This window comes from Nocardioides sp. CPCC 205120 (assembly GCF_048654585.1).
Taxonomy (GTDB): Bacteria; Actinomycetota; Actinomycetes; order Propionibacteriales; family Nocardioidaceae; genus Nocardioides.
Genome location: NZ_JBMCYY010000001.1, coordinates 1,190,097 through 1,303,063, shown reverse-complemented (window position 1 = coordinate 1,303,063; position 112,967 = coordinate 1,190,097). Strand labels below are relative to the sequence as shown.

Below are 112,967 nucleotides of genomic sequence, written 5' to 3'. Positions count from 1 at the left end.
CCTGCTCGACGTCGTGCTCGGCCACGGAGCCCACGCCGACCCGGCGGCGGAGCTGGCGCCCGCGGTGGCCGCGGCCCGCCGTACCGCCGGCGAGGGCGGGCGCGAGCTCGCCGTCGTGGTGTCCCTGTGCGGCACCGACGCCGACCCGCAGGGCCTGGCCGCCCAGGCGGAGGCGCTCGCGTCCGCCGGTGCCGCCGTCTTCTCGTCCAACGCCGACGCGACCCGCTACGCGGTCGCCCTCGTGAGCGGAGCCACGCGATGACCACCCTCCCCCTGCTCGACGGCACGCCCTCGGTGGTCACCACCGGCGTCGCCCTCTTCTCCGACGCGCTGCGCACGCAGGGCGTCGACGTCACCGAGGTCTCCTGGGCCCCGCCGCCGGCGGGCACCTCGACCGCCCTGGCCCGCGTGCTCGCCGACGCGCGGCGCGAGGAGGCCAACCGCCTCGCCGCCGAGCGCATGCTCGCCGCGAGCGCGCACCTCGTCGACGTCCGTCCCGCGGGCGAGGCCCTCGGCCTGGCCCCCGGCCAGTTCCTCCACGCCGGCCCGCCCATCACCTGGGAGCGGGCGTCCGGCCCGATGCGCGGTGCCCTCATCGGCGCCGTGCTCTTCGAGGGCCTCGCGTCCACGCCCGACGAGGCCGAGCAGCTGCTCGCCTCGGGCTCGCTGTCGTGGGAGCCGTGCCACCACCGCGGCGCCGTCGGACCGATGGCCGGCGTCGTCAGCCCGTCCATGTGGGTCTTCGAGCTGACCGACCCCGCCGACGGCCGCACGTCGTGGTGCTCGCTCAACGAGGGCCTCGGCAAGGTGCTGCGCTACGGCGCGTACGGCGAGGACGTCATCACCCGCCTGCGCTGGATGAGCGAGGTGCTCGGCCCGGCGCTGCAGGCCGGCGTGCGCCGCGCCCGCGACCGCGGCGTCGAGCTCGACATGCTCGCGATCATCGCCCAGATGGTGCAGATGGGCGACGAGGGCCACAACCGCAACCGCGCCGGCACGCTGATGCTCATGCGCGACCTCCTGCCCGACGTCATCGAGAGCGGCGTCGAGCCGGCCCGCCTCGCCGAGGTCGTGCGGTTCGTGGGCGGCAACGACCACTTCTTCCTCAACCTCGTCATGCCCGCGTGCAAGCTCGTCACGAGCGCCGCCGCCGGCATCCCGGGCTCGAGCGTCGTGACCGTCATGGCCCGCAACGGCACGGACTTCGGCATCCAGACCGCCGGCACCGGCGACACCTGGTTCACCGGCCCGGCGCAGACGCCCGAGGGCATGTACCTCGGCGACTACGGCCCCGAGGACGCCAACCCCGACATCGGCGACTCGGCCATCACCGAGACCGCCGGCATCGGCGGCTTCGCCATGGCGGCGGCCCCGGCGATCGTGCGGTTCATCGGCGGCGAGGTCGGCGACGCGCTGACCGCGACGCGCCTGATGTACCAGGTCACGACCACCGAGAACCAGCGCTTCGGCGTGCCGATCCTCGACTTCCGCGGGACCCCCACCGGCATCGACGTCACCAAGGTCGTCGAGTCCGGCGTGCTCCCGCAGATCAACACGGGCATGGCGGGTCGCGTCGCCGGGACCGGCCAGGTCGGCGCCGGGCTCGTCACCCCGCCGATGGAGTGCTTCGAGGGCGCCATCGCCGCCCTCGCCGACGCCGCACCGCCGCTCGGGTGAGCCGGACCGGTCGGCTCGCGGTCGTCGCCGCCCTCCTGGCGGTGGCCGCGAGCACCCGGTCGCCCCTCACCTCCGTGCCGCCCCTCGTGGGCGACCTCGACCGCGCGCTCGGCCTGAGCAGCGTGGCCGTCGGGCTCCTGACGGCGCTCCCCGTGCTCTGCATGGGGGCCCTCGCCCCGGTGGCCACGCTGCTCGCGGTGCGTCTGGGGCTCGACCGGGCCATGACCGTCGGGGCCGTCGCGATCGCCGTCGGCACGGCGGTGCGGCCCTGGGGCGGTGTCCCGCTGCTGTACGGCGGCACGTTCGTCGCCGGCGCCGGCATCGCCGTCGTCGGCGCGCTCCTGCCCGGGGCGGTCAAGCGCCACTTCCCGCGGCGCCCGGGCGCGATGACCGGCGCCTACATGGCGGCGATGATGACCACCGCCACCCTGGCCGCGGCGCTCGCCGTACCGGTCTCCGGCGCCGCCGGGTGGCGCGTCTCCCTCGGCGTGTGGGCGCTGCCCGCGGCCGTCGGCGCCGTGTGGTGGGTGCTGCGCGTGCGGGGCACCGCGCGCCCGGCCGCCGCCGCGGTCGCCGAGGCCGGTCCGGTCGGGGCCGGTGCGGGCGGTCCGGTGGGTGCTCCGGTGGGCGGCAGCGCCCGGCTGCCGTGGCGCAGCCCGACCGCCTGGCTGGTGACGGCGTACCTGACGACCAGCTCGGTGATGTTCTACTCGCTGCTCGCGTGGGTGGCGCCCTCCTACGTCGACCGCGGCTGGAGCGACGGCGCCGCCGGCCTCCTCCTCGCCGGGTTCAGCGCGGCGCAGCTCGGGGCAGCGCTGCTGGTGCCGCTCGCCGTCGACCGGGTGCGCGACCGGCGGGGGCTCTACGCGGCCGCCGGCGTCGTCAACGTGCTCGGCCTCGTCGCGCTCGTCGTGGCGCCCGAGTGGTCGCCGTGGGCCGTCGTGCTGCTGCTCGGGTTCGGCAACGGCGCCGCCTTCACGCTCGGCCTCACCCAGCTCGTCGAGCACGCCGCGACGTCGCACGACTCGGCCCGGCTCGCGGGCATGGCGTTCCTCGTGTCGTACCTCGTCGCCGCCCTCGGCCCCACCGGCGTCGGCGCGTTGCACGACGCCGCCGGGTCGTGGACCCCGCCGTTCGTGCTGCTCGCCGTCGTCGCCGTGGCCCAGGCCGCGACCGCCGCCGGCCTCGGCCCCGCCCGCCGCGTCGGCGCCGAGGGCGTGGAGCGGGGCTGAGCCGCGGGCCCGGATCGCGGCGATCGTGCGCTGATCCGCCCCGTGGGCCGGTTCCCGAGCCCGTTCGCCGCGATCCGTGCACCCGCCCGGCGGGGACCGGGCGTGGTTTCAAGGGGTGCTGGCGCACCCACCTCAACCACCGAACGCGGTGCTAGCGCACCCACCTCAACCACCGAACGCGGCGCGGGCGCACCCACCTCAACCACCGAACGCGGCGCGGGCGCACCCACCTCAATTACCGACTGCACCGAGGACCCGCCTCGGCCACCGGCCCTCGAAACCACGGGGACGTAGGCGCTCCGGGGCGGGGTCAGCCGCCGGAGCCGGCGGGGCTGTCGGGGGGCGGGTCGGCGCGGAGCAGGCCGGAGTGGATGGGGCCGTCGAGGTCCGTCAGGGGGCGGCCGCCGCCGCCGCGGTGCAGGCTCACGATCTCGGCGGCGATGGACACCGCGGTCTCCTCGGGCGTGCGGGCGCCGAGGTCGAGGCCGATGGGCGAGCGCAGGCGCGCCAGCTCGTCGTCGCCGAGCCCCGCCTCGCGCAGCCGGCGAACCCGGTCGGCGTGGGTGCGCCGCGAGCCCATCGCGCCGACGTACGCCGCGGGGCCGCGCAGCGCGACCTCGAGCAGGGGCACGTCGAACTTCGGGTCGTGGGTGAGCACGCAGAGGACGGTGCGCTCGTCGACCTCGGTGCGCCCGAGGTAGCGGTGCGGCCAGTCGACGACGACCTCGTCGGCCTCGGGGAAGCGCTGCGGGGTCGCGAACAGGGGCCGGGCGTCGCACACGGTCACGTGGTAGCCGAGGACCTTGCCGACCCGCACGGTCGCGCGGGCGAAGTCGATGGCGCCGAACACGATCATCCGCGGCGTCGGCGCGAACACCTCGACGAGCACGGTCACGTCGTCCTCGAGCAGCTGGCCCTGCGGGCCGAGCGCCAGCGTGCGGGTCTCCCCCACCGCCAGCAGCGCCCGCGCCTCGGCGGCGACGACGGCGTCGAGACCGGGGTCGCCGAGCCCGCCGGCGGTCTCGTCGGCCCACACCGCGAGCCGCGCCCCGATGGGCGCCGGACCCGCGAGGACCGTCACGAGCGCGACCGCACGGTCGGCGTCGATGCTGTCCGCGACGGCCTCGAACACGGGGAACGACGCGGCGTCGACGGGGGTGACGAGCACGTCGAGGATGCCGCCGCAGACCAGCCCGACCGCGATGGCGTCGTCGTCGGAGACGCCGAAGCGCTCGAAGTGCGCCTCACCGGTGGCGATGGCCTCCTGGCCCAGCTCGTACACCGCGCCCTCGACGCAGCCGCCGGAGACGGAGCCGACGACGGTGCCGTCCGGGCCGACGGCCATCGTGGCGCCGGCCGGCCGGGGTGCGCTGCGCCAGGTGGCGGCGACGGTGCCGAGCGCGAACCGCTCCCCCGCCTCCCACCACCGCCGGGCGTCGGCGAGCACCTCACGCACGATGACCTCCTGGGGTCGGGACCAGGACGGGGGCGGGCGCACGCCCGCGCCCGCCGGACGCGATCTCGTCGACGAGCGCCTCGAGCGCCTCGACGCTGTGGCCGTCGACGAACGCGTCGACGTGGGGCAGGGCGGCGCGCAGGCCCGCCGTACGCGGCTCGTAACCCGGCCGGGCCCGGTTCGGGTTCACCCACACGACGCGGTGCGCCAGGCGGTGCAGGCGCTCCATCTGCTCCCCGAGCAGGCGCGCGTCGCCGCGCTCCCAGCCGTCGGAGAAGACGACGACGACGGCGCCGCGGGCGGTGCCGCGCTGCCCCCACCGGTCGAGGAACCACTGCAGCCCCTCGCCCAGCCGGGTCCCGCCGCTCCAGTCGACGACCCGGCGGGCGACCTCCTCGGTCGAGCTCTGCGGGTCGGGCGAGCGGAAGGCGCGGGTCAGGCAGGTCAGGCGCGTGCCGACCGAGAACACCTCGGCGCTCGGCTGCGACCGCACGAGCGCGTGGGCGAAGAGCAGGTAGGTCTCGGCGTACCGGCTCATCGAGCCCGACACGTCGAGCAGCAGCACGGTGCGGCGCGGACGCACCCGCGGGCGGCGGTGCGACCACCGCACGGGGTCGCCGCCCGTGCGCACCGCGTCGCGCACGACGCGCCGCAGGTCGACGCGGCCGTGGGCCGCGGACCGGGTACGACGCGAGCGGCGCAGCGCGGGCCGGTGCGCCAGCCGCGTGACGAGGTGGGCCACGAGCTCCTTCTCGTCGGGGTCCAGCGCGGCGACGTCGCGGCAGCGCAGCACCTCGACCTCGCTGGAGGTCGGCGGCGCCGTCGCGGCGGCGGGGTCACCGGCGTCGGCCTCGCCGGGCACCGGCACGTCGCGGTACGTCGGGACGGTCACCGTGCGCCGTACGTCGCCCGCCCACTCGGCGCGGGAGAACCAGAGGTCGAACACCTCGTCGTACACGCGGAGGTCGTCGGGGCGCTGGCACAGCGTGACGCGCCCGGCCCAGTAGGTGGCGTGGCGCTCGGGCGCGCCGAGGGCGGCGAGCGCGGTGACGGTGGCGGCCACCCCGCCTGCGGGCACGTCGACGCCCGCGCGGCGCAGCGCGGTCGCGAGGCCCGTGAGCTCGGCGACGAGGTCGGGCGGGGCCGGGGAGCCCTCGCTCACGCCGACTCCCCCAGCAGCTGGGCGAGGTGGGTCGCGACGCGCTGCTGGTCCTCGCGGTACTTCAGCACGGCGCCGAGCGTGCGGGCCGCCGTGGCGACGTCGACGCGGGTGGCGCCCAGGGCCTGCAGCGCGACCGCCCAGTCGATCGACTCCGAGACCCCGGGCGGCTTGAGCAGCTCGGTCTCCCGCAGGCGGGCCACGACGCGTGCGACGCCCTCGGCGAGCTCGGCGCTCGCGGCCGGCACCGAGCGCTTCACGATCTCGACCTCGCGGGCCAGGTCGGGGTGCTCCACCCAGTGGTAGTAGCAGCGGCGCTTGAGCGCGTCGTGCACCTCGCGGGTGCGGTTGCTGGTGACGACGACGACGGGCGGCACCTCGGCGCGGACCGTGCCGTACTCGGGGATGGTCACGGAGAAGTCGCTCAGCAGCTCGAGCAGGAACGCCTCGAACTCGTCGTCGGCGCGGTCGAGCTCGTCGACGAGCAGCACCGAGGGCCGCTCCAGCGAGCGCAGCAGCGGGCGGGCCAGCAGGAAACGGCGGCTCCACAGGTCGTGCTCGAGCGCGTCGTGGTCGGCTTCCCCGGCCGCCTCCAGCGCGCGGACGTGCAGCAGCTGGCGGGGGTGGTCCCAGTCGTAGAGCGCCGCGGCGGCGTCGATGCCCTCGTAGCACTGCAGGCGCACGAGGTCGCGGCCCAGCACCTGCGCGAGCGCGGTGGCCAGCGAGGTCTTGCCCACGCCCGGCTCGCCCTCGAGGAACAGCGGCCGCGACGTGCGCCACGCCAGCCAGGCGGCCGTCGCCGTGCCCGGGTCCGCGAGGTAGCCGACGTCGTCGAGCCGGTGCGTCAGCTGCTCCACGTCGTGCGGCCCGTCCGGCTGGTCCAGCACGTCCACGTGCCACCTCTCCCTCGAACTCGTGGCCCCCGCCCCGCCCGCACCGGGCGGCGCGTCCGTCCACCCTAGGTCGGGCTGTGACCGCGTTCACCGCCGACCGTTGCCAACGGGTCCCGCGCGGCCTTGGCGCCTTCTGCCAACGTCCCCGCCGCCCCTCCCGGACGCCGCCCCACGGCGCGCGCCCGGCGACCCCTTGCGACTATCTGCCCAAGATCGCGCTGAGATCCGGCGATGTTTGACGAAGCCCTGGTCACTCCGTTCGCGGTTCAATGCCGTGAACGCACCAACGAACCTGGAGGCTGCATGAGCGCCACGCGTCGCATCCGTATCGGCATCGACACCGGTGGGACCTTCACCGACGTCGTCGCCGTGGACGAGGAGACCGGCGAGCTCGTCACGACCAAGACCCCCTCGACGCCGTCGAACCCCGCTGACGGGTTCCTCAACGGCATCGACAAGGTGCTGGGCCTGCTCGGCCTGGACGGCGACGCGGTCACGGCCGTCAGCCACGGCACCACGGTCGCGACGAACAAGCTGCTCGAGGAGAAGGTCGAGAACCTCGGTTTCATCACCACCGAGGGCTACGGCCACCTGCTCGAGATCGCCCGCCAGTCCGTCCCGGACGGCTACGGCAACTCGTACTTCTGGGTGAAGCCCGACCGCATCGTCCCCGTGGACCTGGTCCGCACCATCGGCGGCCGCCTCGCGGTCGACGGCGCCGAGGTGCGCCCGCTGGTCGAGGAGGACGTCGTCGCGGCGGCGCGGTACTTCCGCGCCCGCGGCGTCACCACGATCGGCCTGTCGTTCCTCAACTCGTACGCGAACCCCGTGCACGAGGAGCAGGCGCTCGCGATCCTGCAGCGCGAGTACCCCGAGGCCGACTACTCGCTGTCCTCGCAGGTGCTGCGCGAGTACCGCGAGTACGAGCGGAGCGTCACCACGCTCGTCGACGCGGCCGTGAAGCCCAACATCCGGGCCTACGTCAACAACATCACCGAGCGGCTGAACTCCTTCACCGCGCAGGCCGGCTCAGGCGAGGCCGCCGGCGAGCACCGCGAGGTGCCGTTCTACGTGATGAAGTCCAACGGCGGCGTGCTGTCGGCCGAGGAGGTCGTGCGCCAGCCGATCACCACGGTGCTCTCCGGCCCGGCCGCGGGCGCCCTCGGCGCGGCGGTCATCGCGCAGCGCGCGGGCTTCGACAGCGTGCTCACCTGCGACGGCGGGGGTACGTCGACCGACGTCACCGTGGTCGTGGACGGCCACCCGGCCCTCACCACCGAGGGCACGGTCGGCCCGTACCCCAGCAAGATCCCGATGATCGACGTCGTCACCGTCGGCGCCGGCGGTGGCTCCATCGCGTGGATCAGCCCCGAGGGCACCCTCAAGGTCGGCCCGCAGTCGGCGGGCGCCGACCCGGGCCCCCTGTGCTACCGCAAGGGCGGCACGGAGCCGACCATCACCGACGCGCACGTGCTGCTCGGCCGGATCCCCCCGCACCTGCTGGGCGGCGAGATCCCGCTCGACGTGGACGCGGCCCGCGCCGGCATCACCGACGTGGCCGGCAAGCTCGGCCTCGGCGTCGAGGAGGCCGCGGACGGCATCCTCGAGATCTCGGCCTGGAACCAGGCCAACGCGCTGCGCCAGGTCACGGTGAAGCGCGGGCTCGACGCCCGCGACTTCCACATGGTCACGTTCGGCGGCTCCGGCTCGCTGCTCGCCTGCCGCCTCGTCGACATCCTGGGCCTCAAGGGCGTCATCGTGCCGCTCAACCCGGGCAACACCTCGGCGTACGGGCTGCTCACCGTCGACGTGCGCAACGACTACGTGCAGACGGCGATCAGCAAGCACGACGACCTCGACCGCCCGCGCGTCGACAAGCTGCTCGCGTCGCTGGCCGCCGAGGCCGACGAGGCCCTGGCCCGCGAGGGCTTCGAGCCCGCCGAGCGCCAGTTCGTGCGCAGCGCGGACCTGCGCTACGTCGGCCAGGCCTTCGAGGTCCGCGTGCCGGTGCCCGAGGGCCCCGTGGACGACGCGCTCGTCGAGGCCGTCGCGGACGCGTTCCACGCCGAGCACAACAAGCTCTACGGCTACGACTTCCGCGGCGACTCCTCGCAGCCGGTGGAGTGGGTCAACCTCCGCGTCTCCGGCATCGGTCCGATCCGCAAGCCCGAGCTGCGCGAGATCGCCGCCGGCAGCGGCGTCGAGGGCGCCGTCACCGGCACGCGCAAGGTCTACTTCGACGACTGGTACGACGCGCCCGTCGTCGCCCGCGCGAAGCTCGGCGCCGGCGACGTCGTCACCGGCCCGGCGATCGTCGAGGAGTTCAGCTCGACCGTCCCGCTGCACCCCGGCTTCAGCGCCGAGGTCGACCGCTTCGGCAACCTGCTCATCACCCGCAAGGAGTCCCTCTCGTGACCAGCGACGTCCTCCCCACCCCCGCGGCCGGCGGCTCCGAGACCGGCGCCCGCGTTCCCGGCGCCGAGACCGAGGCCCCGACCGTGGTGGGCGTGCGCGCCCCCGGCGGGGACGCGCCGTACCGCCTGACCGAGGGCGTCGACGTCGACCCGGTCGTCGTCGAGATCGTCGAGGGCTACCTGGCGTCGGTCGAGCAGGAGGTCGAGACCTCCATCGGCCGCACCAGCCGCTCGCCGATGATCCGCGACGCCCACGACTACCGCGCGGGCATCCACGACAAGCACGCCCGCAAGCTCACGGGCCGCTCGTACTCGGCGCTCGTGCAGCCGGTCATCCGCGACTACCCGGTCGAGACGATGAAGCCCGGCGACGTCTTCTTCCACAACGACGTCTACCTGTCCGAGGGCGGCATCGGGCACCTGCCCGACCTGTGCATCACCGCGCCGGTCTTCCACGACTCGGGCGACGGCCCCGAGGTGGTCGCGTTCGTGCAGGCCTTCGGCCACCACGACGACATCGGCGGCTCGGTGCCCGGCTCGATGCCGAGCACCGCGACCAGCGTGTTCGAGGAGGGCCTCATGGTCCCCCCGATCAAGCTGTGGGACGGCGGCGTGCCCAACGAGTCGGCGCTGAAGATCATGACGCGCAACTCGCGCATGCCCGACTCGCTGGCGGCCGACCTCGACGCCGAGTGCTCCGCCTGCCTGCTGGGCGCGCGCCGGCTCACCGAACTGTTCGCCCGCTACGGCCGCGACCAGGTCTTCGCCGCGTTCGACGCGATCCTCGACAAGACCACCGAGACGTTCCGCCGCGAGATCCTCTCCAAGATCCCCACCGGCACGTTCATCTGGGAGGACTACGCGGAGCAGGACGGCGTCGACGACCCCCAGCTGCACACGCAGCGCATCACGCTGACGAAGGAGGAGACGGGCGGCCCGGACGGCGGCCCCCGCCTCGTCATCGACTTCACCGGCACGGCGCCGCAGGCCAAGGGGCCGATCAACCACTGCGGCGACTACGCCGACGGCGCCTTCCTCAAGAAGTGGATCGCCCCGATCCTGCGCAACCTGGCCGACACCCCCGAGCGGATGGCGGAGCTCGACGTCAACGAGGGCATCGCCCCGCTGATCGAGATGCGCTTCCCGCCCAAGGGCACGCTGCTCACGCCCGAGTTCCCGGCGCCGACGAACGCCCGCACGTTCGTCATCCTGCGTCTGCTCGGCGTGCTGTCGGGCGTCGTGGCGAAGGCCGTGGACGGCCGCATGCCGGCCGACCAGGAGACCATCCGCTACACGGGTGTCTACGGCAACGACCTCGAGGGCAACCCCTACCTCATGCGCGAGGTGCTGGGCGGCGGCTCGGGCGGGCGCTACTACGCCGACGGCGAGGACACGATCCACGTCGTTCCCGACTCGCGGAACCTGCCGACCGAGTTCACCGAGTCGCGCTTCCCGTTCCGCGTGGAGAGCCTCGGCCTCGCGCTCGACTCGGGCGGCGCGGGCCAGTTCCGCGGCGGCCTGGGCTACGAGAAGCAGATCCGCATGCTCGCCGACGCCCACTTCATGTCGATCGCCGACCGCTCGATCCTCGCCTGCTGGGGTGTGAAAGGCGGCAAGGCCGGCAAGTCGTTCCAGGTCACCATCGACCCGGGCGGGCCGGACGAGCGCGAGGTGGACGCCCTGGTCGACGCCGTCGAGGTCAAGGCCGGCGAGGTCATCCGCATCCGCACGACGGGTGGCGGCGGCTGGGGCGACCCGCTCGACCGCGAGCCGGCGTCGGTGGCCCGTGACGTGTGGTGGCGCAAGGTGTCCGTCGAGGCGGCGCGCGCCGACTACGGCGTCGTGCTGACCGGCGAGCTCGACCCGGAGGCCGTCGAGGCCCCCGCGGTCGACGTGGAGGCGACGGCCGCGCTGCGGGAGCAGATGCGCTCCGAGCGCGACGCCGACGCGCCGTTCTTCGACCGGGGTCCGGGCTACGCCCTGCTCTCCGGTGGAGCCACCGCCTCGCCGTACGACTACCTCTGAGCCCCATGTCTGCCCCGCACCCTGCCCCGCACCGCTCCCTGCGCGTGGCGGTCACGGGCGCGTCCGGCAAGACCGGGACCGCCGTGGTGGCCGGCCTCCTCGAGGCCGGCCACCAGCCGGTGGCGCTCGTACGACGCACCGAGGCCGCCGACGCGTTCGCCGGCCAGGGCGTCGGGAGCCGGCTCGTCGACGTCGAGGGCGGGGCGGCCGACCTGGCCGCCGCCCTCGACGGCGTGGACGCCGTCTACCACGTGCCGCCGAACATGCACCCGGCCGAGGACGCCGTCACCGGCACCGTCGTCGACGCCGCCGTCCGGGCCGGCGTCGGTCGCTTCGTCTACCACTCGGTGCTGCAGCCGCACGTGCCCGAGATGCCCCACCACCTGCGCAAGGCGGCCTCCGAGCTGCTCGTGCGCCGCAGCCCGCTGGAGTGGACCGTCCTCCAGCCGGCCAGCTACGTCCAGAACGTGCTGCCGTTCGTCGCCACCGCGCGGGCCGAGGGCCGCTACCGCGTGCCGTACGACGTGACGCAGCCCTTCACCCCCGTCGACCTCGTCGACGTGGCCGCCGCGGCGCTCGCCGTCCTCGGCGACCCCTTGACCACCTACGGCACCTTCGAGCTCGCGGGCCCCGAGGTGCTGAGCAGCGCCGCGACGGCCGACGTCCTCACCGACGTCCTCGGCCGGCCCGTGGTCGCCGAGCACCTGCCGCTCGCGGAGTGGCGCGCCGGGGTCGACCCGACCGGCACGCGTCGCGACCTCGACGACCTGGCTGCGATGTTCGCCTGGTACGACGACCACGGCCTCGTCGGCAGCGCGCTCGCGCTGCGCACCCTGCTGGGCCGCGCGCCCACCACCCTGGCGGCGGCCCTGCGCCGCGACCTCGCCGCCCCGGCCGCCGACCCCGCCTGACGCCGTACCCCCACCGCCGCCCGCCGGGCGGCGACCCCGGACGGCCCGACCGGGTCGTCCACCACCGCTCCCGGAGGTGCTCGATGACCCTGCCCCTGGACGACGTGCTCGTCGTCGACCTGTCCCGCGCCCTGGCCGGGCCGCACGCCGCGATGATGCTGGGCGACCTCGGGGCCCGCGTCATCAAGGTGGAGTCCGAGACCGGAGACGACACCCGCGGCTGGGGGCCGCCGTTCGTCGGCCCGGAGGACGACACGGTCTCGACGTACTACCTCTCCTGCAACCGCAACAAGGAGTCGATCGTCCTCGACCTCAAGAGCGACGACGGCCGCGAGGTGCTCGCCCGCCTGCTCGAGCGCGCGGACGTGCTGGTGGAGAACTTCCGCCCCGGCGTGCTCGACCGTCTCGGCTTCGGCGAGGACCGCGTGCGGGAGCTCAACCCCCGCCTCGTGCAGCTCTCCATCAGCGGCTTCGGCCACGACGGACCCGAGGGCGGGCGCGCCGGCTACGACCAGATCGCGCAGGGCGAGGCCGGCCTCATGTCGCTGACCGGTCCCGACCGCGACAACCCGACGCGCGTCGGCGTGCCCATCGGCGACCTGCTCGCGGGCATGTACGGCGCGTACGGCGTCGTCGCCGCCCTCCACGAGCGCGACCGGACGGGCCGCGGCACCGTCGTGCGCACCTCCCTGCTCGCCGCGATCGTCGGCGTCCACGCGTTCCAGGGCACCCGCTACACCGTCGCCGGCGAGGTGCCCCGCGCCTCCGGCAACCACCACCCCTCGATCAGCCCCTACGGCCTGTTCCGCTGCGCCGAGGGCGACGTGCAGATCGCGGTCGGCAGCGAGGGCCTGTGGCGCAAGCTGGCCGCCGAGTTCGACCTGCCCGTCGACGACCCGCGCTTCGCGACCAACGCCGACCGGGTGGCCCACCGCGAGGAGGTCATCGCGATGGTCGACGCCGCCTTCGCCGACCTCGGGTACGACGTGCTCATGCCGCGCCTGGCCGCCGCCGGCATCCCGGCCGGCGAGGTCCGCACGCTCGACCGCGTCTACGAGTGGGACCAGACGCGTTCGCAGGGCCTCGTCGTCGAGGTCGACCACCCCGTGCTCGGCCCCGTCGAGCTGCCCGGCCCGCCGCTGCGGTGGTTCGACGCCGCCGGCGAGCGCCGCCGCGACACCCACCTCGCCCCGCCCGCGCTCGGCGAGCACTCCGACGCGATCCGCGCGTGGCTCGACGAGTCCTGACGTGCGGGCCTGACCTGCAGGTCTGACCTGCGGCTCCGACCGGCCCGACTGTCACGTCCTGCCGAAGGTGTGTGCCCAGCTCGGGCACCACTCGCCCTACACCCCCACCTCGTCCGCCGCCTAGGTTTGCCGCGACGGTCGAGATGCAGATCACACGGATGGGAGATCGACGTGCGTGCGCTCATCGCACTCGGCGGCAACGCCATGACCGGACCGGACGGCTCCGCCACGGTGGAGGCCCAGCGGGCCGCCATCGACGTGGCGGCCGACCGGATCGCCGAGCTGGTCGCCACCGGGACGGACGTCGTGGTCACCCACGGCAACGGCCCCCAGGTCGGCAACCTGCTCGTCAAGAACGAGCTGACGGCCCACGTGGTGCCGATGGTGCCGCTCGACTGGTGCGGCGCCCAGACCCAGGGGACGCTCGGCTACACGCTGACCTCGAGCCTCGACGCCGCCCTGGCGCGCCGCGGCATCGACCGGCGCTCCGCCGGCCTCGTCACCCGCACCGTCGTCGACGCCGCGGACCCCGACTTCCTCGCGCCGAGCAAGCCCGTCGGCCGCTTCCTGCCGGAGGAGGAGGCCCAGCGGTTCATCGCCCAGGGCCAGCTGTGGCAGGACCGCGGCGAGAAGGGCTGGCGCCGCGTCGTCCCCTCGCCCCAGCCCCGCGAGATCGTCGACGCGCCCGCGGTCGTCACCCTCGTCGAGGCCGGGTACGTCGTGGTCGCGGCCGGTGGCGGCGGCATCCCGGTCCTGCGGGCCGAGGACGGCTCGCTGTCCGGCGTCGAGGCCGTCATCGACAAGGACCTCGGGGCCGCGCTGCTCGGCGCGGTCGTGCACGCCGACGTGCTCGTCATCGCCACCGACGTCGACAACGCGATCATCGGCTACGGCACGCCCGAGGCCCGTCCACTCGGCCGCGTGAGCGTCAGCGAGATGCGCGCCATCGCCGCGGCCGGCCACTTCGCCGCCGGCAGCATGGGCCCGAAGGTCGAGGCCGCGCTGCGCTTCGCCGAGTCCGGCGGCAGCTCCGTCATCACCTCGCTCGACCGCATCCGCGACGCCGTCACCGCCATCGAGGCAGGCTCGCAGGACGCGCCGGTGGGCACCGTCGTGGTGCCCGACCCCGTGAGCGGCACCGACCCCGCGTCCGACCCGGCGCCCAGCGCCGTCGCCTGAACCACCGCAACCCCCCGGACCGCCCACGCGGCCCGTGGCCCACCGAAGGAGAGGTAAAGCCGTGCCCGACGCAATCGAGGTCCGCAAGGTCCCCATCAAGAACGTCTCGGACGCATCCGGACTCGCCGAGCTGATCGACGCCGGCATCATCGAGGCCGACCGCGTCATCGCCGTCATCGGCAAGACCGAGGGCAACGGCGGCGTCAACGACTACACCCGCATCATCGCCGACCGCGCGTTCCGCGAGGTGCTGATGGAGAAGGGCACCCGCCCGGTCGAGGAGGTGAAGCAGGTCCCGATCGTGTGGTCCGGCGGCACCGACGGCGTCATCTCCCCCCACGCCACGATCTTCGCGACCGTCCCCGACGAGTCGGTCGAGAAGACCGACGACCTGCGCCTGACGGTCGGCTTCGCGATGAGCGAGGAGCTCCTCCCCGAGGAGATCGGTCGCGTCGCGATGGTCGACAAGGTCGCCGCGGGCGTCCGCACCGCCATGGAGCGCGCCGGCATCACCGACCCGGCGGACGTGCACTACGTGCAGACCAAGACGCCGCTGCTCACCATCCACACCATCCGCGACGCCAAGAGCCGCGGGAAGTCGGTGTGGACCGAGCACACCCACGAGTCGATGGACCTCTCCAACGGCTGCACCGCGCTCGGCATCGCGGTGGCGCTCGGCGAGATCGAGCAGCCCACCGACGAGGACGTCATGCACAACCGCGACCTCTACTCCTCGGTCGCCTCGTGCTCCTCGGGCGTCGAGCTCGACCAGGCGCAGATCGTCGTCGTGGGCAACGCCCGCGGCGTCGGGGGTCGCTACCGCATCGGCCACTCGGTGATGAACGACGCCCTCGACACCGACGGCATCTGGGCCGCCATCAAGGACGCCGGTCTCGACCTGCCGGAGCGCCCGCACACGAGCGACCTCGGCGGCCGCCTCGTCAACGTGTTCCTCAAGTGCGAGGTGTCGCAGGACGGCCAGGTCCGCGGCCGCCGCAACGCGATGCTCGACGACTCCGACGTGCACTGGCACCGCCAGATCAAGAGCGCCGTCGGCGGCGTGACCGCGGCGGTCACCGGTGACCCGGCGGTCTTCGTCTCCGTCTCCGCGGCCCACCAGGGCCCCGACGGCGGCGGCCCGGTCGCGGCCATCGTCGACCTCGGCGAGGACCCGACGGGCTACCCGTCGGCCTGAGGCCACCCGGCGGCCCGCACGGGCCGCCCCGCACCACCGCCGGGCACCCCGGCGTCCCGGGCCTCCAGGCGCGGGGCGGAGCCACCGGCTCCGTCCCGCCCTGGGGGCCCTCGCCTTTCCCCGACCGCCCGAGGAGCCCCGATGACCCCCACCCCCGACCCCGCCGGCACGAGCGCCGCGCCCGCCACCCCCCGCCGCGTCGGGGCCCGCGAGCTCGTCGAGCTCGTGCTGGACCCCGGGTCCTTCGCGTCGTGGGACACCCCGGTCGCCGCCGACGGGTGGGACGCGTCGTACCGCGAGCAGCTGGCGGCCGCCGCCGAGCGCTCCGGTCTCGACGAGTCGGTCGTCACGGGCGCGGGCACCGTCGGCGGGCGCCGGGTGGCGGTCGTCGTCAACGACTTCCGGTTCCTCGCCGGGTCGATCGGGGCGGCCACCGCGGCGCGGATCGTGGCCGCCGCACGACGCGCGACCGCCGAGGGCCTGCCCCTGCTGGCGAGCACCGCGTCGGGCGGCACGCGCATGCAGGAGGGCACGCCCGCGTTCGTCGGGATGGTCGACATCACCCGCGCGGTGATGGACCACCGGGCGGCGGGGCTGCCGTACCTGGCGTACCTGCGCCACCCCACGACCGGCGGCGTGCTGGCCTCGTGGGGCTCGCTGGCCCACGTGACGCTCGGCGAGCCGGGCGCGCTCGTCGGGTTCCTCGGGCCGCGGGTCTACGAGGCGCTGCACGGCGAGCCGTTCCCGCCCGGCGTGCAGACCGCGGAGAACCTCGCGGCCCACGGCATCATCGACGCCGTCGCGACCCCCGAGCAGCTGCGCGAGCTCGTCGAGCTGGCGCTCTCGGTGCTGCGCGACGCCCCCGAGCCGCCGCGCCTGCCGCGGCGCGCGGCGCTGGACGGGCCGGACGCGCTCGCCGGGGTCGAGCCGCCGTACGACGTGTGGACGGCCGTGACGCGCACCCGCGAGCCCGGCCGCGCCGGCGTCCGCGACCTGCTGCGGCACGGCGCCCGGAGCACCGTGCGGCTGCGGGGCACCTCGGAGGGCGAGCAGGACGCGTCGGTGATCATCGCCCTCACCCGCCTCGACGGTCAGCCGTGCGTGCTGGTCGGGCAGGACCGCGCCCGGCAGACGGCCGCCACCCCGATGGGCCCCGCCGCGCTGCGCGAGGCCCGGCGGGCGATGCGGCTCGCCGAGGAGCTGCGGCTGCCGCTCGTGACGGTCATCGACACCCCCGGGGCCGAGCTGTCGGTGGCGGCCGAGCAGGGCTCGATCGCCGGCGAGATCGCGCGCTGCATCGCGACCATGACGACGATGACCGTGCCGACCGTGGCGCTGCTCATGGGGCAGGGCTGCGGCGGCGGCGCGCTGGCGCTGCTGCCGGCCGACGTCGTGGTCGCGGCCGGCGACGCGTGGCTGTCCCCGCTGCCGCCCGAGGGCGCGAGCGTCATCGTCCACGGCGTCGCCGACCACGCCGCGCAGATGGCGGAGCGCCAGCGCGTGCGGGCGCACGACCTGCTCGCCGACGGCACGGTGCAGCACCTCGTGCCCGAGGTCGTCGGCGAGTCGCCCGAGGAGCTGGCCGTGGCCCTCGCGGCCGAGTGCGCGCGGCAGCTGGAGCGGCTGCGAGCGGCCCGGGCCTGACGCAGGCCCAGCGCCCGGGCCGCACCGGCCGCTCGGGGCAGCTCAGACCTGGCGCCACTCCGGGCTGGCGTGGTCGTGGCCGTGGGCGGCCATGAGGCTCAGGCCGCCGTCGACGGTGAAGGTGCTGCCGGTGACGTAGGCCGAGCGCGGCGAGGCCAGGAACCCGATCAGCGAGGCGACCTCGTTGACGTGGCCGGGGCGCCCGAGCGGGTTCCCGGGCCGCTCCTGGTGATAGGCCTCCTCGGTGTCCTGGCCGGTCATCTCGGTGCTGATCTCGCCGGGCGCCACGGTGTTCACGGTGATGCCGTGCTCCCCCAGCTCGAGCGCCAGCACCTTGCTGAGGGCGCCGAGGCCGGCCTTCGCGGCGCAGTACGCCGCCGCCCCGAGCCGCGGGACGTACTCGTGCACGCTCGTGACGTTGATGATCCGCCCGCCCTGGCCGGCGTCGACGAGGTGGCGCGCGGCGCGCTGCGAGGTGAGGAACGGGCCGTCGAGGTCGGTCGCGATGACCTCGTGCCACTTCTCGGGCGTCAGGTCGAGCACCCGGCTGCTGTGCCCGGTGCCGGCGACGTTGACGAGCACGCCGAGGCCGCCGAGCTGCTCGACCAGCTGGTCGACGACCGCGCCGGCGTCGCTCGCGGCGGCGTCGAAGTCCGCGACGAACGCGCGCTGGCCCCGACGCTCGACCTCCGCCACCGTCTCCGCCACGCCCTCCGCGTCGTGGTGGCGCGTGATGCCGATGTCGAAGCCCTCGGTGGCGAGCAGCTGGGCGGTGGCCCGGCCGATGCCCGAGTCCGCTCCGGTCACGACGGCGAGACGGGGGTAGTGGTTCATGCGCGGTTCCTCCTGGGGCTCGGGTGTTCAGGTGCGAGGTGCTGCCCCTCCCGGGTACCCAGCGCGCGGGGGTCGTCTGCGGGTCGCCGGCGTACTCCCTGACCTTTCCGACGCCCCCGTCGGCGTGTCGCGTCGGGAACGTCAGGGAGTACGGCGGGAGGGTGCGGGTCGGCCCTACGAGCGCCAGCCGGCGCAGGGGCCGGAGGCGTCGAGGGAGTCCGAGATCGTGTCGGGGCCGACGACGGACCCGACGCCGACACTCGTCGAGGCGAGCGTGTCGAGCAGCGTCGCGCGCTCGCCGTCGTCCCACGACGACAGCTCGTCCCACGTCGGCAGCTCCGTCGGCGTCTCCGCCGGCACGGGCTCACCGAGGGCGGCCGTCAGACGGTCGGGGTCGGCCGCGAGACCCGCCTCGGCGGCGTCGGCCATGGCCTCGTACGTCGCCTGCCGGACCAGGTCGGCGCACGCGTCCGGGGACGGACCGTCCGCCTCGTCCGACGCCCCGCACGCCGTCGTCAGGAGCGCGCCGGCGAGCACGACGGCGGCCGCGACCGGACGAGGGAGGGACCTGCCCGCGAGCGTCATGGCCGCACCCTAGGAGACCCGGGCGCCGAGGTCGCCGGCGCTGGCGTGCCAGCGGCCGGCGGTGCGGTGCACCTCGATGGGGTGGGCGAACGCCTCGCTCACGGCCTCGCTCGTCAGCGCCTCGTCGATGGGGCCGGCGACGGTCAGGCGGCCGTCGCGCACGAGCGCGGCGTGGCTGGTGGAGCGCGGCAGCTCCTCGAGGTGGTGGGTGACGAGCACGGTGGCGGTCTCGGGGCGCTGGGTCACCACGTCGTCGATCGCGGTCAGCAACTGCTCGCGCGCGGCCAGGTCGAGGCCGGTCGTGGGCTCGTCGAGCAACAGGAGGCGGGGGCGCCCGACGAGGGCGCGCGCGATGAGCACGCGGCCCCGCTCCCCCTGCGACAGCGTCGGCCACCGCTCCTGGGTCTTCGCGCCCATGCCCACCTGGACGAGCAGCTCGTGGGTCAGGGCCAGCTCGTCGGCCGCGGGCTCCCAGCGGCGGGGGAGGTCCGCCGTACCCGTCAACCCGGTCAGCACCACCTGCTCCACCGTCAGCGGCGAGTGCAGCGTGTGCCGCGGGTTCACGTGGCCGATGAGGCGGCGCAGCGACTGCACGTCGATGCGGCCCAGCTGATGGCCCAGCACGCGCACGGTGCCCGACGTCGGGTGCTGGTTCGCGCCGCAGAGGCTGAGCACGGTGCTCTTGCCCGCCCCGTTCGGCCCCAGCACCGCCCAGTGCTCGCCGGCCAGCACCTCCAGGTCGATGCCGCGCAGGATCTCCTTGGCTCCCCGCCGCAGCGTCACGCCCTCCAGCTGCAGGACGGTCGGGCGGTCGGCGTCGGGCGCGGCGATGACGGGCTCCTCGGGTGGGTCGGTGCGGGTGTGCTCCCAGGATCCCGCGTACGTCGACGCACCCGGTCGGCGGGTCACCCATCGGACGCCGCGCCTCACCCCCCCGGCGCCGGCGGGGGCGCCGGGCCCGTCTTGAGGTGACCCCCGGCGCGTTGAGGTGAACCACGCCCAGACTTGCGTGAAACCCGTGTTGCAGCGCGCCTCCCGGCGCCTACCTTCGCGCGATGGAGTGCCGGGTGTTCTGGGGGTCGCACCGCTGCGTGCGGGGCCGCGGTCACGGCGGGCTGCACGAGTGCGACTGCTGCGAGCACGACTCGCTGCGGGCGCACGTCGCGTCCGAGGGGATCGTCCGCGACGCCGAGGGCGAGTTCCCCTGCGCCGCCTCGTGGCCCTACCTCGGGCCCGACACCGTCTTCACCGGCGCCGACGCGCCGGCCGAGCACGCCTGAGCACTCCCGGGCACGAGCAGGCGGCGCTCAGGCCACCGGCAGCCCGAGCAGGCGCATGGTCGGGGCGTAGCGCCGCACCAGCACCTCCACCACGTCCGGCCGCGCCGCGTAGAAGGCGCGGTGCGCCGCGGCCACCTCGGCGGCAGGGACCGCCCGGCCCCCGATGCGCCAGTCCGGCGCCGGCTCCCCCGGCAGGTCGAGCGCGGCGAGCACCGGCGCCTCGACCGGGGCGTGCACCCCGTCGAGCAGCGGGCGCGTGATGCCCGGCGGCCGCGGCTCCAGGCCGGCGGCCTCCCGCACGCGGGCGGCCACGGGTGCGAGCACGACGTTGCCCGGGTGGTTGACGGTCCGCATCGCGTCGCGCACGGGCCGGGCGAACAGGTCGGCGACCGCCACCGTGCCGTGCAGCCGCTGCCGGCGCTCGAGCTCGGTCACCGACGCGGCGGCCAGCTCCCGCAGCGCCGCGGGGTCGGGCACCACGTCGTACGACGGGGCCCCACCGGGCCCGGCCTCGAGGGCGGCGGCGAGGGTGCGGAGGTCGTGGTACGCCGCGCGCGGCGGGTCCGGGTCCGCCAGGCCCGGCGGGTGCGCGACGACGTGCCACGGGTGCAGGCCGTGGTAACGGATCGGGGGCACGAGCACGGTGCGCGCGCCCGGCGGCAGGTGCGCGGCGAGCTCCTCCGTGCCGAGCGGCAGGCCGCGGTAGCCGGCGCCCACCGGCTGGGTGACGAGGAGGTCGGTGCGCGCCAGCAGGGTCCGCAGGCGCGGCACGTCGTCGGCGCCCAGCTCGTGGATCGCGGGCAGCCGCACGGTGCGCACGTCGTCCGAGGCCAGCAGCAGCCGCAGCGACTCGGCCTGGCAGTTGCCGACGACGACCACGAGCGGGGCGTCGGGGGCGGGCGGCGCCGTGGGCGGCGCCGAGGGGTCGGCCGGGTCGGCGTCGCGCAGGCCGTGGAACGCGCCGAAGTGCTGCCGCTCGGCCTCGCTGCGGGTCACGCCGACACCCGTCCGGGGCCGTGGAGGTGTCCCCTACGCTCCACCGGGTGACGCGACCCGACGAGCCCCAGCAGGCCGACCAGCGCGGACGGTCGGGCGACGCGGCCCGGGTGGTCGTCGGCTCCGTGCCCGCCGACCACGCCTACGTGCACCACGTCGCGCCGCTCGACCGCGAGGGCCCCCTGCGCCTGCCGGACCCGCCGGGCCTCGACGCCGACGGCGTGCCGACCGGTCACTGGTGGCCGCCGCGCCTGCTCGAGGCGGACTTCGTCACCGCCACCGACCTCGACCTCCTCCACGTCCACTTCGGGTTCGAGGGTCGCAGCCCAGCGCAGCTCCAGGAGCTGGTCGCCGCGCTGCGCGCGCGGCGCCGCGCCCTCGTGCTCACCGTCCACGACCTGCGCAACCCCCACCTGTCCGATGCCGGCGCCCACGAGCAGCAGCTCGACGTGCTCGTCCCCGCCGCCGACACGCTCGTCACCCTCACCGACGGCGCTGCCGACGAGGTCGCCCGCCGCTGGGGCCGCCGGCCGACCGTCGTGCCGCACCCCCACGTCGTACCGCTCGACGCCATGGAGCGTTGGCAGGCCCGCCGCGCCCCGCGGGCGCCCGGGGCACCGCTGCGGGTCGGTGTCGACCTCAAGAGCCTGCGGGCCAACGTGGCGGCGCGCGACGTGCTGCCCGCCCTCGTCGAGGCCGTCGCCGCGCTGCCCGGGTCGACCCTGCAGGTCGCGGTGCACGCGGCGGCCCTGCGGCCCGACGCACCGCGCCACGACCCCGAGGTCGTGCGCCTGCTCGACGAGGCGGGGCGGCGCGACCACGTGGAGGTGCTGGTGCACGACTACCTCCCCGACGACGAGCTCTGGGCGCACCTCGCGGCGCTCGACGTCTCGGTGCTCCCCTACCGCTTCGGCACGCACTCCGGCTGGCTCGAGGCCTGCCGCGACCTCGGCACCGACGTCGTGGCGCCGCGCGGCGGCTTCTACCGCGACCAGGGACCCGTCGACCTCTTCGACCTCGACGACGACGGCATCGACGCCACCTCGCTCGCCACGGCCCTGCGCGCGGCCCACGAGCGCGGCAGCCGCCCGCCCGTCACCGTCGCGGAGCGGCGGGCGCAGCGCGCGGCCGTCGCCGACGCCCACGACGCGGTCTACGCGCGGGCGCTGGCCGCGGCGGCTCACCACCACTGACCCAGGTACGCGCGGAGCTCGCCGTCGGCGGGCACGGCGTCGAGCCCCGGCACGTCGAGGGCGGCGGTCGGCGCCAGCCCGGGGCGTCCCCACCGGGCGGCGCGCCGGTGCAGGCGCAGGTCGTGGACGGACGCGAGGCCGTCGCCCAGCACGCGGGTGCCGGCGTCGCCCGGGCCGGCGACCGCGGCGACCAGCTCCCGGTACGCCGCCGCGTCGCCCCGCAGCCCGCGGTGCAGCTCGAGGTGGACGCGGGCGCGGCCCAGCAGCGCGGCGCCGCCGGGGTCCCGGGACACGAGGCGCGGGTCGTCCCCGAGCGCCCGGTGCTGCGCGGGGTCGACGAGCACGCGGACCGTGGGGAGGGCGGCCAGGAGGCCGTCCACGGTGGCGAGCAGCGCCGTACCCGCGAGGTCACCGGGCACGCTCGCGACCACGTCGACGGGCCCGCGCAGCAGGCCGCGCCACGCGACCCCCGGCACGGCGACCCGGTCGGCCACCGCGACGGCCTCGGCCAGGCCGTCGTCGACGGCGCGGGGGGCCACGCCGGCGTCGGGGCCGTCGTGCCAGGCCACGGCGTGCGGCACGTGCGCGACGAGGCCGCCCGCGAGCCACGAGCGGTGGGCGAGCTCCCAGTCCTCGCCGCCGTAGCCGCCGAAGGTCTCGTCGAAGCCGCCGAGCAGCTCGAACCACCAGCGCGAGCAGGCGAGGACGGCGGAGATGACGAAGCGGAAGCTCGTCGCGTCGGCGGCCAGCAGGTCCTCGCTGCGGCGGTAGGCGTCGCGCAGCCAGGCCGGCTCGGCCAGCTCGCGGGCCTCGGCCGCTGCGGGCAGCGGCGCGTCGGTCGGCACCCCGGCCAGGTCCGCGTGGCGGCGGCGGCCCACGGCGAGCAGCTCGGGCAGCGCGGACGGCAGGCGGGTGAGCCGGGCGAGGAGCCCGGGCTCGGGGCTGGTGTCGGCGTCGAGGAAGACGAGCACGTCGCCGGTCGCCCGGGCCGCCCCGAGGTTGCGGGCGGCGGCGGCGCGGAAGCCGCGGTCCTCCTGCCGCACCAGCTCGACGCCGGGCGGCACGACGGGCGGGGTGGGCGAGCCGTCGTCGGCGACGACCACCTGGTGCGGGGCCAGCGTCTGCCGTCCGAGGGCCGCGAGCGTGCGGGCGAGCTCGGCCGGCTGCTCGTAGTGGGTGACGACGACCGTGACGGACCGGGGCTCGGCGGCGGGCGCGGTGTCCCAGGCGTTGCCGGGCACGGTGGTCCCCCAGGAGGGAGGACCCAGGGAGGCGGGGGCAGCCGGGGGCACGGCGCTCACGCTGCACCCTCCGCCAGCCGCGCCCACCAGGCGCGGTAGGCCGCCGCCACATCGTCGGGGCCGGGGCGCAGGTCGGTGCCGGGGGCGAGCCAGGTCGAGCCCGGGTCGTCGAGCGCCGCCCCGAGGGCCACGACGAGCCCCGAGTCGGTGTAGGTCACGACCGTCCCGCGGCGCAGGTCGGCCATCTCCCGGGCGTAGGCGCCGTCGCGCACCAACGGGCGGCGCCCGGCGGCCAGCCACGAGGAGAGGGAGGCGGAGGCGGAGACGTTGCGGTGGCCCACGACCGCGACGGCGACGCCGCGCAGCGCCGCGGCGAGCCCGGTGTCGGGCACCGAGCCGGTGACCCGCAGGGGAACGTCGAGGTCCGCGGCCCGCCGGACCAGCGCGTCGAGGTCGTCCTGGTGACGCGGGGCGGGCGCGCCGAGGAACGCGGCACGGACGTCGCGTCCCCCGCGACGCAGGGCGGCGACGGCCTCGAGCACCTCCGCGTGGCCCTTGCCGGGGTAGACGAAGCCGAAGACGCCGACCTCGCCCCCCTCCGCGGCCCGCGCGACGTCCGCCGCGGTCGGCGGTCCCGACGCGTCGACCAGCGGGGCGACGGGCAGCGGCACCACGACCCCGTCGGTGGGCGGCGCGCACCGCTGCTCGACCCCGGCGCGCTCGTGCTCGGAGTTGGTGGCCCAGCCCGCGACGGCCGCCACGACGCGGCGGTAGCAGTCGACCCGGCGCTCGAAGGCCCGTCCGTCGGTCGGCTGGGGCACGTCGTGGAGCGTCACGGTCAGCCGCACGCGCGCCGCCAGCGCCTCGACCTCCCGTGCCGCGCTCTCCGGGTCGGGGGCGACGACGCGGTCGGTGAGGTGCAGGTGCACGCGCGCACCAGGCGGGAGCTCCGCGGCGTCGGTCACGACGGGGGCACCGACCCAGTGCGCGACGTCGCGGGCGCACCGGACCACCCCGTGGCCGGGGTCGCCGAGGACGAGGTGGACGGGCACGGCGGACGACGTCACCGCTGCACCCCCGCCAGCGCCCAGCCGTCGCCGTCGCGGCGCACGACCCCGAGCTCGGCCATCTCCTCGAGCCAGCCGCTCATCGGCCACCACCCCCAGCGCTCGTGGAAGACGCGGCCGTTGCGCACGATGGCCGCGGCGTGCTCGACCGGCGGCCGGGAGACCGGGTGGTGCTGGTGGTAGGCGCGGGCGCTGCCGTCCCACCACAGCTCCAGCCCGGCCCGGGCGGCCCGCTGGCCGAAGTCGGTGTCCTCGGCGCCGTAGCCGGCGTACGCCTCGTCGAAGCCGCCGGTGGCCCGCCACGCGTCGGCGTGCAGCGCGAACGACAGCGACCAGAACAGCTCCCAGCGCGGCTCGGGCACGCGCGCGCCGGGGGCGGGCGCGGGGCGGGCCGGGTGCGGGGCGTCCAGGTCGGCGAGGGCGTCGAGGCGGTACGGGCGCGCCTCGGCGGGCAGGTAGGTCACCGGCCCCGACCACAGTGCGTCGGGGCGGGCGGTGACCGCCCGCTCGTACGCGGCGACGGTGCCCGGGGCGACGAGGCAGTCGACGTCGAGGAAGACGAGCACCTCGGCGCCGGCGGCGATCGCGGCCTCGGCCGCGCGGTTGCGGCCGGCGGCGACCGGCAGGGCGGCGGGGTCGGCGTCGACGTGGAGCACGTGCGGGCCCTCGATGCCGGGGTCGGCGAGGGCGACGACGACGCGCACGTCCGCGGGGCGGGTGCTCGTCGCGAGCGACGCCTCCTGACCGGCCAGGTGCTCGTGGCGCCCGTGGGCCACCGTCAGCACCGCGGTGCGGCTCACGCGACGAGCCCGTCGTCGGGGTGCCGCGCGCCGGCGGCCACGTCGAGCACGACGTCGGCGAACCGCGCGGCGGCTCCCCCGTCGCACCAGCTCTCCCAGCGCGCGCCGTCGAGGCCGGCGACCTCGGCGAGGAGGCGGGGCCAGTCGTCGTGCTCGAGCCGGTCGAGCACCCGCACGGGCCAGTCCCCACGGGCCAGCCGCCGCGCCGTCGTGCGCTGCTCGTCGTGGGGCCGGTCGGCCGGTACGACGACCGCGGGCACCCGGGCCGCCGCGACCTCCGCCAGCGCGTTCTGGCCCGCCTGCACGACGACGAGCGCCGCGGCGCGCAGCCGGTCGAACGGGCGCTCCTCCCACGACCCGGTGCCGAGCACCCGGACGGGGCGGCCGGCGCGGGCCTCGAGGGCGTCGAGCTGGGCGGGCGTCCACGCCGCGCCCCCGGAGCCGCCGAACACCACGACCTCGTCGGTGCGCTCCGCCGCCGGCAGCGCCGGGGCCACGGGGAACCGGGAGAGGCCGCCGACGGGGACCACGCGGCGTACGTCGGTCGCGGGCAGGCCGGTCACGAGGTCGCCGGCCCCGGCCGGCCAGCAGCCGACGAGCGCGGCGGCGAGCCCGAGCCCGAGGCGGTGCGGGCCGTCGCCCCGGTCGCCCGGCTGCACCACGGAGACGACCGGCACGCCGTGGAGGCGGCACAGCAGCGCCACCTCCTGGGAGACGTCGCAGACGACCACGTCGGGCCGGTGCTCGGCGATCCACGCGGAGACGAGGTGGGTGCGCTCGCGGAGGCCGTCGTGGTGGACGGGCGCCCAGTGCAGCCGCCCGCGGGCGGTGGGGTCGCTCAGCGCGGCGGGGTCGCCGCCGTCGTCGCGGGGCAGCCGCACCCACGGGCCGGCGTGCGCGGCGTCGGGCGCGAGGCTGCTGAGGACCGTGACCTCGGACCCGCGGCGGCCCAGCTCGGCGCCGACGGCGAGGGCCCGGTGGAGGTGCCCGTGGCCGTGGTGGTGGATGTACCAGCCGACGCGCGGCCGGTCAGCGGTCACGCCGCCCTCGACGCGGAGGCCACGACGTCGCGGTAGACGCTCTCGTAGGCGTCGACCATGGCCCGCAGGGAGAACGCCTGCTCCACGCGCCGGCGCACCGCGTGGCGGTCGAGGAGCGCCGCCTGGCGCATGGCGGTGGCGAGGCCGTCGACGTCGTCCGGCGCGGCCAGGCGGCCCGAGGAGTCGTCGACGATCTCCGGCAGGGCGCCGCGCGCGAACGCCGCGACCGGGGTGCCCGACGCCATGGCCTCGACGGCGACGAGGCCGAACGGCTCGTCCCAGGCCGGGGTCACCACGGCGACGGCGGCGCGACCGAGCACCTCGTTCAGCTGCTGCTGGCCGAGGTGGCCGAGGTGGCGGACCTGGTCGTCGAGCTGCGGGAGCACGTGCTCGGCGACGTAGGCGTGGTCGCCCAGCGGGCCGACGAGGTCGATGCCCATCCCGGCGCGCCGGGCGGCGGCGATCGCGAGGTGCGGCGCCTTCTCCGGCACCAGCCGGCCGGCCCACACGGCGCGGTCACCGCCGGGGCCGGGCGCCCAGCGGGCGGGGTCGATGCCGTTGGGCACCACCGTGGAGGCCACGCTCGGGGACCAGCTCGCGGCCATGGCCGCGCTCACGGAGATGAAGCGGCAGCGCTCGGAGGCGAGGCGCACGGCCGACTCCAGCCACGGCAGCGGCGGCGTGTGCAGCGTCGTCACCACGGGGGCGTCGACGATGCGGGAGAGCGCGACGGGCAGGTGGTGCAGGCTGTTGTTGTGGATGACGTCCACGCCCCGGTCGCGCAGCTCGAGCATGAGGCTGAGGTAGGCGTGGTGCTCCTGCATCCACCACTCCGGGGGCGCCGCCACGTCCGCGCGCGCGGTCGGGGTCGACGCGAACGGGCGCACGTCGAGGTGCTGGGCGCCGAGCGACTCGTCCGAGCCCGGGGCAGCGAACACCGTCACCTCGTGGCCGCGACGGCGCAGCTCGGTGACGAGGTGGTGGCTGTGGGCCTCCAGGCCCCCCGCGAACGGCTCGGCGAGCGGGAAACGGCTGGACGCGACGACGCAGACCCTCACCGGCGTTCAAGGCACGTGGACGACATGTGGCCGACAGTAGTCAACGGTGCGAAGGGGGCGCTCGCGGGCGCCCGTGGGGGGCTCGCCGGGGGGCCTGCGCTCCCTTCACGCACGCGGCCACCCGACCGGGGCTTACCCGGCGGGTGGCCGCGTGGTCGTGCTCGCCGGCCCGTCAGCCGCCTCTCGGCGAAAGGCCGCTCGTAGCGGCAAGGGGTGAGGCCCGGGGGCATGAACTCGGACCGACGCGACCTGCACAACGAGGTCGCCCCCGCCGGTGTTCCGGCCGATCCGGGTGGCGCCCGTCACGCGGGGCACGGCGTGCTTGTGCGGCACCGGGAGACTCGGCCGGGTCCGGGCCCGCCGAGGGCAGACCGAGGGCCCACCGGGGTCCACCGAGGGAAGGCGTCACCGATGGACTGGCAGCGGCACGTGGTGTGGTGGCACGTCTATCCCCTCGGGTTCACCGGAGCGCCGATCCGTGAGCCCGACCCGTCCCCCGGCCCGCGGCTGCGCGCGCTCGTCCCGTGGCTCGACCACCTCATCGAGCTGGGCGCGTCGGGACTGCTCCTCGGCCCGGTCTTCGCCTCGGAGACGCACGGCTACGACACGGTCGACTTCTCTCGCATCGACCCCCGTCTCGGCGACGACGCCGACCTCGACCTGCTGCTCGAGGAGTGCCGGCGCCGCGGCATCCGCGTGCTGCTCGACGGGGTGTTCAGCCACGTCGGGCGGGCCCACCCCCTCCACGCGCAGGCGCTGGCGGACCCGGACGGGGACGCGGCCCGCGTCCTCGACCTCGACCGCGATGCGCCCGGCGGCCCCCGCGCCCGGGTGTTCGAGGGCCACGACGCCCTCGTGCGCCTCGACCACTCCGACCCGGCGACGGCGGACCTCGTCGTCGACGTGATGGGCCACTGGCTGCGCCGGGGCGTCGACGGCTGGCGGCTCGACGCGGCGTACTCGGTCGACCCCGCCTTCTGGGCCGCGGTGCTGCCGCGGGTGCGCGCCGAGCACCCGGGGGCGTGGTTCCTCGGCGAGGTGATCCACGGTGACTACGCCGCGTTCGTGGCCGCCTCCGGGGTGGACTCGGTGACGCAGTACGAGCTGTGGAAGGCGATCTGGTCGAGCATCCTCGACCGCAACCTGCACGAGCTCGACCACGCGCTGGGGCGCCACACCGACTTCCTGCGCTCCTTCGTGCCGCAGACCTTCGTCGGCAACCACGACGTCACCCGCATCGCGACCACCCTGGGCGCCGAGGGGGCGGTGGTGGCGCTCGCGGTGCTGATGACCGTCGGCGGCATCCCGTCGGTGTACGCCGGGGACGAGCACGGCTTCACCGGCACGAAGGAGGAGCGCCTGGGCGGCGACGACGCCGTGCGGCCGGCGTTCCCCGCCTCGCCGGCCGACCTCAGCCCGCTCGGGGAGCCGGTGTTCCGGGCCCACCAGGCGCTGGTCTCCCTGCGCCGGCGCCACCCGTGGCTCGTCGACGCGACGACCCGGTCGCTGCGGCTGGAGAACACCCGGTACGCCTACCGCGTCACCTCGCGCACGTCCCCCGACGACCACCTCGACGTCGAGATCGACCTCGAGGGCTCGCCGGCCGCTGCCGTGCGGGACCCGGGCGGCACCGTGCTGTGGCGCTCGGAGCGGTCGGGGCGCTAGGGGCGGTCGGGGCACCAGGGGCGCTGAGGCGGGGTTTCCCGGGCAGGGCCGGGGGGCAGGCAGCCCGCCGTGCTCCCGGCCAGGCGGAGCCCTGCGGAACGGAGCCCCCCGATGTCCCTGCCTCCCGGTCCGGCGCCGCGCCCCGGCTGGGGTCCCGTCCCGTTGTCCCGCGGGCGCGGCGCCTGGATCGGCCTCGGGGTGCTGCTGGCGGTCACGGCGCTGACGGCGGACGACCTGCGCCGGAAGCGCGCCGCCGGCGGGGACGTCGGCGAGCACTGGGTCGCGCTCGCCGCCCTGGTGGTCATCACCCTCCTGGCCGGGGCCGGCCTGCTGCTGCTGGGGCGCCGGTTGCCGCGGTACGACGTGGGGCCCCGCGGCATCGCGCTGTGGTCGATGCGGGGCGAGGCCGAGATCCCCTGGGAGCAGGTGGCGTCCGTGCGGCTCCTCCACAGTCGGACGCGGACCTGGCCCCACACCCGCACCCTGCGCGAGGTGGAGGTCGTCCTCGCGCCGGACGTGCTGCGCCGGCACCACCCACGGGCCGGTGGCCTGTGGCGGCAGGACGTCGACGCCGCCCGGCTCCGCCTCGACCACCCCGGTCGGGCACCGGGGCTCGGCCGGTCCGTCGAGGCCGTGGCGCCCGGGCGCTGGCAGGGGGAGCACGAGCGCCCCCGCCTGGGGATCTCCGAGCTCGCCGAGCGCGGTCGACGCCGCACCGGCGCGTGAGGGCCCGGCTGTCGGGCGTGGTGGCTGCCGGGCGGTGCGGCGGCTTGAGCCGACTCGGGGAAAACCGGGACACGTCGCCGGCCGTGCGCCATGATGGGTCGTGAACCGCGGTGGCGACCCGAGACGCTACCGCGGTTCGCCCTTTCCGGGCCCTGCCGCCCCGGTCGCGTCGTCCGCCCGGCCCGTCGGAGCTAGGGCCGCTGGCCCGGGGCTCCGCGGGTCGCGACGATCTCCCCGGCGATGTCGCGCAGCTTCGTGTTGCCGGCCGACGACAGCCGCACCATCACCTCGAAGGCCCGACGGCTGTCGATGTCGAAGCGCTCCATGAGGATGCCGGTGGCCTGCCCGGTGAGCGTGCGGGTGTCGAGCGCGATCCCGAGGCCCTCGATCTCCCGGGCGGCGGCGATCGCGACCGCGGCGTGCGCGGCGAGCGCGGAGGCCTCCTCGACGTCGGAGGGGCCGAACGCGTCCTTCGAGCGGGAGTAGAGGGTGAGCGCCCCCACCGTGTCGTCGAGGGTGAAGAGCCGGCAGGCCAGCACGCTGCGCGCCCCCGTCTCCGCGACGACGCGCGGCCCCCAGACGGGCCACCGCTCGTCGTGCGCGAGGCTCGGGGAGCACACGGTCTCGGCGCGCCGGATCGCATCGAGGCAGGGCCCCTCGCCGGTCTCGTGCTGCAGGACGTCCGCCCGCAGGGCGAGCTCGTCGGTCGACGCGGGGGTGTCGATCCTCCTGCTCCGGTGGACGATGGAGACCCCGGCGGCGTCGCACCCCTCCACGTTGGTCACCGCCAGCCGCACCGCGGCCTCGAGCGTGGTCTGGGCGTCCTCCTCGTGCTGCAGCTCGCGTGCCGCACTGGCCATGCGTTCGGGCAACGGGTCCGTCGCGTTCATGGCGCGACACTCCCACCTCCGGTGCCGCTCGTGAAGACACCACCGCCCGACGGGGTGTGAGGATGCGCGGGTGGAGGACAAGTCCCGCCGGGTCGACGCCCCGCACGTGGCCGGCCTGAACGCGCTCGTCCGCGCCTGGCGGGCCGCCGGCGGGCGGTTCGTCCCCTGGTTCGACCCCGACGGGGCCGGCACCGCCGCGCGCGTCCTCGTGCTGATGGAGACGCCGGGGCCGCGCACCGTCGCGGCCGGCGCCCTCGGGTTCAGCTCCGAGGACAACGCCGACCCGACCAGCGCCGTGCTGCGGGCCGCCCGCGCGGAGGCGGGCCTGGAGCGGTCGGACTACCTGCGCTGGAACGTCGTGCCCTGGCCGCTGCACGACGCGGACGGCCACCGCCGTGCACCGACCACGGCGGACCTCGACGCCGCCCGCCCGGCCCTGCGCGCCGTGCTCGACGCGTGCCCGGACCTCGCCGTCGTCGTCACGGTCGGTACGCCGGCGCTCACCGGCGTCATGCGCCACCTCACGCTCGGCCCCGAGGCAGGCACCGGCGCGGAGCCCCTGCCCCGGCTCCTGCCGGTGCTGGCCGTCCCGCACCCCTCGCCCCGCAACGGCCACCACCGCGCCGAGGCGCGGACCCGCCTGACGAACGCCCTCCGCCAGGCACGCCGCCACCTGGAGGCGACCGCCCCCGTCACCCCTGCGGGCCCCACGGCGCCCGGGGACGGGGACCCGGCATGAGCGGGGTGACCCGCCGCGGCACGCTGCTCGGGGCGGGGGCGGGCGCCCTGGCGGCGCTGGCCGGCGGGATCGGGGTGGCGGAGGGGGTCCTGCCGGGCCGCGCGACGCTCTACCGCCACCTCGGCCTCGACGGGGCCGACGGCGTCGTCCCCGAGGCCACCGGGGGCCGGGTCGAGCGCGGGGTGCTCGTCTCCCGGGCGCGGCAGGGCCGGGAGTGCGGGTGGAGCGTCGCGCTCCCGCCCGGCGACCCCGAGGGGCTGCCCGTCGCCGTCGTGCTGCACGGGCGCGGCAACGACCACGCGTCCGCGTTCGCCCCCGGCTACCTGGCGCTCGACCGGTTCCTCGCCGCCGCCGTCGCCGGAGGCACGCCGCCGTTCGCCCTCGCGAGCGTGGACGGCGACGAGACCTACTGGCACGCGCGCGCCGACGGCGACGACCCGGCCGCGATGGTCGTCGACGAGCTCCTCCCCCTCCTGCGCGACCGCGGCCTCGACACCGACCGGCTCGGACTGGCCGGGTGGTCGATGGGCGGCTTCGGGGCGCTGCACCTCGCCGGGCTCCTGGGCGCCGGGCGGGTGCGGGCCGTCGCCGTGATGAGCCCCGCGCTGTGGCACGACCACCGCGACACCGCCCCCGGGGCGTTCGACGGTCGGGCCGACTTCGAGGCGGTCACCGTCATGGGCCGCCAGTCGCGGCTCGCCGGGGTGGCGACGCGCGTCGACTGCGGGCTGGGCGACCCGTTCTGCGCGGCGACCGAGGACTACGTCGACGGGTTCGCGGAGCGCCCGGCCGGCGGGTTCGAGCGGGGCGACCACGACCTCGGCTACTGGCGCCGCACCGCCCCCGCCCAGCTGGAGTTCCTCGGCGCGCACCTGTGACCCGTGGCCGGCCGTCGGACGACCGGCGGCTGACCGACGGCCGGGGGTCAGCCCCGGGTGCCGGTACGGCGGGGCACCGGCAGCGCCCGCGCGAGCGTGCCCGGTCCGCCGACGAGGGCGGCCACGCCGAGCGCGGAGCGCGGCTCGAACGGCTGGCGCCACAGCCCGCCGTGCACCGCGGTGCTGCTGAAGAGCGCCTCGGGGTGGGCGGCCGGACGGGGCCCGTCGTGGACGTCGGCGACCAGCTTCGCCGCCATCAGCGCCGCGGCCGTCTCGGGCTGGAAGATCTCGACCCCGAAGCGGTGGGCGCCGGCGTACACGGACGCGAGCACCCGGTTCTTCGTCACCGAGCGGGTCCAGGAGGCGGGCGCCACGGTGGTCGAGGTGGGCCGGCCGTCGGCCGCGTTCACCACGCCGCGCCAGCGCTGCATCCGCTTCGCGAGCGCGTAGTTGGGGCCCTGCACGTCGACGAGGGTGTCGACGAGCCCCCACCGCTCGCCCTGCTCGTCCGCGTACGTCGTCGCGTAGCCCGGACGGAACAGGCGGTCGCCGCTGGCCCGGCGCGCGGCGCGGTGCACGGTGCCGTTCCAGGTCCGGTCGTCGGCCCGCTCCCGGGCGTGCGCCATCACGGCCTCCGGCACGAGGAAGCTGTCGGTCGGGGTGTTGAGGTAGGCCAGCACGCCGTCGGCGGCGCCCGCCACGTCCTGGGCGAGGACGTCGGCGGCCAGCGTCAGCTCCACGTGGGCGGTGCCGTCGGCGTACAGGTGGGTGCCGAGCACGCGCGCCGGCCCGGCGTGGCCGTCGTGGTGGCCGTCGTGGCGCTCGGCGAGCCAGCGGCGCAGCGCGGCGAGGTCCTGCGCCACGTGGACGCCCGGCACGCCCGGGCCTGCGGCGTCCTCACGGACCGGGGCCGTCACGCGCCCTGCACCCGCGCGGGCCAGCCCCGCGATGCGTTCCCACACCCGCGGCACGGGCACGTCGACGGCGACGACGTCGGCGCCCCACCGCACCAGCGACGGCAGCGGTCCCATGGCGGCCCCCGCGCCGAGCAGCACGACCTGGTGGCCGGGCAGCCGCAGCCACTCGGGGTGGGCCTCGACCCGGGCGATCGCCGCGGCGAACCCGGGCTCGACGACGCCGTCGGCCACCCACGTGTCGAGCTGGCGCAGCAGCACGGCGCCGCTCAGCACCGCGCCGCGGTAGGGCACCTCGACGCGCTCGAGCCGCTCGCCCGTGCCCTCGACGGTCGTGCTCCCGAGCGCGGGGGCGGCGGCGACGTCGGCCGTGCGGCGCCACTCGTCCAGGGGGGTCTCGTTCCCCTCGTCGTCGACGAAGGCGGCCTGGGCGTGGGCCGCGGCGAGCCCGTCGCGCGCGATGCGGACCGCGGACGTGGCGCTGGCCGCGAGCGTCGTGGAGCGGGCGAGGTGGCCGGCGTACTCGCGTCGCCAGTCGCGGCCCGCCTCGACCTCGTCGGCGAGCGCGGGGTCCGTCGACCGCAGGGACCCGGCGACGACCGCCGACCCGTAGCGCGTCGAGCTCCGTCGCCCGTCCCGCTCACCCAGGCGCACCCCGCGCGTGCGGTCCGGTTCGTCACGGTCGGCCGAGCGTCGCTTCACCATCTCGCCATTGTTCGGGATCGCCGGTAGGGACCCTCACCCGCGCGGGGTGGGACGGCCGCCGGCCCGTTGTGCGCCGGGGGTGAACGCCGCGCGCGTCCGGCGAGGACGGGGCCCCGACCGCGGCCGACCGCAACGACGTGAGCCGCACCACAGGACGCGGCGCCGTTCCCGCGTAAGGAGCACCGGTCTCGTGCGTCCTTCCCCCGAGGGAGTCGACGAGCAGGGGGAACCGTGGTGGTCCGAGAGGCCCGGCGCAGCCGGCGGGAGGCCGGCGCGCCGCAGTCCGGCGAGGGGGAGACCGGGCCGACGGCGGTCGAGCCGTCCGTCGAGGAGCCCTCCGGGGAGGAGCTGGCGGAGCTGTCGGCGCTCTACGCGGCCGAGCTCCGGCGCGGGTGGATCCCCACCGCGCACGACCTGGCGGCGGGCGTGGCCGCGCTCCGCCGCCGGGCGGCCGACCCCGGCTCCCCCTGCTCACCCGGCTCCCCCTGCTCACCTGGCTGAGTCCGGCCGGCCCGGGAGGGCCCGGCGGCGCGGCGCACCGCCCGACCTGGACCACAATGACCGGGAACGCCCGCCGGCTGCTGCTGCCGGGGACCACCACCGCACCGAGGAGCACCGCACCGTCATGTCCGCCACCCCGTCGACCGTCGGACCGACGCGCCGTCGCGCCGCCTGCGGGGGCCGGCGGTGAGCGGCACGGCCGGGGTGGCGCTGCACGCCGCCGCGACCGTCGTGGCCGTGGCCGTGACGGTCGTGGCCCTCCTCGGGCGCCGACGGCTGGTGGGCGGCGGCCTCGTCGTCGCGGCCTGCGCGTCGACCGTCGTGTGGGCCGCCCACGTGACCTGGTTCGAGGTCGTGGGCGCGATCCCGGCCCAGGTGCTGTGGCTGCCCAGCGTCGGCGCGACCTGCGGGGCGATGTACGTCGTGGCGCGGGCGAGCGCCGAGCGGGGCTGGCGCCCGGCCCGCCCCCTCGCGCTGCTGCTCGTCGCCGAGCCCGTCCTCGTGACGGTCCTGCGGCTGGCCCTCGGGACCGACGTGATCGTCACCGTGCGCCCCGCCGTCGCGTTCGGCCCCGTCTTCGCCCTGCACACGGCGTACTGCTTCTCCCTGCTGCTGCTCACCGTGCTGGCCCTGGCGCGGCGCGGCGACGACCGCGTCGGGGCGGTGCGCCTGCAGGTCGCGGCCATCCGGTGGGGTGCGGTCGGGGCGCTCGTCGCGGAGGCCCTGCGGCTGCAGCTCACCGACGTCGTGGCGGTCGCCGCCGTCGCCGTCTTCGTGGTCGCCGGCCTGGCCGGGCCGCGCCAGCCGCACGTGCCACCCGCCCCCGAGCGTCTCCTCGACGACCTCGGCGCCGTCGTGCTGGCCTTCGACGGCGCGCAGCGGCTGGTCGAGTGGAACCGGCCGGCGGAGCTGCTCCTCACCCTCGGCGGCCACGAGCCGGCGCCCGGGGCGCCCGCGGCCGAGCTGCTGGGCGTCGGGCTGCCGTTCGCGGACGGCACGGTGGTCCGCCTGCCGGTGGCGGGCGGGACCGCACGGCTCTCCGGGTTCTCCCACGCCCGGCTCGACGAGGGCGACGGGGGCGGGTGGACGGTCGTGCTGCGGCGCTCGCGCCCGGAGCCGCAGCCGACGGGGACCGCCCGCGACGAGCGGGCCGCGGCCCTGCGGGGCCTGCCCGCCCACGACTCCGAGACGGGTCTGCTGACCCCCCACGCCCTGGTGGAGCGCCTGGCCGCGGACGAGGGCTCGGACCGGTCGCGGCGCGCCGTCGTCGCCGTCGTCGACGTCGATCCCGACGACCTGGCGGAGGAGGCCACCGCCCTCGTGCGGTGGGCCGACGGGCACCGGCAGCCCATCGGCGTCGCCCGGTGGACGCCCCGGCGCCTGGCGGTGGTGGCGCTGGCCGACGACGGCACCGACACCGACGACCTGCTGCGGGACGTGCACGCCGCCGCGAGCTCGACGGGGCGCATCGCCGTCGTGCGGGGCGACGGCGGACCGGCGGCCGTGCTCTCCCTCGTCACCGAGGCCGAGCAGCAGCTCTCCGGGCCCACGCCGGAGCCGGGGTCGACCGAGGCCTGAGCCGGCGGCCGGGAGGACCGGCGCTCAGGCGTCGCGGAGCTGCGCGAGCAGGTCGTCGAGCTCGAGGACCGGAGGGCCGCCCGCCGCGCCCAGGCGGTGCACCGCGCCGTGGACCAGCGGGGACGGCTCCCCCAGCGCCCGCACCGCCCCCAGCACCCGCGCGGCACGCACGTCGACCTCCTCGGCACCGGGCGCGGGCAGCAGCAGCACGTGGCGCGGCGACGGGGCCGCGACCAGGTCCGCCTCGCCGCCGAACACCTCACGCACCACCCCCACCACGACGTCGGTGCCCCCACCGCCGTCACCGGCGGCGGCGACCGCGGCACGCCGTACCCTCGCGGGCTCGACCTCGAGCACCAGCAGCGGGACCGCGCCGGCGGCGGGCGGTCGGGCGGCGAGCGCCCACACGAGCTCCTCGACGTCGACGACGCGGGGCCGGCGGCGGGCGCCGTCCCGGGCCAGGGTGCTCTGGCGGTCCGACCACGCCAGCGTCGCGACCCGCACCAGGTCGACGGGCAGCACCTCCCCGTCCTGCAGGTCGCACAGGAGGCGCAGGTCCTCGAGGAGCCGGGGCATGGGCAGGCCGTCGTCGGCGGCCGCGTGGGCCATGTGCTCGACGTCGGCCAGCAGGCCGGCGGCATCCTCGTCCAGGTCGCGGGGGCCGGCCCCGTGCCGCGCGAACGGCTCCTCCTGCCCGCCGGTCCCGCGCTCCGTCACCCGGCGGCCCGGCCGAGCACGCGGGCGACGCGCTCCGGGCCGTCCTCGACGACCTCGGTGGTGATGCGGGGAGCGCCGCGCAGCCGCTCGGCGCAGGAGGAGGTGAAGCCCCGCAGGGCAGGACCCAGGTCGCCGACGGAGCGCACGAGCACCACGCCGAGACCCTGGGCCGGGTCGAGCACGACCTGCGCGCCGGGCAGGTGCTCGGCCGCGACGACCGAGAGCGTGCGCAGGTCGTCGGGGACGGTGCCCGCGGTGCGGTCGAGCCGGACGACGACGACCTCCACCCGCGCGCCGACCGGGGTCGGGAGGGACCCCGGGGCCGACGGCAGGGCCGGGGCGGACCCGCCCTGCGTCCCGAGGAACGCGTCGGACCACGCGAGCGCGGACTGCTCGATGAGGGCGCTGACGTCGGAACCCGTCCACGTGCCGCCGACGACGTCGACCACCTGCTCGAGGTCGTGCAGGAGCCGGCGCAGGTCGTCGCCGCGGCGGGCGTAGTCGGCGGCGACGCGGCGCAGGGCATCGGCGTCGACAGGGCGGTCCGGGCCCGCGGGCCACAGCTCGGCGACCAGCACGGCCAGCCCGGCGGCGGGCGCGCGACCGCCTCCTCCGGCCCGCGGGCGGGGGCGGAGGAGCTGGCGAGCCTGCTTGCGAGCGTCCATGGGGATCGGGGTCCATCTTAGGTCGGAGGGGCACGGCGCCGGGCGGGGTCGCGCATCGCGGGACGGGAGGGCCCCGTCCCGTCTAGAGTGACGTCCCGTGTCGGGTGCGGCGAAGGACCTCAACGCGATCGCGTCCCGTGACGCGGCGCTGCTGGGGCGGGCCCGTCGCGGCGAGCGCGACGCGATCGACCAGCTGTACCGGGCCCACCGCGCCGTCGCGCTGCGTCTGGCCTCCCGGTTGTGCGACGAGCGGGACGTCGAGGACGTCGTCTCCGAGGCGTTCGCCCGCGTGGTGGCCCAGCTCGTCGCCGGGGCCGGGCCGCGCAGCTCGTTCCGCGCCTACCTCCTGACCGCCGTGCGGCACGCGCACGTCGACCACGTCCGCCGCGACGCGCCCCACGTGTGGACCGACGAGCCCGCGGGGTACGACGACGCGCCGCACGCGCCCCAGGACGTGAGCGTCCGCGAGGAGTCCCGGCTGCTCGCCCGCGCGGTGTCGTCGCTGCCCCGGCGCTGGCAGCTGGTGCTGTGGTGGACCCTCGTGGACCGCCGCTCGCTGCGCGACGTCGGGACGGCCCTCGACCTCACCCCGAACGCCGCGGCGGCCCTGGCCTTCCGCGCCCGGGAGGGCCTGCGGGTGGCCTACCTCGACCAGCACGTGCGCCGGCCCCTCTCCCCCGACTGCGTCCCGTGGCGCGAGCGGCTGCCCGCCCTGCTCGTGGGCCGCGCGGGCGCCGACACCACCGCCCTGCAGGAGCACGTCGACGGGTGCGCGGACTGCGGCGAGATGCTGCACGACCTGCGCCGGCTCCGCGCCGAGCCGCGCGTGCCCGCGGGCACGGCGGTGCTCGTCCGCGGGCACTAGCCCGCGCGCGGGGTGGTCTCGACGAGCTCGCCGAAGGCCACGAGCCTCTGGTCGGTGTGGAACAGCTCGGCGCACGTCGTGAGGGTCAGCAGCCGGGCATCGGGCGCCGCGCTCGGCTGGGGCCCGCCCTCGGCCGGGTTGACCGGACGGGGGTCGACGACCCACGTGTCGGTGAAGGAGACCTCGAGGTCGTCCCCGCCGGTCGTCAGCCGGTAGGTGTGGGTGGCGGCGCGGGTCTCCACGACGACGAGGTCACCCACCTGCAGCTCCGTCATCCGCCGCAGCGGCTCGCCGTGGGTGATCCGGTGTCCCGCGAGGGCGAAGTTGCCGACCTCCCCGGGGGCCGCCGTGTCGTCGAAGTGCCCGAGCCCCGAGGCCAGGACCGTGTCGCTGGTGCCCGCCAGGACGGGTACGGCGTACTCGTCGCCGAAGCGCGGCACGCGCACGATCGCGGTGGCCTCCCCGAAGTCGAGGCGCACCGTGTCGCGACCGTCGTCCCACGCGCCCTCGAGGTCGGTCACCGCCTCGTCGTGGCGGCGCTCCGCCACCCAGGTGGTGCCCCACAGCTGCCAGGCCACGTAGCCCAGGACGCCGAGCCCCACCGCCACCAGCAGCAGACCGATGCGGGTCGACCAGCGGCGCGCGGGCGACGACGGCGGCCTCCGGGTCCCCGGGGACGACGGGGACGACGGGGCGGACGGTGGGGAGGACGGCGCCCCGGTCGGCCCACCCCCGTGAGGGCCGACCGGGGTGCCGGGTGCGGGGGGCGTGGAAGGCGGGAGGCTCACCCCGCCCATTCTCCGCGCCTGACGTTGACGGTGCACGCCACCACCTCGTCGGGCAGCTCGGCGGCCACCTCGACGGGGACGGCGGCACCGGGGGCGAGCCCCTCCGCGAGCTGGTGACCCCGCGCCAGCACGTCGGACGTCGCGTTGGTCCAGCTCACGACGACCAGGTAGTCGGCCGTGTCGGAGCCGCCGTTGACGAGCTCACCGGTCACGACGGAGGGCACGGCCGCAGCCGGGTCCGTCGCGCTCCCTGCGGCCGGCGCGCACGCGTCGCCCACGAGGTCGGAGCGCGCGCCGCGGGCCCCGTCGAGCACCGGGAGGTCCGGCAGCCCGGGCGGGGAGACCCGCTCCTCGTCGACCCTGGGGGGAGTCGACGGGGAGCGGGTCGGCTCGTCCGCGCGGGGGGCCTCCTCGGCCCCGCTGCTGCACGCAGCGGAGCCGAGGAGGAGTGCCGTCGCGAGGACGAGCGTGGCCGAGCGGTGGGTCACGCCGTCCGCCGGCGCCGTCCGCGCCACACCAGACCGGCACCCGCGGCGAGCAGGAGCGCGGCCAGGGCGATCAGCCCGGCGGCCGGGCCACCGGTGTCCGGCAGCGGGGAGCCCGGAGCCGGGGCCGGGGCCGGCGGCGCCGGGGCGGCGGGAGCCGCGACGGGCGTCGTCGTGTCCGACTGGTCGGAGACGACCGGCGGCAGCACGTCGCAGCCCGACGGCGTGCAGCCCCGGACGGCGGCGCGGTTGACGATCGGGCCGTCCGCGACGTCGTCGGCGGTGACCTCGTAGTCGGCCTCGCACGTCGTGGCCGCACCCGGCGCCAGCGTCGTCTCGCGGCAGGCCACCGCGACGCCCGCGTCGTCCAGCATCGGGTCGTCGATCTCGATCGAGTCGATCGTCACGGCGCCCGTGTTGGTGACCTCGAAGGTGTAGGTGATCGTGTCGCCCACCTCCGCGGGGCCACCGCCGGCGACGGCGTTGGTCTTGACCAGCGTCATCGCGGCCGGGTCGTCGGCCGGCGTGTCCGTCGACGACGGCGGGGAGTCGACGGGGTCGCCGCCGCCCACCGGGGTGCCCGAGGCGGTCGCCTCGTTGAGCACCGAGCCAGCGTCGACGTCCTCCTGCGTGACCACGTAGGGCTCGTCGACGACGCAGAACACCGTGTCGCCGGCCCGCAGGGTGGTCGCCTCGCACGTGACGGCGCCGACCTTGGGGTCGTCGACCGCGACGTCGAGCAGCGTCACGTTGCCCGTGTTGGTGACCTCGAAGCCGTACCAGACCTCCTCGCCCAGGTCGGCGAGGCCGTCCTGGTCGAGGTCGTCGAGCTCGGCGAGCTTGACCAGCTCGAGCGCCGGGACGGGCTCGATGGGCGTGGAGGTGGAGTCGGGGTCCGAGGCGACCGGGTCACCATCGGGGTCCACCGCACCCGCCGTCGCGGTGTTCTCCACCGAACCGGCATCCACGTCGTCCCGCGTGATCACGTACGGCGCAGCCGTGCACGTCACGCTGCCACCCACCGCCAGCACACCCGCCGGGCACACCAGGCCCGACACCAGCGGGTCCGTGATCGCCACCGACGACAACGGCACGTTGCCCGTGTTCGACACCACGAACGTGTACGCGATCGTGTCACCCGCGTCCGTGATCCCCGAGGAGTTCACGTCCACCGGAGCACCCGCACGCTTGTCCAGCGCCACCGACGGAGCCGGCACCTGCACCGGCGTCGAGGTCGAGTCCTCGTTCGACTCCACCTCGTCACCATCGGGGTCCACACCCTGCGCCGTGGCCACGTTCACCACCGCACCCGCGACCTCGTCGGCCTCGGTCACCACGTACGGGGCATCCGCCTCGCACGTCGCCACCGCACCCGGAGCCAGCGACACCACGTCACACGTCACCGCACCCACCATCGGGTCCACCACCGCGACCGCCGAGACCGGCACGTTGCCGTCGTTGGTCACCGTGAACGAGTAACCGATCGTGTCACCCGCATCCGTGATCCCCGAGGAGTTCACGTCCACCGGCACACCCGCCGACTTGTCCAGCGTCAGCGCCGGGGCCGGCGTCGAGACGGGCGTGTTGGTCGAGTCCGGGTCGCTGTCGACCGGGTCGCCGTCGGGGTCCGTGCCGCTCGCCGTGGCGGTGTTGGCCACGACCCCGGCGACCTCGTCGGCGTCGGTCACGACGTACGCCGCGTCGGCCTCGCAGGTGGTGTCGTCGCCGGGAGCCAGCGAGACGGCCTCGCACGTGACGGCGCCGACCATCGGGTCGTCGACCTCGATGTCGGAGACCGGCACGTTGCCCGTGTTCGTCACCGTGAAGGTGAACGCGATCGTGTCGCCGGCGTCGGTGATGCCGGAGCCGTTCACGTCGACCGGCGTGCCGGCGACCTTCTCCATCGCCAGGCCCGGGGCGGGCCGGTCGACCGGGGTGGTGGTGGTGTCGTCGTCGGAGACGACGTCCTCGTCGTACGGGTCGCTGCCGATCGCCGAGGCGACGTTGACGACCGCGCCGGCGATCTCGTCGAGCTCGGTGACGACGTAGTCGTCGTCGGCCTCGCACGTGGTGTCGTCACCGGGGGCCAGGGAGACGGCCTCGCAGGTCACGGCGCCGACCCTCGGGTCCCGCACGCGCACGGCGTCGACGGGCACGTTGCCGGTGTTCGTCACCGTGAACGTGTAGGCGATCGTGTCGCCCGCGTCGGTCAGGCCGGAGTCGTTGACGTCGACGGGGGTCCCGGCGACCTTCTCCAGCACGAGGGCCGGCTGCGGCAGCTCGGTCGGGGTCGAGGTGGAGTCGGGGTCCGAGGCGACCGGGTCACCATCGGGGTCCACCGCACCCGCCGTCGCGGTGTTCTCCACCGAACCGGCATCCACGTCGTCCCGCGTGATCACGTACGGCGCAGCCGTGCACGTCACGCTGCCACCCACCGCCAGCACACCCGCCGGGCACACCAGGCCCGACACCAGCGGGTCCGTGATCGCCACCGACGACAACGGCACGTTGCCCGTGTTCGACACCACGAACGTGTACGCGATCGTGTCACCCGCGTCCGTGATCCCCGAGGAGTTCACGTCCACCGGAGCACCCGCACGCTTGTCCAGCGCCACCGACGGAGCCGGCACCTGCACCGGCGTCGAGGTCGAGTCCTCGTTCGACTCCACCTCGTCACCATCGGGGTCCACACCCTGCGCCGTGGCCACGTTCACCACCGCACCCGCGACCTCGTCGGCCTCGGTCACCACGTACGGGGCATCCGCCTCGCACGTCGCCACCGCACCCGGAGCCAGCGACACCACGTCACACGTCACCGCACCCACCATCGGGTCCACCACCGCGACCGCCGAGACCGGCACGTTGCCGTCGTTGGTCACCGTGAACGAGTAACCGATCGTGTCACCCGCATCCGTGATCCCCGAGGAGTTCACGTCCACCGGCACACCCGCCGACTTGTCCAGCGTCAGCGTGGCGACCCGGTCGATGGGGGTGCTGGTGCTGTCGTCGTCGGAGACCGTGGGGCCACCGGGCGTGCCGGTGGTGCCGGTCGCGACGGCGGTGTTGTCGACGACGCCGGAGACGACGTCGGCCTGCGTGAGCACGTACGGCGCGGCGGTGCACGTCACGTCGTCGCCCGGCGCCAGCGGGCCGGGCGGGCAGGTGACGGTGCCGACCTTCGGGTCGGAGACCGCGACGGTGGCCAGCGGCACGTCGCCCGTGTTCGTCACCGTGAAGCTGTAGGTGATGGTCGAGCCGGCGGTGGCACCCGTCGGGGTGCCGGCCACCTTGTCGAGCTCGATGCCCGGGCGCAGCGCCTCGTTGGTGAACGTGCACAGCGCGGCGACGCCGTCGGCGCCCCCGTTCGGGAGGGTGAACGTGCCCGACGTACCCGTGCCGGAGGCGATCGTGGAGCCGTTGTTCTCGTCCACGCAGGCCCAGGCCGCGGTGTAGCGGCCGGCGAGCGCACCGTTGCCGCTCTCGCTGATCGTGTACGTCGTGCCCGCGAGGCCGAAGACCGGTCCGGCCGTCTCGCCCGGCGTGTCCTGCAGCCCGGCGTCGGTGCCGGCCGTCGTGGCCGTGTTGCCGCGGGTGAGGCCGCCGCCGGTCACGCTCAGCGTCGCCTGGTCCCCGTCGACCACGCGGCCGTCCGGGAAGTCCTTCTGCACGCGGATGGTGCTGGGCGAGGCGCACGAGGCGAGGTCGACCGACCCGGAGGTGGCGAGGGGGCTCGACGAGACGACGGCGCCGGTCGAGGGGTTGACCTCGAACAGCTGGGCGCCGCTGGCCATGTAGAGGTAGCCGGTGCCACCGAACGCGATGCCGTTGATCGCCTGGCTCGACGGCGTGGTCACGTCGGTGACCTGGCGGCCGGTGACGGTGATGGCCGAGCCGGAGGTCGGGAGCTGCTGGTCGATGACCGAGAAGACGTTGCTGCCGTTGGCGCCGCCGACGACGTAGAGACGACCCTGCTGGTCGAAGGCCCAGTCGCCGTTCGCACCGCCGGTGGGGATCGTGCCGCTGGCGACGAGACCGATCGAGGTGTTGGCCGTGGTGTCGAAGCCGTAGATCTGGATGCTCGAGCCGCTGAACCCGCCGTAGTAGTAGAACCCGGTGAGCGGGTTCAGGGCGCCGTGGGTGACCGGCGCGCTCGCGACACCGGCGCCGAGCGCCGTGGTCGTCTCGGTGGCGCGGTCGTAGCGGTAGACCGTGCGGCCGCTGCCCGTCGTCGCGGGCAGGACGCCGAACGCCTGGCCGCCCCCGTCGGCGATGCCGAGGCCGTTGAGGCTCCCGCCCGCACCGATGTCGAAGGTGCCCACGCTGGTCTGGGTGCCGTCCTCCCCCAGCGCCCAGAGGTTGCGGGGCGAGGCCCCCTGGATGGAGTACACGGTGTCGCACTCCAGCGGCGCCGCCGCGACGGCGGACGTCGTCGTGGCAGCGAGCGACACGCCCGCCAGCCCCGACGCCGCCACCACCGTGGCCGCCACCTGCGAGAGGAGCCGTGCCCCCCTCGTCCCCCGTCTCGTGCCGCCGCCGGTCGCCACCGGCCCGCGCACGCGCGTCTTCCTGCTCACGCTGATCCCCACATCGTCGTCTCGAACCCGGCCGCGGCTGCTGCCGCGCCCGGAGGTGCACCCGTCCGACCGACGGCTGCAGGGGTAGGACGGGGTCCGGGCGGGTTCCTTACGCGGTGCGCGGGAACTTCTCGGATGGTCTGCACCACACGGCGCGGTCGTCCTCGCTCGCGCCCCACGAGGCGGCCGAGGTGGCCTACGCTCACGGCACAGGTCGACCCCCGAGCACAGCCAGGTACCGATGACTTCCACCCACCAGCGGCCCCTCCACGCCGTCCCCACCACCCCCGGCGCCCCCGGCACCGGGGGCGTCGACGACGACACCGAGCTCCTCGAGCGGGCCCGCGCCGGCGACGCGGCGGCGGTGGCGACCCTCTTCGAGCGCTACCACCCCCTCGCCGTGGCGATGGCCGCGCGCCGGGCCGGCCCCGGCCTCGCCGACGACCTCGCCGCCACCGCCTTCGAGCGCATCCTGCGGCTGCTGCGGGAGGGGCGGGGACCCCGGACGGCGTTCCGGCCGTACCTCGCCGCCGCCGTCAACAGCGCCTGGGTCGACCACGTGCGGCGCGACGCCCGCCTCGTCCTGGTCCCGGACGACGAGGACCTGGACCCCCTGCTCGACCCGGTGCCCGACGGCGCCGACGAGCGCTTCGAGCTGGCCACCGTCGGCACGGCGTTCGCCGGCCTCCCGCCGCGCTGGCAGCACGTGCTGTGGCACACCGCCGTCGAGGGCATGAGCCACGAGGACGTGGGCGAGCTGCTCGGCATCTCCGCGAACGCCGTCGGCGTGCTCGCCCACCGGGCGCGGGAGGGGCTGCGCACGGCGTACCTCGACGCCCACCTGGGCGCGACGACGGACGCGGCGTGCACGGGCGTGGTCCGCCAGCTCGGCGCGTTCGTGCGGGGCTCGGTCCCGCGCACGCGCCGCGGGCGCGTGGCCGCGCACCTCGAGACCTGCGACCGCTGCAGCACAGCGGCGCGCGAGCTGGGCCAGGTCTCGTCGAACCTGGGTGCGCTGCTCGCCCCCCTGGCCGGCGTCGTCGCCCTCCGCGCGGTCGACCTCGGTACGGCGTCGGGCACGGGCGCTGCGAGCCTCGGCGACGCGGTCCGTCCCGACGGCACCGGCACCACGGCCGTTCGCCCGCGCCGCCCTGCACGTCACACCGCGCGGTGGGTCGCCGTGGCCGCCTGCGTCGCGGCCGTCGCCGTCGGCGCGGGCGTCGTGACCGCCCTGGAGCGCTCGGGGTCCGACTCCTCGGCGGCCCCGCCCGCCGGTCCGGCCGGGACCACCGACGGCCCCGGGTCCGCCGACGCCCCCGACGCCGGCGTCGCCCCCGCCGTACCGCCCGCGCCCGCCCCCGCGCCGCCGACGGTCCCCGCGCCCGCGGGTTCCCCGGTCCCGGCCGCCGGGCCCGACGTGGCGCGGCCCGCCGCGGACGCGCCGACGCGCCGGCCGGTCCTGCGACCCCCGCCACGGCCGCGGCCGAGCCCGGCGCCGGAGGCCCCGGAGACACCGGAGGGCCCGGGCGTCCAGCCGACGCCACCGGCCACCGACCCGGCCCTCAACCCCCGCCTCGAGCGCTCGCGGGTGGCCGTCGCCCCCTCGCCGTCCCGGCCGGGGTGGACGCGGGTCACCGTCCCCGTGACCGCGGCCTCCCCGGGGACCGTCCTCACCGCCACCGTGCGGGGCGCCCAGGAGGTCTGCCGGACCGGCGCCGGGGACGACAGGTGCAGCACCCAGCGGGTGGTGGAGTGGGTCGACCGGCTCTCCCCGGTCGACGACACCGTCGTGCTGGACGTGCGCCACGACGCCCTCGCCTGGCTGGGTCTGGCGCTGACCGCCGACGACCGTCCGGCCGACCGTCCGGAGGACAACGAGGTCGACGCGATCCTGCGCCCGGTCGGTTGAGCGGCCCGGTCCGCGAACACCGTTCCGCCCGGCACACCGACGATTCGACCCGGGCCGCCGGGGGGCCCGACAATCCCCGCGTGCGTTTCTCGGGGGACGGTCGATGAACATGGAGGCGGCGGTGCACGCGGGTGCCGTCGCGCTCGCGCTGCTGAGCGCCGTCGTGGCGCTGGTGCTGCGCAGACGCCTGGCGGCGGGCGGTCTGCTCGCCCTGACCTGCGTCATGGCCGCGGTCTGGGCGGCCCACGTCGCCTGGGTGCTCCAGGTGGGCCTGCTGCTCGGCGCCCAGGTCCTGTGGATGCCCGCCATCGGCGCCACCATCAGCGCCTTCTACGTCGTCGTGCACCGCACCGCCCGGCCGGGGTGGCGCCCGTCGCGGCGGCTGGCGGCGGTGCTGGTGGTCGAGCCCGTGTTCGTCCTCGTCTGCCGCGTGGCGCTGAGCGACACCCCGCTGCTGGCCCTGCCCGGGCGCCCCGTCGTGCCACTGGTGCTGGTGTTCGGCCTGCACACCGTCTACTGCTTCGCCCTGCTCGTGCTGGCGGTGCCCGTCCTGGCCCGGCGGCGCCAGGACCGCTCGCCCGCCGTCCGCGCGCAGGTGACGGTCGTGCAGTGGGGCGCGGTCGCCGCGCTCGTCGCCGAGGCCCTGCGCCTCCAGCTCACCGACGTCGTCGCGGTGGTCACGCTCACGCTGTTCACGGTCGCCGGCGCCCTGGGCCGCCGCGGGGGCGTCGGCACGCCCCCCACGTCGGAGGAGCTCCTCGACGACCTCGGCGCCCTGGTGCTCGTCTTCGACACCGACCAGCGGCTGGTCGAGTGGAACCGGCCCGCCGAGGTGCTCTGCACCCTGCGCGGGCTCGACGAGCCCCTGGGTGCGCACGCCGAGGCCGTGCTGGGCGTCGGCCTGCCCGTGCCGGACGGCACCGTCGTGGTGGTCGAGCTCGGCTCCGCCAGCGCGACGTTCACCGGCTACTGCCACCGCCGCTACGACGAGACCGACGCCCCGGGCCCCGGCAACGGGTGGGTGGTGCTGCTGCGCCGCGGCCGCTCGTCCGCGACGGGCCAGTCGGACGCCGCGCCGGCGCAGCCCCGGCTCACCGTGGTCGCCGAGCCGGGTGCCGTCCGACGCCCCCGACCCCCGCGCTGACCCCGCGGGTGCCCCCGCGCTGACTCCTGCGGCGACGAGGCGGCACACGACAGGAGGACGGCCGAGCCGGCCGATCCTTACGCCGTTGCGGCGGATCGCCGAGGTGGTCCAAGCCGCCTGGCGCGCGGGCGTGGCTTGCCGGCGACGGCGGGCCCTCCCGGTGCTACTTTCCGTCCGACCACCATAGAAGAGGACCCTCCCGTGACCCCTCAGGACAGCCGCCCCGGCTCCTCCCCGCCCGTCGCGCCACCCGCCGAGCGGTCACGGCCGCCGCGGTGTGGAGCGCCCCCGCCGTCGCCGTCGTGGCCGCCGCGCCCGCCTTCGCCGCCTCGTCCACCGGCAGCACGCTGGTGTACACGGTCACCCCGGTCGTGACGGCCGAGGCCCCCTTCGGCACGGCGTCGGTGACGGTCACCAACACCTCCGCCGTGGACTACTCCGGCCCCCTCACCTTCACCACCCCGGCCTGGACGGTGTCCTCGCCCTTCACCCTCGACGGTGCCGCCGCCGAGCGCGTGCAGGCCGGCGGCGTCGCGGCCGACCGCTGGCAGCTCACCGCGGCCTCGGTGCCCGCCGGCGAGTCGGTCGTCCACACGGTCGCCTGGGACGGTTTCGCCGCCACGCCCGAGGCGCAGCCGCTGACGGTCACCCCCGACCCGGTGCGCGGGACCGCCGCACCCTCCGGCGACGCCACGGTCCACTCGAGCTACCAGCTCCTGTGGTTCGCCGCCGTCCCCGGCGGCCAGGGGTCGCCCTCCGGCTCGTCCGGGTTCTTCATCGCCAACACGACTCCCGTGCCCCTCACGTCGGCCGACACGACGGTGCGCACCCGGGTGTGGTCGTTCCCGCTGCCCTCCGCGATCGGGTTCACCGTCGGGGGCGTGCCCTACGCGGGGCAGCGGGCCGTCGAGAACGGCGCGTTCGTCGCCATCTTCAACGACGTCCCCGTGACGGTTCCCGCCGACGGCGGCCGCCTCGACTTCACGATGAACTGGCCCACCCCCTCGGGCACGTCCCGGCCCCCGCAGCAGTCCAAGCCCATCGTCTCCATCGTCACCGACACGGGCACGGGCCTCACCGGCCTCGGCGACCTCCTCCTCTACTCGCCCGCCTACAGCTGAGCCGAGGCTCCCGCCCGGACGTCCGTCACACGCTCGGGCCCGCTGCCCGCTCCCCCACGGGGTACCGGCGCGGACCCGAGCGAGACGGAGGAACCATGAGCCAGGACGGCGTGGCGAGCGAGATCGGCACCGACCCCGGCGTCGACGTGTCCGGTGACACGACCGACAACGAGAACTACCACGGCTACAGCGTCGACGACGAGAACCAGCCGCAGAGCACGGGCGACAGCCTCGTCGACGACGACCGCGGGCTCGTCGACCCCATGGACGAGGGCTACTCGCCGCCCGAGAAGTGGTCGGCCGGGCAGCGCTACGGCAACACCCCGCTCGAGGAGAGCATGGGCGAGACGCTCGACCAGCGCCTCGACCAGGAGGAGCCCGAGCCGGACCCGTACGAGGAGGCCGAGCGCGCCGACGCGGCGGGCGACCTCGCCACCCTCGTGACCGAGGCACCCGCGGCGGAGGACCAGGCCGCCCAGGGCAGCGAGACCCGCGAGGTCGGCGACCCGCGCTCCGGACGCCTGGTGGCCCCCGACGAGGGCGTGCGCACCGACACCGAGAAGGACCTCGTGGCGACCGACGTCGGCATCGACGGCGCCGCCGCCGGCGCCGAGGAGGCCGCGGTCCACGTCGTCGACGAGGACGACCTCCCCGCGTGAGCCGCGGCGCGGGCGCCGGCTACCCCCGAGCCCGGCGCCCGCGCAGCCCGGCCGCCGCGGCGAGCGCCGCCGTACCGGCCGCGACCCCGAAGCCGACGGCGAGGTCGGCGCGGGCCGCGATCTCGCCGACCACGGCCGACCCGACGGCCTGACCGAGCACGAGGGTCACGAAGAGCAGCGCGGTGCCGGCCGCGGCCCGCTCCGGGCGCACCTCGGCGGCCCACGCGATGAGCGCGGACGTGGCCGCCACGAACGCCCAGCCGAAGACCGCGCAGGCGCCGACCGCGACCGGCAGCTGCCTTGCCGCGACGGCGAGGACCGCGAGCACGGCCGCCACGGCCAGCACCGTCGCACCCCACGCCACCTGCGGGCGCAATGCCCCGAGCACGCCGGCGGTGACGACGGTGAGGGCGCCCCCGACGCCGATCGCGATCCACCCGACCGTCGAGCCGGTCGCCCCCGCACCCTCGGCGACGAGCAGCGTGCGCCCGTAGGTCCACACCGCGGCCGACGCGGCCCCCAGGCCCAGCGCACCCACCGCGGGGGCGGCGAGGGCGACGACGAACCGCCAGCTCTCCCCCCGCCCCTCCCGCAGCCGTCCCACGGGGGGCGCGGTGCGCCGTACCGCGGCGGGCCCGCTCGCCGCCGCCGCGTACGTCGCGCCGCGGCCGGCCACGAGCAGCACGCCCGCGCCGGCCAGCACGGTGAGCCCGGCGCTGACGGCGAACCCGAGGCGCCAGTCGGGCAGGAGCACCAGCGCCAGGACCCCGGCGGCCACGAGGCCCGGCCCGGTGCCGGAGTTGACGACCGCCTGCGCGCGGGGACGGTCCGCGGCGGGGACGACCCGGTCGACGAGGCCGACGAGCCCCGGCGAGGCGAGGCCCGCGCCGGCCGACCCGAGCACCGCGAGCGCCGCGAACCAGCCGCGGTCCGGGGCGAGCGCCATGCCGGCCGACCCGACGGCGCCGGTCGCGAGCGCCCCGGCCACGACGAGCCGCGGTGCGCGGTCGGCCCCCAGCCCGAGGAGGGCGCCGACGCAGTAGGACAGCGACGCCGCCGACGAGGTCCACCCGGCGAGCCGGTCGGAGAGGTCGAGGGAGGCCGAGACGTCGGGAAGGAAGAGCCCGTAGGCCAGCCGCACGAGACCGTAGGTCGCCGCCACGAGGCACGTCCCGGTCACGACGAGGGCGGCCGGACGGCGCTCCGAAAACGATAACGTGCGTTTCATTCTCCCGAGTCTAGGGTGGGAGGCGTGACCACCCGCGCGAGCACCGAGAAGAAGCTCCTCGACGCCGCGGAGCAGCTGCTGTTCACCCGCGGCATCGCGGCCACGCCCGTCGACGAGGTGCTCGCCCTCGCGGGGGTGTCGCCCGCGACGCTCTACCGCGCCTACGGCAGCAAGGACGGGCTGCTCGCCGCCGCACTGGAGCGCCGCCACCGCGAGTGGGTCGCCACGTGGGAGGCCGCCGTCGACGCCGCCCCGAGCGACACCGACCGCCTCCTCGCGGTCTTCGACGCGCTCGACTCCTTCCGCACGCGCCCCGGGGCCGCGCGGTGGTGCGCGTTCCTCGGCACCGCGGCGGAGTACGTCGACCCTCCCCCGCCGCTGGCCGCCGCCGTCGCGCAGGACACGGCCACCCTGCGCACGACGCTGCGGCGGCTCGCCGTACCGGTCGTCGGCGAGGGGCAGGCCGACGCGCTCGCCGAGACGCTGCTGCTGGTCGTGTCGGGAGAGCTCGCGATGCGCCTGCGCGACGCGGCCGACACCTCGCCGGTGCGGCGCGACGCGCGTGCCGTGGCCGCTGCGCTCGTTGATCGTTGTCGAGTCAAGTAACCTGGGTCCGTGACCGCGCACCGACCGGACGACCCCACCGACGACCACCCCGTCCCCCTCTCGGCGGACGAGGAGGCCTTCATGCGGTCGTTCGCGCGGGCGTCCGCGGTGGTGACCCGCTCGTTCGACGCCGACCTGGTGCGCGAGGAGGGCCTGGCCCTGACCGACTACTTCACCCTCATGCACCTGTCGGAGGCGGAGGGCCGGACCCTGCGCATGGGCGACCTGGCGACGGCGGCCAACCTGTCGCTGAGCGGCATGACCCGGGTCGTGCAGCGGCTGGAGCGCAGTGGCTGGGTGGAGCGGCGGCGCGCCACCGACGACGGGCGCGGGGCGACCGCCGTGCTCACCGACGCGGGGCTGGAGCGCCTGCGCGAGGCGTGGCCGGCCCACCTCGCGAGCGTGCGGCGCCACCTGTTCGAGCAGCTCGACGGCTTCGACCTCCAGCAGCTCGTCCGTGCGCTCGACCGCATCGCCCCCGACCCGCGGGCGTGACCCGCACCGATCGCGCCCCCGGACGGATCGACCGGACCGGAGCAGCCCCGGCGGTAGCCTGAGGAGGGCGCGGGCCGCCCCGCCCGCACGGGAGGAGCAGGCATGGACGCAGCGGACAGGAACACCACGGAGGGCACGTCGCAGGACCTGAGCGCCGAGCGGTGCTACGAGCTCCTCGCGACCACCACGGTCGGGCGGGTCGCGTTCCTCGGCCCCGACGGGATCGTGCTGGTGCCCGTCAACTACCGCGTGGTGGACGGCGCGATCTTCCTGCGCACCTCCCCCGACAGCTCGCTCGCCGCGCTGGCCGACCACGACGGCGAGGTCGTCTTCGAGGCCGACCACCACGCGCGGCTCGCCCGTGACGGCTGGAGCGTCGTGGTGCGGGGCACGAGCGGTGTCGTCGACGACGAGCAGCTGCTGGCCTCCGAGGAGCTGCACCGACTGGTGCCGTGGCCCGGCGGCCCGCGGTCGTGGACGCTGCGCATCGAGCCGCACGAGGTCACCGGGCGACACGTGCACCACGCCTGAGCGGTACGGCGGGCTCAGGCCTCCGGCGCGAGGTCCGTCCAGGCGGCGCCGCCGCCGACGCGCGCCTGGGCGCGGGTGAGCTCGCCGACCATGCCGGAGTGCAGGCGGACCTCGAGGGCGCTCCCGTCCGGCAGGTCCGCGGTGAGCTCGCGCTCGCCGTACACGACCCGGGTGGAGTCGACCTCGACGCCGTCGACCTCGAGCCGGGCGCGGTTGAGCACGACGAGGTTCTTGTCGAAGACGAGCTCGACGCGGTGGCCGGCGATCTGGGCGGCGTGGCGCTGGACGGACATGGAGCCTCCTGGGTCGGGTGCAGTTCCGTTACTCCAATTAACGTAACATCGGACCCATGGCCCGCCCCCGCGATCCCGACCTCGACCGCCGGGTGGTCGACGCCTGCGTCGCGCTGCTCGGCGAGCAGGGGCGGCAGGGCCTGTCGCGGGCGCAGGTCGCGCGCCGCGCCCGGGTGAGCCTGCCCGCGGTCAACCGCCGGTTCGCGAGCGTCGACGAGATCCTCGTCGCCGTGGCGAGCCAGCCGGGCGGCGCCGGGCTCTCCGAGGGGCTCGACGAGCCGACCTCGTTGCGCTCGTTCCTCGTCCACCGCCTGCTGCGCCTCGCGCGCGCCGGCCGCGACCCCTCGCTGCGCCGGGCGACCGGCGAGCTGCTGGCCGCGGCGGCCGGCGACCCGGCGGTCGACGCGGCGTTCCGGGCCACCCTGGCCGAGCTGCGCCGCGACGGCCTGGCGTGGGTCGACCACGCCCGGCGCCACGGGGAGGTCGACGCCGCCGCCGACGGCGAGCTGCTGCTCGACCTCGTGCTGGGCTCGACGTACTACCGCCTGCTCTGGCGCGGCGAGGCCCTCCCCCCGGCGGACGTCGAGACCGTCGTCGACCGCGTGCTCGCCGGGTTCGCGCCGCGCCGTAGTTGAGGCGGCCGGGACCCGACGCGCCGCTGCCCCGACTGGTCTGGACCGCCCGGCGCGAGATCGGTCGTCACCGCGACACGAGGGCTCGCAGGACGCTTTACTTCGCTGGCGCGCCGGGGGGCGCGGCACCACCGACACCGGGGGACCACTCGTGACCACTCGTCCTCGGCACGCGCTGACGCGCGTCGCCGCCCTGTCCGTCTCGCTGACCGCGACGCTCGCCACCGGCCTGGCCGCGACGACCGCGATCGCGCCCGCCGCGGGGGCCGCCACCGCGGTGATCCCGCCGCGGCCCTCCTACGTCGACTTCGACACCCTGCTCATCCCGACGGTCGAGGGCGTGCGCTACCTCGACGAGCGCGGACGTGCCCTGACCGGCGAGGTGGACCTGCCGGCGGCCGACGACGAGGGGTACCGGAGGCTGGTCGTCACGGCGGCCCCGACCCGTGGCTACGCGCTCGCGCCGCACGGCTGGGAGGAGTACGACTCCCGCACCGGCCGCGCGTCCGACTACTTCACCACCCAGCAGGGCAGCGACCTCCTGACGGTCGCGACCGACGGCTGCGTCGTCGCCATCCGCAACGAGCGGGACCACCCGGTCGAGCTGGCCTACGCCGAGGGCGGCCTCCTCATCGCCCTCGCCGTGCCGCAGCAGATGCGCGAGCGCCTCGAGGCGTCCGACAGCCAGCTCGCCCACGAGGCCGGGTCCGGCGAGGCCGAGGGCGAGACGGAGTACTGGGACTACGAGGACTACTTCGAGACCGTCGTCCTCCAGCCGGGCGGGGCGTTCACCGTCACCAGCGCCTGGACCTCGGTGGACTTCCTCGCCCAGCACCCCGAGGACACCAGCGAGCCGACGATCGACTCCGTCGACACCTTCGAGTGCGGCGTCGGCGAGGGCACGCAGACCTCCCGGGTGGGGGTCGCCGGCTGCGAGCTGACCTTCGTGCCGCCGCACGGCCGCTACCTGCAGATGGGCGAGGTCTTCTACCGCGACGCCGACGGCAACAGGTCGCTCGACGGGGTCGAGATCACCGACTACGAGCCGATCGACCCGGACTGGTTCGACGAGTGGATGGGCGACGCCCCGGTCACGTTCGACTTCTCCGGTGTCGGCGGGGAGGACATCGAGGTCTTCTGGTCGGAGTTCTCGATCGAGGAGCGCGACCACTTCGGCGACTCGCTCGCGTACTACGTCGGCAGCACCACCGTCTGCGACGGCAGCCCGGCCGCGACCCGCCCCGCGACCCCGGCCACGCCCGTGGTCCGCTCGACGACGACCGGCGACGTCACCCTCACCTGGGGCCGTGTCGCCGACGGCGGCAGCCCGGTCACCGAGTACGTCGTGCACCAGACCGGCGTCGGCGGCTCCCGCTGGTTCACCGTCCCGGGCGACCTGGGCCGCGTCACGATGCGGGGCCAGACCGCGGGCACGCACTCGTTCCGCGTCTACGCCGCGAACCGCATGGGCAACTCGGCCGGCAGCCCGGTCGTCACCACGAACGTCGTCCGCCCGCCCGCCGCCCCGGCGCTGCCCGGCGTGCGGGTGCGCGGCAACGACGTGACCGTCGGCTGGGCCCCGCCCCGCAACACCGGGGGGTTCCCCGTGACGGGGTACGTCGTGCAGCACGGCAACCGGTACGTCGCCGTGCCGGCCTCGACGCGCGAGCTGACCTTCCGGGGCCTGGGCCGCGGGAACCACTACTTCCGCGTCTACGCCGCCAACCGCCTGGGCAACTCCGCGGGCTCGCCGGTCCGCCTCGTCACCCTGCGCTGAGGCCGGGACCGACGGGCTCCGGGCCGGACCCGGACCGCTCCGCCGACGGGCGGGCGTCGCGACACGCGGCGCCCGCCCGTTCGTCGTACCCCCTTGTCCCACCGCCCGCGCCGGGGCGAGGGTGAGGGGGTGATGGATCTCGGGACGATCGGCGCCTTCCTGCTCGTCGCCACGGTGGCCTACGTGACGCCGGGCCCGGACTGGTTCGTGGTGATGCGCCACGCGGCCACGTCGCCACGGGCCGGGCTCGTCGCCGGGCTCGGGGTGCAGTCGGGCCTGGTGGTGCACATGACCGCGGCGGCCGTCGGCGTCGCCGCCGTCCTGCTGGCCAGCGCCCAGGCGTTCCTGGTGCTGAAGATCGTCGGCGCGGCGTACCTCGTGTACCTGGGCGCGCGCGCCCTGCGCGACTCCTTCGCCCACCGCGCCGACGACGCCGACGCCGACGCCGGGCCCACGACCGCCGCGTCGTCCGTCGCCGTGTGGCGCGAGGCGTTCGTCTCCAACGTGCTGAACCCGAAGGCGGCGCTCTTCTTCATGGCCGTGCTGCCCCAGTTCCTGTCGCCCTCGGCGGCCGTTGCGCCGCAGGTGCTGCTGCTCGGCACGCTCGACGTCGCGCTCGGGCTGCTCTGGTGGGTCGTGTTCGTCGCCGGGGTGCAGCGCCTGCGCTCGGTGCTCGGGGCGCGGCGCTCCCGGGTCGTGGTCGACCGCGTCTCCGGCGTCGCCCTCATCGGGCTCGGCGGCCTGCTCGCGACCGTGGGCCGGCGCACCTGACGCGGGTTTGCGCCGCCCGACGGCGGGGGACCTCCGGACGGCACGACCCCAGCCCACGACCAGCCCCCACGACCCAGGAGCGCCGACGATGTACGCCACCCCCACCCGCCCGATGACGCAGGACGAGCTCGACCGGATCTGCCGGGTCTGGGCCGACGCGGGCAGCGACGACCCGACGGACCGGTGGCTGGAGCTGTGGGACGGCGGCACCGCCGACGACCACCCCGAGGAGCGCGACGCGATCGTCGCGATCGCCACCGCCTGCGGCCTCGAGGCGCGGGTCGAGGACGGCGTGCTGAAGGTGCAGAAGACCCAGCAGCTGCACGACGAGATCGGCGCCCGCTGGATCTGACCCGGCGTGACTGACCGCGCCGCGGCCGCACAGCACGACGGCCCCGTCCCCTCGTGGGGGCGGGGCCGTCGGTCCGACGGGGCGGAACGCGCTCAGCGGGCGGAGGCCACCGGGGTCTCCCCCGCGCCGGCCGCGGCGCCGGGGCGGGCCCGACCCACGACGTACGCCAGGGCGGCGGCCACGAGGATGCCGACGAGCGGCGGGATGCCGATCTCCAGGTGGTCCGAGCCCCACGCCAGGGCGCTCGCGACGACGTAGCAGGCGAGGACGGGCACGTCGTACGACGGCAGGCGCGCCCCCTCGGGCATGCCCCGGCGCCAGCGGGCCAGGTAGTCGCCGATGATGACGCCGCCCAGCGGCGGCACGAAGATGCCGAGCAGCACGAGGTAGTCGACGAGGTGCTCGTGCATGCCCGCGAGGGCGAGCACCGTGCCGATGACCGAGCCACCGACCACGAACGGGATCTTGCTGGGCTTGTCGAACATGGCGGCGCCCGCGACCCCGAAGGCGTACGCCGTGTCGGCGTTCGACTTCCACAGGTTGCCGAACAGCAGGAACAGGCCCCAGCCGACGAGGCCGAGCTGGTAGAGCACCAGCACGAAGTCGCCCTCGCCGAACGTCATCGCCCCGACGGCGCCGAAGAAGATCATCAGCCCGTTGCCGATGAGGAAGCCGATGCAGCAGGCGAGGACCGCGTGCCAGCCGTGGCGGGCGAAGCGGGTCCAGTTCGGGGTCTGCGTGCCGGCGGACACGAACGTGCCGACCACCGTGGTCACCGCGACGGCCAGCGTCATCGAGCCGTCGGGGTCGACGTCGGCGAGCCCGGACCAGCCGCCGACCTCCTGCAGGGAGCGGTGCACGACCCACACGGCCAGCACGAGGATGAGCGGGGTCGAGACGAGCGAGACCCAGTACATGCCGCGGTAGCCGTAGCAGGCCGTGACGCACATCAGCGCGCTCGCGGCGATCATGACGGCCGCCTCCGCGGCGTACGACTCCCACCCGAACGCCTGGGCGGTCAGGGCGCCGATCGTGCCGATGATGACGCCGTACCAGCCGATCTGCGTGCCGCCGAGCAGCAGGGAGGCGAACCGCGAGCCCGAGGTGCCGAGCGTGTAGCGGGCCATCACCACCGTCGTCAGGCCGGTGCGGGCGCCGATCCAGCCGAGCACCGCGACGTAGGCGCCGAGGATGAGGGAGCCGAGCAGGATCACCCAGAGCAGGTCGGCCAGCGGGAACGCGTTGCCGAGCTGGGCGCCCGCGAGCATCGTCGGCGTGAAGACCGTGAAGCCCAGCAGCACGACGGCCAGCGAGAACAGCGACTTCCGGGCGTGGGCCGGGACCGGGGTGACCGGGTAGTCGTGGTCGACGACGGCGCCCTCGGGCCCGTCGCCCGAGCCGGTCGCCCCCGCCGGGCCGTCGGCGCGCACCGCGTCGGTGCTCACGCCTCCTCCCCGATGTCCTCGGCCCAGATCTCCGGCCGCTCCGCCATCATCTTCTCCATGAGGGCGCGGCACTCGGCGTCGTCGACGACGTCCACCTCGACGCCGTGGGAGCGCAGCCACTCCTCCGAGGCCTGGAAGCTCTGGTTCTCGCCGACGACGACGCGGGGGATGCCGTAGAGCACGATCGTGCCGGCGCACATGTAGCAGGGCGAGAGCGTCGTGTAGAGCGTGCTCTCCCGGTAGGTGCGCGCCGGCAGGCGGCCGGCGTTCTCGAGGCAGTCGGTCTCGCCGTGGCGGATGGCGCTGCCGAGCTGCACGCGGCGGTTGCGGCCGACGGCGAGCAGCTCGCCGCCGTGCACGAGGGCGGCCCCGATGGGGACGCCACCCTCCTCCCAGCCGATCCTGGCCTGCTCGACGGCCTGGTCGAGGAACTGTCGGTCCTGGTCTCGCACGGTGCTCACCTCTCGGTCGGGTAGGGCGGCTCGCCCTTGTGGTACGGGTCACATGCTGGTGGGATGGCACGCGACACCCAAGGGACAGGCTGTCCGCGCTGACGGCCGGTCGGGTGGACACATCGTCGCCCGACGAGGCGTCGGTCGTCGAGCAGAGAGGTGGGTGGGGGTGGTCCCGCTGAGCGACGTGCTGGCCCTGCCCGCCTTCCGCGCGGCCGTCCCCACGGTGCTGGCCGGCGACGTCGCGGGCGCCGAGGTGCGGTGGGTGCACTCCTCGGAGGTCTACGAGATGGGTGCCCTGCTCGAGGGCGGCGAGGTGCTCCTCACCACCGGCCTCGGGCTGCACGGACGCACCGACGCGCAGCTCGCGGCGTACGTCGACCAGCTCGCCGACGCCGGGTGCGTCGCCCTCGGCCTCGAGCTGGGCCGGTCGTTCCTCGACGTGCCGGAGCCGCTCGTGCGCCGCGCCCGGGAGCGGGGGCTCGTGCTGCTCGTGTTCGGCGCCGTCGTGCCCTTCGAGCGGCACGTCGAGGACTTCCACGAGCTGGTGCTGCAGCGCCGCTCGGACCCCGACGGCGGCGGGGGCGCGATCCCCCGGCGCTTCGTCGACCTCGTGCTCTCGGCCGCCGGGCTGCGCGCCCTGCTCGACGAGGTCGCGCGGGCCGCCGGCTGCCAGGCCGAGGTGCACGACCTGGGCGGGCGGCTGGTCGAGCGCAGCCGGATCCGCACGGTCCGCTCCCCCGACGAGCGCACGACCGCGCCGGTGACCGGGCGGCGCGGGGCCCGCGCGACGCTCGTGCTCCTCGCCCCGCCCACGTCGCTGACCCGCCGCGTCGCGGCGGAGGCCGCCGTCGCGGTCGCGCTCGAGCTGGCCCGCCACCCCGGCCCCGGGCAGCACTCCTCCGCGGAGCAGGCCACCATCAGCGACCTCCACGCCGGCGTGCTGGTCTCCGCGAGCGACGTCGCCACCCGTCTCACCCACGCCGGGCTCCGCGTCGCGCCCGGCGACCTCGTCGCCACCACGGCCCTCGACGCCGGGCCCGGCGTCGCCCCCACCGACCTGCTCGCCGCGCTCCGCGAGCACGCCGCGCCCGCCCCCGCGGTGGCCGGGGTCGTCGGCACGCACGTCGTCACCGTCACCCGGCTGCCGCCGTCGTGGGAGGCCCGCACCGTACGGCGCCACCTGGCGGAGGCCGCCGACGAGGTGGGACGACACCTGGGGTGCCCCGGCTCCGTCCTGCTGGCCGCGACCTCGCCGACCGACGACCTCACCACCCTGGCGCCCCGCCTCGAGCAGGCCCGTGACCTCCTGCGGCTGGCCCGCCGCCACGGCAGCCCGGGCGGCGCCGTGCTCGCGCGGGACCTCGGGGTGCAGCGGCTGCTCGCCTCCGTGACCAGCCCCGACGAGGTGGCGGCCTTCGTCGCCGAGCAGCTCGGCCCGCTCGTCGACGCGGACCGGTCCCACGGCTCCGCCCTGCTGCGCACCCTCGATGCCTACCTGCGCCACGCCCTGTCGAAGGCCGCCACCGCGCAGGCGCTCGGCATCCGCCGCCAGTCCCTCTACGCGCGCCTCGAGCGCGTCGAGCGCCTCCTCGGCGTCAGCCTCGACGACCCCGAGCACCGGGCGGGCCTCACGCTGGCGCTCACCGCGTGGCGGCTGCGCACCGGGCTCGACCCGCAGGCGGCGTTCTAGCTCAGTGCGTGGCCGTCGTCTGCTGGTAGAGCGCCAGTCGGGGCCGCCCGTCGACGAGGCGGTAGAGGCTCGTCATCACCGCCACGAACGGCTCGTCGGCGCCGGCGCGCCGGGCGGTGGCCCGGTAGACCAGGGCGACCGCACCGTCCCCGGCCGGGATGGTGCGGGCCTCGGTGAGCTCGTACGACGACCACGGCGGCGCGCCGTCCAGGGAGGCCGCCACCGCCTCGCGGTCGAGCACGTGGCCGTCGACCAGCACCATCAGCGCGTCAGGGGTCATCAGGTCGCGGTAGAACGCCCCGCCCGTCGCGTCGCACAGGGCGTCCCACCCGCGCCGTTCGAGCGCGAGCAGTCCGTCCAGCGTCATGTCCGTCATGCCCGCCACGGTAGCCAGCCGGGAACGCGCCCGACCCGCTCCGTGGCGGCGCACCTGGCGGGGCCGTCCCGTCCCGGCGTCGCCGTCAGAGCAGCCACCGCAGCCGCTCGAGGAGCGCCGTGCCCACGACCATCGCCGTCACCGCGGCGAGCGCGGCGGCGGTGAGCACCGTCGTACGGGTCGAGCCCCGCTCCCCCGTACGACGCCGCACCGTCACGAGCGCGACGAGCAGCAGCGCCACGACGATCGCGGCGGCGTCCGCGGCGAGCGGTTCCACGTACGGCGCCCACCCCCCGGCGGTCACCTCGGACGACCCCGCCACAGGTCGCCCCGTGGCCCAGGGACCCGGCGGCACGACCCCCAGCAGGGGGACGAGCAGGGCGGCACTGGCCACGACGGCCGGCACCGGCAACGTGCGGACGGCGAGCACCGTGGCGACCACGACGACGGCGGCCCCGACGAGCGCCAGGCGCGGCTCGAGGGGGAGGTCGGGGCCCCCGATCCAGATCACCACCCCCGGCTCACCGTCGAGGAGCTCCTCGACCCGGGCGCGGAACGACAGCACGAGCACGGCGTGCGTCGCCGCCAGGAGCGCGACGTACAGGTAGGCCACCTGGAGCACCCGCGTCCGGTTCCCGCGACCCGCGCCCGTCGCGGCCGTCGTCGTCGCCGCTCCCGACGTCACCACCGCGGCCCCCGCTCCCCGGTCGGGCGACCGGCGGCGCTCATCGTGGCACGGACGCCGCTCCCCGGGGCCGGAACGTCACACGCGGGGTCGGCGGTACGCCGAGCGTGCCCACAGCCACCCGACCGCGCCGAGCCCGACGCACCAGGCGACCGCGGCGCCAGCCGTCGTGGCGTCGACGGCCTCCCCGGACAGCAGGCCGCGCAGGGTCTCGATGATCGGGGTGAACGGCTGGTTCTCCGCGAAGAACCGCACCGGGCCCGGCATCGTCTCGACGGGCACGAAGCCGCTGCTGAGGAACGGCAGGAGCAGGAGCACCATCGGCGTGTTCGACGCCGACTCGACCGTGGGCGCCGCGGCACCCATCGCCGCGCTCAGCCACGTCAGCATGAGGGCGACGAGGGTGGCGAACCCCAGGAGCAGCAGCCAGTCCACCGGGCCCGCGCCCGGGCGGAAGCCCAGCAGCACGGCGACACCGAGCACCGCTCCCGCCGCGAGCATCGTCTGCACGACGGCCGCAACGACGTGGCCGCCGAACACGGCCAGCGGCGCGACGGGCATCGTCCGCAACCGCGTGACGACGCCGTCCGACATGTCCATCGCCACGCTGATCGAGGTCGACTGGGCGATGCTCGCGCCGGTCATCGCGAGGATGCCGGGAGTGATGTAGTCGAGGTACGCCTCCCGGCCCGAGGCCCCGGGCACCGCTCCGGGCACGACGCCGGCACCGACGGCACCGCCGAAGACGTAGACGAACACCAGCAGGAGCACGACGGGCATGGCGACGATCAGCACCGTCAGCGACGGGTAGCGGGCCATCCGCAGCAGGCTGCGCCGCGTCATGGTGACGACGTCGCGGGCGTCGAGCAGCCACCCCGGACGCGTCAGGGGTACGGCGGGAGCCGCGGCGGGCGTGGCGGTGGTCATGAGCGGGCCTCCGGGGTGGTGAGGGTCCCCGAGGTGGCCGGGGCGGTGAGGGCGAGGAAGACGTCGTCGAGCGAGCCGGCCGCGTGGGCCTCCTTGAGGCCCGCCGGGGTGTCGTGGGCGACGAGCCGCCCGTCGTGCAGCACGGCGACGCGGTCGGCGAGCTGGTCGGCCTCGTCGAGGTACTGCGTGGTCAGCAGGACGCTGACCCCGGACGCCACGAGGGCGCGCACCTGGTCCCACAGGTCGCGCCGGGCGCGGGGGTCCAGACCGGTCGTGGGCTCGTCGAGGAACACGACCCGGGGGTCGCCGACGAGCGTCATCGCGAGGTCGAGCTTGCGGCGCATGCCGCCCGAGAGCCGCTGCGCCCGCTGCCGGGCGGCCTCGCCGAGCCCGAAGCGGTCGACGAGCTCCGTCGTACGACGCCGTCCCTCAGCCCGGGGCAGGTGGAACAGGTCGGCGACCAGCCGGAGGTTCTCGGTGACGGTCAGCAGGGGGTCGACGGCGGACAGCTGGCCCGTCACCCCGATGAGGCGGCGCACGGCCTGCGGGTCCTGGGCGACGTCGTGGCCCAGCACGCGGGCGGTGCCGCCGTCGGCGGGCAGCAGGGTCGACAGGATGGAGACGGTCGTGGTCTTGCCGGCGCCGTTGGGCCCCAGCAGCGCCGTCACGGTGCCCGCGGGCACGGTGAGGTCGAGGCCGTGGAGGACGGCCTGGTCGCGGTAGGTCTTGCGGAGCCCGGCGACCTCGATCGCCGGGACGGGACTGGTGGACATGCGCGCTCCTCGAAGCGTTGCCGGGGACGCCCCGGCAACGTCGGGGCGTCAGATGTCGAGGTCCTCGACCTCGGGTTCGGTGGTGGCGAACGCCCCCACCAGCTCGGCCAGCTCGGCCGGCAGTGCCGCCTGCAGCTCCTCGGCGGTCTCGAAGACCTCGAGGACGGCGGAGGCGGCGGTCTCCCCCCACTGCTGCTCGGAGGCGAAGTGCTTGCGCCAGCCGGTCAGCTCACCGGCCTTGCCCGCGGTGTGCACGAAGCCCTTGGGGCGGGCGACGTGGACGGCGAAGCGGCCGGAGCGCGTGCGGAACACCCGGAAGCGCTCCTCGACGCCCCCGGTGACCCGGCTCCACTCGACGAGCAGCACGCCTTGGAAGCGCTGCACCTTCGTGGCGCCGACACCGACTCGGACACTGATCTCCTCGAACCCCTCGAGGCGTCCCTCCTCCACCTCGACGAGACGCCGCAGCGCCTTGGCGATGGCGGCCGAGAGGTTGCCGCCGGTGAGCTCCTGCGCGCGCTGGTAGACGGGCAGGTCGGCGTCGGAGACGTAGATCGTCTTGTTGGGCACCGACGCATCGTAGACACAGCAGAAGCATACGCATACATGTACGTATAGCACCAGAGGTTGACTAGACCTCCCCGTGCGCTGTGCCGAGGTCTCCGCAGATCGTCGGACACCACCCGCGGCGCTCCTTAGGGTTGGCCGTCGCCCGCGCTCGCGGGTGCACGAAGCACGAGGAGAACCACATGCTCAAGCGCGCTCGGCCCTGGAGCCTGGCCGCCGTCGTCGTCAGCGTGGCCGCCATGGGCGTCCTGCCGGCCCATCCCGTTGCAGCCGAGCCGGCCGACAGCCGGCTCGCTCCGGCCTCCGCCACCGCGGGCACCGACGACCCGGTGCCCCTGCCGTCCGACCCGGACGACATCACCGCGGACCAGGCGGCCCGGACGCTGATCCGCGCCCGGGCCGCGGTCGACGGCGACCTGCAGGCGCTGCCGGCGACCGGCGCCGCGGAGTCCCCGACCCTCGCCCTCCGCGACCTGTACCGCGCCAAGCCCCGACTCGGTGGGGGCGACCTCGACGCGGCCGAGCGCATCCTGGCGCGGCCCACCGACGGCGCGGCGGACCCTGGCGGCGACGGGTACCCGGCGGGCGCCCCCGTGTCGACGGGGTGCAGCGCCAACGTCTGCGTGCACTACGTGAAGGTGGGCGAGGGTGCTGCCACCGACGCCTGGGCCTACCAGACCCTGAAGACGATGCAGAGCGTGTGGGACTTCGAGACCCGCACCCAGCTCTTCCGGGGACCCGCCGCCGACGGGACCCGCGGCGGCAGCTCGAAGTTCGACGTCTACCTGACGGAGCTGACGTCGCAGGACCTCTACGGGTACTGCGCCCCTGAGGAGCAGGCCGACGCGGCCGGGATGCGCGCGACGAGCTACTGCGTGCTCGACAACGACTACGTCGGCTACCAGCGCAGTCCGCTCGACAGCCTGAAGGTCACTGCGGCGCACGAGTTCTTCCACGCCGTCCAGTTCAACTACGACGTCCACGAGGACGCCTGGCTCTACGAGGCCACCGCCACGTGGATGGAGGAGCAGTACGCGCCGAGCGTGAACGACAACCAGCAGTACCTGCCGGCCGGGCAGCTCGGCGATCCCCGGATCCCGATGGACGAGTTCGGTGAGAACTCCTACGGGAACTGGGTCTTCTTCGAGTACTTGACGAAGCGGTACGGCTTCCGGATCGTCCGGACCACGTGGGAAGCAGCCGCAGGCGCCACGGGAACCGACTACCACTCGCTGCTCGCCCTGAAGTTCGCGCTGTACTACAGCCGTGACACCGCGGGGGCCCGCGGCGAGTACGGACAGGAGTACGCCGGCTTCGCCGCGGCGAACCACCTGCCCCACACGTTCTACCCCGACGGGGCCGCCTACCCGTCGACGCCGCCGCGGAACTCGGTGCCGTTCCGCATGGCGCCTGGATCGGTCCGGAACTCGATGGAGGTGACGATCCCGCAGCAGACCACCGCCTCCTACCGGATCGACCCCTGGCGTCTGAACGACGGCAACCGGCACCGGCTCGTGCTGCAGTTCTCGACTCCTCCGTCGGCCACGACCCCGGGCGCCTACGTGACGGTCTTCCAGTCGAACGGTCGGACGCAGCGGATCCCCGTGCGGATGAACGGTGGCACCAACGCGGTGGTCGTGCCCGTGAGCCCCGCGGTCAGCCGCGTGTACCTGACCCTCGCGAACGCGTCGTCGCGCATGCGGTGCGGTCTCGAGACCGAGCGCGCGTGCAGCGGCACGCCCGTCGACGACGGCGTGCGGGTCATCTGGAACGCGCGGATCCAGCGCTACTGAGGCACCCGACGGGGGCGTCCGCGGCCACGGCCGTCGGGCGCCCCCGTCGTGCGCCCCCGTCGTGCGCCGGGTCCCGAGCGACACCGCCGCTAGGCTCGGCCGCATGGTCAACTGGGGGATCCTCGCCACCGGCAAGATCGCGCGGAGCTTCGCGCGCGACCTGGCCCTCGTCCCGGACGCGCAGGCGGTCGCCGTCGGCTCCCGGCGGGCCGAGAGCGCGGCCGCGTTCGCGACGGAGTTCGGCATCGCCCGCGCGCACGCGTCGTACGAGGCCCTGGTCGCCGACGAGGAGGTCGACGTCGTGTACGTCGCGTCCCCCCACGCGCTGCACCTCGCCCACGTGCGGCTCGCCCTCGAGGCCGGCAAGCACGTGCTCTGCGAGAAGCCGGTCGCGCTCGACCGGGCCGACGCCGAGGAGATGATCGCGCTCGCGACCGAGCGGGGCCTCTTCTTCATGGAGGCCATGTGGATGGCGACGCACCCCGTGGTCCGGGAGGTGGCCCGGCGGCTGCGGGCCGGCGAGCTCGGCACCCCGCGCCACCTGCACGCCGAGCTCGGCTTCGTCGTGGACGCCGACCCCGACGACCGCCTGCTCGACCCGGCGCTGGGGGCGAGCGCGCTGCTCGACATGGGGATCTACCCGCTGACGCTGGCCCACCTGGCGCTCGGCGAGGCCGAGGAGCTGACCGGCGTCGCCACCCTGTCCGACCGGGGCATCGACCTCGACTGCGCGGTCACGGGGCGCTACCCCGGCGGCGCCCTGGCCACGATGACCGCCTCGATGACGTCGTGGTCCGAGCGCTCGGGCCGCATCGCCACCGACCGCGGCCTCGTCGAGCTCGAACCGCCCTTCCACCACCCGGCGCGCGCGGTCTTCCACCCGATCGAGGGCGACCCGGTGACGATCGAGGGCGAGGAGCCGGTGATCGGGGCGGGCTACGGCAACGAGATCGTCGAGGTCGGCCGCTGCCTCGCGGCCGGGCTCCTCGAGAGCCCGCTGGTGCCCCACGAGCAGACCCTGACGCTGATGGCGCAGATGGACGACCTGCGCGGCCGGCTCGGCGTGACCTTCCCCGGCTGAGCGGGGGCCGGCCGTGCACGAGTGGACCTGGCCGGCGTACGTCGCGGTCCTGCTGGGCGGGTTCGCCTTCGCACTGCTGCTGGTGCCGATCCTGGCGTTCCAGTACCGGCGCTACGGGCAGTTCACGCCGCGCCGCGTGCTCGGCGCCTCGGCCGTCAGCGTCTACGGCACCGCCGTCGTCGCCTACACCCTCCTGCCGCTGCCGGCCACCCGCGGGGACTGGTGCGACACCTCGCCGGCCGGCACCGAGTGGCGCCCCTTCCACTTCGTCTCCGACATCGCCGACGCCACGGCCGGCACCGGTCCGCTCGCGGTGCTGGGCAACCGGGCGACGCTGCAGGTGCTGTTCAACGTGGTGCTCTTCGTGCCGTGGGGAGTGATGCTGCGGGGCTACTGGGGGCGCTCTGTGGCCGTCGCGACCGGCACCGGCCTGCTCGCGTCGCTGGCGATCGAGACCACGCAGGTCACCGGGGTGTGGGGGCTGTACGACTGCGCCTACCGGGTGGGCGACGTCGACGACCTCATCGCCAACACCCTCGGCGCCCTCGTCGGTGCCCTCGTGGCGCCGCTCGTGCTGTGGTGGATGCCGCGCCCGCACTCCTTCGACGACACCCGCCGCCTGCCCCGGCCCGTCACCACCGCCCGCCGCTGGCTGGGCATGGCGCTCGACCTCGCGGCGTACCACGCCCTCGGCGCCGCCCTGCTCGTCACCTACCGCCTGGCGGTCCTGGCCACGACCGGGGAGCTGCCCGCGGGGCAGACGTGGGTCGAGGAGGGGCTCTCCACCCTGGTGCCGGCGGTCGTCGTGTTCCTCCTCCCGGCGCTCGGCGGGAGCGGCGCCTCCCTGGGGCAGCGGGCGGCGCGGCTGGTGCCCGTGTGGGAGCGGCCGTCGCCGGCGCGACGCCTGGCCCGGGCGGCCGCGGTCGGCGGCACCTACGCGCTCGTGCTCTTCCTCGCCCGCTGGCAGGACGGCACGACCACCGGGTCCGTCGCCGGGACGGCGGCCAACCTGCTCCTCGTCGCGGCCCTCGTCGCCGTGCCGCTCACGCACCAGCGGGGCCTGTCCGGGGTGCTCACCGGCGCCCGGTTCGCCGACGACCGCGCGCGACCGCCGGCCTGAGCGCGTCGTCCCCGCGGGAACCAGAACGGCCCCCGGTCTGCGTCTCCGCAGGCCAGGGGCCGTTCCTCGTTCGCGTGGCGGGTGAAGGATTCGAACCTTCGAAGGCTACGCCGACGGATTTACAGTCCGCTCCCATTGGCCGCTCGGGCAACCCGCCATGCTCGTGCCTCCCGACTTGGCCGGGCGACAACAGCACGAAACAATAGCGCACGCCCTCGCGAGCGCGGAAACCGCCGCGAGCGCGCGCCGTACCGACCGCACCACCCCAGGAGCAGGAGAACCATGGCCGACTCGTCGTTCGACATCGTCAGCAAGCTCGACCGCCAGGAGGTCGACAACGCGCTCGGCCAGACCGCGAAGGAGATCGCGACGCGGTACGACTTCAAGGGCACCGGCGCCGCCATCGAGTGGAAGGGCGACGAGGTCATCGAGATCACCGCGTCCGCCGACGACCGCGCCACCGCCGTGCTCGACGTCTTCAAGGGCAAGCTCATCAAGCGCAACGTGTCGCTGAAGGTGCTCGACGCGTCCGAGCCGCGCCAGTCGGGCCAGACCTCCAAGATCGGCATCACGCTGAAGGAGGGCATCAGCTCCGAGGACGCGAAGAAGATCTCGAAGCTCATCCGCGACGAGGGCCCCAAGGGCGTGAAGGCGCAGATCCAGGGCGACGAGCTGCGCGTGTCGTCGAAGAAGCGCGACGACCTCCAGGCCGTGCAGGCGCTCGTCAAGGAGCAGGACTACGACTTCGCGGTGCAGTTCACCAACTACCGCTGAGCGGCGGCGGGCGCGGGCCCTGAGCGCCCGGCGCGACGGTCGGCGCCGAACCCGCCACTTCCGGTGGGAATCTTGGCACCGGAAGTGGCGGGTTCCCCGGTGCACCGGGGAACCCGCCACCCCCCGGAAAACCCCTCAGGTCCCCCACCCCCGAGCCGAAGGTCTCCTCCGGCGGGCGTCCGCCCTGCTCGGAGGTGACCCATGTCCAGCCCTGTCCCCGGCACGCCCGTGCCCGCGCCCCGTCGGCGCCGCGCTGCGCTGACCCTGGTGGCCGCGGTCGCGCTGGGCACGACGCTCGCGACCGTCCCGAGCGACGCGGCCCAGCTCCCGCGCGTCGCGGTGAGCGCCACGCCCCGCGCGGTGCTCTCCGGCGACCCGGTCACCGTGGCCGTGCGCACCGCGAGCGTCGGCGCGAACGCCAAGGTGACGCTGCAGGGGCTCGAGACCTTCTCCCCCACGGCCCGCTGGACGTCGCTGACCTCGCAGGTGCTGGGTCGCGACGCCGCCGCCGACTTCCGCGCCACGCCGCGGGTGGGCATCACCCGCTACCGCGCCGTCGTCAACGACGGCGGCCGGTGGACCACCTCGCCCGAGGTCGCGGCTACCGGCGTCCCCCGCATCACCCCGACGCCGGTCGCCGAGGGCGCCGTCTACACGGTCACCGGGCACCTGCCGGTGTCCGGCGGCCCCGTGCACCTCCAGGAGCACCGCGCCGACACCTGGACCACCGTCGCCCAGGGCCAGGTCACGAGCGCGGGCTTCTTCCGCTTCTACCGCACCGCCGGCGCCACCACGACGGTGCGCGTCGCCGTACCGCCCACGAGCGCCCACCGCACCCTCATGAGCCCGCCGTCGCGGGTGCCCGTCACCGCCGCGCCGGTGCCGCCCGCCGCCGAGGCGCCGCGCATCGCGACGACCAGCCTGCCGCCGGGCCAGGTCGGGGCGGGGTACGACGCCACGCTCACCCTCGCCGCGCCCCGTCCGGGCTCGTGGTCGGCGACCGGGCTGCCCGCGGGCCTGGCCCTCGAGGCCGCCTACGGTCGGATCACCGGCACCCCGACGGCCGAGGGGACCAGCGACGTCGCGGTCACCTTCACCGCCGACGACGGCACGACCGCGTCGGCCACGTTCCCCCTCGCGATCACCGCGCCCGGCACCGACCCGGGTCCCGGCACGGGCCCCGCGCCCGGCGCCGCGATGCGCGGCCTGACCGCCGCCCAGGGCTGGGGCGGCACGGGCGACGTGTCCGCCGACGGCCGCTGGGTCGTGCACCTCGAGGGCGCGCCGATCTCGGCGCAGGACCTCAACGGCGGGCTCGACGTCGTGCTCCTCGACACCGTGAGCGGCGCCCGCCGCCTCGTCTCCCACGTCCCCGGCCAGCCAGCCCGCGCCGGCGACCAGCCGGCCGACGCGCCGGCCATCTCGGGCGACGGCAGCACGGTCGCCTACACCTCGTGGTCGACCACTGAGTCGCCCGGCACGCCCCGCGTCGTCGTGTGGGAGCGCGCCACGGGCGTCGCCACGACCCTGCCGCTCGGCGGGGGCGCCGGCGCCTCGACCGCCGCCGACCTCAGCCACGACGGCCGGTACGTCGCGTTCGAGCGCCACGCCCTCGACACCGCCACGGGGGCCATGACCAACCGCGGCATCAGCGTGCTCGACCGCACCACGGGGCAGGCGCGAACGGCCACCGCGGCCGCCGACAGCGACACCGGGGCCGACGGCACCGACCCGTCCATCAGCGCCGACGGCTCCCGGGTCGCCTTCACCTCGGCCCACGACGGCATGACGAGGGACGACACCGACAGCGCGCCCGACGTGTTCTTGTGGTCGCGCGACGCCGGCACCCCCGTCAGCCGCCTCTCGCGGCGCGCCACCTCGGGCGACGGCTGGAGCACCAGCCCGTCGATCTCCGCCGACGGCACCCGCGTCGCCTTCGTCTCGGACTCGGCGAGCCTGGTCGGCTCGGGCCCGGCCGGCGGCCACTGGCAGGTCTACCTGTGGGTGCAGGGCGCCGACGGCGTGCGCCGGCTCTCGGGCTCCGGCGGCGCGCCGGGCGACGGCCCCGCCAGCAACCCGGTGCTGTCCGCCGACGGCCGGCACGTCGCGTGGGGCGCGGCCGCACCGAACCAGCACCCCGCGACCGACGGCGCCGTCGACGACGCCTACCTCCTCGACCTCGCCGACTACGCCGTGACCCTGCTGTCGCAGCGGGCCTCGGGCGGCGCGGGCGGCGACGCCCCGTCGTTCCCCGTCGCGCTGTCGGCCGACGGCCGGTTCGCGGTCCTGTCGAGCTCGGCGACGAACCTGCTGGCCCCGGCGCAGCCTTGGCAGGACACCCGCACCTACCTGTGGGACCGCCTCGGCAGGCGCTGAGCGACCCGGCTCGCTACGGTGGCGCCATGAGCGCCGACCGCCGCTGGCCCCGCCAGGTGTACGGCGCGGGCACCGAGCCCGACCCGCGCTTCACCCTGGCCAACGAGCGCACCTTCCTCGCCTGGATCCGCACCGCGCTGGCCCTCGTCGCCTCCGGCGTCGCGGTCGACGCCGTGGACCTGGGCCTGGCCGAGCAGGTGCGGCTGCCCCTGGCCGTCGTGCTGGTCGGCCTCGGCGTGGTCTGCGCGCTCGGGGGCTGGGTGCGCTGGGCCCGCGTCGAGCGGGCGCTGCGCCGCTCCGCCCCGCTGCCCAGCTCGCCCCTGGGCGCGCTGCTGGCGCTGGGCGTGCTGGTGGCCGCGGTGCTCGTGCTGGTCTCGCTGCGGTGAGCAGCGGTCGCGACGACGCCGCCGCGGGACCCGGCTACGGCTCGCCCACGGCGTACCGGGACGACTCGGCCGCCCCCGAGCGCACCGCCCTCGCCTGGCAGCGCACCGCCCTCGCCCTCGTCGTGGCGGCCGCCGTGGTGGGCCGGCTGTCGTACGGCGACCTCGGCGTCCTGGCCGTCGTCGGGGCGCTCGTCGCCGCCCTCGCCGCGGTCGCCCTGCTGGCCTCCGCCCGTGTGCTGCGCCGCCCCGTGCACCGCCGCGACGGCACCGCCCCCCTCCTGGTGAGCGGGGCGGTGCTCGTGCTCGGCGCGGTCGAGCTCGCCGCCGTCGTGACCCGCTGACGCACCCCTCACACGAGCACGCCCTCCCGTCCGGCGTCGTCGCCGTCGAGCGCGCCGGCCGGGGTACGGCGTACCGGCACGACGCGCGCGCCCTGCTCCGGCTCCAGCCACACGGGGGTGCCGACGTCGAGCCCGAGGGCGCGGGCGAAGGTGCGGGTGAGGGTCACGACCACGTCGCTCCCCTCGTCGGCGGCGCCCTCGGGGCGCACGAAGAGGCGCACCTCGAAGCCGATCCGCAACGCGCGCACGACCGTGCCGGGCACTCCGCCGCGATCGGGCGAGGTGTGGACCTGCACGTCGTGCGGGCGGACGAGGTGGCCGTCGAGGGTGGTGACGTCGCCGAGGAAGCCCATGACGAACTCGTTGGCCGGCTCGTCGTAGAGGTCCTCGGGCGACCCGACCTGCTCGATGCGGCCGTGGTTGATGACGACGATCTCGTCGGCGACCTCGAGGGCCTCCTCCTGGTCGTGCGTCACGAACACGGTCGTCACGTGCACCTCGTCGTGCAGGCGGCGCAGCCAGTCGCGCAGCTCCTTGCGGACCTTCGCATCGAGGGCGCCGAACGGCTCGTCGAGCAGCAGCACCTTCGGCTCGACCGCGAGGGCGCGGGCCAGGGCCATGCGCTGGCGCTGCCCGCCCGAGAGCTGGGACGGCAGGCGGTCGGCGAACTGCTCGAGGTGCACGAGCTCGAGCAGCTCCTGCACCTTCGCCCGCACGTCCTTCTTGGGCCGCTTGCGGATCTCCAGGCCGAAGGCCACGTTCTTGGCCACCGTCATGTGCTTGAAGGCCGCGTAGTGCTGGAAGACGAAGCCGACGTCGCGACGCTGCGGCGGCAGCCGGGTCGCGTCGACACCCTCGATCTCGACGGTGCCGGCGTCGGCGACCTCGAGGCCCGCGATGATGCGCAGCAGCGTGGACTTGCCGCCGCCCGAGGGCCCGAGCAGCGCGGTGAGCCGCCCGGTGGGGATCGAGAGGTCGACGTCGCCGAGCGCGACGAAGTCCCCGTAGTGCTTGCTGATGCCGCGGACCTCGATGCTCATGCGCGGTCCTCCTTCGGTCGCAGGTAGGTGACCACCACCAGGGCGATGATCGAGATGAGGACGAGCACCAGGGCGACGGCGTACGCCGCGGGCTCGTTGAAGGCTCCGTACTCGTTCTGCACGAGCAGCGTCGCCGTCTCGCCGTTGAGCTCGGCGCCCTGGCTGACGATCTTGACCGCGCCGAACTCGCCGAGGGAGCGCGCCGCGGTGAGCACGACGCCGTACAGCACCGCCCACTTGATGGACGGCAGCGTGATGCGCCAGAAGGTCTGCCGGCCGTTCGCGCCGAGGCTGCGGGCGGCCTGCTCGGCGTCGGTGCCGATCTCCTCGAGCACCGGCACGACCTCGCGCACCACCAGCGGCAGGCTGACGAACGCGGTGGCCAGGATCAGGCCGGGCGTCGAGAAGATGACCTGCACCCCGACCGACTCCAGCGCGCCGCCGAACCAGCCGCGGGTGGAGCTGTAGGCCAGCACGAGCGCCAGGCCCACGACGACGGGCGAGACGCTGAGCGGCAGGTCCACCAGCACCGAGAGCGCCCGGCGGCCCCAGAAGCGGTAGCGCACGAGCAGCAGGGAGATGCCGACGCCGAACAGCGTGTTGGCCAGCACGGCCCAGAAGGCCACGGTCAGCGTCAGGTTGAACGCGTAGACCGTCGACGGCTCGGTGAGGCGCTCGAGGAACGGCCCGAGGCCGCCCGGGTCGCCGACCGGGAAGAGCGCCCGCTGCGCGACGAGCGAGACGGGCCACGCGACGAGCAGCAGCAGGTAGACGAGCACGAGCACGCGCAGCACGTAGGTGAGCGGCCCCCGGCGGCCGCGGCGCGTCAGGGTCGACTCAGCCACGGCGGGCCACCCGTCGGGACACGACGTCGAGCGTCGCGATCACCAGCGCCGAGACCAGGAGCAGGATGAACGCCACGGCGGCGGCGCTCGCGTAGCGGTCGCCCTCGATGAACTTGAGGATCCGCAGCGACGCCACCTCGGTCTCCCCCGGCACGTTGCCGGCGATGAGCACGAGTGAGCCGAACTCGCTGATCGCCCGGGCGAAGGCGAGCGACGCCCCCGCCGTGATCGCCGGCGCGAGGCTGGGGAGCACGATGCGGCGCAGGATCGTGGCGGGCGACGCGCCGAGGGAGGCGGCGGCCTCCTCGACGTCGGCGTCCAGCTCGATGAGCACCGGCTGCACGGTGCGCACCACGAACGGCAGCGTGACGAAGAGCAGGGCGAGGAAGATGCCCTGGCGGGTGCCCACGACGTTCACGCCGATCGGCCCCTGCGGCCCGTAGAGGCTCAGCAGCACCAGGCCGGCGACGATGGTGGGCAGCGCGAACGGCACGTCGATGACGACCTCGAGCACCCGCTTGCCGGGGAAGTCGTCGCGCACCAGCACCCAGGCGATGACCGTGCCCACCACGACGTTGACCGCGGCGACGCCGAGGGCCTCCGCGATGGTGAGGAGGAGAGCCGCGCGGGTGTCGGGCTCCGCGATGACGTCCACGAACGTGCCCCAGCCGCCCTCGAGCGCCGTGACGACCACGGCCGCCAGCGGCAGTAGGACGAGCAGGCTGAACCAGAGCATCGCGACGCCCAGGCCCAGGCCGGCCGCCGGGGTCAGGGCCTCGACGGCCCGCGGGCGGCGGCGCCCGGGCCGGGAGGCACCGGGGCCACCGGCCGGGCCGGAGCCCGGCGCGGCGGCCGTGAGGGTGGGCGTGCTCACCGCTGCGACGCCGCCCGGCGCAGCTGCTGCACGAGGGCCCCGTCGGCGAAGAACTTCTCGTCGACCGCGCGCCAGCCGCCGAAGTCGTCGGCGATCGTCAGCAGGTTCTCTGGGGTCGGGAACGGGTCGGACGGGTCGTTGGCGCCCTCGACCTCGATGCCCTCGACGCCGTCGACCACGGGGCGGAAGCCCTTCCTCACGAACTCGGTCTGGCCCTCGGTCGAGAGCACGAAGTCGAGCCAGTCCTGCGCCGCCGGGTGCGCGTCCACGGTGACGACGCCCGGGTTCTCGATGAGCAGGGTGGTGTCCGGCACGACGTAGTCGTAGGGCTTGCCCTCCTGGCGGGCCAGGATCGCCTCGTTCTCGTAGCTGATGAGCACGTTGCCGATGCCCTGGTCGAAGGCCTCCGTGGCCTCGCGGCCGCTTCCGGCCCACTGGGCGACGTTGCCGAAGACGTCGGTCAGGTACGCCGCCGCCTCCTCCTCGCTGCCGCGCTCCGTGATCGCGTGGCCGTAGGCGCCGAGGATGTTCCAGCGCGCGGAGCCCGAGGAGTCCGGGTCGGGCGTGATGATGCGGACGTCGTCGCGGGTCAGGTCGTCCCAGCCCCGGATGCCGTCGGGGTTGCCCTCCGGCACCACCAGGACGACGACGGAGTCCGACACGATCCCCCGCGTCTCGTTCCGGTTCCAGTCCTCCGCCACGATCCCGGCGTCGACCAGGCGGGTCACGTCGCCCTCGAGCGAGAAGTGCACGTAGTCGGCGTCGGCCCCGTCGACAACCTTGCGGCTCTGGTCGCCGGACGCGCCGTACGAGCCCGAGAAGGTGACGCCCTCGCCCTCGGGGGTCTCGACGAACCTGGCCTCGATGGCCTCGTTGGCGGCCTCGGGCACGGCGAATCCCACGACGAACAGCGGGCGGTCGTCGCCGCCGCCGCCGGACGCGCTGGCGCACGACGCGAGCGTCACGGCGAGCGACGTGGCGAGCGTGCCGACGAGGAGCGTGCGGCGGGTGGTGGAGTGCGGGGACATCTGGATGACACCTCTCGACGGGCGGGCGGACCGACCCTCTCGGGCGGGTCGGACCGGACAATGTCGAGAAGATTAGGAATCTTTGGTGCCTATGTCGGGAATGTCCGGTGGGTGGATGCCCCGCCGGGCGGGTGCGGGGTGCGGTAGGGAGCGCGCCTACCATCGGCCGGTGACCTCGACCCCTCCCGCCTCCCGCGCGGGAGCGGGCCTCGCGATGGGCGTGGGCGCCTACACCCTGTGGGGCGTCTTCCCGCTCTACTTCCCCCTCCTCGAGCCGGCCGGGCCCGCCGAGATCCTGGCCCAGCGCGTGCTCTGGTCGACGGTCGTCATGGGGCTGCTCGTGGTGCTGCTCCGGCGTACGACGCAGCTGCGGGCCCTGCTGCGCTCCCGGCGGCTGCTCGTGCTGCTGACCGTCGCGGCGCTCACCATCAGCGTGAACTGGGGCATGTTCATCTTCGGCGTGAGCACCGGACGGGTGCTCGAGGTGTCGCTGGGCTACTTCGTGAACCCGCTCGTCACCGTGATGATGGGCGTCCTGCTGCTCGGGGAGCGCCTGCGGCGGGCGCAGTGGGTGGCCGTCGGGGTCGCGGCGGTCGCCGTGGTCGTGCTGACTCTCGACTACGGCCGGCTGCCCTGGGTCGCGCTGTTGCTGGCCTTCAGCTTCGGCACCTACGGGCTGGTCAAGAAGACCGCCGACGTCGGCGCCGTCGAGAGCCTCGCGGTGGAGACGACGCTGCTCGCCCCGCTGGCCGCGGCGTACGTCGCGTGGCTGGCCGCCACGGGCGGCCTCGTGTTCGGCACCCAGGGCACGGGCCACGCGGTGGTCTTCGCGGCCAGCGGCATCATCACCGCGGTCCCGCTGATCCTCTTCGGCGGCGCCGCCACGCGGGTGCCGATGGTCGCGCTGGGCCTGCTGCAGTACCTGGCGCCGACGTTCCAGTTCGTGCTGGCGCTCACCTACTTCGGCGAGCACATGCCGGCGACGCGGTGGATCGGGTTCGTGCTGGTGTGGGTCGCCCTCGCCCTGTTCACCGCCGAGATGGTGACGCACCGGCGCCGACAGCTGCGGCTCGCGACCCGGGCCAGCACCGCCACCTGAGCCCTGATCCCGGTGGCACCGGGGCGTTCACCCGGGCTCCACCTGGGGTTCGCCGCTGCGCACGCGCGCCCTCCTAGGTTGCGCCGGACGGCGTCGCGACGGACGCGGCGTCCTGTGACAGAGGAGCGACCAGCCCCCATGACGCAGCACCTCTCGGAGCCCGCCTCCGCCCCCGCCTGCTGCGACGGCGCCGCCGACGCAGGCACCACCGCGACCTCCCCGACCGCGCCCGCCGGCCGACGCACCCTGCCGCTGTGGCGGCGGCAGGGCGGTCCCCACGGCTCGCGCAGCTGGGCCACGTGCTTCTACCGCTGCGGCAACGCGTGCGACAAGCCCGTGCCGAACACGACGGACAACGAGCACGTCCAGGACGTCATCACCAAGGCGATCAAGCGCCGCACCCTCCTCGGCGGTGCCGCCGCCGCCGGTGCCGGCGCCGTGGTGCTCGGCACCGCCGGTGCCGCCGCCGCGGCCGACAACCGCTGGGACGCCGGCGGCAGCACGGCCGGCGCCGTGCGCGGCAAGATGGTCTCGAACGACGCCTTCGCCGTCGTGCCCCCGAACAAGCGGGACGCGCTGACCGTGCCCCGCGGGTACGGCGCCGTCGTCGTCGCCGCGTGGGGCGACCCGGTCGCCCCGGGCGCGCCGCGCTTCGACGTCTACAAGCAGACCGCCGAGGCCGCCGCCCAGCAGTTCGGCTACAACAACGACTACGTCGGCGTCCTCAACATCACGCAGACGAAGGCGCTGCTCGTCGCCAACCACGAGTACACGAACGAGGAGCTGATGTTCCCGCCGGGCGTGTACACCGAGGAGGAGCAGCGTCGCATCGCGATCGCCTCCCACGGCATGAGCGTCATGGCGATCGAGCGCCGCTCGACCAGCCACGGCAACTGGGCGCCCAGCGCCGACCGCTCGCCGTACAACAAGCGGATCACCGGCGAGACGCCGTTCGCGGTCACCGGCCCGGTCGCCGGCCACGAGCGCCTGCGCACCACCGAGGACCCCGAGGGCATGACGATCCTCGGCACGCTCAACAACTGCGCCGGCGGCACGACGCCGTGGGGCACGGTGCTGTCGGGCGAGGAGAACTTCAACCAGTACTTCGGCACCACCGGCGAGATCCCGGCCGACCGCGCGACGGCGTTCGCGCGCTACGGCATCTCCGCCGAGGGCAGCCGCGGCTGGCACCTCACCTGGGACCGCTTCGACCTGGCCAAGGAGCCGAACGAGCCCAACCGCTTCGGCTGGATCGTCGAGGTCGACCCGCTGTGGCCCGACGCCGCGCCGGTCAAGCACACGATGCTCGGCCGCTTCAAGCACGAGGGCGCGAACGTGTACGTCGAGCGCAACGGCCGCGTCGTGGTCTACATGGGCGACGACGAGCGGGGCGACTACCTGTACAAGTTCGTCTCCGAGGGGCGCTACGACCCCGCCACCACGAACGCCGCCCGCGCGAAGAACAAGACCCTCCTCACCAAGGGCACGCTCTTCGTGGCCCGCCTCACGGGCGACGGCACGGCCGACAACCAGTGGGACGGCACCGGCGAGTGGATCCCGCTGACGAGCGACAACCGCAGCTACGTGCCCGGCTGGAGCGTCGCGGACGTCCTCATCGACACCCGCCTCGCCGCGGACACGGTCAACCCGACCAAGATGGACCGTCCCGAGGACGTGGAGCCCAACCTCGTCAACGGCCGCGTGTACGTCGCGCTCACCAACAACTCCAACCGCGGTTCGCGCTTCCCCGTCGACGAGGCCAACCCGGTCGGCACGTCGATGGTGCGCCCCTCGCTCGACGCCCCGTTGCAGCCGGCGAGCGGCAACCGCAACGGGTACGTGCTCGAGATGGAGGCCACCGGCTCCCACACGGGCGGCGCGTTCACGTGGCGCCTGCTGCTCGTCTGCGGCGACCCCGAGGCCCCGGAGACCTACTTCGCGGGCTTCCCGAAGAGCCGCGTCAGCCCGATCAGCTGCCCGGACAACGTCGCCTTCGACTCGGCCGGCAACCTGTGGGTCTCCACCGACGGCAACGCGCTGGGCTCGAACGACGGCATCTTCCGCGTGTTCGTCGACGGTCCCTACCGCGGCGCCACGCAGCAGTTCCTCACGACGCCGCTCGGCGCCGAGGCCTGCGGCCCGCTCATCACGCACGGCGACCGCTGCGTGTGGGTCGCGGTGCAGCACCCGGGTGAGGGCGGCACGTTCACCGAGCCCGCGGGCCTGTGGCCGCACACCAACCGCTACCCCCGCCCCGCGGTGGTCGTGACCTGGAAGGTCTGACCCGCAGCACCCGCACCACGACCGACGGGCCGCCGTCGGACCCCCGGGACGCGCCTCGTCCCGCCGGTCCGGCGGCGGCCCGTCCGCGTCGTGGGGGCGCCTCGGTGGTCGAGGTGGGTTGCCGCCCGGCGGCCGGTGGTCGAGGTGGGTTGCTCCGGCAACCCCTCGAGACCACGCTCAGGCGCGGGAGATGCTCACGCGCACGGTGGTGGAGCGCTCCGTCGACTCCACCTCCCAGTGGTCGCTGAGCGCCTCGACGAGGAGGAGGCCGCGGCCGCGCTGCTCGTCGTACGCCGCGTCGCGGGGCACGACGTGGGGTCCCCGCCCGCCGTCGGCACTGCTCGCGCCGGAGGCGGCGACAGCACCACCGGGGTGGCACTGGGGGCAGCGGGGGTCGGGGCCGCAGTCGGTGACGTGCAGCTCGAGCGCCTCGGGGCTCAGCCGCCAGCCCACCCGCAGCGTCTCGTTGGGGCAGGGGTAGCCGTGGTCCATGCAGTTGCTGACCAGCTCGTGGATGATGAGCGTCGCGTCCTCGACCAGGCTGCGGCGGGCCTCGTGGGCGTGCAGCTGGTTGCGCAGCAGCACCCTCGCCCAGTACGTCGTGCGCTCGGTGAACGGCAGCTCCGCGTCGAAGACCGTCAGGTCGCCGGCGGGCACTTCCCGGGCACCGCCTGCATCGACGGGGGGAGCGGTCACACGGGCCTCCCCGGTGCAGACGACGAGCCACGAGCCTAGCCCTCGCCGGGGCGCCGACCAAGCAGTCCGGCGTCCGGCCGGCGCCCGTCCGGCGTCCGTCCGCCGCCCGTCCGCCGGCTGGGCCCCGGGTGACGCGTCGCGACAGGGTCGTTAGGGTGGGTCGTCGTGCAGGAGATCGAGTTCGCGTCGACGTTCGACGCCGCCACGTCGACGGTCACCATCGTCGGCGGCGTCTACGACTTCCGCGACGTCGAGAAGCTGGACGCCGCCATCATGAGCGCGTCCGACGACCTCCGCACCTCCATCACCCTGGACCTCTCCGCCGCCCAGTTCTTCCCCAGCCTGGGCATCGGCACGCTGGTCGCGCTGCGGCGCCGGGCCCGCGCCCACGGCACCCAGATCCGGGTCGTCGCGGTCGAGGGCTCCATCGCCCACCGCGTGCTGACCGTGACCGGCGTGGAGTGCGAGCAGCCCGGCTGATCCCCGGCCCTCAGGCCGAGCGGGTCGCCACGACGTCGGCGAACGCCTCGAGCGCCTCGCGCACCGGGCCCTCCGGCAGCACCGTCAGGTGGGCCTTCGCCTCCTCGGCCATCGCCACGACGTACCCCCGCGCGCGGGCCAGCGCCGGGTGGGCACGCAGCAGCTCCAGCGCCTCGGCGTGCAGCGCGTCGTCGTGGGCCAGGTCGCTGACCGCCGGGTCGAGCAGCTCGCGCAGGCGCGCGTCGGCCGGGTCCTGCGCGGCCTGCACGTAGAGGACCGGCAGCGTCGGCACGCCCTCCTTGAGGTCGGTGCCCGGTGTCTTGCCCGACTCCACGGAGTCCGAGGCGATGTCGAGGATGTCGTCGGAGAGCTGGAACGCCGAGCCGACGATCTCGCCGTACGCCCCCAGCGCCTCGACGACCTCCGGGGAGGCGCCGGAGAACATGGCGCCGTACCGCGCGGAGGTGGCGATGAGCGAGCCGGTCTTGCCGGCGACGACGGCGAGGTGGTGCGCCACCGCGTCCTCGCCCGGGGCGGGCGGCACCGTCTCGAGGATCTGGCCCTCGACGAGCCGGGAGAACGTGCGCGCCTGGATGCGCACCGCCTCGGGCCCCAGGTCGGCCGTCAGCTCCGAGGAGCGGCCGAAGAGGAAGTCGCCGGTGAGGATCGCGACGTGGTTGCTCCACCGCGCGTTGGCGGAGTCGGCGCCGCGGCGCAGCAGCGCCTCGTCCATCACGTCGTCGTGGTAGAGCGACGCCAGGTGGGTGAGCTCGACGACGCACGCGGCGGTCTCGACCTCGGGCGCGTCGGGACGCTCCCCGACCTCGGCGGCCAGCAGCACGAGCAGCGGCCGGAAGCGCTTGCCGCCGGCCGACATGAGGTGGGCGGCGGCCTCGCTGACGAAGGGCGCCGAGCCCTGCACGTGCTCGGCCAGGGCCTCCTCGATCACGGCCAGGCGCTCGCGCAGCCGGTCCGCCAGGGCGGCGTCGGTGACGGGGAGGGCCAGGCCGGCTGCGATGGGGCTCACCTGAGGAATGATCCCGCATGCCCCGCGAGGTCGAGCAGCGGGCCCGGGACCACCCCGAGCGCGACCGTCGCGACGAGCGCGAGGCCGATGGTGACGGAGGTCGCCGGGGACGGGACGACCACGGCCGGCGGGTCCGCCGGCGGGTCGGCGAAGAACATCACCACGATGTGGCGCACGTAGAAGTAGACCGCGACGATGCTGCAGGTCACCGCCACCGCGACCACCGGCCAGGCCCCCGCGCTCGCGGCGACCGCGAAGACCGACCACTTGCCGACGAAGCCGGCCGTGAGCGGAATGCCGGCCAGGCTCAGCAGGAACACCGCGAAGGTCCCGGCGACCAGCGGCGACGTGCGTCCCAGGCCCGCCCAGCGGGCGACGTCGCCCGCCTCCCCACCGGGGTCGCGCACGAGCGTCGTGACGGCGAAGATGCCGACCGTGGCGACGCCGTACGTCGCGAGGTAGAACAACACCGCCTGCAGCGAGCTGACCTGGCCCTCGCCGAGGTCGCCGGCCGCGCGCAGGCCGAGCACGCCGGTCAGCAGGAAGCCGGTGTGGGCGATCGAGGAGTAGGCCAGCAGCCGCTTGACCTCGGTCTGTCCCACGGCGAGCACGACGCCCGCGACCATCGTGAGGATCGAGACGACCCACAGCAGCGGCGTCCAGTTCCAGCGGGCGTCGCCGAGACCGACGTGCAGCAGGCGCAGGATCGCGCCGAACGCGGCGATCTTCGTGGCCGCCGCCATGAAGGCCGTGACCGCCGTCGGGGCGCCCTGGTAGACGTCCGGCGTCCACGCGTGGAAGGGCACGGCGCCGACCTTGAAGAACAGGCCGACGAGCACGAGCGCCGTGCCGGCCAGCAGCAGCACCTCCGGGCCGGTGCCCGCGCGCACCGACGCCGCGATGCCCGCGAGCGAGAGGGTGCCGGCGTACCCGTAGAGCAGCGCCGCGCCGTAGACGAAGAAGCCCGAGGAGTAGGCGCCGAGGAGGAAGTACTTCATCGCCGCCTCCTGGCTCAGCAGGCGCCGGCGCCGGGCCAGGCCGCAGAGCAGGTAGAGCGGCAGCGAGAGGACCTCGAGGGCCACGAACATCGTCAGCAGGTCGCCGGCCGCGGCGAACAGCATCATCCCGGCGAGCGCGAAGACCAGCAGCGGGTAGACCTCGGTGTGCTCCCACCGCTCGTACGACGGGGCCTCCCCCGCCGCGCCGCCCGCGTCGCCCGCTCCCCCGGCGGGCGAGGCGGAGGCACCGGGCGGCACCGAGGCCTGGCCCGCGAAGACCGGCAGGCCGGCGTCGACGCGGCGCTCGGCGAAGAGCAGCAGCCCGCCGGCGGCCACCACGACGAGGAGGCCCCACAGGAAGACCGTCGGGCCGTCGACGACGACCGCGCCCGCGGCCGTCACCTCGCCCCGGGCGGCGCCGTCGCCCCGCTCGGTGAGGTCGGCGCCGACGACGATCGTGCCGACGAGGGCCGCCAGCAGACCCGCGCCGGCGAGGCCGGCCTGGAGGAGCCGGCGCACCGAGCGCGGGGCGAACGCCTCGACGCCCACGCCCACCAGCGCCGTGCCGAACACGACGAGCAGGGGCCACAGCTGTGCCCACGCGAACTCCGGGGCCGTGAACTCGCCACCCATGTCAACGACCTCCCTGCTCGCTGTCGGCCGCGGGCACGTCGGGCCCGTCGTCGGCCGGTCCGCCGTGCTCGCCCACGTGCTCGAGCACCACCTGCGTGGTGGGCTCGACGACGTCGGTGAGCAGCGACGGGAAGAACCCGAGACCCACGAGGGCCACGACGAGCGGCACGAGCACGCCGACCTCGCGGCGGTCGAGGTCGCCCGCGACGACCGGGGTGCCGCGCAGCGGGCCCGTCATCGTGCGCTGGTAGGCCCACAGCACGTAGACCGCGGCCAGCACGATGCCGGTGACGGCGATCGCGCCGGCGTACCAGGCGTAGTCGAAGGCCGCCAGCGTCACGAGGAACTCCGAGACGAAGGGCGCGAGCCCCGGCAGGCCGAGCGTCGCCATGCCGGCGACCAGGAACAGCCCGGCCAGCACGGGGGCGGCCTTCTCCATTCCGCCCATCGCGGCGATCGAGGCGGTGCCCGAGCGCCGGATCGCGAACCCGGCGACGAGGAACAGCGCGGCGGTCGCGATGCCGTGGTTGACCATGTAGAGGATCGCTCCGGTGTGGCCCTGGTCGGTGAGCACGAAGATGCCGAGCACGATGAAGCCGAAGTGCGACAGCGACGTCAGGCCGACGAGGCGCAGCAGGTCGTCCTGCCCGATGGCGACGAGCGCGCCGTACACGATCGAGATGAGCGCCAGCGTCACGACCGCGGGCGTCGCCCACACCGAGGCCTCGGGGAACAGGCCCAGGCAGAACCGGATCATCCCGTAGGTGCCGATCTTGTCGAGGATGCAGATGAGCAGCACGCTCGTGCCCGGCGTCGCCGCCTGCGTGGTGTCCGCCAGCCAGGTGTGCACCGGGAACAGCGGCGCCTTCACGGCGAACGCGACGAAGAAGCCGAGAAACAGCCAGCGGCCCATGCCCTCGGACAGGTCGAGCGCGGCCAGGTCGTCGACGAGGTACGACGGCGCCCCCTGCTGCGCGGAGACCACGTAGAGCCCCACGACGCTCAGCAGCATCACGAGGCCGCCGGCGAGCTGGTAGACGAGGAACTTCGTCGCCGCCCGGGCCCGCCCGGGGCCGCCGAAGCCGCCCACCAGGAAGTACGCCGGGATCAGCGTCGCCTCGAAGACCACGTAGAAGAGGAAGACGTCGGTGGCGAGGAAGACGGCCAGGGCGGCGGCCTCGAGGCCCAGCACCCAGGCCGCGAAGCTGCCGGTGCGGCCGTCGGCCTCGCCGGTGCGCCACTCGGCGACGAGCACGATCGGCACGAGCACCACGGTCAGCAGCACCATGACGAGGGCGAGCCCGTCGACGCCGAGCGCGAGGTGCGCGCCGACGGGGCCGATCCACTCGTGCTCGGTGGTGAGCTGCATCCCGGAGCCGGAGTGGTCGTAGGACAGCGTCACCGCGACGGCGACGCCGAGGGTGGCGAGGGCGCCGACGAGCCCGACGAGGCGGGCGGAGGTCGCGCCACCGCGGCCGAGGACGGCGGCGGCGACGGCGCCGACGAGGGGGACGAGGACGAGGGCGAGCAGCATCACCAGCTCACCGCCACCATGGCGAGGACGACGATCACGGCACCTCCGAGCACCGACAGGGCGTACGTGCGGACGTAACCGTTCTGCGCGCGCCGGAGCACGTCCGAGAGCGCGCCGACGAGGCCGGATCCGCCCTCGACGACGCCGTCGACGCCGTGCCGGTCGGTGGCCACGAGGCCGCGGACCAGGGCGCCGCCCGGCGCCACGACCAGGCCGTGGTTGAACGCGTCGCCGTAGAGGTCGGCGCGGGCGGCCCGGGTCGCGAACGAGACGTCGCGGGGGGCCTCGCGCGGCACCGGGCGTCGCCCGACGAGCAGGACGGCGACGGCCACACCCACGGCGACGACGGCGGTGACGAGCAGCGTGATCACCCAGACCGGCACGGGCAGCTCGTGGTGCTCCACCGGGCCGACCACCGGGGTCAGCCAGTCGACGATCCAGTCGCCCAGCAGCAGGAGGCCGCCGAGCACCGAGAGGGCGGCGAGCACCAGCAGCGGCACCGTCATCACCTTCGGGGACTCGTGCGGGTGCACGCCGGGCTCCCAGCGGGCCTCGCCGAAGAACGTCATGAGCATGAGGCGGGTCATGTAGAACGCGGTCACCCCGGCGCCGACCAGCGCGGCCGCGCCGACGAGGTAGTTCTCCCCGATCGCGGCCTCGACGATCTTGTCCTTGCTCCAGAACCCGGAGAAGCCCGGGAATCCGATGATGGCGAGGTAGCCCATCGCGAAGGTCAGGAACGTGACCGGCATGGCGCGCCGCAGCGCCCCGTAGTGCCGCATGTCCACGTCGTCGCCGGTCCCGTGCATCACCGAGCCGGCGCCCAGGAACATGTTGGCCTTGAAGAAGCCGTGCGTGAGCAGGTGGAAGATCGCGAAGGCGTAGCCCGCGGGGCCGAGGCCCGCGGCGAGCATCATGTAGCCGATCTGGCTCATCGTGGAGCCGGCCAGCACCTTCTTGATGTCGTCCTTCGCGCAGCCGATGACCGCACCCCACAGCAGCGTCACGCAGGCGACGACCACGACGGCCGTCTGCGCCACCGGCGCGTTCTCGAACACGAAGTTGGACCGCGTCACCAGGTAGACGCCGGCGGTCACCATCGTGGCCGCGTGGATGAGGGCGGAGACCGGGGTCGGGCCCTCCATGGCGTCGAGCAGCCAGGCCTGCAGCGGCACCTGCGCCGACTTGCCGCAGGCGCCGAGGAGCAGCAGCAGGCCGATCGCGGTCATCGTCGACTCGGTGGCCTCCCCCGCGGCGGCGCTGACGCCGGCGAACGCGGTGGTGCCGAAGGTGACGAACATCAGCATGATCGCGAGGCTCATGCCGATGTCGCCGACGCGGTTGATCACGAAGGCCTTCTTGGCGGCGGCCGCGGCGCTCGGCTTGTGCTGCCAGAACCCGATGAGCAGGTACGACGCGAGCCCGACGCCCTCCCAGCCGAGGAAGAGGCCCAGGTAGTCGGCCGCCAGGACGAGCAGCAGCATCGCGGCGACGAAGAGGTTGAGGTAGCCGAAGAAGCGCCGCCGGCGCGGGTCGTGCGCCATGTAGCCGATCGAGTAGACGTGGATCAGCGTGCTGACGCCGGTGATGAGCAGCAGGAACAGCGCCGACAGGGGGTCGTAGAGCAGATCCATGCCCACGCGGTAGTCCCCGACGGAGATCCAGTCCCACAGGTGTCGGCCGACCTGCCGGTCGCCCTCGTCGCGGCCCAGCAGCGCCACGAGCATCGCGACGGAGAGCGCGAACGAGGCGGCGACGGTCGCCGTACCGAGCAGGTGGCCCCAGCGGTCGGTGCGCCGGCCGCCGACGAGCAGCACCAGCGCGCCGGCCAGCGGCAGCGCGATGACCAGCCAGACGAGGCCGAGCACGCCGTCGGCCGCGCCGGGGTCGACGAGCGGGACGGAGTGGTGGCCGCCCTCGGCGGCCAGGGGGAGCGTCGCGATCACGGCTGCCCTCTCAGTACTTCAGCAGGCTGGCGTCGTCGACCGAGGCCGAGCGGCGGGAGCGGAAGATCGTCATGATGATGGCGAGCCCGACGACCACCTCGGCGGCGGCGACGACCATGACGAAGAAGGCCGCGACCTGGCCCTCGAGGTTGCCGTGCTGCTTCGCGAAGACCACGAGCGCCAGGTTCGAGGCGTTGAGCATCAGCTCGACGCACATGAACACGACGATGGCGTTGCGGCGCAGCAGCACCCCGACGGCGCCGATGCTGAAGAGGATCGCGGAGAGCACGAGGTAGGGCGTCAGGTCGTCCATCACGCGTCACCTCCCCCGGGTGCGCCCTGCGGCGCCCCGTCGGGCGAACCGTCGCGGGGGCCGTCGTCGGCACGGTCGGCGCGGGCCCGGCCGGCGTCGCCCGTGGCCTGCGTGTCGCCGGAGCGGCGGCGGCGCGGGTCGCCGGACGCGCGGTCGTGGTCGGCGGCCTCGAGCTGGCCGACGACGGCGTCGACGTCGCGGTACGCCGGGGTGCTGCGGACCGTGCCCCGCGCCGAGATGATCGTCGGCACGGAGCTCTCCGCCGGCGTGCCGTCGGGCAGCAGAGCGGGGGTGTCGACGGCGTTGTGCCGGGCGTAGACGCCGGGCGCCGCCTTCGGGCCCAGGTGCTCGCCGCCCTCGCCGTACGAGCGCACCCGCGCGCGGGCCCGGTCGGCCTGCGTCTCGCGGGGCGTGAGGCGCTCGCGGTGGGCGAGCACCATCGCGCCCAGCGCGGCGGTGATGAGCAGCGCCGCCGTGGCCTCGAAGGCGAGCACGTAGCGGGAGAACAGCACGTCGGCGAGGCCCTCGATGTTGCCGCCCTCGTTGGCGCCCTCGAGGCCGACCGCCGTGCCCAGCGTGACCTGGCCGAGCAGCACGCCGACGAGCAGCGCGAAGGCGCCGCCGACGACGACCGCGAGCACGCGCTGGCCCCGGATCGTCTCGACCACGGAGTCCGACGCGTCGACGCCGACGAGCATGAGCACGAAGAGGAACAGCATCATGATCGCGCCCGTGTAGACGACGATCTGCACGGCGAAGAGGAACGGGGCCTCGAGCGCGGCGTACAGGACCGCGAGTCCGATCATGACGACGGCGAGCAGCAGCGCGGCGTGCACGGCCTTGCGCACGAACAGCACGCCGAGCGCCGCCGCCACCATCACGGGGGCGAGCAGCCAGAAGGCGATCATCGACCACCCTCCGGGACGGTCATCTTCTCGCCGGGCTCGGGCACGGAGAACGCGCCGCGGTAGTAGTCGCCCGCGTCGTCGCCGAGGCGCATCGGGTGCGGCGGCTGCTCCATGCCCTCGGCCAGCGGCGCGAGCAGCTCGGACTTCTCGTAGATGAGCGACTCGCGGTCGTCGTCGGCCAGCTCGTACTCGTTCGTCATCGTCAGCGCCCGCGTCGGGCAGGCCTCGATGCACAGCCCGCAGAGGATGCAGCGCAGGTAGTTGATCTGGTAGACGCGGCCGTAGCGCTCACCGGGGCTGTAGCGCTCCGCCTCGGTGTTCTCCGCGCCCTCGACGTAGATCGCGTCCGCCGGGCAGGCCCAGGCGCACAGCTCGCAGCCGATGCACTTCTCCAGCCCGTCGGGGTAGCGGTTGAGCTGGTGGCGGCCGTGGAAGCGGGGCGCGGTGGGCTTCTTCTCCCGCGGGTACTGCTCCGTGACCGGCTTGCGGAACATCGTCGTCAGGGTGACCCCGAACCCGGCGACCGGGTCCCAGACCTGCTCCTTGATCGACGCGGCGCCCGACGGGCTGCGGCGGGGCTCCTGGTCGGACATCAGCTCTCCTCCTCGGCGCCGGACCGCACGGGTCCGGGCGCGTGGGTGAACGTGAGCGGCGCGGCCGCGCCGCGGACGGCGCCGCCGGACGGCATCGGGGGGACGGGGTAGGCACCGGTGCCGTGGGCCGGGGCGGGCACGCCGGTGCCGTCGTCGGCGCCGTCGGACCCGTCGCCGGGCCCGTCGTCGGAGCCCGAGGGCAGCAGGAACGTCAGCGCCAGCAGCACGACCGCGACCGTGCCGAAGACCAGCATCAGCGTGCGGCGGTCGACCGCGTCGTCGTTGAGCACGAGGCGCATGACGGCCGCGACGACGACCCAGGCCAGCGCGACGGGGATGAGGCGCTTCCACCCGAAGTCCATGAACTGGTCGTAGCGCAGCCGCGGCAGGGTGCCGCGCAGCCAGACGAACAGGAACATGAAGAAGAAGACCTTGCCGAAGAACCACAGCAGCGGCCAGTAGCCCTCGTTGGCGCCCTCCCACAGGGTGCCGATGCCGAAGGGGGCGCGCCAGCCGCCGAGGAACAGCGTCGTGGCCAGGGCCGAGACGGTGACCATGTTGATGTACTCGGCGAGGAAGAACAGCGCGAACTTCAGCGAGCTGTACTCGGTGTGGAAGCCGCCGACCAGCTCGCCCTCGGCCTCGGGGAGGTCGAAGGGCGCGCGGTTGACCTCGCCGACCATGGCGATGCAGTAGACGACGAACGCCGGCGCCATCGAGAACGCGTACCAGACGTCGCTCTGCGCCTCGACGATCTCCGAGGTCGACGCGGACCCCGCGTACAGGAACACGCTGACCAGCGCGAGGCCCATCGCGACCTCGTAGGAGATCATCTGGGCGCTCGAGCGCAGGCCGCCGAGCAGCGAGTACGTCGAGCCGCTCGACCAGCCGCCGAGCACGATGCCGTAGATGCCGATCGACGCGATCGCCATCACGAAGAGGACCGCGACCGGCATGTCGGTCAGCTGCAGCGGCGTCACGGTGTCGGTGAACGGGATCCGCACCTCGGGCCCGAACGGGATGACCGCGAAGGTCACGAACGCCGGCACGACGCAGATGACGGGGGCCAGCACGAAGACGACCTTGTCGGCCGCCTTGGGGATGATGTCCTCCTTCAGCGCGAGCTTCACGCCGTCGGCGAGGCTCTGCAGCAGGCCGAAGGGGCCGTGCATGTTCGGGCCGATGCGGTGCTGCATCCGGGCGACCACGCGACGCTCGAACCAGATGTTGAACAAGGTCAGCAGCACGAGCACCACGAAGATGAGCACCGCCTTGAGCAGCACCACCCAGATCGAGTCGTCGCCGAAGGCCTCCAGCGCCATCGGGGTCGGCGCCCCGAGGGCCGGCCCGAGCGAGGCGAGGGCGCTCACGCGGTCACCTCCGGGGTGGACCCCGCGACGGGCACGACGTCGGCGGCCGCGGGGGTGACGCGCACCGTGGCGCCCGGGCCGGCGACCTCGGCGAGGAGGCCGCGACCGCTTGCGCGGGTGGGGGCCCAGACGACCCCGTCGACCAGGGTCGGCTCGTGGACGGCGGGCAGCGTCGTGCTCCCCCGCGCCCCCGTGAGGGCGACGGCCGTGGGGCGGCCGAGGGCGTCGTACGCCGCCGTGCCGAGCAGCGCGACCGCCGGGCGCATCGTGGCGAGGTAGGCCTCGTCGCCGTCCTGCAGCGAGCCGCGGTCCACGAGCTGCTTCCAGGTGGCGAGCTCGAGCTCCAGCACGCCGTCGGCGACCTGCGCCGTCGGCAGGGGGCGGGCCGCCGGGGCGGGCCGCCCTCCGGCGGTGCCGGGCGGTGCGGGCAGCGCCGGGCGGGCACCGTCCCAGGCGCCGAGGGCCTCGAGCTGGTCGCGCACCTGGTCGACGGTGCGGAAGCCGAGCGGGTGGCCCATCTCCTCGGCGATGCCCGCCAGCACGCGGGAGTCGGGCAGGCGGTCGTTGCCGCGCAGCACGACGGGGAACGGCCGGCCCCGGCCCTCCCAGGTGACGAACGTGCCGGCCTTCTCCGCCGCGGCCGCCACGGGCAGCACGACGTCGGCGTGGGCGGTGGCCTCGGTGGCGCGCAGCTCGAGGCTGACGACGAACGAGGCGGCCCGCAGGGCGGCGGTGAACGCGGCCGGGTCGGCGAGGTCCTCCCCCGCCACGCCGCCGACCACCAGGCCGGCGAGCTCGCCGGCTGCCGCTGCGGCGACGATGCCGTCGGTGTCGCGCCCGGGGGCGTCCGGCAGGGAGCCGACGCCCCAGGCGGTGGCGGCGTCGACGCGGGCGGCCGGGTCGGCCACGGGGCGGCCGCCGGGCAGCAGGGTCGGCAGGCAGCCGGCCTCGACCGCGCCCCGGTCACCGGCGCGGCGCGGCACCCAGGCCAGGCGGGCACCTGTCGCGGCGGCCAGGCGGGCCGCGGCGGCCAGGGCCCCCGGCGAGGTGGCGAGCCGCTCGCCGACGAGCACGACGTCCTGGGCCTCCAGCGGGCTGCCGGCCAGGTCGGCGGCCCGCGCCGCCAGGCCGTCGAGGACCGCGGCCTCGCCGCCGGGGGCGGTCGGCACGTGGACGGCCGCGAGCTTGCGGGCGCCGCGGGTGAGGTACGGCGCCACGGCGAGCACCGTCGTACCCTTCCGGGTGCCCTTGCGCAGGCGCAGGAACAGCGTCCCGGCCTCCTCCTCGGGCTCGAGCCCGACGAGCACGACGGTGCGGGCGCCCTCGACGTCCCCCATGGTGACCGCCCCGTGCCCGGGGCGGGTGAGCACGACGTGGCTCGCGAGGAAGTCGGCCTCGTCGGGTCCCAGGGGGCGGGCGCGGAAGTCGACGTCGTTGGTGCCGAGCGCGACGCGGGCGAAGGTCGCGTAGGCGTAGGCGTCCTCGACCGTCAGGCGACCGCCGGGCAGCACCCCGACACCGCCGGCGTCGCGGGCGGCGGCCAGGCCGCGGGCGGCGACGGCGAACGCCTCGGTCCACGACGCGGGGCGCAGGGACCCGTCGGCGTCACGCACCTGCGGGTAGCGCAGCCGGTCGGGGGCCGTGGTGTAGCGGAACGCGAAGCGGTCCTTGTCGGTGATCCACTCCTCGTTGACCTCGGGGTCGTCGCCCGCGAGGCGGCGCATGACCGTGCCGCGGCGGTGGTCGACCCGGATCGCGGCGCCGCACGCGTCGTGCTCGGCGACGCTCGGGGTCGAGACGAGGTCGAAGGGCCGGGAGCGGAACCGGTAGGACTCGCTCGTCAGCGCCCCGACGGGGCAGATCTGGATCGTGTTGCCGGAGAAGTAGGACAGGAACGGCGCGCCCGGGGCGATGCCGATCTGCTGCTGCGCCCCGCGCTCCACCAGCGAGATGAAGGGGTCGCCCGGCACCTGCTCGGTGAAGCGGGTGCACCGCTGGCACACGATGCAGCGCTCGCGGTCGAGCAGCACCTGCGGGGAGAGGTTGATGGGCTTCGGGAAGGTGCGCTTCGTGCCCTCGAAGCGGGAGTCGGCGCGGCCGTTGCTCATCGCCTGGTTCTGCAGGGGGCACTCGCCGCCCTTGTCGCAGACGGGGCAGTCGAGCGGGTGGTTGACGAGCAGCAGCTCCATCACGCCCTGCTGCGCCTTGTCGGCGATGCCCGAGGTGGCCTGCGTGTTGACGACCATGCCGTCGGCGACCTCGAGGGTGCAGGACGCCTGCGGCTTGGGCAGTCCGCGCCCGTTGCCGGCGTCCGGCACCTCGACGAGGCACTGGCGGCAGGCGCCGACGGGCTCGAGCAGCGGGTGGTCGCAGAAGCGCGGCACGTGGATGCCGACCTGCTCCGCCGCCCGGATGACGAGCGTCCCCTTGGGGACGGCGACCCCGACCCCGTCGATGGTGACCGTGACGAGGTCCGTCGCGGTGTCCGGTGTCAGGGTCACACCCCCACCTCCTGGGCGTAGGCCGTCGAGGCCGCGGGCGGGAAGAGCTCGCGGCTGGGCGTGTGCATCCCGGCCTCGAACTCCTCGGGGAAGTACTTGATCGCCGACGTGATGGGGCTGGTCGCGCCGTCACCCAGCGCGCAGAACGAGCGGCCGAGGATGTTGTCGCAGAGGTCGAGCAGCTTCTCGACGTCGCCGGGCTGCCCCTCGCCCGCGTCGATGCGGGCCAGCGTCTGCACCAGCCACCACGTGCCCTCGCGGCACGGCGTGCACTTGCCGCACGACTCGTGCTTGTAGAACTCGGTCCAGCGCAGCACGCAGCGCACGACCGAGACCGTCTCGTCGAAGATCTGCAGGGCCCGGGTGCCGAGCATCGAGCCGGCCGCGCCGACCGACTCGTAGTCGAGCGGCACGTCGAGGTGCTCGTCGGTGAGGATCGGCGTGCTCGAGCCGCCGGGCGTCCAGAACTTGAGCCGGTGCCCCTCGCGCACGCCGCCGGCGAGCTCGAGCAGCTGGCGCAGCGTGATGCCGAGCGGCGCCTCGTACTGCCCCGGCCGGGTGACGTGGCCGGAGAGGGAGTAGATGACGAAGCCCTTCGACTTCTCCGTGCCCAGCGAGGCGAACCACTCGGCGCCGTTGCGGATGATGGCGGGCACCGACGCGATGGACTCGACGTTGTTGATGACGGTCGGGCTCGCGTAGAGGCCCGCGACCGCCGGGAACGGCGGGCGCAGCCGCGGCTGGCCGCGCCGCCCCTCGAGGGAGTCGAGCAGCGCCGTCTCCTCGCCGCAGATGTAGGCCCCGGCGCCGGCGTGCACCACCAGGTCGAGGTCGTAGCCCGAGCCGTGGATGTTCGCGCCCAGGTGCCCGGCCAGGTAGGCCTCCTGCACCGCGCGCTGCAGGCGCCGCACGACGTGGAGCACCTCCCCGCGCACGTAGATGAAGGCGTGGTGGGCCCGGATCGCGTAGGCGGAGAGGATGACGCCCTCCACCAGCGTGTGCGGGCTCGCCATCATCAGCGGCACGTCCTTGCAGGTGCCCGGCTCCGACTCGTCGGCGTTGACGACGAGGTACTTCGGGTTCGGGTTGTCCTGCGGGATGAAGCCCCACTTCATGCCGGTCGGGAACCCGGCGCCGCCGCGGCCGCGCAGGCCCGCGTCCTTGACGGCCGTGATCACCTCGTCGGGCGTCATGGCGAAGGCGGTGTCGAGGGCGTCGTACCCCCCGCGGGCCTCGTAGGAGGCCAGGGTCCAGGAGCGCTCGTCGTCCCAGTTGTCGGTGAGCACCGGGGTGAGCGGCGGGATCGCGGTCACTCCTTCCCCTCCTCGATCTTCGTCTCCGACTCCGCGCGTGCGGTGTCGGCCTGCTCGTCCGCGGCGACCGCGGCCCTCTCGCTGGAGTCGGCGTGCTCGTCGGTACGGCGGGCGTCGCTGTCGCTGCGGGGCGCCTCCCACCCGCGCTCGCGGGCCACGCGCAGGCCGGCGAGCGACGCCGTACCGGCCCCGGGGCCCTCGTCCGCGCGGTCGTCGGGGAAGCCGGCCAGCACACGCTCGGCCTCCCGCCAGGTGCAGATGCGGGGGCCGCGGGTGGAGTGGACCTCGGCGCCGGAGCGCAGGTCGTCGACGAGCCGCACGGCGCTCTCGGGCGTCTGGTTGTCGACGAACTCCCAGTTGACCATCACGACCGGGGCGTAGTCGCAGGCCGCGTTGCACTCGACGTGCTCGAGGCTGACGCGGCCGTCGTCGGTGGTCTCGTCGTTGCCGATGCCCAGGTGGTCCTTGAGCGTCGCGAAGATCTCGTCGCCGCCCATGACCGCGCAGAGCGTGTTGGTGCAGACCCCGACGTGGTAGTCGCCGACGAGGCGGCGCTTGTACATCGTGTAGAAGGTCGCGACCCCGCTGACCTCGGCCGGGCTGAGGCCCAGCACGTCGGCGCAGGCCTCGATGCCCGCGGGGGTGATCCGCCCCTGGGCGGACTGCACGAGGTGCAGCATCGGCAGCAGCCCGGAACGGCCCTGGGGGTAGCGCGCGGCGATCTGCCGCAGCTCGCCCAGGGTGGTCGCGTCGAGGGCGGCGGCCTCCAGCGGCCCGGTCCCGGCGCCCGTGACCTCGGTCATCGGTCCACGCCTCCCATCACGGGGTCGATCGAGGCGATCGCGACGATGACGTCGGCGACCATGCCGCCCTCGCTCATCACGCTCGTCGCCTGCAGGTTGGTGAAGGACGGGTCGCGGAAGTGGACCCGGTAGGGGCGCGTCCCGCCGTCGGAGACGACGTGCGCGCCGAGCTCGCCGCGGGGCGACTCCAGCGGCACGTAGGCCTCCCCGGCCGGCACCCGGAAGCCCTCGGTCACCAGCTTGAAGTGGTGGATGAGGGCCTCCATCGACTCGCCCATGATGTGGCGGATGTGGTCGAGGCTGTTGCCCTGCCCGTCGCTGCCGACCGACAGCTGGCTGGGCCAGGCGATCTTCTTGTCGGCCACCATCACGGGCGCCCCGACGAGCCCCTCGAGCCGGGTGACGCACTGCTCGACGATCCGCAGGCTCTCGAACATCTCGTTGACCCGGATGCGGAAGCGGCCGTAGGAGTCGGCCGTGTCCCAGGTCTGCACGTCGAAGTCGTAGGTCTCGTAGCCGCAGACCGGCTGGGTCTTGCGCAGGTCCCACGGGTAGCCCGTCGAGCGCAGCACCGGGCCGGTCATGCCGAGCGCGAGGCAACCCTCGAGGTCGAGGTACCCGACGCCCTCGAGGCGGGCCCGGAAGATCGGGTTGGCGTTGCAGAGCGTGGCGATCTCGGGCAGCCGCTTGCGCATCAGCCCCACGAACGCCCGCACCGCGTCGAGCGAGCCGTCCGGCAGGTCCTGCGCGACGCCGCCGGGGCGGATGAACGCGTGGTTCATGCGCAGCCCGGTGATGAGCTCGAAGAGGTCGAGCACCTGCTCGCGCTCGCGGAACCCGACGGTCATCACCGTCAGCGCCCCCAGCTCCATGCCGCCCGTCGCGATGGCGACGAGGTGGGAGGAGATGCGGTTGAGCTCCATGAGGAGCACCCGCATGACCTGCGCCTTCTCCGGCACCTCGTCCTCGATGTCGAGGAGCCGCTCGACGCCGAGGCAGTAGGTGGCCTCGTTGAAGAACGGGGACAGGTAGTCCATCCGGGTGCAGAACGTGACGCCCTGGGTCCAGGTGCGGAACTCCATGTTCTTCTCGATGCCCGTGTGGAGGTAGCCGATGCCGCAGCGGGCCTCGGTGACCGTCTCGCCCTCGAGCTCGAGGATCAGGCGCAGCACCCCGTGGGTCGACGGGTGCTGCGGACCCATGTTGACGACGATCCGCTCGGCGTCGCCGTCGGCGCCCAGGGCCCCGGCGACCTCGTCCCAGTCCTGGCCGGTGACCGTGAAGACCCGGTCGCCCCGTCCGCCCGCGGCGTCGCGGCCCGCGCCCGCGGCGTACGGGTCGTTCTGCGTGGTGGTGGTCATCAGGTGTACGACCTCCGCTCGTCGGGCGGCGGGATCGTCCCGCCCTTGTACTCCACCGGGATCCCGCCGAGCGGGTAGTCCTTGCGCTGCGGGTGGCCGGGCCAGTCGTCCGGCATGAGGATCCGCGTCAGCGCCGGGTGGCCGTCGAACTGGATGCCGAAGAAGTCCCAGGTCTCCCGCTCGTGCCAGTCGGCCGTCGGGTACGTCGCGACGATGCTCGGCACGTGCGGGTCGCCCTCGGGGCACGACACGTCGAGGCGCACGCGCCGGTTGTGGGTCATCGAGAGCAGGTGGTAGACGGCGTGCAGCTCGGCGCCCACGTCCTCCGGGTGGTGGACCCCGCTGACGCCCGAGCACAGCTCGAAGCGCAGGTCCGGGTCGTCGCGCAGGGCCCGGACCACGGCGGGGAGGTGCTCGCGGCGCACGTGCAGCGTCAGCTCGCCGCGGTGCACCACCACCGAGGCCACCGCCGACGGGTCGCCGACCCGCGCGAGCAGGGTGTCGACGCAGTGGTCGAACCACCCGCCGTACGGGCGCTCGGCCGGGGGCGGGAAGACCACGGCGCGCTGCAGGCCGCCGTACCCGGAGGTGTCGCCGCTGCCGCGCACGCCGAACATGCCGGTACGGCGACCCCGGACGTCGGCGCCGTCCTCGCGGCCGCGGGGGTCGGCCTGGGGCTCGGTGCGGGAGAGGTGGCGCTCCCCCTCGGTGCGGGCGTCGCTCATCGCAGCAGGCCCTTCTGCTCCTCGGTCGGCAGCGCGTTGAGCGCCTCCGTCTCGAGCTCGGCGACCTGCGCGGCGCGGTTCGCGCCGAGCTTGGTGTGCTGCACCTGGTCGTGCAGCTTGAGGATCGCGTCGATGAGCATCTCGGGGCGCGGCGGGCAGCCGGGGAGGTACATGTCGACGGGCACGACGTGGTCGACGCCCTGCACGATCGCGTAGTTGTTGAACATGCCGCCCGAGCTGGCGCACACGCCCATGGCGAGCACCCACTTCGGCTCGGCCATCTGGTCGTAGATCTGGCGCAGGACCGGCGCCATCTTCTGGCTCACCCGGCCTGCGACGATCATCAGGTCGGCCTGGCGGGGGCTGGCCCGGAAGACCTCCATGCCGTAGCGCGACAGGTCGTAGCGCGGGCCGCCGGTCGTCATCATCTCGATGGCGCAGCACGCGAGCCCGAACGTCGCCGGCCAGAAGCTGGCCTTGCGCATGTAGCCCGCCACGCCCTCGACGGTCGTCAGCAGCACCCCGCTGGGGAGCTTCTCCTCGATGCCCATGTCGTCAGTCCCAGTCCAGCCCGCCGCGACGCCACTCGTAGGCGTAGGCGAGCGTGATGTTGAAGAGGAAGAGGAGGACGGCGATCAGGCCGAACCACGAGAGCTGGTCGAAGTGGACCGCCCACGGGACGAGGAACATGATCTCGACGTCGAAGATGATGAAGGTCATCGCGACCGTGTAGTACTTCACCGGGATGCGCCCGCCGCCGAGCGGCTGGGGCGTCGGGTCGATGCCGCACTCGTAGGAGTCGAGACGCGCCCGGTTGTAGCGCCCGGGGCCCGTCATCGTGCTCACCACGACCGAGAAGATCGCGAACCCGCCGGCCAGGGCCAGCAGTGCCAGCACCGGTGCGTAGAGCCCCACGACAGCCTCCCTCCGTCCGTCGCGCGACCCGTCCGCGGGGCCGTCGCCGTTCGCGCTCGTGACCTTGTGAAAGGAATCACATGGTGGCGCGAGTCACACCTTAGACCCCGGGCCGGGCGAGCGCGACCCCCCACGCCCCGGGTGTGACCGGGCCGTGACCTGGCGATTTACCGCACGGCGGAGTGGGGTAATTCGGGCGCGCGGAGGGGCAGGACGGGCTGGGCGCCGGAGTGCGTGGATTCGGTCCAGCGGGCGTCCCACGGCTGAACCCGCGCACACGCGGAGGGCGCCGCTGCGTCGACCTCGGCGGACGTCGTGCGAAGGGTGGCGCGCCCCGTCAGGCGGTGGCGCGGTGGAGGGCGACGATGCCGCCCGAGAGGTTGCGCCACTCGACGCCGGACCAGCCGGCCTCGTCGATGATGGTCGCGAGCCGGGCCTGGTCGGGCCAGGCGCGGATGGACTCGGCCAGGTAGACGTAGGCGTCCGGCGAGGACGACACGGCGGTGGCGACGGGCGGGAGCGCGCGCATCAGGTACTCGACGTACACGGTGCGGAACGGCGACCACGTCGGGTGGGAGAACTCGCAGACCACGAGCGTGCCGCCGGGGCGGGTGACGCGGTGCATCTCGGCGAGGGCGGCGGCGTGGTCGACGACGTTGCGCAGCCCGAAGGAGATGGTGACGGCGTCGAAGCTGTCGTCGGCGAACGGGAGGCGGGTGGCGTCCCCGGCCACGAACGGCAGGTGGGGGCGCGCCTGCTTGCCGACCTGCAGCATGCCGAGGGAGAAGTCGCAGGGCACGACGACCGCGCCGGCGCCGACGAACGGGGCGCTGGAGGTGCCGGTACCGGCCGCGAGGTCGAGCACGAGGTCGCCCGGCTTCGGGTCGATGGCGCGGAAGACGTCACGGCGCCAGCGACGGTCCTGGCCCAGCGACAGCACGTCGTTCGTGATGTCGTAGCGCTTCGCGACCTCGTCGAACATGCGGCGGACGTCGGTCGGTCGTTTGTCGAGCTCTGCGCGGGCCACGGTCGCCAAGCCTACGTCCCGGCCCGGCGCCGGGCCGCCACGGTCGGAGGGGTCGGCACGCCCGCCGGCTTTGTCGACAAGTCGCCGGACCGCTCGGGACTGCTCAGGCGGGCCGCTCAGGCGGAGAGCTCGGCCCAGATCCCGTCGACGAGGGACTGCACGGCCTCGCCGTCGGCGAGGCTGAGCACGAAGGCGCGCACGGTGAGGTCGTCGGAGGTGCGGCGGCACTGCATCTCCTGCACCTGCGGGGTCGGCGACAGCTCTCCGGAGACCACGTCGAGCACGCACTCCACGTCGCCGTACTCGGCGAGCAGCAGGCGGGCCTGGCCCGACTCGGGGTCCTGCAGGGTGGCGGGCACGAGCGGGCCGTCGGGCCCGCGGTAGGCCTGGATCGCGACGAGGGCGCTGGTGGCGAGGTCGAGGTAGCGCTCGGCGTCGGCCGGCACCCCGGAGCGCTCGACGAGCTGCGCGTCGGCGTACGCCCACGACTCCTCGACCTGGGCCAGCTGCTCGGGGTCGCCCTCCTCCTCGAGCACGGCGGTCAGCGAGGTCCAGCGGCCGACGTCCTGCGGCAGCACGAGGTCGCCCGACCCGCCGGAACCGCCGTCCGCCCCCCCGCCCGACCCGCCCTCGGACCCCTCGGCCCCGCCCCCGGCGATGCCTCCGGCCTCGGCAGCGCTGCCGCCGTCCTCGGCCAGCTTGGGGAGCACGACGGCGAGCACGACGAGGAGCAGGAGGGCGACGAGACCGCCGACCGCGGCGAGGACGGAGTCCTTGCGCTTCAGCGTGGCGACGGCGCGGGAGTCGGTGGCAGGCACGGGGTGTGACGGTAGCAACGCCCGCCGCGGGGAGAGGGTGCTCGGGGCCGCAGTACCCTGGCGCGGATGACCACGCGAGCCCCCGAGCCCGGGAACCACGACGCGCTCCCGGCCGATGCAGTGCTGCCGCTCGTCGTGCGCACCGTGCCGCTCGAGAACGGTCCCGGCACCGAGGCGCCCCTCGTCGACCTGCTGCCCGCCGACGGTGCGCTGGCCTGGCTGCGCGGCGGCGAGGGTCTCGTCGGCTGGGGCAGCGCCGCCTCCATCACCACCGCCGGCGCCACCCGCTTCGCCGAGGCCGAGCGCTGGTGGAGCCGCCTCGCGGCGCGCGCCGTGGTGCGCGACGAGGTCGGCACGCCCGGCACCGGCCTCGTCTCCTTCGGCACCTTCGCCTTCGCCGACGACCCCGGTACGTCGACGCTCGTCGTCCCGCGCGTGCTGGTCGGTCAGCGCGGCGGGAGGCGGTGGCTGACGACGATCGGCCACGACACCATCGGCGTGCCCGCCACCCGCGTCGCCGAGCCCCCCGCCGCCCCCCAGGGCCTGGCCTTCGGGCCCGGCGCCCTCGCCGAGCGCGACTGGGAGGCCGTGGTGGCCGACGCCGTGGCGCGCATCGACGCCGGCGACCTCGAGAAGGTCGTGCTCGCCCGCGACCTCGTGGCCCGCCTCGACGAGCCGCTCGACGTCCGCTGGCCGCTGCGGCGCCTCGCGTCGGCGTACCCGACCTGCTGGACCTTCCACGTCGACGGCCTCTTCGGCGCGACGCCGGAGATGCTCGTGCGCCGCGAGCGCGGGCTGGTCACCTCCCGCGTGCTGGCCGGCACGATCCGCCGTACCGGCGACGAGGTGCGCGACGCCGGCCTCGCCGGGGAGCTGGCGCGCTCGTCGAAGGACCTGGAGGAGCACGAGTACGCGGTGCGCTCGGTCGCCGACGCGCTGGAGCCGCACTGCTCGTCGATGAACGTGCCCGAGTCGCCGTTCGTGCTGCACCTGCCGAACGTCATGCACCTGGCCACCGACGTCACCGGCGTCGTGCCGGAGGACGCGTCGGTCACCTCGCTCGGCCTCGCCGCCTCGCTGCACCCCTCCGCCGCCGTCGGCGGCACCCCGACGCCCGCCGCGACCGCGCTCATCACGGCGATCGAGGGCATGGAGCGGGGCCGGTACGCCGGACCCGTCGGCTGGATGGACGCCTCGGGCGACGGCGAGTGGGGCATCGCGCTGCGCTCGGCCCAGGTCGAGCAGCCGGCGCCCGGCGAGACGGGCGGACGCGTGCGGCTCTTCGCGGGCTGCGGCATCGTCGCCGGCTCCGACCCCGCCGCCGAGCTCGCCGAGAGCCAGGCCAAGCTCGAGCCCGTGCGCCACGCGCTGGGCGGCTAGCCCTCCGCCTCGGATCCCCCAGGACGACAGCAGCCCCCGACCGCGGTGCGGTCGGGGGCTGCGTGCGTCGTACGGCGGGGGTCAGCCGCGCGAGTGGCGGATCATGTCCTCGCGGGGCACGACCTTGATGCGCTCGCGGCCGGCGGCCTCGCCGAGCGCCGCCTCGTGGGCGTCGAGCGTCACCCACTCCTCCCACGAGGTGTGGTCGACGCCGCGGTCGGTGAGGTGGCGCAGGATCGCGTCGGCCTCGGTCTGCACCGGCTCGGGCGTGGTGTCGAGGTCGGCGAGCAGGTTGGTGATCGTCTCCTGCGCGTCGGACTTCGTGTGGCCGATGAGGCCGACGGGGCCGCGCTTGACCCAGCCCGTGCAGTAGGTGCCGGGGATGTGGTTGCCGTCGAGGTCGAGCACGCGACCGCCCGCGTTGGGGATCACGTGGTCGGTGTCGTCGAAGGGCACCTCCGGCAGCGCCGACGAGCGGTAGCCGACCGCGCGGTAGACGGCCTGCACCGGGGTGTCGACGAACTCGCCGGTGCCGACCGCGTTGCCCGTGCCGTCGAGCTCGGTCTTCTCGGTGCGGATCGCGACGACCTTGCCGTCCTCGCCGAGGACCTCGACGGGGGCCTGGCACATGTGGATGTGGATGCGGTGCGGGGCGCCGGTCGGCTCGGCCTCGGCGTACTTCAGCAGCGTGTCCACGACGAGCTTGACGCTCTTCGTCTTCTGGATCGCGGCCTGGCCGGCGTCGTCGATCTGGAAGCCCTCCTCGTCCACGAGCACGTCGATGCTCGGGGAGTGCGAGAGCTCGCGCAGCTCCATCGGCGAGAACTTGATCTGCGCCGGGCCGCGACGGGCGAAGACGTGGACGTCGGTCGCGCGGTTCGCCTTCAGGCCCTGGTAGACGTTGTCGGCGATCTCGGTCGTGAGCTGCTCGTCGGCGGGCTTGGCCAGCACGCGGGCCACGTCGAGCGCCACGTTGCCGGCGCCGATGACCGCGACCGACTCGGCCGTGAGCGGCCAGTCGCGCGGGTAGTCGGGGTGCCCGTCGTACCAGGACACGAAGTCGGCCGCCCCGTACGAGCCCTCGAGCTCGATGCCGGGGATGTTCAGGTCCCGGTCGTAGATCGCGCCGGTGGCGAAGATGACCGCGTCGTAGAACTGGCGCAGGTCCTCGAGCTTCAGGTCCGTGCCGAAGTCGACGTTGCCGATGAAGCGGATCTCGTCGCGCGAGAGCACCCGGCGCAGGGCCTTGATGATCTCCTTGATGCGCGGGTGGTCGGGGGCGACGCCGTAGCGGACCAGGCCGTAGGGCGCGGGCAGCCGGTCGAACACGTCGACCTTCGCGCCGTCGTGCTCCTTCGTCAGGATGTCGGCGGCGTAGATGCCAGCGGGGCCGGCGCCGACGACGGCAACACGGATGGGACGCACGATTTTCTCTTCCTCCAGACGACACGCGGGGTTAGGCCAGGCTAACTACCAGGCGTCCATTCTCCCAGGCGACGGGGTGCGAGACCGCTCACGTCCAGATGACGGAGGCGGTACGGCGGTGCGTCGGGCCGGTGCCCGCTCCCCGACGATCGCCCTACGGCAGGTCGGCGCCGTCGGGCAGGCGCACCCACTTCTGGCCCTCGCCGAGCAGGGCGCGAAAGTGCTGGTCGGCCATGCCGAGCCCCAGGTCGGAGTAGACCCGGTCGTGGATCGCGAGGCTCGTGGGCGCCCCGACCTCGCGGGCGAAGTCGATGGCGTCGCCGATGCGCAGCCACGGCGCGCTGACGGGGGCGAGGAGCACGTCGACGGGCTCACCCGGGCCGGTCAGGGCGTCGCCCGGGTGGAACACCCGCCGGCCGCCGACCTCGAGCAGGTAGCCCGAGTTGTCGAAGCGGTCGTAGTCGGGGTGGATGACCGCGTGCTTCTCCCCCACGGCGCGGACGGTGACGCCGGCGGCGTCGAACGTCTCGCCGGGGGCGACGACCACCACCCGCTCGGCGACGTCGGGCGCCTGGGCGGCGATGGCGCGGGCGACGGCCCCGATGGTCCAGATCGGGGCGTCGGTGGCGCGCAGGTGCTCGACGTCGAGGTGGTCGGCGTGCTCGTGGGTGACGAGCACGGCGGTGGCCCCCTCGACGGCCTCGCGCCCGGTGAAGGCGCCGGGGTCGACGACGACGGTGCTGCCGCCCTCGGAGATCCGCACGCAGGCGTGGCCGAACTTCGTGATGCGCATGCCCGCGACGATAGCCCGCGGCGGGCGGGCGGGCGCCGTACCTTCCGTTCACCTGCGACCCCCACCATCCGCCCGTGCAGCGACGACTGGGCCTGGCCGACGCGACGACCCTGGGCATCGCCTCGATGGTCGGGGCGGGGGCCTTCACGGTCCTCGCGCCGGCGACCGCGGCGGCCGGCACCGGCGGCGGGCTGCTGCTCGCGCTGGCGCTGGTGGCCGCCGTCGCCTGGTGCAACGCGGCGTCGTCAGCGCGGCTCGCGGCCCGCCACCCGTCCTCGGGCGGCACCTACGTCTACGGGCGCGCGGAGCTGGGCGAGTGGTGGGGGTACGCCGCGGGGTGGTGCTTCGTCGTCGGCAAGACCGCCAGCTGCGCGGCCATGGCGACGGCGTTCGCGGCCTACGTGCTGCCCGGCGAGCCGACCGCCCGCCGGTTCCTGGCCGCCGCGGCGGTCGCCCTGCTGACGCTCGTCGCGGTGACCGGCGCGACCCGCACGGCACGGGCCGCGCGGGTCATCGTCAGCATCGCGCTCCTCGGGCTGCTGACCGCCGCCGGCCTCGGGCTGCTCGCCACGGACCCCGCGGGCACCACCGACGACCTGCTGGGCGGCCCGCTCGACGCGTACGGCGTCGCCCAGGCCGCCGGCCTGCTGTTCTTCGCCTTCGCCGGCTACGCCCGCGTCGCCACGCTCGGCGAGGAGGTGCGCGACCCGGCCCGCACGATCCCGCGGGCGATCGCGCTCGCCTTCGGCTTCGTGCTGGTGGTGTACGTCGTGCTCGCGGTCGCGCTGCTGCGCGGGCTCGGGCCCGAGCGCCTTGCCGACTCCCCCGCACCGGTGCGCGCCCTCGTCGACGGCGCCGGCGCCGACTGGGCCGTGCCGCTCGTCGTGGTCGGCGCGGCCGCCGCCTCGCTCGGCGCCCTGCTGGGCCTGCTGGCCGGCATCTCGCGCACCGGCCTGGCCATGGCCCGCGACGGCGAGCTGCCGGCGTACCTGTCGGGGGTGCACCCGCGGTACGACGTCCCCCACCACGCGCAGCTGCTCGTCGGCGCCGTCGTGGTGGTGCTCGTGCTGACCCTCGACCTGCGTGAGGCGGTGGGGTTCAGCTCGTTCGGGGTGCTGCTCTACTACCTGGTCGCGAACCTCGCCGCGGGCGCGATGCGGCGCCGGGAGACGGGGCGGCCGGGGGTCGTGCCGGTGGCGGGCGCGATCGGCTGCCTCGGTCTCGCGCTGGTGCTGCCGCCCGCCTCCGTGGTCGCGGGCGCCGGGGTCGTGGCGCTGGGCCTCGTGGTGCGGGCCGTGCGGCTGGCGACGCGAACGGGGGCGGGTGCCGCGTGAACGGGTGGGTACCGTCGAGCCATGACCAGGTGGACGCGAGATGAACTGCAGGTGGACTTCTCGGCTGTCGCTGCGGAGGACGGCCCCCCGCACGACGTGCCCGGGCTCCCCTCGCTCGACGAGTACGACCCGAACGCCCAGGCCCCGGTGCCGCCGGAGGAGCACCCGCACCTGGGCACGACGATCGCGGGGCAGCTGAGCGGCTTCCCCGTCGACGACCCGCACCTCGTCTGAGCGCCCCGGGGTTTCCCCGCCTAGGCGGGGAAACCTGTGCTCTACGACCCAGGCATTGGTCGTAGAGCACATGATTCCCCGCTCAAGCGGGGAATACTGCGCCTCGACTCAGCGCGCGACGGCGTGCAGCGGCTCCTCGCCGGCGACGTGGCGGCGCAGGTTCTCCGCGATGATCGCGAACAGCCGGGGCCGCATGGCAGTGGTCCCGCCCGCGACGTGCGGCGTGATGATCGTGCCCGGCGCGGACCACAGCGGGTGGTCGGCCGGCAGGGGCTCCGGGTCGACGACGTCGAGCGCCGCGCGCAGGCGCCCGCTGCTCAGCTCCGCCAGCAGGGCGTCGGTGTCCACCACCTTGCCGCGGCCCACGTTCACCAGCAGCGCGCCGTCGGGCAGCGCGGCCAGGAACTCCGCGTCCACCAGCCCGCGCGTCGCGTCGGTCAGTGGCGTCACGACGATGACGACGTCGGCGGTCGGCAGCAGGGTCGGCAGCTCGTCGACGCCGTGCACCGCGCCGTGCGGCCCGCTGCGCGCCTTCGTCGCCACCGGGACGACCTCGCACTCGAAGCCCTCGAGCCGACGGTGGATCGCCTCGCCGATCGAGCCGTAGCCGACGATCAGCACCCGGCGGTCCGCCACCGACGGACCGTCGTTGGCCTGGCTCCACTCCCCCCGCTGCTGCTGGGCGAACCACCGCGGCAGGTCGCGCTGGGCCGCCAGCAGCAGGGCGACGGCGAGCTCCGCCGTACCCGGGTCGTGGACGCCCGCGGCGCGGCACAGGGCGACGTCCTCGGGCACGACGCCCAGCAGGTGGTCGACGCCCGCGCTCGGGGCCTGCACGACGCGCAGCGCCGGCATGCGGGTGACGACGGCGGGATCGGCCTTGCCGAAGTACGGCGGCACGTAGAACTCGACCTCGTCGATCCCGTCCGGCTCGTGCTCGCCGTCGTAGCGGGCGTAGGTCAGGCCGTCCGGCAGCGGGCCGACGACCTCCTCCACCTCGGAGCGGTCGAAGTCCATCCACACCTGGGCCATGCGGCCAACCCTAGGAGGCGGCGGGACCGGCCGGGAAACGGGTGGCGGCCCCGGGTGCGGCCGCGGTGGGATGGGCCCGTGACCCTCCCCGCCGACGTGCGCCTGCGCCGCGCCACCCCCGCCGACGCCGAGGCCGGCGCCCGCCTCCACGCGACCTGCTGGGACGAGGGCTACCGCGGCGTCATCGCCGACGAGCACCTCGACCGGGTGCTCGCCCGCCACCCCCAGCGGGTGGAGCTGTGGGAGCAGCTGGTGGCCCAGGGCGTCCACCTCGCGGTACGGCGGGACGCGGCCGCCGAGGAGCTGCTCGGGTTCGCCGTGGCCGGGCCGGCGCGCGACCCCGACGCCCCCACGGAGCGCGAGCTGGGGGCGATCTACGTGCGCCGCGCGGCCTGGGGCACGGGGGTCGCCGACGCCCTGCTGACGGCCGCGTTGGGCGACGAGCCGGCCTGCCTGTGGGTGCTGGCCGACAACCCGCGGGCGCACCGGTTCTACGCCCGCCACGGCTTCGTCCCCGACGGCACCAGCACGCACGACGAGAGCATCGACGCCCTCGAGGTGCGGCTGGTGCGGGCCTAGCCGCCCCGGCTCACTCCGTCGGCTCGGCCGCCAGTCCCCGCAGCCGCAGGTCGAGCGCGCGGCGGTTGTCGCGGCGTACCCGCACCTCGACGACCTCCACCCCGCCCGCCGGGGAGGCGAGCGCGTGCTCCAGCTCGGGCAGCGACTCCACCCGCCAGTGCGGCGTCCGCGTCGCGGCGCACAGCGCCGCCAGGTCGGTGCCGTGCGGCGTGCCGAAGAGGGTGTCGAAGGCGTCGCCGTGCCGCTCGTCGCCCTGCTCCAGCATCGTGAAGATCGAGCCGCCGTCGTCGTTGACCACGACGAGGGTGAGGTCGGGCCGCTCCTCGCGGGGGCCGAGCACGAGGCCGCCCGCGTCGTGGAGGAACGTCACGTCGCCGAGCAGCGCGAGCGCGCGCGAGGACCCCTCGCGGCCGAGCGCCGCGCCGATCGCCGTCGAGACCGTGCCGTCGATGCCCGCCAGCCCCCGGTTGGCGAGCACCAGGCGCCGCTCCCCCGCCGGGGGCGGGGCGGCCATCACGTCGAGGTCGCGGATCGGGCTGGAGGCGCCGACGACGAGCAGGCCGCCCGCCGGGAGGGCCCGCGCGACCGCGGCCGCCACCTCGTACGGCGTGAGCTCCGGCTCCGCGGCCACCGCCGCGTCGAGGCGCCGCGAGACCGCGCGGTCGGCGTCCTGCCACTCCCGCAGCCAGGCGAGGTCGGGGCCCCCGTCCCCGTCGCCGGTCCCGTCCCCGGACCCGTTGGCGGACCCGTCGTCGGACCGGGGCGCGGCGAGGGCGTCGTGCTCGGCGGCCACGGGGAACGGCCGGCGGGTCCACCGCCCGGCGTGGCGCCAGGAGACGACCTCGACGTCCGCGCGCTCCAGCAGCCGGGTGACCGGCCGGGACAGCGTCGGGTGCCCGGCGACGACGACGCGCTCCACGCGCGCGCCGAGCGGCCCGTCGAGCAGCAGGCGGTAGGCGCGCAGCGCGTTGGGGCCCGTCCGCGCCCCCGAGCTGGGCTCGGCGAGCAGGGGCCAGCCGGCGGCTTCGGCCAGGATGCGCGCCGGGGGCCCGGCGTCGTCGCCCGCGACGACCACGGTGCGCGGGCCGGCGGGCAGGACGTGCGCCGAGCCGTCCTCGACCGCGCGGCGGTACGCCGCCCCGAGGCGCGACCGGCCCACCTCCCGCGGCAGCGGCGACGGCACCGCGGCGGCCGGCCAGGGCGCGGTCGGCACGAGCACGCCGGAGAGCTGCACGTTGAGCTGCACGGGCCCGGCGACGGCGAGGAGGTCGGTGTCGACCTCGCCCGGCGCGGCGAGGTCGTGGAAGGCGGCGGCGTCGCCGAAGATCCGCACCTGGTCGGTGGTCTGGCTCGCGCCCGTGCCGCGCAGCGACGCCGGCCGGTCGGCGGTCACGACGACGAGCGGTACGGCGCTGTGGGTGGCCTCGAGCACCGCCGGGTGGAGGTTCGCGACAGCCGTGCCCGACGTGCACACGACGGCGGCCCGCGACCCGCCCCGCGTCAGGCCGAGGGCCAGGAACCCTGCGGTCCGCTCGTCGACGCGGGTGTGCAGGCGCAGCGCGCCCGCGGCGGCCGCGTCGTACGCCGCGAAGGCCAGCGGCGCGTTGCGCGAGCCGGGCGACAGCACGACCTCCCGCACGCCCGCGCGCACCAGCGCGCCCACGACCGCCCGGGCGAGCAGCACGGCGGCGGGCTCGGTGGCCGGCTCGGTGGGCGGCTCGACGGGTTGCTCGACGGGCTGCTCGGGCGGGGTCACGAGCGGCGATCCTGCCGCACGGCGCCGACGGCTGCGAGCCGGTCGGCCCACCACGCCACCCGGTCGGGGGCGGCGGCGTGGCGCTCCAGCAGCCCCGGGTCCGGTACGACGGAGCGCACCGGCAGCATCCCGTCGACCGGCAGCAGCGGCTCGGCCACGACGTCCTCGGCGAGCAGCTGCACGGTGGCCAGGCCGCAGGCGTGCGGCAGCTCGGGCAGGGCGGCGGCGAGCGCGACCCCGGCGGCGATGCCGACCGACGACTCCAGTGCCGACGACACGACGACGGGCAGCCCGATGTCCTCGGCGATCCGCAGGCAGGCCGCGACGCCGCCGAGGGGCTGCACCTTGAGCACGGCGATGTCGGCCGCCTCGAGGTCGCGCACCCGGTAGGGGTCCGCGGCCCGGCGGATCGACTCGTCGGCGGCGATCGGCACGTCGACGCGGCGGCGGACCGCCGCCAGCTCCTCGACGCTCGCGCACGGCTGCTCGACGTACTCCAGCCCCCCGACCGCCCGGTCGAGCACCCCGATGGCGCGGACGGCCTCGTCGAGCGACCAGCCGCCGTTCGCGTCGACGCGCACGTGGCCCGCGGGGCCCAGCGCGTCCCGCACCGCCTCGAGGCGGGCGACGTCGTCGGCGAGGGTCTGGCCGCGCTCGGCGACCTTCACCTTCGCGGTGGTGCAGCCGCCGGCCCGCACGATCCGGTGCGCGGCCTCGGGGTCGGTGGCGGGCACCGTCACGTTGACGGGTACGGCGTCGCGCACCGGCGCCGGCCACGCGCCGGCCGCGGCCTCCTCGGCGCAGGCCAGCCACGGCTCGGCGGTGGGTGCGTCGTACTCGAGGAAGGGCGACCACTCCCCCCAGCCGGAGCCGCCCGGCCCCGCCGACCCCGCTGTCCCGTCGGTCTCGACGAGCGCGACCTCGCGGGTGGTGATCCCCCGGAACCGGGTGCGCAGACCGAGCGCGACGACGTGGAGCCTCATCCCTCCACCATCCCCCGCAGCGCCAGCCGGTCGGTCTTGCCGTTGGGCAGCAGGGGGACGGCGTCGAGCAGCACGACCTGCCGCGGCGCCCAGGCGCGCGGGTGCTCGGCGGCGACCCAGTCGCGCAGGCCCTCGAGGTCGGGCGCAGGGCCTCCGGCGCTGGCCCCGGCACCACCCGCCGGCACCACCCACGCCACGACGCGCCGGCCCCACTCGGGGTCCTCGACGCCGAGCACCTCGGCCGCGGCGACGCCGGGGTGGGCGCGCAGCCGCCGCGCGACCACCGGGGTCGGCACGTTGACGCCGCCGGAGACGACGAGGTCGTCGACGCGGCCGAGCAGCTCGAGGCGGCCGTCGGGGAGCAGGCGCCCCGCGTCGGAGGTGCGGAACCACCCGTCCACCAGCACCTCGGCGGTGAGAGCGGGGTCGCCGTCGTAGCCGTCGAAGAGGGTGGGTCCGGCGATCGCGACGCGACCGTCGTCCTCGAGCCGCAGGCGCACGCCGGGCAGCGGCCACCCGTCGTACACGCAGCCGCCCGCGGTCTCCGCGGAGCCGTAGGTCGCGACGACCCGCACGCCGGCGGCGCCCGCCCGCACGCGCAGCCCGGGGTCGATGGGCCCGCCGCCGAGCAGCACGGTGTGGAAGCGCTGCAGCGCCGCGGTCGCGGCCGGGTCGTCGAGCAGGCGGAACAGCTGGGTCGGCACGAGGGAGACGAGGTGGGGCACGCCGGGCGTCATCGCCGCCGCGGCCTCGACGAACCCGGGGTGGTCGTCGAGCAGCACGGGCCGGTGGCCGGCGGCCAGCGAGCGGGCGACGACCTGCACGCCGGCGACGTACGTCGCGGGGAGGGCGAGCAGCCACTGCCCGCGGGCTCCGAGCACCTCGGCGGTCGCCTCGCCCGAGGCGCGCACGGCCCGCCGCGACAGCACGACGCGCTTGGGCCGACCGGTGGAGCCGGAGGTCTCGACGATCAGCGGCTCGGGCTCCGCGGGGGCCTCCAGCCAGGCGGCGAGGGCCTCGACGACGGAGGCCGGTGGACCGGCGACGGGGCGCAGGGAGGACACCCCGGCAGGCTACTGGCGGCCCGCGGTGCTTGAATCGGTGACCATGCCGTCCGCGTCGCCCGCCCCCGCGTCCTCCCCCACGCTCGCCCACTGGGTGGCCGGCGCGCGTCCGCGGACGCTCCCCGCGGCGGTCGCGCCGGTGCTCGCGGGCACGGGCGTGGCGGCGTACGAGGGCGAGGCCGTGGTCTGGAAGGCACTGCTCGCGGGTGTCGTGGCCCTGGCGCTGCAGGTCGGCGTGAACTACGCGAACGACTACTCCGACGGCATCCGCGGCACCGACGACGACCGCGTCGGGCCCCTGCGCCTGGTCGGCTCGGGCCTGGCGTCGCCGCGCGCGGTGAAGACCGCGGCGTTCGCCGCCTTCGGGGTGGCCGGCGTCGCGGGCCTCGTGCTCGCCGCGACCACCGCCTGGTGGATCGTGCTCGTCGGCATCGTCTGCGTGCTCGCCGCGTGGTTCTACACCGGCGGCGACAAGCCCTACGGCTACCTGGGCCTCGGCGAGGTCATGGTCTTCGTGTTCTTCGGCCTCGTCGCGACGGTCGGCACGACGTACGTCCAGGTCGGCGCCTTCACCGCCGACACCCTGCTCCCGAGCCTGTACGCCGGGGGCGGCATCGGCGCGCTGGCCTGCGCCATCCTCGTGGCCAACAACCTGCGCGACGTGCCCACCGACACCGTCGCCGGGAAGCGCACGCTGGCCGTGCGCCTGGGCGAGCAGCGCACCCGCTGGTTCTACGTGCTGCTCGTCGCGGGCGCCGGCGCCGACTTCGTCGCCATCGCGCTGCTCACCACGCCGTGGGTGCTGCTGTCGCTGGTGTACGTCGTGCCCGCCGCGGCCGCGGCCGGCATCGTCATGCGCGGCGCCCGCGGCCCGGCGCTCATCCCCGTGCTGGCCCGCTCCGGCGTCGCCGAGCTGCTGGCCGGCATCGGCCTCTTCGCCGGCTTCTGGATCGGCGCCTGAGCCTCGCCCCGTCCGCCCGGTCCGCCCGCCCGGTCCGTCCGCCCGGTCCGTCCGCCACGCCCCGCGAGGCGGGAACCCGGCATAGGCTCGCGGCATGTGGTTCGCGATCTTCTGCCTGCTCGTCGTCGGTGGCGTCCTCGCCTACGTCTACCGCGTGAAGCTGCTGGCCCGGGTGCTCGGCCAGTCCGAGACCCGCGTGCGGGGGCACCTCGAGCGGCGCCGCCGCCCCTGATCCTGCGCGTCGGTATGCCGGCTCGGTCCGGCCCAGCGGCTCAGGCCGGGGCCGGCTCCTGCCACGTGCCGTCGTGCAGGAAGCGCACCAGGGTCTCCTCGTGCGCCGCGACGTCGAGGCCCTGCGCCGCCACCCACGCGTCGTCGTAGTAGGTGTGCGCGTAGCGCTCGCCGCCGTCGCACAGCAGCGTCACGACCGAGCCCGCCTCGCCGGCGGCCCGCATCCGGGCGATGACGCGCAGGGCGCCCCACAGCGCCGTACCGGTCGAGCCGCCAGCGAGGCGGCCGGTGACCCGGCTGCACCAGCGCGCGGCGGCGACCGACGCCGCGTCCGGCACCCGGGTCATGGCGTCGACGACGCCGGGCACGAACGACGGCTCGACGCGGGGGCGGCCGATGCCCTCGATGCGCGAGGAGGTCGGCACGGTGTGCGTCGGGTCGCCCGTGGCGTAGCCGTCGAGGAACGCCGAGCCCTCCGGGTCGGTGACGAGCACGCGGGTGTCGTGGCAGCGGTAGCGGACGTAGCGCCCGATGGTCGCCGAGGTGCCGCCCGTCCCGGCGCCGACGACCACCCAGGCCGGCACCGGGTGCCGCTCGAGGGCCATCTGCTCGAAGATCGAGTCGGCGATGTTGTTGTTGCCGCGCCAGTCGGTGGCGCGCTCGGCGTAGGTGAACTGGTCCATGTAGTGCCCGCCGCACTCGGCGGCGAGGCGGCGCGCCTCGTCGTACACGGCGCCGGGCTCGTCGACGAAGTGGCAGCGGCCGCCGTGGAACTCGATGAGCGCGACCTTCTCCGGCGACGTGCTGCGCGGCATGACGGCGACGAACGGGAGCCCCAGCATGCGGGCGAAGAACGCCTCCGAGACCGCGGTGGAGCCCGACGACGCCTCGATGACCGTCGTGCCCTCCCGCACCCAGCCGTTGACCAGCGCGTAGAGGAACAGCGAGCGGGCCAGCCGGTGCTTGAGCGAGCCCGTCGGGTGGACCGACTCGTCCTTCAGGTAGAGGTCGACGTCCCAGTGGTCCGGCAGCGGGAAGCGGTGCAGGTGCGTGTCCGCGGACCGGTTGGCGTCGGCCTCCACCCGGCGTACGGCGGAGCGCAGCCACGCGCGGTGCCCCGGGTGCTCGCGGGAGACGAGGTGGTCCGGGGCCTCCGCGGCCTCCCGGGCCTCCGGGGGCTGCCCGGCCGGGTCGGGCTGCCGGGGGGTCGGCACCGTCAGTCCTCGTCCTCGCGGCCGCGGGCCTTCTCGTAGTTCTCCGAGATCCGCTTCGCGCGGGCGTCGATGCGCTGCGCGAACGCCTCGCGCGGGCGGTCGAGCACGACGTAGGAGGCGATGCCGGAGATGAGGAAGGCGATGATGAGCGGCTCGAGCTGGATCAGCCCCTCCTGGTCCGTCAGCAGCGACCAGAGGCCCAGGACCACGCCGTACGCGACGACGAGCAGCGCCAGGCGCATGAGGGTGTAGACCACGAACTCCTTCACCGCGCCAGGGTAGCGACCGGCGGGCCCGTGCCGCCCGGCCGGGCCGGGCGCGCGTCCGGCGCCCGTGCGGCCGCCGACCCGGGGCTGCCGGCCCGGGGCGCGGGTTGGTGCGGTCGATAGGCTGGAGGGGTGCTGAAGTTCGTGCTGGTCGTCCTCGTGGTCGCGGCCTGCATCTACTTCGCCCTGAGGCTCCTCGACAAGCGCCGCTCCGCGGGCGGCAGCGGCGGGCGGCCCGTCCCCCGCGGCCCCGTCGGCCCGGACGACGACCCCGACTTCATCTGGAACCTCAACAAGCGCGTGCGCCGTCCCGGCACCCCGCCCGGAACGCCGCCGGGCACCACGCCGAACGCCGGCGACCCCGTCGACCCGCTCGACCTCGGCCCCGCCGACCCGCTCGCGCCCGGTGAGAAGGAGCCGGGCACGCCGGGCGAGCCCGGCGACGAGCCCCCGGCGCCCGACGCCCCCGCCCGCTGACGTCTCCCGCCGCACGCCGTACACCGCCGTCTGAAACGCGGCTCCGGGACTCAGCCGTCCGTCGACGGCCCTGATCCGGCCACCGCGTACCGGGCGGCGATGGTGCGGACGGCCTCGTCGACCACCTGGGCGACGCGTTCGGCGCTCACCTCCCAGCCGGGTACCAGGAGCGACGGCCAGAAGACGTAGTTGGAGATCATGCCCAGGAACTGGGTGGCTGCCAGCTCCGCGTCGTCGACCCGCACCGTTCCCGCCTCGTGCTCGGCCAGCAGGTAACCGCGCACCGACTCGAAGTAGGGCAGCTTCCCGTGCGCGAACTGCGCGCTGGCGAGCTCGGGGAACCGCGGCAGCTCGGCGATGACGATCCGGAACAGGTCGCTCATCTGCGGGCGGCTCAACAGCTCGGCGTAGCGGCGACCGATGGCGCTGAGCCCGCCGACGACGTCGCCCGCCGGTGGGACGACCTCCTCGTCAGCGGTCGACCAGGACTCGGTGACCATGGCGTCGAACAGGGCGGCCTTGGTCGGGAACTGCTTGAACAAGGTGGCCCGCGAGACGCCGGAGCGCTCCGCGATCCGCGCCAGCGACGTCCGGTCGTAGCCCAGCTCGAGGAACAGGGCGGTCGCCGCAGACAGGATCAGCGCGCGCTTCTCCTGGGCGATGCGCTGGTGGTACGTCGTCACGGCCTTGCTCATGGGGCCGACCCTACGAGGTGAGTGGCTTGACTCACCACTCGCGGCGTCCTACTGTCGGCAGAGGTGAGTCACTCGGCTCACCACTGGCCGCCCGTCGTCACCGTCGTCCCGGTCAGTCGCCCACGTACTGGAGGAACACCATGCGACGTTTCGACGCCCGGACCGTGCTCGTGACCGGCGGGACCGGTGGCCAGGGATCGAGCCACGTGCGCGCCTTCCACGCGGAGGGAGCGAACGTGGTGATCGGCGACATCGACGCCGACCGCGGCAACACCCTCGCCGACGAGCTCGGGTCCCGCGCTCGCTTCACCCACCTCGACGTCACCGACGAGAGCTCGTGGTCCGTCGCTGTCCGGGCCGCCGAGAGCGCCTTCGGTGCGCTGGACGTGCTCGTCAACAACGCGGGCATCCAGAACCCGCCGGCGCCGATCGAGCAGACGGACCAGGCCACGTGGTCGCGCATCCTCGACGTCAACCTCACCGGGACCTTCCTCGGCATCAAGGCCGCCGCCCCCGCTCTGCGCCGCGCGGGCGGGGGAGCCGTCGTCAACATCGCCTCGACCATGGGCCTGGGCGGCACGGCGCACTACGCGCCGTACGTCGCCAGCAAGTGGGCCGTGCGAGGCCTCACGCGGACGGCAGCGCTCGAGCTCGGCCGGGACCACATCCGCGTGAACACCATCCACCCCGGCGTGATCGCGACCCCCTTCATCCAGGAGCCGGCAGCCGGGGCCACCGCGGCGATCGCCGACTTCTACTCCCCCGAACCGTTCGCCATCCCCCGGCTCGGGGAGCCGACCGACGTCACCCGGCTCCTGCTGTTCCTCGCGTCGTCGGACGCGTCGTTCATCACCGGGTCGGAGTACGTCGTCGACGGGGGCCTCCTCCTCGGGCCCGCCCTCCAGGCCGAGGCCGCATGAGCGCGCCGGGCACGACCGGGTCGGACGACGCCGTGCAGGACCCGTCGGTGGCGCACCTGCCCGATGACGTCCGACGAGCCATCGAGATCACACCCGCCGCCGGCAGCCGCGAACGGACCATCGACATCACGACGGTGGGGCGCCGCACCGGCCGGCCCCGCCGCGTCGAGATCTTCTTCTACCGCGCTGCGGGCGCCACCTACCTGTGCAGCGGCGCCGGCGGGGCTGCCACCGACTGGCACGCGAACCTCCTCGCGAACCCCGACTTCACCTTCCACCTCAAGAACGGGATCCGTGCGGATCTGCCGGCTCGGGCCACGCCCGTCACCGACCCGGCCGAACGTCGGACCGTGCTGGCGGAGATCGTGGC

The 112,967-nt window shown here is 75.3% G+C and carries 109 protein-coding genes and 1 tRNA gene (2 of these 110 cut by a window edge); 50 read left to right on the top strand and 60 right to left on the bottom strand.

Annotation, left to right across the window (positions count from 1 at the left end):
* The 3 genes in view from ACOACO_RS06100 to ACOACO_RS06090 are tightly spaced (each overlapping or abutting the next) and all read left to right on the top strand, a layout consistent with a single transcriptional unit that may run on beyond the window.
* Positions 1-262, top strand: partial view of an FdrA family protein gene (locus ACOACO_RS06100; RefSeq protein ID WP_420295347.1) — the 3' portion only. The gene continues 1,247 nt to the left of window position 1, outside the view; 262 of the gene's 1,509 nt are visible here — the last part of the coding sequence; its start codon lies off the left edge, out of view; the stop codon is at positions 260-262.
* On the top strand, positions 259-1,677 hold the full coding sequence (locus tag ACOACO_RS06095) for a DUF1116 domain-containing protein (RefSeq protein ID WP_420295346.1): 1,419 nt from the start codon (positions 259-261) through the stop codon (positions 1,675-1,677). Before ACOACO_RS06100 ends, ACOACO_RS06095 begins: the two co-directional genes overlap by 4 nt.
* The gene (locus tag ACOACO_RS06090) at positions 1,674-2,909 is read left to right on the top strand and encodes an MFS transporter (RefSeq protein ID WP_420295345.1); all 1,236 of its coding nucleotides are present in this window, start codon (positions 1,674-1,676) and stop codon (positions 2,907-2,909) included. Before ACOACO_RS06095 ends, ACOACO_RS06090 begins: the two co-directional genes overlap by 4 nt.
* 310 nt (positions 2,910-3,219) lie before the next feature.
* Here ACOACO_RS06090 and ACOACO_RS06085 read toward each other — a convergent pair whose 3' ends face one another.
* Genes ACOACO_RS06085 through ACOACO_RS06075 form a run of 3 tightly spaced genes read right to left on the bottom strand, consistent with a single transcriptional unit; the run spans position 3,220 to position 6,417 of the window.
* Positions 3,220-4,365 (bottom strand): XdhC family protein, encoded by a 1,146-nt coding sequence (locus ACOACO_RS06085; protein ID WP_420295344.1) that lies wholly within the window; start codon positions 4,363-4,365, stop codon positions 3,220-3,222.
* Positions 4,358-5,527, bottom strand: coding sequence for a vWA domain-containing protein (locus ACOACO_RS06080; protein WP_420295343.1), 1,170 nt, complete (start codon positions 5,525-5,527; stop codon positions 4,358-4,360). Before ACOACO_RS06080 ends, ACOACO_RS06085 begins: the two co-directional genes overlap by 8 nt.
* On the bottom strand, positions 5,524-6,417 hold the full coding sequence (locus ACOACO_RS06075; protein ID WP_420295342.1) for an AAA family ATPase: 894 nt from the start codon (positions 6,415-6,417) through the stop codon (positions 5,524-5,526). Before ACOACO_RS06075 ends, ACOACO_RS06080 begins: the two co-directional genes overlap by 4 nt.
* 303 nt (positions 6,418-6,720) lie before the next feature.
* On the opposite strand from ACOACO_RS06075, the gene ACOACO_RS06070 reads away from it, so the two are divergent.
* From ACOACO_RS06070 to ACOACO_RS06040, 7 genes are all read left to right on the top strand, one after another.
* Positions 6,721-8,832 carry a hydantoinase/oxoprolinase family protein gene (locus ACOACO_RS06070; RefSeq protein WP_420295341.1) on the top strand — a complete coding sequence of 704 codons (2,112 nt, stop codon included), beginning with the start codon at positions 6,721-6,723 and terminating at the stop codon, positions 8,830-8,832.
* The gene (locus ACOACO_RS06065; protein ID WP_420295340.1) at positions 8,829-10,856 is read left to right on the top strand and encodes a hydantoinase B/oxoprolinase family protein; all 2,028 of its coding nucleotides are present in this window, start codon (positions 8,829-8,831) and stop codon (positions 10,854-10,856) included. Before ACOACO_RS06070 ends, ACOACO_RS06065 begins: the two co-directional genes overlap by 4 nt.
* A 5-nt stretch (positions 10,857-10,861) precedes the next feature.
* On the top strand, positions 10,862-11,767 hold the full coding sequence (locus ACOACO_RS06060) for an SDR family oxidoreductase (RefSeq protein WP_420295339.1): 906 nt from the start codon (positions 10,862-10,864) through the stop codon (positions 11,765-11,767).
* 83 nt (positions 11,768-11,850) lie between these two features.
* Positions 11,851-13,014 (top strand): CaiB/BaiF CoA transferase family protein, encoded by a 1,164-nt coding sequence (locus ACOACO_RS06055; RefSeq protein WP_420295338.1) that lies wholly within the window; start codon positions 11,851-11,853, stop codon positions 13,012-13,014.
* A gap of 171 nt (positions 13,015-13,185) precedes the next feature.
* A complete protein-coding gene (locus ACOACO_RS06050) occupies positions 13,186-14,193 on the top strand; it encodes a carbamate kinase (RefSeq protein WP_420295337.1) in 1,008 nt (335 codons plus the stop codon).
* Between the two features lie 61 nt (positions 14,194-14,254).
* Positions 14,255-15,388, top strand: coding sequence for a ring-opening amidohydrolase (locus ACOACO_RS06045; protein ID WP_420295336.1), 1,134 nt, complete (start codon positions 14,255-14,257; stop codon positions 15,386-15,388).
* 141 nt (positions 15,389-15,529) lie between these two features.
* Positions 15,530-17,032: a carboxyl transferase domain-containing protein gene (locus tag ACOACO_RS06040; protein ID WP_420295335.1), complete on the top strand. Its 1,503-nt coding sequence runs from the start codon at positions 15,530-15,532 to the stop codon at positions 17,030-17,032.
* Positions 17,033-17,074: 42 nt separating this feature from the next.
* Here ACOACO_RS06040 and ACOACO_RS06035 read toward each other — a convergent pair whose 3' ends face one another.
* The 3 genes from ACOACO_RS06035 to ACOACO_RS06025 form a co-directional block, all read right to left on the bottom strand.
* The gene (locus ACOACO_RS06035) at positions 17,075-17,866 is read right to left on the bottom strand and encodes an SDR family oxidoreductase (RefSeq protein WP_420295334.1); all 792 of its coding nucleotides are present in this window, start codon (positions 17,864-17,866) and stop codon (positions 17,075-17,077) included.
* 174 nt (positions 17,867-18,040) lie between these two features.
* The gene (locus tag ACOACO_RS06030) at positions 18,041-18,451 is read right to left on the bottom strand and encodes a hypothetical protein (protein WP_420295333.1); all 411 of its coding nucleotides are present in this window, start codon (positions 18,449-18,451) and stop codon (positions 18,041-18,043) included.
* Between the two features lie 9 nt (positions 18,452-18,460).
* Positions 18,461-19,360, bottom strand: a complete 900-nt coding sequence (locus tag ACOACO_RS06025) for an ABC transporter ATP-binding protein (protein WP_420295332.1) — start codon at positions 19,358-19,360, stop codon at positions 18,461-18,463.
* A gap of 146 nt (positions 19,361-19,506) precedes the next feature.
* Between ACOACO_RS06025 and ACOACO_RS06020 the strand changes: the two genes are divergently transcribed.
* Positions 19,507-19,731 carry a hypothetical protein gene (locus ACOACO_RS06020; protein ID WP_420295331.1) on the top strand — a complete coding sequence of 75 codons (225 nt, stop codon included), beginning with the start codon at positions 19,507-19,509 and terminating at the stop codon, positions 19,729-19,731.
* Positions 19,732-19,758: 27 nt separating this feature from the next.
* Here the strand turns inward: ACOACO_RS06020 and ACOACO_RS06015 are convergent, their stop codons facing one another.
* Positions 19,759-20,727, bottom strand: a complete 969-nt coding sequence (locus ACOACO_RS06015; protein WP_420295330.1) for a WcbI family polysaccharide biosynthesis putative acetyltransferase — start codon at positions 20,725-20,727, stop codon at positions 19,759-19,761.
* A gap of 47 nt (positions 20,728-20,774) precedes the next feature.
* Between ACOACO_RS06015 and ACOACO_RS06010 the strand changes: the two genes are divergently transcribed.
* Entirely contained in the window at positions 20,775-21,920 is a 1,146-nt protein-coding gene (locus tag ACOACO_RS06010; RefSeq protein WP_420295329.1) for a glycosyltransferase family 1 protein, read from the top strand.
* Here ACOACO_RS06010 and ACOACO_RS06005 read toward each other — a convergent pair.
* From ACOACO_RS06005 to ACOACO_RS05985, 5 genes are read right to left on the bottom strand one after another with little or no spacing between them, the layout of a single operon-like run.
* On the bottom strand, positions 21,908-23,221 hold the full coding sequence (locus ACOACO_RS06005; protein ID WP_420295328.1) for a glycosyltransferase: 1,314 nt from the start codon (positions 23,219-23,221) through the stop codon (positions 21,908-21,910). The genes ACOACO_RS06010 and ACOACO_RS06005 overlap by 13 nt on opposite strands.
* On the bottom strand, positions 23,218-24,228 hold the full coding sequence (locus ACOACO_RS06000; RefSeq protein ID WP_420295327.1) for a hypothetical protein: 1,011 nt from the start codon (positions 24,226-24,228) through the stop codon (positions 23,218-23,220). Before ACOACO_RS06000 ends, ACOACO_RS06005 begins: the two co-directional genes overlap by 4 nt.
* Positions 24,225-25,028, bottom strand: coding sequence for a glycosyltransferase family 2 protein (locus ACOACO_RS05995; protein ID WP_420295326.1), 804 nt, complete (start codon positions 25,026-25,028; stop codon positions 24,225-24,227). Before ACOACO_RS05995 ends, ACOACO_RS06000 begins: the two co-directional genes overlap by 4 nt.
* Positions 25,025-26,068: a glycosyltransferase gene (locus tag ACOACO_RS05990; protein WP_420295325.1), complete on the bottom strand. Its 1,044-nt coding sequence runs from the start codon at positions 26,066-26,068 to the stop codon at positions 25,025-25,027. The genes ACOACO_RS05995 and ACOACO_RS05990 overlap by 4 nt, the downstream gene beginning before the upstream one ends.
* The gene (locus ACOACO_RS05985) at positions 26,065-27,126 is read right to left on the bottom strand and encodes a glycosyltransferase family 4 protein (RefSeq protein WP_420295324.1); all 1,062 of its coding nucleotides are present in this window, start codon (positions 27,124-27,126) and stop codon (positions 26,065-26,067) included. The genes ACOACO_RS05990 and ACOACO_RS05985 overlap by 4 nt, the downstream gene beginning before the upstream one ends.
* Before the next feature lie 411 nt (positions 27,127-27,537).
* Here ACOACO_RS05985 and ACOACO_RS05980 point away from each other — a divergent pair, with 411 nt between their 5' ends.
* Positions 27,538-28,791 (top strand): alpha-amylase family protein, encoded by a 1,254-nt coding sequence (locus ACOACO_RS05980; protein ID WP_420295323.1) that lies wholly within the window; start codon positions 27,538-27,540, stop codon positions 28,789-28,791.
* Positions 28,792-28,902: 111 nt separating this feature from the next.
* A complete protein-coding gene (locus ACOACO_RS05975) occupies positions 28,903-29,517 on the top strand; it encodes a hypothetical protein (protein WP_420295322.1) in 615 nt (204 codons plus the stop codon).
* Between the two features lie 191 nt (positions 29,518-29,708).
* Here ACOACO_RS05975 and ACOACO_RS05970 read toward each other — a convergent pair whose 3' ends face one another.
* A complete protein-coding gene (locus ACOACO_RS05970; RefSeq protein ID WP_420295321.1) occupies positions 29,709-30,407 on the bottom strand; it encodes a GAF and ANTAR domain-containing protein in 699 nt (232 codons plus the stop codon).
* Between the two features lie 70 nt (positions 30,408-30,477).
* Here ACOACO_RS05970 and ACOACO_RS05965 point away from each other — a divergent pair, with 70 nt between their 5' ends.
* Both ACOACO_RS05965 and ACOACO_RS05960 read left to right on the top strand, forming a co-directional pair.
* The gene (locus ACOACO_RS05965; protein WP_420295320.1) at positions 30,478-31,146 is read left to right on the top strand and encodes a uracil-DNA glycosylase; all 669 of its coding nucleotides are present in this window, start codon (positions 30,478-30,480) and stop codon (positions 31,144-31,146) included.
* The gene (locus ACOACO_RS05960) at positions 31,143-32,024 is read left to right on the top strand and encodes an alpha/beta hydrolase (protein WP_420295319.1); all 882 of its coding nucleotides are present in this window, start codon (positions 31,143-31,145) and stop codon (positions 32,022-32,024) included. The genes ACOACO_RS05965 and ACOACO_RS05960 overlap by 4 nt, the downstream gene beginning before the upstream one ends.
* Before the next feature lie 47 nt (positions 32,025-32,071).
* Here the strand turns inward: ACOACO_RS05960 and ACOACO_RS05955 are convergent, their stop codons facing one another.
* A complete protein-coding gene (locus tag ACOACO_RS05955; RefSeq protein WP_420295318.1) occupies positions 32,072-33,643 on the bottom strand; it encodes a hypothetical protein in 1,572 nt (523 codons plus the stop codon).
* 231 nt (positions 33,644-33,874) lie between these two features.
* Here ACOACO_RS05955 and ACOACO_RS05950 point away from each other — a divergent pair, with 231 nt between their 5' ends.
* Positions 33,875-34,144 carry a hypothetical protein gene (locus ACOACO_RS05950; RefSeq protein WP_420295317.1) on the top strand — a complete coding sequence of 90 codons (270 nt, stop codon included), beginning with the start codon at positions 33,875-33,877 and terminating at the stop codon, positions 34,142-34,144.
* Positions 34,145-34,330: 186 nt separating this feature from the next.
* A complete protein-coding gene (locus ACOACO_RS05945; protein ID WP_420295316.1) occupies positions 34,331-35,722 on the top strand; it encodes a hypothetical protein in 1,392 nt (463 codons plus the stop codon).
* A gap of 24 nt (positions 35,723-35,746) precedes the next feature.
* Here the strand turns inward: ACOACO_RS05945 and ACOACO_RS05940 are convergent, their stop codons facing one another.
* Together ACOACO_RS05940 and ACOACO_RS05935 are read right to left on the bottom strand one after the other, a co-directional pair.
* On the bottom strand, positions 35,747-36,439 hold the full coding sequence (locus tag ACOACO_RS05940) for a hypothetical protein (protein ID WP_420295315.1): 693 nt from the start codon (positions 36,437-36,439) through the stop codon (positions 35,747-35,749).
* Positions 36,436-37,104 carry a WXG100 family type VII secretion target gene (locus tag ACOACO_RS05935; protein WP_420295314.1) on the bottom strand — a complete coding sequence of 223 codons (669 nt, stop codon included), beginning with the start codon at positions 37,102-37,104 and terminating at the stop codon, positions 36,436-36,438. The genes ACOACO_RS05940 and ACOACO_RS05935 overlap by 4 nt, the downstream gene beginning before the upstream one ends.
* A gap of 97 nt (positions 37,105-37,201) precedes the next feature.
* Between ACOACO_RS05935 and ACOACO_RS05930 the strand changes: the two genes are divergently transcribed.
* On the top strand, positions 37,202-37,969 hold the full coding sequence (locus ACOACO_RS05930; RefSeq protein ID WP_420295313.1) for an RNA polymerase sigma factor: 768 nt from the start codon (positions 37,202-37,204) through the stop codon (positions 37,967-37,969).
* On the opposite strand, the gene ACOACO_RS05925 is transcribed toward ACOACO_RS05930, so the two are convergent.
* The 3 genes from ACOACO_RS05925 to ACOACO_RS05915 are packed head-to-tail and all read right to left on the bottom strand — an operon-like array spanning position 37,966 to position 43,816.
* Positions 37,966-38,766 carry a class E sortase gene (locus tag ACOACO_RS05925; RefSeq protein WP_420295312.1) on the bottom strand — a complete coding sequence of 267 codons (801 nt, stop codon included), beginning with the start codon at positions 38,764-38,766 and terminating at the stop codon, positions 37,966-37,968. The genes ACOACO_RS05930 and ACOACO_RS05925 overlap by 4 nt on opposite strands.
* Positions 38,754-39,245: a hypothetical protein gene (locus tag ACOACO_RS05920; protein WP_420295311.1), complete on the bottom strand. Its 492-nt coding sequence runs from the start codon at positions 39,243-39,245 to the stop codon at positions 38,754-38,756. The genes ACOACO_RS05925 and ACOACO_RS05920 overlap by 13 nt, the downstream gene beginning before the upstream one ends.
* Positions 39,242-43,816 carry a beta strand repeat-containing protein gene (locus ACOACO_RS05915; RefSeq protein WP_420295310.1) on the bottom strand — a complete coding sequence of 1,525 codons (4,575 nt, stop codon included), beginning with the start codon at positions 43,814-43,816 and terminating at the stop codon, positions 39,242-39,244. The genes ACOACO_RS05920 and ACOACO_RS05915 overlap by 4 nt, the downstream gene beginning before the upstream one ends.
* A 241-nt stretch (positions 43,817-44,057) precedes the next feature.
* On the opposite strand from ACOACO_RS05915, the gene ACOACO_RS05910 reads away from it, so the two are divergent.
* The 4 genes from ACOACO_RS05910 to ACOACO_RS05895 all read left to right on the top strand — a co-directional run bounded on the left by ACOACO_RS05910 (position 44,058) and on the right by ACOACO_RS05895 (position 48,649).
* The gene (locus ACOACO_RS05910) at positions 44,058-45,725 is read left to right on the top strand and encodes a sigma-70 family RNA polymerase sigma factor (RefSeq protein WP_420295309.1); all 1,668 of its coding nucleotides are present in this window, start codon (positions 44,058-44,060) and stop codon (positions 45,723-45,725) included.
* Positions 45,726-45,828: 103 nt separating this feature from the next.
* Positions 45,829-46,869: a histidine kinase N-terminal 7TM domain-containing protein gene (locus tag ACOACO_RS05905; protein ID WP_420295308.1), complete on the top strand. Its 1,041-nt coding sequence runs from the start codon at positions 45,829-45,831 to the stop codon at positions 46,867-46,869.
* Positions 46,870-47,144: 275 nt separating this feature from the next.
* Positions 47,145-47,990: a hypothetical protein gene (locus ACOACO_RS05900; RefSeq protein WP_420295307.1), complete on the top strand. Its 846-nt coding sequence runs from the start codon at positions 47,145-47,147 to the stop codon at positions 47,988-47,990.
* A gap of 95 nt (positions 47,991-48,085) precedes the next feature.
* Complete coding sequence (locus ACOACO_RS05895) at positions 48,086-48,649, top strand: DUF5709 domain-containing protein (protein WP_420295306.1); 564 nt, start codon at positions 48,086-48,088, stop codon at positions 48,647-48,649.
* Between the two features lie 19 nt (positions 48,650-48,668).
* Here the strand turns inward: ACOACO_RS05895 and ACOACO_RS05890 are convergent, their stop codons facing one another.
* Complete coding sequence (locus ACOACO_RS05890; protein ID WP_420295305.1) at positions 48,669-49,877, bottom strand: MFS transporter; 1,209 nt, start codon at positions 49,875-49,877, stop codon at positions 48,669-48,671.
* Between the two features lie 24 nt (positions 49,878-49,901).
* On the opposite strand from ACOACO_RS05890, the gene ACOACO_RS05885 reads away from it, so the two are divergent.
* The 3 genes from ACOACO_RS05885 to ACOACO_RS05875 all read left to right on the top strand — a co-directional run bounded on the left by ACOACO_RS05885 (position 49,902) and on the right by ACOACO_RS05875 (position 51,509).
* Complete coding sequence (locus ACOACO_RS05885; RefSeq protein WP_420295304.1) at positions 49,902-50,483, top strand: TetR/AcrR family transcriptional regulator; 582 nt, start codon at positions 49,902-49,904, stop codon at positions 50,481-50,483.
* Between the two features lie 9 nt (positions 50,484-50,492).
* A complete protein-coding gene (locus tag ACOACO_RS05880) occupies positions 50,493-50,978 on the top strand; it encodes a MarR family winged helix-turn-helix transcriptional regulator (RefSeq protein ID WP_420295303.1) in 486 nt (161 codons plus the stop codon).
* Between the two features lie 102 nt (positions 50,979-51,080).
* On the top strand, positions 51,081-51,509 hold the full coding sequence (locus ACOACO_RS05875; protein ID WP_420295302.1) for a pyridoxamine 5'-phosphate oxidase family protein: 429 nt from the start codon (positions 51,081-51,083) through the stop codon (positions 51,507-51,509).
* 14 nt (positions 51,510-51,523) lie between these two features.
* Here ACOACO_RS05875 and ACOACO_RS05870 read toward each other — a convergent pair whose 3' ends face one another.
* Positions 51,524-51,802, bottom strand: coding sequence for a hypothetical protein (locus tag ACOACO_RS05870; RefSeq protein WP_420295301.1), 279 nt, complete (start codon positions 51,800-51,802; stop codon positions 51,524-51,526).
* A 56-nt stretch (positions 51,803-51,858) separates the two neighbouring features.
* Here ACOACO_RS05870 and ACOACO_RS05865 point away from each other — a divergent pair, with 56 nt between their 5' ends.
* The 4 genes from ACOACO_RS05865 to ACOACO_RS05850 all read left to right on the top strand — a co-directional run bounded on the left by ACOACO_RS05865 (position 51,859) and on the right by ACOACO_RS05850 (position 55,334).
* Positions 51,859-52,437 carry a TetR/AcrR family transcriptional regulator C-terminal ligand-binding domain-containing protein gene (locus tag ACOACO_RS05865; protein ID WP_420295300.1) on the top strand — a complete coding sequence of 193 codons (579 nt, stop codon included), beginning with the start codon at positions 51,859-51,861 and terminating at the stop codon, positions 52,435-52,437.
* Between the two features lie 148 nt (positions 52,438-52,585).
* Positions 52,586-54,211, top strand: a complete 1,626-nt coding sequence (locus ACOACO_RS05860; protein ID WP_420295299.1) for a fibronectin type III domain-containing protein — start codon at positions 52,586-52,588, stop codon at positions 54,209-54,211.
* Between the two features lie 132 nt (positions 54,212-54,343).
* Positions 54,344-54,982: a LysE family translocator gene (locus ACOACO_RS05855; RefSeq protein WP_420296307.1), complete on the top strand. Its 639-nt coding sequence runs from the start codon at positions 54,344-54,346 to the stop codon at positions 54,980-54,982.
* Between the two features lie 88 nt (positions 54,983-55,070).
* A complete protein-coding gene (locus ACOACO_RS05850; RefSeq protein ID WP_420295298.1) occupies positions 55,071-55,334 on the top strand; it encodes a hypothetical protein in 264 nt (87 codons plus the stop codon).
* 92 nt (positions 55,335-55,426) lie between these two features.
* Here the strand turns inward: ACOACO_RS05850 and codB are convergent, their stop codons facing one another.
* Positions 55,427-56,779: a cytosine permease gene (codB, locus tag ACOACO_RS05845; RefSeq protein ID WP_420295297.1), complete on the bottom strand. Its 1,353-nt coding sequence runs from the start codon at positions 56,777-56,779 to the stop codon at positions 55,427-55,429.
* Positions 56,776-57,240: a nucleoside deaminase gene (locus ACOACO_RS05840; RefSeq protein ID WP_420295296.1), complete on the bottom strand. Its 465-nt coding sequence runs from the start codon at positions 57,238-57,240 to the stop codon at positions 56,776-56,778. The genes codB and ACOACO_RS05840 overlap by 4 nt, the downstream gene beginning before the upstream one ends.
* A gap of 160 nt (positions 57,241-57,400) precedes the next feature.
* On the opposite strand from ACOACO_RS05840, the gene ACOACO_RS05835 reads away from it, so the two are divergent.
* The gene (locus ACOACO_RS05835) at positions 57,401-58,924 is read left to right on the top strand and encodes a PucR family transcriptional regulator (protein WP_420295295.1); all 1,524 of its coding nucleotides are present in this window, start codon (positions 57,401-57,403) and stop codon (positions 58,922-58,924) included.
* A 1-nt stretch (position 58,925) separates the two neighbouring features.
* Here ACOACO_RS05835 and ACOACO_RS05830 read toward each other — a convergent pair whose 3' ends face one another.
* From ACOACO_RS05830 to ACOACO_RS05810, 5 genes are all read right to left on the bottom strand, one after another.
* A complete protein-coding gene (locus tag ACOACO_RS05830) occupies positions 58,926-59,300 on the bottom strand; it encodes a nuclear transport factor 2 family protein (RefSeq protein WP_420295294.1) in 375 nt (124 codons plus the stop codon).
* A gap of 85 nt (positions 59,301-59,385) precedes the next feature.
* Positions 59,386-59,988, bottom strand: a complete 603-nt coding sequence (locus ACOACO_RS05825; protein ID WP_420295293.1) for a hypothetical protein — start codon at positions 59,986-59,988, stop codon at positions 59,386-59,388.
* A gap of 75 nt (positions 59,989-60,063) precedes the next feature.
* Complete coding sequence (locus tag ACOACO_RS05820; RefSeq protein ID WP_420295292.1) at positions 60,064-60,912, bottom strand: ABC transporter permease; 849 nt, start codon at positions 60,910-60,912, stop codon at positions 60,064-60,066.
* Positions 60,909-61,685, bottom strand: a complete 777-nt coding sequence (locus tag ACOACO_RS05815) for an ABC transporter ATP-binding protein (protein WP_420295291.1) — start codon at positions 61,683-61,685, stop codon at positions 60,909-60,911. The genes ACOACO_RS05820 and ACOACO_RS05815 overlap by 4 nt, the downstream gene beginning before the upstream one ends.
* Before the next feature lie 48 nt (positions 61,686-61,733).
* On the bottom strand, positions 61,734-62,255 hold the full coding sequence (locus ACOACO_RS05810) for an EXLDI protein (RefSeq protein WP_420295290.1): 522 nt from the start codon (positions 62,253-62,255) through the stop codon (positions 61,734-61,736).
* Between the two features lie 179 nt (positions 62,256-62,434).
* Between ACOACO_RS05810 and ACOACO_RS05805 the strand changes: the two genes are divergently transcribed.
* From ACOACO_RS05805 to ACOACO_RS05795, 3 genes are all read left to right on the top strand, one after another.
* Complete coding sequence (locus tag ACOACO_RS05805; protein ID WP_420295289.1) at positions 62,435-64,045, top strand: MXAN_6640 family putative metalloprotease; 1,611 nt, start codon at positions 62,435-62,437, stop codon at positions 64,043-64,045.
* Between the two features lie 103 nt (positions 64,046-64,148).
* Positions 64,149-65,126 (top strand): Gfo/Idh/MocA family protein, encoded by a 978-nt coding sequence (locus tag ACOACO_RS05800; protein WP_420295288.1) that lies wholly within the window; start codon positions 64,149-64,151, stop codon positions 65,124-65,126.
* 13 nt (positions 65,127-65,139) lie between these two features.
* On the top strand, positions 65,140-66,246 hold the full coding sequence (locus tag ACOACO_RS05795; RefSeq protein ID WP_420295287.1) for a VanZ family protein: 1,107 nt from the start codon (positions 65,140-65,142) through the stop codon (positions 66,244-66,246).
* A gap of 75 nt (positions 66,247-66,321) precedes the next feature.
* Here the strand turns inward: ACOACO_RS05795 and ACOACO_RS05790 are convergent.
* Positions 66,322-66,403: transfer RNA gene (locus ACOACO_RS05790), tRNA-Tyr, on the bottom strand.
* A gap of 125 nt (positions 66,404-66,528) precedes the next feature.
* Here ACOACO_RS05790 and ACOACO_RS05785 point away from each other — a divergent pair.
* From ACOACO_RS05785 to ACOACO_RS05770, 4 genes are all read left to right on the top strand, one after another.
* On the top strand, positions 66,529-67,020 hold the full coding sequence (locus ACOACO_RS05785) for a YajQ family cyclic di-GMP-binding protein (protein ID WP_420295286.1): 492 nt from the start codon (positions 66,529-66,531) through the stop codon (positions 67,018-67,020).
* Positions 67,021-67,221: 201 nt separating this feature from the next.
* Positions 67,222-69,396: a TolB family protein gene (locus ACOACO_RS05780; RefSeq protein WP_420295285.1), complete on the top strand. Its 2,175-nt coding sequence runs from the start codon at positions 67,222-67,224 to the stop codon at positions 69,394-69,396.
* Positions 69,397-69,422: 26 nt separating this feature from the next.
* Positions 69,423-69,782: a YidH family protein gene (locus ACOACO_RS05775; RefSeq protein WP_420295284.1), complete on the top strand. Its 360-nt coding sequence runs from the start codon at positions 69,423-69,425 to the stop codon at positions 69,780-69,782.
* The gene (locus tag ACOACO_RS05770) at positions 69,779-70,123 is read left to right on the top strand and encodes a DUF202 domain-containing protein (RefSeq protein ID WP_420295283.1); all 345 of its coding nucleotides are present in this window, start codon (positions 69,779-69,781) and stop codon (positions 70,121-70,123) included. The genes ACOACO_RS05775 and ACOACO_RS05770 overlap by 4 nt, the downstream gene beginning before the upstream one ends.
* Before the next feature lie 8 nt (positions 70,124-70,131).
* On the opposite strand, the gene ACOACO_RS05765 is transcribed toward ACOACO_RS05770, so the two are convergent.
* Genes ACOACO_RS05765 through ACOACO_RS05750 form a run of 4 tightly spaced genes read right to left on the bottom strand, consistent with a single transcriptional unit; the run spans position 70,132 to position 73,910 of the window.
* Positions 70,132-71,163 (bottom strand): sulfate/molybdate ABC transporter ATP-binding protein, encoded by a 1,032-nt coding sequence (locus ACOACO_RS05765; RefSeq protein ID WP_420295282.1) that lies wholly within the window; start codon positions 71,161-71,163, stop codon positions 70,132-70,134.
* Complete coding sequence (locus ACOACO_RS05760) at positions 71,160-72,008, bottom strand: sulfate ABC transporter permease (protein WP_420295281.1); 849 nt, start codon at positions 72,006-72,008, stop codon at positions 71,160-71,162. Before ACOACO_RS05760 ends, ACOACO_RS05765 begins: the two co-directional genes overlap by 4 nt.
* Positions 72,001-72,882: a sulfate ABC transporter permease subunit CysT gene (gene cysT, locus ACOACO_RS05755; RefSeq protein WP_420295280.1), complete on the bottom strand. Its 882-nt coding sequence runs from the start codon at positions 72,880-72,882 to the stop codon at positions 72,001-72,003. The genes ACOACO_RS05760 and cysT overlap by 8 nt, the downstream gene beginning before the upstream one ends.
* Positions 72,879-73,910, bottom strand: a complete 1,032-nt coding sequence (locus tag ACOACO_RS05750; RefSeq protein WP_420295279.1) for an extracellular solute-binding protein — start codon at positions 73,908-73,910, stop codon at positions 72,879-72,881. The genes cysT and ACOACO_RS05750 overlap by 4 nt, the downstream gene beginning before the upstream one ends.
* A 169-nt stretch (positions 73,911-74,079) precedes the next feature.
* Between ACOACO_RS05750 and rarD the strand changes: the two genes are divergently transcribed.
* On the top strand, positions 74,080-75,009 hold the full coding sequence (rarD, locus tag ACOACO_RS05745) for an EamA family transporter RarD (protein ID WP_420295278.1): 930 nt from the start codon (positions 74,080-74,082) through the stop codon (positions 75,007-75,009).
* Positions 75,010-75,147: 138 nt separating this feature from the next.
* Positions 75,148-77,292 carry a PhoX family protein gene (locus ACOACO_RS05740; RefSeq protein ID WP_420295277.1) on the top strand — a complete coding sequence of 715 codons (2,145 nt, stop codon included), beginning with the start codon at positions 75,148-75,150 and terminating at the stop codon, positions 77,290-77,292.
* Positions 77,293-77,469: 177 nt separating this feature from the next.
* On the opposite strand, the gene ACOACO_RS05735 is transcribed toward ACOACO_RS05740, so the two are convergent.
* Positions 77,470-77,988: an ATP-binding protein gene (locus ACOACO_RS05735; RefSeq protein ID WP_420295276.1), complete on the bottom strand. Its 519-nt coding sequence runs from the start codon at positions 77,986-77,988 to the stop codon at positions 77,470-77,472.
* Positions 77,989-78,153: 165 nt separating this feature from the next.
* Here ACOACO_RS05735 and ACOACO_RS05730 point away from each other — a divergent pair, with 165 nt between their 5' ends.
* Positions 78,154-78,468, top strand: coding sequence for an STAS domain-containing protein (locus ACOACO_RS05730; RefSeq protein ID WP_420295275.1), 315 nt, complete (start codon positions 78,154-78,156; stop codon positions 78,466-78,468).
* 10 nt (positions 78,469-78,478) lie between these two features.
* Here the strand turns inward: ACOACO_RS05730 and ACOACO_RS05725 are convergent, their stop codons facing one another.
* The 17 genes from ACOACO_RS05725 to ACOACO_RS05645 all read right to left on the bottom strand — a co-directional run bounded on the left by ACOACO_RS05725 (position 78,479) and on the right by ACOACO_RS05645 (position 97,253).
* Entirely contained in the window at positions 78,479-79,495 is a 1,017-nt protein-coding gene (locus ACOACO_RS05725; RefSeq protein WP_420295274.1) for a polyprenyl synthetase family protein, read from the bottom strand.
* The gene (gene nuoN, locus ACOACO_RS05720; protein ID WP_420295273.1) at positions 79,492-81,126 is read right to left on the bottom strand and encodes an NADH-quinone oxidoreductase subunit NuoN; all 1,635 of its coding nucleotides are present in this window, start codon (positions 81,124-81,126) and stop codon (positions 79,492-79,494) included. The genes ACOACO_RS05725 and nuoN overlap by 4 nt, the downstream gene beginning before the upstream one ends.
* A 1-nt stretch (position 81,127) precedes the next feature.
* A complete protein-coding gene (locus tag ACOACO_RS05715; protein ID WP_420296306.1) occupies positions 81,128-82,660 on the bottom strand; it encodes an NADH-quinone oxidoreductase subunit M in 1,533 nt (510 codons plus the stop codon).
* Positions 82,660-84,528, bottom strand: a complete 1,869-nt coding sequence (gene nuoL, locus ACOACO_RS05710; RefSeq protein WP_420296305.1) for an NADH-quinone oxidoreductase subunit L — start codon at positions 84,526-84,528, stop codon at positions 82,660-82,662. Before nuoL ends, ACOACO_RS05715 begins: the two co-directional genes overlap by 1 nt.
* A gap of 88 nt (positions 84,529-84,616) precedes the next feature.
* Positions 84,617-84,919, bottom strand: coding sequence for an NADH-quinone oxidoreductase subunit NuoK (gene nuoK, locus ACOACO_RS05705; protein WP_420295272.1), 303 nt, complete (start codon positions 84,917-84,919; stop codon positions 84,617-84,619).
* On the bottom strand, positions 84,919-85,827 hold the full coding sequence (locus ACOACO_RS05700) for an NADH-quinone oxidoreductase subunit J (protein ID WP_420295271.1): 909 nt from the start codon (positions 85,825-85,827) through the stop codon (positions 84,919-84,921). Before ACOACO_RS05700 ends, nuoK begins: the two co-directional genes overlap by 1 nt.
* A complete protein-coding gene (gene nuoI / locus ACOACO_RS05695; RefSeq protein WP_420295270.1) occupies positions 85,824-86,420 on the bottom strand; it encodes an NADH-quinone oxidoreductase subunit NuoI in 597 nt (198 codons plus the stop codon). Before nuoI ends, ACOACO_RS05700 begins: the two co-directional genes overlap by 4 nt.
* Positions 86,420-87,742: an NADH-quinone oxidoreductase subunit NuoH gene (nuoH, locus tag ACOACO_RS05690; protein ID WP_420296304.1), complete on the bottom strand. Its 1,323-nt coding sequence runs from the start codon at positions 87,740-87,742 to the stop codon at positions 86,420-86,422. Before nuoH ends, nuoI begins: the two co-directional genes overlap by 1 nt.
* Before the next feature lie 44 nt (positions 87,743-87,786).
* Positions 87,787-90,291, bottom strand: a complete 2,505-nt coding sequence (locus ACOACO_RS05685) for an NADH-quinone oxidoreductase subunit G (protein WP_420295269.1) — start codon at positions 90,289-90,291, stop codon at positions 87,787-87,789.
* Positions 90,288-91,604, bottom strand: coding sequence for an NADH-quinone oxidoreductase subunit NuoF (gene nuoF / locus ACOACO_RS05680; RefSeq protein ID WP_420295268.1), 1,317 nt, complete (start codon positions 91,602-91,604; stop codon positions 90,288-90,290). The genes ACOACO_RS05685 and nuoF overlap by 4 nt, the downstream gene beginning before the upstream one ends.
* On the bottom strand, positions 91,601-92,407 hold the full coding sequence (nuoE, locus tag ACOACO_RS05675; protein WP_420295267.1) for an NADH-quinone oxidoreductase subunit NuoE: 807 nt from the start codon (positions 92,405-92,407) through the stop codon (positions 91,601-91,603). Before nuoE ends, nuoF begins: the two co-directional genes overlap by 4 nt.
* Positions 92,404-93,768 (bottom strand): NADH-quinone oxidoreductase subunit D, encoded by a 1,365-nt coding sequence (locus tag ACOACO_RS05670; RefSeq protein WP_420295266.1) that lies wholly within the window; start codon positions 93,766-93,768, stop codon positions 92,404-92,406. The genes nuoE and ACOACO_RS05670 overlap by 4 nt, the downstream gene beginning before the upstream one ends.
* A complete protein-coding gene (locus ACOACO_RS05665) occupies positions 93,768-94,493 on the bottom strand; it encodes an NADH-quinone oxidoreductase subunit C (RefSeq protein WP_420295265.1) in 726 nt (241 codons plus the stop codon). The genes ACOACO_RS05670 and ACOACO_RS05665 overlap by 1 nt, the downstream gene beginning before the upstream one ends.
* The gene (locus tag ACOACO_RS05660; RefSeq protein WP_420295264.1) at positions 94,490-95,044 is read right to left on the bottom strand and encodes a NuoB/complex I 20 kDa subunit family protein; all 555 of its coding nucleotides are present in this window, start codon (positions 95,042-95,044) and stop codon (positions 94,490-94,492) included. Before ACOACO_RS05660 ends, ACOACO_RS05665 begins: the two co-directional genes overlap by 4 nt.
* 4 nt (positions 95,045-95,048) lie before the next feature.
* A complete protein-coding gene (locus ACOACO_RS05655; RefSeq protein WP_420295263.1) occupies positions 95,049-95,408 on the bottom strand; it encodes an NADH-quinone oxidoreductase subunit A in 360 nt (119 codons plus the stop codon).
* 337 nt (positions 95,409-95,745) lie between these two features.
* Positions 95,746-96,435: a demethylmenaquinone methyltransferase gene (locus ACOACO_RS05650; RefSeq protein ID WP_420295262.1), complete on the bottom strand. Its 690-nt coding sequence runs from the start codon at positions 96,433-96,435 to the stop codon at positions 95,746-95,748.
* Positions 96,436-96,551: 116 nt separating this feature from the next.
* Complete coding sequence (locus ACOACO_RS05645) at positions 96,552-97,253, bottom strand: hypothetical protein (RefSeq protein ID WP_420295261.1); 702 nt, start codon at positions 97,251-97,253, stop codon at positions 96,552-96,554.
* A 66-nt stretch (positions 97,254-97,319) separates the two neighbouring features.
* Between ACOACO_RS05645 and ACOACO_RS05640 the strand changes: the two genes are divergently transcribed.
* Positions 97,320-98,633, top strand: a complete 1,314-nt coding sequence (locus ACOACO_RS05640; protein WP_420295260.1) for an isochorismate synthase — start codon at positions 97,320-97,322, stop codon at positions 98,631-98,633.
* 81 nt (positions 98,634-98,714) lie between these two features.
* On the opposite strand, the gene ACOACO_RS05635 is transcribed toward ACOACO_RS05640, so the two are convergent.
* A complete protein-coding gene (locus ACOACO_RS05635) occupies positions 98,715-100,058 on the bottom strand; it encodes an FAD-dependent oxidoreductase (protein ID WP_420295259.1) in 1,344 nt (447 codons plus the stop codon).
* Positions 100,059-100,212: 154 nt separating this feature from the next.
* Positions 100,213-100,851, bottom strand: a complete 639-nt coding sequence (locus ACOACO_RS05630; RefSeq protein WP_420295258.1) for an MBL fold metallo-hydrolase — start codon at positions 100,849-100,851, stop codon at positions 100,213-100,215.
* 74 nt (positions 100,852-100,925) lie between these two features.
* Between ACOACO_RS05630 and ACOACO_RS05625 the strand changes: the two genes are divergently transcribed.
* Together ACOACO_RS05625 and ACOACO_RS05620 are read left to right on the top strand one after the other, a co-directional pair.
* Positions 100,926-102,185 (top strand): APC family permease, encoded by a 1,260-nt coding sequence (locus ACOACO_RS05625; protein WP_420295257.1) that lies wholly within the window; start codon positions 100,926-100,928, stop codon positions 102,183-102,185.
* 21 nt (positions 102,186-102,206) lie between these two features.
* A complete protein-coding gene (locus ACOACO_RS05620) occupies positions 102,207-102,419 on the top strand; it encodes a hypothetical protein (RefSeq protein ID WP_420295256.1) in 213 nt (70 codons plus the stop codon).
* 108 nt (positions 102,420-102,527) lie between these two features.
* Here ACOACO_RS05620 and ACOACO_RS05615 read toward each other — a convergent pair whose 3' ends face one another.
* Positions 102,528-103,451 (bottom strand): 2-hydroxyacid dehydrogenase, encoded by a 924-nt coding sequence (locus ACOACO_RS05615; RefSeq protein WP_420295255.1) that lies wholly within the window; start codon positions 103,449-103,451, stop codon positions 102,528-102,530.
* A gap of 78 nt (positions 103,452-103,529) precedes the next feature.
* On the opposite strand from ACOACO_RS05615, the gene ACOACO_RS05610 reads away from it, so the two are divergent.
* Positions 103,530-104,030 (top strand): GNAT family N-acetyltransferase, encoded by a 501-nt coding sequence (locus ACOACO_RS05610; RefSeq protein WP_420295254.1) that lies wholly within the window; start codon positions 103,530-103,532, stop codon positions 104,028-104,030.
* Between the two features lie 10 nt (positions 104,031-104,040).
* Here the strand turns inward: ACOACO_RS05610 and menD are convergent, their stop codons facing one another.
* Genes menD through ACOACO_RS05595 form a run of 3 tightly spaced genes read right to left on the bottom strand, consistent with a single transcriptional unit; the run spans position 104,041 to position 107,833 of the window.
* The gene (menD, locus tag ACOACO_RS05605; protein ID WP_420295253.1) at positions 104,041-105,786 is read right to left on the bottom strand and encodes a 2-succinyl-5-enolpyruvyl-6-hydroxy-3-cyclohexene-1-carboxylic-acid synthase; all 1,746 of its coding nucleotides are present in this window, start codon (positions 105,784-105,786) and stop codon (positions 104,041-104,043) included.
* On the bottom strand, positions 105,783-106,769 hold the full coding sequence (locus ACOACO_RS05600) for an o-succinylbenzoate synthase (protein ID WP_420295252.1): 987 nt from the start codon (positions 106,767-106,769) through the stop codon (positions 105,783-105,785). The genes menD and ACOACO_RS05600 overlap by 4 nt, the downstream gene beginning before the upstream one ends.
* Entirely contained in the window at positions 106,766-107,833 is a 1,068-nt protein-coding gene (locus tag ACOACO_RS05595) for an AMP-binding protein (protein WP_420295251.1), read from the bottom strand. The genes ACOACO_RS05600 and ACOACO_RS05595 overlap by 4 nt, the downstream gene beginning before the upstream one ends.
* Positions 107,834-107,876: 43 nt before the next feature.
* On the opposite strand from ACOACO_RS05595, the gene ACOACO_RS05590 reads away from it, so the two are divergent.
* Together ACOACO_RS05590 and ACOACO_RS05585 are read left to right on the top strand one after the other, a co-directional pair.
* The gene (locus ACOACO_RS05590; protein ID WP_420295250.1) at positions 107,877-108,794 is read left to right on the top strand and encodes a 1,4-dihydroxy-2-naphthoate polyprenyltransferase; all 918 of its coding nucleotides are present in this window, start codon (positions 107,877-107,879) and stop codon (positions 108,792-108,794) included.
* Between the two features lie 94 nt (positions 108,795-108,888).
* Positions 108,889-109,026 carry a hypothetical protein gene (locus tag ACOACO_RS05585; RefSeq protein ID WP_277500129.1) on the top strand — a complete coding sequence of 46 codons (138 nt, stop codon included), beginning with the start codon at positions 108,889-108,891 and terminating at the stop codon, positions 109,024-109,026.
* 40 nt (positions 109,027-109,066) lie between these two features.
* Here the strand turns inward: ACOACO_RS05585 and ACOACO_RS05580 are convergent, their stop codons facing one another.
* Positions 109,067-110,128, bottom strand: coding sequence for a PLP-dependent cysteine synthase family protein (locus tag ACOACO_RS05580; RefSeq protein WP_420296303.1), 1,062 nt, complete (start codon positions 110,126-110,128; stop codon positions 109,067-109,069).
* 113 nt (positions 110,129-110,241) lie between these two features.
* Complete coding sequence (locus ACOACO_RS05575; protein ID WP_420295249.1) at positions 110,242-110,508, bottom strand: DUF4229 domain-containing protein; 267 nt, start codon at positions 110,506-110,508, stop codon at positions 110,242-110,244.
* A 129-nt stretch (positions 110,509-110,637) separates the two neighbouring features.
* Between ACOACO_RS05575 and ACOACO_RS05570 the strand changes: the two genes are divergently transcribed.
* Entirely contained in the window at positions 110,638-110,982 is a 345-nt protein-coding gene (locus ACOACO_RS05570; RefSeq protein WP_420295248.1) for a hypothetical protein, read from the top strand.
* Positions 110,983-111,032: 50 nt separating this feature from the next.
* Here the strand turns inward: ACOACO_RS05570 and ACOACO_RS05565 are convergent, their stop codons facing one another.
* Positions 111,033-111,677: a TetR/AcrR family transcriptional regulator gene (locus ACOACO_RS05565; protein WP_420295247.1), complete on the bottom strand. Its 645-nt coding sequence runs from the start codon at positions 111,675-111,677 to the stop codon at positions 111,033-111,035.
* Between the two features lie 140 nt (positions 111,678-111,817).
* Here ACOACO_RS05565 and ACOACO_RS05560 point away from each other — a divergent pair, with 140 nt between their 5' ends.
* Both ACOACO_RS05560 and ACOACO_RS05555 read left to right on the top strand, forming a co-directional pair.
* Positions 111,818-112,597: a glucose 1-dehydrogenase gene (locus ACOACO_RS05560; RefSeq protein WP_420295246.1), complete on the top strand. Its 780-nt coding sequence runs from the start codon at positions 111,818-111,820 to the stop codon at positions 112,595-112,597.
* On the top strand, positions 112,594-112,967 hold the 5' portion of the coding sequence (locus ACOACO_RS05555) for a nitroreductase/quinone reductase family protein (protein ID WP_420295245.1). The gene runs 106 nt beyond the window's last position; the window shows 374 of its 480 coding nt (coding positions 1-374); the start codon lies at positions 112,594-112,596; its stop codon lies beyond the right edge, outside the window. Before ACOACO_RS05560 ends, ACOACO_RS05555 begins: the two co-directional genes overlap by 4 nt.

Bases quoted from the DNA above. Each gene is read 5' to 3' on its own strand.
- ACOACO_RS05800 (WP_420295288.1), top strand. From the start codon at position 64,149: ATGGTCAACTGGGGGATCCTCGCCACCGGCAAGATCGCGCGGAGCTTC.
- ACOACO_RS05960 (WP_420295319.1), top strand. From the start codon at position 31,143: ATGAGCGGGGTGACCCGCCGCGGCACGCTGCTCGGGGCGGGGGCGGGC.
- ACOACO_RS06030 (WP_420295333.1), bottom strand. From the start codon at position 18,451: ATGACGCTCGCGGGCAGGTCCCTCCCTCGTCCGGTCGCGGCCGCCGTC.
- ACOACO_RS05925 (WP_420295312.1), bottom strand. From the start codon at position 38,766: ATGGGCGGGGTGAGCCTCCCGCCTTCCACGCCCCCCGCACCCGGCACC.
- nuoK (WP_420295272.1), bottom strand. From the start codon at position 84,919: ATGGACGACCTGACGCCCTACCTCGTGCTCTCCGCGATCCTCTTCAGC.
- ACOACO_RS06095 (WP_420295346.1), top strand. From the start codon at position 259: ATGACCACCCTCCCCCTGCTCGACGGCACGCCCTCGGTGGTCACCACC.
- ACOACO_RS05715 (WP_420296306.1), bottom strand. From the start codon at position 82,660: ATGCTGCTCGCCCTCGTCCTCGTCCCCCTCGTCGGCGCCGTCGCCGCC.
- ACOACO_RS05765 (WP_420295282.1), bottom strand. From the start codon at position 71,163: ATGAGCATCGAGGTCCGCGGCATCAGCAAGCACTACGGGGACTTCGTC.
- ACOACO_RS05590 (WP_420295250.1), top strand. From the start codon at position 107,877: ATGCCGTCCGCGTCGCCCGCCCCCGCGTCCTCCCCCACGCTCGCCCAC.
- ACOACO_RS05935 (WP_420295314.1), bottom strand. From the start codon at position 37,104: ATGGACGCTCGCAAGCAGGCTCGCCAGCTCCTCCGCCCCCGCCCGCGG.
- ACOACO_RS05980 (WP_420295323.1), top strand. From the start codon at position 27,538: ATGGACTGGCAGCGGCACGTGGTGTGGTGGCACGTCTATCCCCTCGGG.
- ACOACO_RS05805 (WP_420295289.1), top strand. From the start codon at position 62,435: ATGCTCAAGCGCGCTCGGCCCTGGAGCCTGGCCGCCGTCGTCGTCAGC.
- nuoI (WP_420295270.1), bottom strand. From the start codon at position 86,420: ATGTCCGACCAGGAGCCCCGCCGCAGCCCGTCGGGCGCCGCGTCGATC.
- ACOACO_RS05955 (WP_420295318.1), bottom strand. From the start codon at position 33,643: ATGGTGAAGCGACGCTCGGCCGACCGTGACGAACCGGACCGCACGCGC.
- ACOACO_RS05815 (WP_420295291.1), bottom strand. From the start codon at position 61,685: ATGTCCACCAGTCCCGTCCCGGCGATCGAGGTCGCCGGGCTCCGCAAG.
- ACOACO_RS05560 (WP_420295246.1), top strand. From the start codon at position 111,818: ATGCGACGTTTCGACGCCCGGACCGTGCTCGTGACCGGCGGGACCGGT.
- ACOACO_RS05665 (WP_420295265.1), bottom strand. From the start codon at position 94,493: ATGAGCGACGCCCGCACCGAGGGGGAGCGCCACCTCTCCCGCACCGAG.
- ACOACO_RS05600 (WP_420295252.1), bottom strand. From the start codon at position 106,769: ATGAGGCTCCACGTCGTCGCGCTCGGTCTGCGCACCCGGTTCCGGGGG.
- ACOACO_RS05615 (WP_420295255.1), bottom strand. From the start codon at position 103,451: ATGGCCCAGGTGTGGATGGACTTCGACCGCTCCGAGGTGGAGGAGGTC.
- nuoN (WP_420295273.1), bottom strand. From the start codon at position 81,126: ATGGGTGGCGAGTTCACGGCCCCGGAGTTCGCGTGGGCACAGCTGTGG.
- ACOACO_RS05865 (WP_420295300.1), top strand. From the start codon at position 51,859: ATGGCCCGCCCCCGCGATCCCGACCTCGACCGCCGGGTGGTCGACGCC.
- ACOACO_RS06060 (WP_420295339.1), top strand. From the start codon at position 10,862: ATGTCTGCCCCGCACCCTGCCCCGCACCGCTCCCTGCGCGTGGCGGTC.
- ACOACO_RS06040 (WP_420295335.1), top strand. From the start codon at position 15,530: ATGACCCCCACCCCCGACCCCGCCGGCACGAGCGCCGCGCCCGCCACC.
- ACOACO_RS05870 (WP_420295301.1), bottom strand. From the start codon at position 51,802: ATGTCCGTCCAGCGCCACGCCGCCCAGATCGCCGGCCACCGCGTCGAG.
- ACOACO_RS05660 (WP_420295264.1), bottom strand. From the start codon at position 95,044: ATGGGCATCGAGGAGAAGCTCCCCAGCGGGGTGCTGCTGACGACCGTC.
- ACOACO_RS05585 (WP_277500129.1), top strand. From the start codon at position 108,889: ATGTGGTTCGCGATCTTCTGCCTGCTCGTCGTCGGTGGCGTCCTCGCC.
- ACOACO_RS05785 (WP_420295286.1), top strand. From the start codon at position 66,529: ATGGCCGACTCGTCGTTCGACATCGTCAGCAAGCTCGACCGCCAGGAG.
- ACOACO_RS05910 (WP_420295309.1), top strand. From the start codon at position 44,058: ATGACTTCCACCCACCAGCGGCCCCTCCACGCCGTCCCCACCACCCCC.
- ACOACO_RS05700 (WP_420295271.1), bottom strand. From the start codon at position 85,827: ATGATCGCCTTCTGGCTGCTCGCCCCCGTGATGGTGGCGGCGGCGCTC.
- ACOACO_RS05895 (WP_420295306.1), top strand. From the start codon at position 48,086: ATGAGCCAGGACGGCGTGGCGAGCGAGATCGGCACCGACCCCGGCGTC.
- ACOACO_RS05875 (WP_420295302.1), top strand. From the start codon at position 51,081: ATGGACGCAGCGGACAGGAACACCACGGAGGGCACGTCGCAGGACCTG.
- ACOACO_RS05630 (WP_420295258.1), bottom strand. From the start codon at position 100,851: ATGCGCATCACGAAGTTCGGCCACGCCTGCGTGCGGATCTCCGAGGGC.
- ACOACO_RS05640 (WP_420295260.1), top strand. From the start codon at position 97,320: ATGACCACGCGAGCCCCCGAGCCCGGGAACCACGACGCGCTCCCGGCC.
- ACOACO_RS05670 (WP_420295266.1), bottom strand. From the start codon at position 93,768: ATGACCACCACCACGCAGAACGACCCGTACGCCGCGGGCGCGGGCCGC.
- ACOACO_RS05975 (WP_420295322.1), top strand. From the start codon at position 28,903: ATGTCCCTGCCTCCCGGTCCGGCGCCGCGCCCCGGCTGGGGTCCCGTC.
- ACOACO_RS05830 (WP_420295294.1), bottom strand. From the start codon at position 59,300: ATGACGGACATGACGCTGGACGGACTGCTCGCGCTCGAACGGCGCGGG.
- ACOACO_RS06055 (WP_420295338.1), top strand. From the start codon at position 11,851: ATGACCCTGCCCCTGGACGACGTGCTCGTCGTCGACCTGTCCCGCGCC.
- ACOACO_RS05750 (WP_420295279.1), bottom strand. From the start codon at position 73,910: ATGTCCCCGCACTCCACCACCCGCCGCACGCTCCTCGTCGGCACGCTC.
- ACOACO_RS05855 (WP_420296307.1), top strand. From the start codon at position 54,344: ATGGATCTCGGGACGATCGGCGCCTTCCTGCTCGTCGCCACGGTGGCC.
- nuoE (WP_420295267.1), bottom strand. From the start codon at position 92,407: ATGACCGAGGTCACGGGCGCCGGGACCGGGCCGCTGGAGGCCGCCGCC.
- ACOACO_RS05905 (WP_420295308.1), top strand. From the start codon at position 45,829: ATGAACATGGAGGCGGCGGTGCACGCGGGTGCCGTCGCGCTCGCGCTG.
- ACOACO_RS06070 (WP_420295341.1), top strand. From the start codon at position 6,721: ATGAGCGCCACGCGTCGCATCCGTATCGGCATCGACACCGGTGGGACC.
- ACOACO_RS05775 (WP_420295284.1), top strand. From the start codon at position 69,423: ATGAGCGCCGACCGCCGCTGGCCCCGCCAGGTGTACGGCGCGGGCACC.
- ACOACO_RS06035 (WP_420295334.1), bottom strand. From the start codon at position 17,866: ATGAACCACTACCCCCGTCTCGCCGTCGTGACCGGAGCGGACTCGGGC.
- ACOACO_RS06020 (WP_420295331.1), top strand. From the start codon at position 19,507: ATGGAGTGCCGGGTGTTCTGGGGGTCGCACCGCTGCGTGCGGGGCCGC.
- ACOACO_RS05780 (WP_420295285.1), top strand. From the start codon at position 67,222: ATGTCCAGCCCTGTCCCCGGCACGCCCGTGCCCGCGCCCCGTCGGCGC.
- ACOACO_RS05850 (WP_420295298.1), top strand. From the start codon at position 55,071: ATGTACGCCACCCCCACCCGCCCGATGACGCAGGACGAGCTCGACCGG.
- ACOACO_RS05820 (WP_420295292.1), bottom strand. From the start codon at position 60,912: ATGACCACCGCCACGCCCGCCGCGGCTCCCGCCGTACCCCTGACGCGT.
- ACOACO_RS05970 (WP_420295321.1), bottom strand. From the start codon at position 30,407: ATGAACGCGACGGACCCGTTGCCCGAACGCATGGCCAGTGCGGCACGC.
- ACOACO_RS05565 (WP_420295247.1), bottom strand. From the start codon at position 111,677: ATGAGCAAGGCCGTGACGACGTACCACCAGCGCATCGCCCAGGAGAAG.
- ACOACO_RS05740 (WP_420295277.1), top strand. From the start codon at position 75,148: ATGACGCAGCACCTCTCGGAGCCCGCCTCCGCCCCCGCCTGCTGCGAC.
- ACOACO_RS05620 (WP_420295256.1), top strand. From the start codon at position 102,207: ATGACCAGGTGGACGCGAGATGAACTGCAGGTGGACTTCTCGGCTGTC.
- ACOACO_RS05890 (WP_420295305.1), bottom strand. From the start codon at position 49,877: ATGAAACGCACGTTATCGTTTTCGGAGCGCCGTCCGGCCGCCCTCGTC.
- nuoH (WP_420296304.1), bottom strand. From the start codon at position 87,742: ATGGCGCTGGAGGCCTTCGGCGACGACTCGATCTGGGTGGTGCTGCTC.